The sequence below is a fragment of the Clostridium sp. genome, from assembly GCF_021372645.1.
Classification (GTDB): domain Bacteria; phylum Bacillota; class Clostridia; order Clostridiales; family Clostridiaceae; genus Clostridium.
Window position 1 is genome coordinate 1 of record NZ_JAJFUC010000045.1, and the last position, 97,348, is coordinate 97,348.

97 protein-coding genes, 1 pseudogene and 1 riboswitch are annotated in these 97,348 nt (G+C 29.5%); of the genes and pseudogenes, 88 read left to right on the forward strand and 10 right to left on the reverse strand.

Features of this window, described 5'->3' with window-relative positions; all coding sequences use genetic code 11:
- The 46 genes and pseudogenes from tuf to ptsP all read left to right on the forward strand — a co-directional run.
- Positions 1 to 137 (forward strand): annotated as a pseudogene (gene tuf, locus LLF98_RS07390) (elongation factor Tu); the annotation flags it as partial.
- A gap of 458 nt (positions 138 to 595) precedes the next feature.
- The gene (gene rpsJ, locus LLF98_RS07395) at positions 596 to 904 is read left to right on the forward strand and encodes a 30S ribosomal protein S10 (protein ID WP_008426564.1); all 309 of its coding nucleotides are present in this window, start codon (positions 596 to 598) and stop codon (positions 902 to 904) included.
- Between the two features lie 75 nt (positions 905 to 979).
- Positions 980 to 1,609 carry a 50S ribosomal protein L3 gene (rplC, locus tag LLF98_RS07400; RefSeq protein ID WP_291702351.1) on the forward strand — a complete coding sequence of 210 codons (630 nt, stop codon included), beginning with the start codon at positions 980 to 982 and terminating at the stop codon, positions 1,607 to 1,609.
- A 26-nt stretch (positions 1,610 to 1,635) separates the two neighbouring features.
- Positions 1,636 to 2,256 carry a 50S ribosomal protein L4 gene (rplD, locus tag LLF98_RS07405; RefSeq protein ID WP_291702353.1) on the forward strand — a complete coding sequence of 207 codons (621 nt, stop codon included), beginning with the start codon at positions 1,636 to 1,638 and terminating at the stop codon, positions 2,254 to 2,256.
- Positions 2,256 to 2,552, forward strand: coding sequence for a 50S ribosomal protein L23 (gene rplW, locus LLF98_RS07410; RefSeq protein ID WP_291702355.1), 297 nt, complete (start codon positions 2,256 to 2,258; stop codon positions 2,550 to 2,552). Before rplD ends, rplW begins: the two co-directional genes overlap by 1 nt.
- 61 nt (positions 2,553 to 2,613) lie before the next feature.
- The gene (gene rplB / locus LLF98_RS07415; protein WP_291702357.1) at positions 2,614 to 3,447 is read left to right on the forward strand and encodes a 50S ribosomal protein L2; all 834 of its coding nucleotides are present in this window, start codon (positions 2,614 to 2,616) and stop codon (positions 3,445 to 3,447) included.
- Between the two features lie 65 nt (positions 3,448 to 3,512).
- On the forward strand, positions 3,513 to 3,788 hold the full coding sequence (gene rpsS, locus LLF98_RS07420) for a 30S ribosomal protein S19 (RefSeq protein ID WP_291702359.1): 276 nt from the start codon (positions 3,513 to 3,515) through the stop codon (positions 3,786 to 3,788).
- 20 nt (positions 3,789 to 3,808) lie between these two features.
- On the forward strand, positions 3,809 to 4,144 hold the full coding sequence (gene rplV, locus LLF98_RS07425) for a 50S ribosomal protein L22 (protein WP_291702361.1): 336 nt from the start codon (positions 3,809 to 3,811) through the stop codon (positions 4,142 to 4,144).
- 23 nt (positions 4,145 to 4,167) lie between these two features.
- Complete coding sequence (gene rpsC, locus LLF98_RS07430) at positions 4,168 to 4,833, forward strand: 30S ribosomal protein S3 (protein WP_291702363.1); 666 nt, start codon at positions 4,168 to 4,170, stop codon at positions 4,831 to 4,833.
- Between the two features lie 17 nt (positions 4,834 to 4,850).
- Entirely contained in the window at positions 4,851 to 5,285 is a 435-nt protein-coding gene (gene rplP / locus LLF98_RS07435) for a 50S ribosomal protein L16 (protein WP_291702365.1), read from the forward strand.
- Positions 5,285 to 5,497, forward strand: coding sequence for a 50S ribosomal protein L29 (rpmC, locus tag LLF98_RS07440; protein ID WP_291702367.1), 213 nt, complete (start codon positions 5,285 to 5,287; stop codon positions 5,495 to 5,497). The genes rplP and rpmC overlap by 1 nt, the downstream gene beginning before the upstream one ends.
- 23 nt (positions 5,498 to 5,520) lie before the next feature.
- Positions 5,521 to 5,775 carry a 30S ribosomal protein S17 gene (gene rpsQ, locus LLF98_RS07445; RefSeq protein WP_079437641.1) on the forward strand — a complete coding sequence of 85 codons (255 nt, stop codon included), beginning with the start codon at positions 5,521 to 5,523 and terminating at the stop codon, positions 5,773 to 5,775.
- 28 nt (positions 5,776 to 5,803) lie between these two features.
- Positions 5,804 to 6,172: a 50S ribosomal protein L14 gene (gene rplN, locus LLF98_RS07450; RefSeq protein ID WP_158338660.1), complete on the forward strand. Its 369-nt coding sequence runs from the start codon at positions 5,804 to 5,806 to the stop codon at positions 6,170 to 6,172.
- 15 nt (positions 6,173 to 6,187) lie between these two features.
- Positions 6,188 to 6,502: a 50S ribosomal protein L24 gene (gene rplX / locus LLF98_RS07455; RefSeq protein ID WP_291702373.1), complete on the forward strand. Its 315-nt coding sequence runs from the start codon at positions 6,188 to 6,190 to the stop codon at positions 6,500 to 6,502.
- Between the two features lie 22 nt (positions 6,503 to 6,524).
- Positions 6,525 to 7,067: a 50S ribosomal protein L5 gene (rplE, locus tag LLF98_RS07460; protein ID WP_291702375.1), complete on the forward strand. Its 543-nt coding sequence runs from the start codon at positions 6,525 to 6,527 to the stop codon at positions 7,065 to 7,067.
- 13 nt (positions 7,068 to 7,080) lie between these two features.
- On the forward strand, positions 7,081 to 7,266 hold the full coding sequence (locus LLF98_RS07465; RefSeq protein WP_158338666.1) for a type Z 30S ribosomal protein S14: 186 nt from the start codon (positions 7,081 to 7,083) through the stop codon (positions 7,264 to 7,266).
- Positions 7,267 to 7,298: 32 nt separating this feature from the next.
- Positions 7,299 to 7,697 carry a 30S ribosomal protein S8 gene (gene rpsH / locus LLF98_RS07470; RefSeq protein ID WP_291702377.1) on the forward strand — a complete coding sequence of 133 codons (399 nt, stop codon included), beginning with the start codon at positions 7,299 to 7,301 and terminating at the stop codon, positions 7,695 to 7,697.
- A gap of 72 nt (positions 7,698 to 7,769) precedes the next feature.
- Positions 7,770 to 8,312, forward strand: coding sequence for a 50S ribosomal protein L6 (gene rplF / locus LLF98_RS07475; protein WP_291702379.1), 543 nt, complete (start codon positions 7,770 to 7,772; stop codon positions 8,310 to 8,312).
- A gap of 18 nt (positions 8,313 to 8,330) precedes the next feature.
- Entirely contained in the window at positions 8,331 to 8,690 is a 360-nt protein-coding gene (gene rplR / locus LLF98_RS07480; protein WP_291702381.1) for a 50S ribosomal protein L18, read from the forward strand.
- Between the two features lie 19 nt (positions 8,691 to 8,709).
- A complete protein-coding gene (gene rpsE / locus LLF98_RS07485; protein ID WP_291702383.1) occupies positions 8,710 to 9,207 on the forward strand; it encodes a 30S ribosomal protein S5 in 498 nt (165 codons plus the stop codon).
- Positions 9,208 to 9,218: 11 nt separating this feature from the next.
- Positions 9,219 to 9,398, forward strand: a complete 180-nt coding sequence (gene rpmD / locus LLF98_RS07490) for a 50S ribosomal protein L30 (protein ID WP_009167830.1) — start codon at positions 9,219 to 9,221, stop codon at positions 9,396 to 9,398.
- A gap of 20 nt (positions 9,399 to 9,418) precedes the next feature.
- Entirely contained in the window at positions 9,419 to 9,859 is a 441-nt protein-coding gene (rplO, locus tag LLF98_RS07495; protein ID WP_291702387.1) for a 50S ribosomal protein L15, read from the forward strand.
- 1 nt (position 9,860) lies between these two features.
- The gene (secY, locus tag LLF98_RS07500) at positions 9,861 to 11,147 is read left to right on the forward strand and encodes a preprotein translocase subunit SecY (RefSeq protein WP_291702389.1); all 1,287 of its coding nucleotides are present in this window, start codon (positions 9,861 to 9,863) and stop codon (positions 11,145 to 11,147) included.
- 25 nt (positions 11,148 to 11,172) lie between these two features.
- Positions 11,173 to 11,823 carry an adenylate kinase gene (locus tag LLF98_RS07505; protein ID WP_291702391.1) on the forward strand — a complete coding sequence of 217 codons (651 nt, stop codon included), beginning with the start codon at positions 11,173 to 11,175 and terminating at the stop codon, positions 11,821 to 11,823.
- Positions 11,823 to 12,572 (forward strand): type I methionyl aminopeptidase, encoded by a 750-nt coding sequence (gene map / locus LLF98_RS07510; RefSeq protein ID WP_291702393.1) that lies wholly within the window; start codon positions 11,823 to 11,825, stop codon positions 12,570 to 12,572. The genes LLF98_RS07505 and map overlap by 1 nt, the downstream gene beginning before the upstream one ends.
- An 87-nt stretch (positions 12,573 to 12,659) precedes the next feature.
- On the forward strand, positions 12,660 to 12,941 hold the full coding sequence (locus tag LLF98_RS07515) for a hypothetical protein (RefSeq protein ID WP_291702396.1): 282 nt from the start codon (positions 12,660 to 12,662) through the stop codon (positions 12,939 to 12,941).
- Between the two features lie 7 nt (positions 12,942 to 12,948).
- Positions 12,949 to 13,167, forward strand: coding sequence for a translation initiation factor IF-1 (gene infA / locus LLF98_RS07520; RefSeq protein WP_158338686.1), 219 nt, complete (start codon positions 12,949 to 12,951; stop codon positions 13,165 to 13,167).
- A gap of 56 nt (positions 13,168 to 13,223) precedes the next feature.
- Complete coding sequence (rpmJ, locus tag LLF98_RS07525; protein ID WP_002509257.1) at positions 13,224 to 13,337, forward strand: 50S ribosomal protein L36; 114 nt, start codon at positions 13,224 to 13,226, stop codon at positions 13,335 to 13,337.
- Positions 13,338 to 13,545: 208 nt separating this feature from the next.
- Positions 13,546 to 13,914 (forward strand): 30S ribosomal protein S13, encoded by a 369-nt coding sequence (gene rpsM / locus LLF98_RS07530; protein WP_291702398.1) that lies wholly within the window; start codon positions 13,546 to 13,548, stop codon positions 13,912 to 13,914.
- 15 nt (positions 13,915 to 13,929) lie between these two features.
- A complete protein-coding gene (gene rpsK / locus LLF98_RS07535) occupies positions 13,930 to 14,325 on the forward strand; it encodes a 30S ribosomal protein S11 (protein ID WP_009167837.1) in 396 nt (131 codons plus the stop codon).
- A 27-nt stretch (positions 14,326 to 14,352) separates the two neighbouring features.
- Entirely contained in the window at positions 14,353 to 14,973 is a 621-nt protein-coding gene (gene rpsD, locus LLF98_RS07540) for a 30S ribosomal protein S4 (RefSeq protein ID WP_291702402.1), read from the forward strand.
- 102 nt (positions 14,974 to 15,075) lie between these two features.
- The gene (locus LLF98_RS07545) at positions 15,076 to 16,023 is read left to right on the forward strand and encodes a DNA-directed RNA polymerase subunit alpha (RefSeq protein WP_291702404.1); all 948 of its coding nucleotides are present in this window, start codon (positions 15,076 to 15,078) and stop codon (positions 16,021 to 16,023) included.
- Between the two features lie 12 nt (positions 16,024 to 16,035).
- Positions 16,036 to 16,377, forward strand: a complete 342-nt coding sequence (gene rplQ, locus LLF98_RS07550) for a 50S ribosomal protein L17 (RefSeq protein ID WP_291702407.1) — start codon at positions 16,036 to 16,038, stop codon at positions 16,375 to 16,377.
- A gap of 233 nt (positions 16,378 to 16,610) precedes the next feature.
- Positions 16,611 to 17,462: an energy-coupling factor transporter ATPase gene (locus LLF98_RS07555; protein WP_291702409.1), complete on the forward strand. Its 852-nt coding sequence runs from the start codon at positions 16,611 to 16,613 to the stop codon at positions 17,460 to 17,462.
- On the forward strand, positions 17,447 to 18,316 hold the full coding sequence (locus LLF98_RS07560; protein WP_291702411.1) for an energy-coupling factor transporter ATPase: 870 nt from the start codon (positions 17,447 to 17,449) through the stop codon (positions 18,314 to 18,316). The genes LLF98_RS07555 and LLF98_RS07560 overlap by 16 nt, the downstream gene beginning before the upstream one ends.
- A gap of 8 nt (positions 18,317 to 18,324) precedes the next feature.
- Positions 18,325 to 19,131 carry an energy-coupling factor transporter transmembrane component T gene (locus tag LLF98_RS07565; RefSeq protein ID WP_291702414.1) on the forward strand — a complete coding sequence of 269 codons (807 nt, stop codon included), beginning with the start codon at positions 18,325 to 18,327 and terminating at the stop codon, positions 19,129 to 19,131.
- Positions 19,132 to 19,147: 16 nt separating this feature from the next.
- Positions 19,148 to 19,882 carry a tRNA pseudouridine(38-40) synthase TruA gene (gene truA, locus LLF98_RS07570; protein WP_291702415.1) on the forward strand — a complete coding sequence of 245 codons (735 nt, stop codon included), beginning with the start codon at positions 19,148 to 19,150 and terminating at the stop codon, positions 19,880 to 19,882.
- A gap of 159 nt (positions 19,883 to 20,041) precedes the next feature.
- Complete coding sequence (gene rplM / locus LLF98_RS07575; RefSeq protein ID WP_291702417.1) at positions 20,042 to 20,476, forward strand: 50S ribosomal protein L13; 435 nt, start codon at positions 20,042 to 20,044, stop codon at positions 20,474 to 20,476.
- A 26-nt stretch (positions 20,477 to 20,502) separates the two neighbouring features.
- On the forward strand, positions 20,503 to 20,895 hold the full coding sequence (gene rpsI / locus LLF98_RS07580) for a 30S ribosomal protein S9 (RefSeq protein ID WP_291702419.1): 393 nt from the start codon (positions 20,503 to 20,505) through the stop codon (positions 20,893 to 20,895).
- A 319-nt stretch (positions 20,896 to 21,214) separates the two neighbouring features.
- Positions 21,215 to 21,877, forward strand: a complete 663-nt coding sequence (gene cwlD, locus LLF98_RS07585) for an N-acetylmuramoyl-L-alanine amidase CwlD (RefSeq protein ID WP_291702421.1) — start codon at positions 21,215 to 21,217, stop codon at positions 21,875 to 21,877.
- Positions 21,878 to 22,398: 521 nt separating this feature from the next.
- A complete protein-coding gene (locus LLF98_RS07590) occupies positions 22,399 to 23,241 on the forward strand; it encodes a fumarate hydratase (RefSeq protein WP_291702423.1) in 843 nt (280 codons plus the stop codon).
- Between the two features lie 172 nt (positions 23,242 to 23,413).
- Positions 23,414 to 23,980, forward strand: coding sequence for a Fe-S-containing hydro-lyase (locus tag LLF98_RS07595; RefSeq protein WP_291702425.1), 567 nt, complete (start codon positions 23,414 to 23,416; stop codon positions 23,978 to 23,980).
- Between the two features lie 63 nt (positions 23,981 to 24,043).
- Positions 24,044 to 24,823: a hypothetical protein gene (locus LLF98_RS07600; protein ID WP_291702427.1), complete on the forward strand. Its 780-nt coding sequence runs from the start codon at positions 24,044 to 24,046 to the stop codon at positions 24,821 to 24,823.
- A 55-nt stretch (positions 24,824 to 24,878) separates the two neighbouring features.
- Positions 24,879 to 25,571, forward strand: a complete 693-nt coding sequence (locus LLF98_RS07605; protein WP_291702429.1) for a response regulator transcription factor — start codon at positions 24,879 to 24,881, stop codon at positions 25,569 to 25,571.
- Positions 25,543 to 26,898, forward strand: a complete 1,356-nt coding sequence (locus LLF98_RS07610; RefSeq protein WP_291702431.1) for a HAMP domain-containing sensor histidine kinase — start codon at positions 25,543 to 25,545, stop codon at positions 26,896 to 26,898. The genes LLF98_RS07605 and LLF98_RS07610 overlap by 29 nt, the downstream gene beginning before the upstream one ends.
- A 640-nt stretch (positions 26,899 to 27,538) precedes the next feature.
- Positions 27,539 to 29,158, forward strand: coding sequence for a phosphoenolpyruvate--protein phosphotransferase (ptsP, locus tag LLF98_RS07615; protein ID WP_291702433.1), 1,620 nt, complete (start codon positions 27,539 to 27,541; stop codon positions 29,156 to 29,158).
- 133 nt (positions 29,159 to 29,291) lie between these two features.
- Here ptsP and LLF98_RS07620 read toward each other — a convergent pair whose 3' ends face one another.
- Positions 29,292 to 29,453, reverse strand: a complete 162-nt coding sequence (locus LLF98_RS07620; protein ID WP_291702435.1) for a hypothetical protein — start codon at positions 29,451 to 29,453, stop codon at positions 29,292 to 29,294.
- Positions 29,454 to 29,896: 443 nt separating this feature from the next.
- Here LLF98_RS07620 and LLF98_RS07625 point away from each other — a divergent pair, with 443 nt between their 5' ends.
- Positions 29,897 to 31,162, forward strand: coding sequence for a hypothetical protein (locus tag LLF98_RS07625; RefSeq protein WP_291702437.1), 1,266 nt, complete (start codon positions 29,897 to 29,899; stop codon positions 31,160 to 31,162).
- Positions 31,163 to 31,392: 230 nt separating this feature from the next.
- Here the strand turns inward: LLF98_RS07625 and LLF98_RS07630 are convergent, their stop codons facing one another.
- Entirely contained in the window at positions 31,393 to 32,001 is a 609-nt protein-coding gene (locus tag LLF98_RS07630) for a cell wall hydrolase (RefSeq protein WP_291702439.1), read from the reverse strand.
- A gap of 240 nt (positions 32,002 to 32,241) precedes the next feature.
- Here LLF98_RS07630 and cdaA point away from each other — a divergent pair, with 240 nt between their 5' ends.
- The 27 genes from cdaA (at position 32,242) to LLF98_RS07765 (ending at position 63,107) form a co-directional block, all read left to right on the forward strand.
- Positions 32,242 to 33,093 carry a diadenylate cyclase CdaA gene (cdaA, locus tag LLF98_RS07635; protein WP_291702442.1) on the forward strand — a complete coding sequence of 284 codons (852 nt, stop codon included), beginning with the start codon at positions 32,242 to 32,244 and terminating at the stop codon, positions 33,091 to 33,093.
- A complete protein-coding gene (locus tag LLF98_RS07640) occupies positions 33,066 to 34,286 on the forward strand; it encodes a CdaR family protein (protein ID WP_291702444.1) in 1,221 nt (406 codons plus the stop codon). The genes cdaA and LLF98_RS07640 overlap by 28 nt, the downstream gene beginning before the upstream one ends.
- A 56-nt stretch (positions 34,287 to 34,342) precedes the next feature.
- Positions 34,343 to 35,944 (forward strand): FAD-dependent protein, encoded by a 1,602-nt coding sequence (locus LLF98_RS07645; RefSeq protein WP_291702446.1) that lies wholly within the window; start codon positions 34,343 to 34,345, stop codon positions 35,942 to 35,944.
- Positions 35,945 to 36,175: 231 nt separating this feature from the next.
- Positions 36,176 to 37,081 carry a phosphate butyryltransferase gene (ptb, locus tag LLF98_RS07650; RefSeq protein WP_291702448.1) on the forward strand — a complete coding sequence of 302 codons (906 nt, stop codon included), beginning with the start codon at positions 36,176 to 36,178 and terminating at the stop codon, positions 37,079 to 37,081.
- 109 nt (positions 37,082 to 37,190) lie between these two features.
- On the forward strand, positions 37,191 to 38,258 hold the full coding sequence (buk, locus tag LLF98_RS07655) for a butyrate kinase (RefSeq protein ID WP_291702451.1): 1,068 nt from the start codon (positions 37,191 to 37,193) through the stop codon (positions 38,256 to 38,258).
- 270 nt (positions 38,259 to 38,528) lie between these two features.
- Positions 38,529 to 39,002, forward strand: a complete 474-nt coding sequence (locus LLF98_RS07660; protein WP_291702453.1) for an HD domain-containing protein — start codon at positions 38,529 to 38,531, stop codon at positions 39,000 to 39,002.
- A 15-nt stretch (positions 39,003 to 39,017) separates the two neighbouring features.
- Positions 39,018 to 39,827 carry a dihydropteroate synthase gene (folP, locus tag LLF98_RS07665; protein ID WP_291702454.1) on the forward strand — a complete coding sequence of 270 codons (810 nt, stop codon included), beginning with the start codon at positions 39,018 to 39,020 and terminating at the stop codon, positions 39,825 to 39,827.
- Positions 39,828 to 39,839: 12 nt separating this feature from the next.
- Positions 39,840 to 40,661, forward strand: coding sequence for a 2-amino-4-hydroxy-6-hydroxymethyldihydropteridine diphosphokinase (folK, locus tag LLF98_RS07670; RefSeq protein ID WP_291702456.1), 822 nt, complete (start codon positions 39,840 to 39,842; stop codon positions 40,659 to 40,661).
- 269 nt (positions 40,662 to 40,930) lie between these two features.
- A complete protein-coding gene (locus tag LLF98_RS07675) occupies positions 40,931 to 41,764 on the forward strand; it encodes an AIM24 family protein (protein WP_291702458.1) in 834 nt (277 codons plus the stop codon).
- Between the two features lie 142 nt (positions 41,765 to 41,906).
- Complete coding sequence (locus LLF98_RS07680) at positions 41,907 to 42,209, forward strand: YerC/YecD family TrpR-related protein (protein WP_291702460.1); 303 nt, start codon at positions 41,907 to 41,909, stop codon at positions 42,207 to 42,209.
- Between the two features lie 221 nt (positions 42,210 to 42,430).
- A complete protein-coding gene (gene glmM / locus LLF98_RS07685) occupies positions 42,431 to 43,777 on the forward strand; it encodes a phosphoglucosamine mutase (RefSeq protein WP_291702462.1) in 1,347 nt (448 codons plus the stop codon).
- Between the two features lie 269 nt (positions 43,778 to 44,046).
- Positions 44,047 to 45,369, forward strand: coding sequence for a hemolysin family protein (locus tag LLF98_RS07690; RefSeq protein ID WP_291702464.1), 1,323 nt, complete (start codon positions 44,047 to 44,049; stop codon positions 45,367 to 45,369).
- Between the two features lie 159 nt (positions 45,370 to 45,528).
- On the forward strand, positions 45,529 to 45,945 hold the full coding sequence (locus LLF98_RS07695) for a hypothetical protein (RefSeq protein WP_291702466.1): 417 nt from the start codon (positions 45,529 to 45,531) through the stop codon (positions 45,943 to 45,945).
- A 554-nt stretch (positions 45,946 to 46,499) separates the two neighbouring features.
- The gene (gene ilvN / locus LLF98_RS07700) at positions 46,500 to 47,009 is read left to right on the forward strand and encodes an acetolactate synthase small subunit (protein WP_291702467.1); all 510 of its coding nucleotides are present in this window, start codon (positions 46,500 to 46,502) and stop codon (positions 47,007 to 47,009) included.
- 64 nt (positions 47,010 to 47,073) lie between these two features.
- A complete protein-coding gene (gene cimA / locus LLF98_RS07705) occupies positions 47,074 to 48,669 on the forward strand; it encodes a citramalate synthase (protein ID WP_291702469.1) in 1,596 nt (531 codons plus the stop codon).
- A gap of 13 nt (positions 48,670 to 48,682) precedes the next feature.
- Complete coding sequence (gene leuC / locus LLF98_RS07710) at positions 48,683 to 49,942, forward strand: 3-isopropylmalate dehydratase large subunit (RefSeq protein ID WP_291702471.1); 1,260 nt, start codon at positions 48,683 to 48,685, stop codon at positions 49,940 to 49,942.
- A gap of 12 nt (positions 49,943 to 49,954) precedes the next feature.
- The gene (leuD, locus tag LLF98_RS07715; RefSeq protein WP_291702473.1) at positions 49,955 to 50,443 is read left to right on the forward strand and encodes a 3-isopropylmalate dehydratase small subunit; all 489 of its coding nucleotides are present in this window, start codon (positions 49,955 to 49,957) and stop codon (positions 50,441 to 50,443) included.
- A gap of 156 nt (positions 50,444 to 50,599) precedes the next feature.
- Positions 50,600 to 51,682, forward strand: a complete 1,083-nt coding sequence (gene leuB / locus LLF98_RS07720) for a 3-isopropylmalate dehydrogenase (protein WP_291702475.1) — start codon at positions 50,600 to 50,602, stop codon at positions 51,680 to 51,682.
- A gap of 157 nt (positions 51,683 to 51,839) precedes the next feature.
- Positions 51,840 to 53,513, forward strand: coding sequence for a biosynthetic-type acetolactate synthase large subunit (ilvB, locus tag LLF98_RS07725; protein WP_291702477.1), 1,674 nt, complete (start codon positions 51,840 to 51,842; stop codon positions 53,511 to 53,513).
- A gap of 13 nt (positions 53,514 to 53,526) precedes the next feature.
- Positions 53,527 to 54,531 (forward strand): ketol-acid reductoisomerase, encoded by a 1,005-nt coding sequence (ilvC, locus tag LLF98_RS07730; protein ID WP_291702479.1) that lies wholly within the window; start codon positions 53,527 to 53,529, stop codon positions 54,529 to 54,531.
- A 120-nt stretch (positions 54,532 to 54,651) separates the two neighbouring features.
- The gene (locus LLF98_RS07735) at positions 54,652 to 54,906 is read left to right on the forward strand and encodes a GIY-YIG nuclease family protein (RefSeq protein WP_291702481.1); all 255 of its coding nucleotides are present in this window, start codon (positions 54,652 to 54,654) and stop codon (positions 54,904 to 54,906) included.
- A 140-nt stretch (positions 54,907 to 55,046) separates the two neighbouring features.
- Positions 55,047 to 56,255: a CapA family protein gene (locus tag LLF98_RS07740; protein WP_291702483.1), complete on the forward strand. Its 1,209-nt coding sequence runs from the start codon at positions 55,047 to 55,049 to the stop codon at positions 56,253 to 56,255.
- Positions 56,256 to 56,759: 504 nt separating this feature from the next.
- On the forward strand, positions 56,760 to 58,181 hold the full coding sequence (locus tag LLF98_RS07745; RefSeq protein ID WP_291702485.1) for an efflux RND transporter periplasmic adaptor subunit: 1,422 nt from the start codon (positions 56,760 to 56,762) through the stop codon (positions 58,179 to 58,181).
- A gap of 5 nt (positions 58,182 to 58,186) precedes the next feature.
- On the forward strand, positions 58,187 to 58,924 hold the full coding sequence (locus LLF98_RS07750; RefSeq protein ID WP_291702487.1) for an ABC transporter ATP-binding protein: 738 nt from the start codon (positions 58,187 to 58,189) through the stop codon (positions 58,922 to 58,924).
- Complete coding sequence (locus LLF98_RS07755) at positions 58,915 to 60,183, forward strand: ABC transporter permease (protein WP_291702489.1); 1,269 nt, start codon at positions 58,915 to 58,917, stop codon at positions 60,181 to 60,183. The genes LLF98_RS07750 and LLF98_RS07755 overlap by 10 nt, the downstream gene beginning before the upstream one ends.
- 281 nt (positions 60,184 to 60,464) lie before the next feature.
- A riboswitch (SAM riboswitch) is annotated at positions 60,465 to 60,581 on the forward strand.
- A gap of 140 nt (positions 60,582 to 60,721) precedes the next feature.
- A complete protein-coding gene (locus LLF98_RS07760; RefSeq protein ID WP_291702491.1) occupies positions 60,722 to 61,870 on the forward strand; it encodes a PLP-dependent aspartate aminotransferase family protein in 1,149 nt (382 codons plus the stop codon).
- Between the two features lie 100 nt (positions 61,871 to 61,970).
- Positions 61,971 to 63,107 (forward strand): PLP-dependent aspartate aminotransferase family protein, encoded by a 1,137-nt coding sequence (locus tag LLF98_RS07765; RefSeq protein WP_291702493.1) that lies wholly within the window; start codon positions 61,971 to 61,973, stop codon positions 63,105 to 63,107.
- 351 nt (positions 63,108 to 63,458) lie between these two features.
- Here LLF98_RS07765 and LLF98_RS07770 read toward each other — a convergent pair whose 3' ends face one another.
- Positions 63,459 to 63,944 (reverse strand): MarR family transcriptional regulator, encoded by a 486-nt coding sequence (locus LLF98_RS07770; RefSeq protein WP_291702495.1) that lies wholly within the window; start codon positions 63,942 to 63,944, stop codon positions 63,459 to 63,461.
- Between the two features lie 431 nt (positions 63,945 to 64,375).
- Here LLF98_RS07770 and LLF98_RS07775 point away from each other — a divergent pair, with 431 nt between their 5' ends.
- The 5 genes from LLF98_RS07775 (at position 64,376) to LLF98_RS07795 (ending at position 73,618) form a co-directional block, all read left to right on the forward strand.
- On the forward strand, positions 64,376 to 65,596 hold the full coding sequence (locus LLF98_RS07775) for an efflux RND transporter periplasmic adaptor subunit (protein WP_291702497.1): 1,221 nt from the start codon (positions 64,376 to 64,378) through the stop codon (positions 65,594 to 65,596).
- Positions 65,597 to 65,600: 4 nt separating this feature from the next.
- Positions 65,601 to 68,789, forward strand: coding sequence for an efflux RND transporter permease subunit (locus LLF98_RS07780; RefSeq protein WP_291702499.1), 3,189 nt, complete (start codon positions 65,601 to 65,603; stop codon positions 68,787 to 68,789).
- Positions 68,790 to 68,936: 147 nt separating this feature from the next.
- Positions 68,937 to 70,208: a TolC family protein gene (locus LLF98_RS07785; protein ID WP_291702501.1), complete on the forward strand. Its 1,272-nt coding sequence runs from the start codon at positions 68,937 to 68,939 to the stop codon at positions 70,206 to 70,208.
- A gap of 677 nt (positions 70,209 to 70,885) precedes the next feature.
- Positions 70,886 to 72,712, forward strand: coding sequence for a glutamine--fructose-6-phosphate transaminase (isomerizing) (gene glmS / locus LLF98_RS07790; RefSeq protein ID WP_291702537.1), 1,827 nt, complete (start codon positions 70,886 to 70,888; stop codon positions 72,710 to 72,712).
- A 483-nt stretch (positions 72,713 to 73,195) separates the two neighbouring features.
- The gene (locus LLF98_RS07795) at positions 73,196 to 73,618 is read left to right on the forward strand and encodes a hypothetical protein (protein ID WP_291702503.1); all 423 of its coding nucleotides are present in this window, start codon (positions 73,196 to 73,198) and stop codon (positions 73,616 to 73,618) included.
- Between the two features lie 83 nt (positions 73,619 to 73,701).
- Here the strand turns inward: LLF98_RS07795 and LLF98_RS07800 are convergent, their stop codons facing one another.
- Complete coding sequence (locus tag LLF98_RS07800) at positions 73,702 to 74,319, reverse strand: HutD family protein (RefSeq protein WP_291702505.1); 618 nt, start codon at positions 74,317 to 74,319, stop codon at positions 73,702 to 73,704.
- Positions 74,320 to 74,680: 361 nt separating this feature from the next.
- Here LLF98_RS07800 and LLF98_RS07805 point away from each other — a divergent pair, with 361 nt between their 5' ends.
- Both LLF98_RS07805 and LLF98_RS07810 read left to right on the forward strand, forming a co-directional pair.
- On the forward strand, positions 74,681 to 75,265 hold the full coding sequence (locus tag LLF98_RS07805; protein ID WP_291702507.1) for a 5-formyltetrahydrofolate cyclo-ligase: 585 nt from the start codon (positions 74,681 to 74,683) through the stop codon (positions 75,263 to 75,265).
- Between the two features lie 120 nt (positions 75,266 to 75,385).
- Positions 75,386 to 76,651, forward strand: coding sequence for a PLP-dependent transferase (locus tag LLF98_RS07810; RefSeq protein WP_291702509.1), 1,266 nt, complete (start codon positions 75,386 to 75,388; stop codon positions 76,649 to 76,651).
- A 137-nt stretch (positions 76,652 to 76,788) separates the two neighbouring features.
- Here the strand turns inward: LLF98_RS07810 and thrS are convergent, their stop codons facing one another.
- The gene (gene thrS / locus LLF98_RS07815) at positions 76,789 to 78,720 is read right to left on the reverse strand and encodes a threonine--tRNA ligase (protein WP_291702511.1); all 1,932 of its coding nucleotides are present in this window, start codon (positions 78,718 to 78,720) and stop codon (positions 76,789 to 76,791) included.
- A 622-nt stretch (positions 78,721 to 79,342) separates the two neighbouring features.
- On the opposite strand from thrS, the gene LLF98_RS07820 reads away from it, so the two are divergent.
- Positions 79,343 to 81,412, forward strand: coding sequence for a methyl-accepting chemotaxis protein (locus LLF98_RS07820; protein ID WP_291702512.1), 2,070 nt, complete (start codon positions 79,343 to 79,345; stop codon positions 81,410 to 81,412).
- A gap of 441 nt (positions 81,413 to 81,853) precedes the next feature.
- Here LLF98_RS07820 and LLF98_RS07825 read toward each other — a convergent pair whose 3' ends face one another.
- On the reverse strand, positions 81,854 to 82,258 hold the full coding sequence (locus LLF98_RS07825) for an HNH endonuclease signature motif containing protein (RefSeq protein ID WP_291702514.1): 405 nt from the start codon (positions 82,256 to 82,258) through the stop codon (positions 81,854 to 81,856).
- Positions 82,259 to 82,614: 356 nt separating this feature from the next.
- Between LLF98_RS07825 and LLF98_RS07830 the strand changes: the two genes are divergently transcribed.
- Complete coding sequence (locus LLF98_RS07830; protein WP_291702516.1) at positions 82,615 to 83,211, forward strand: hypothetical protein; 597 nt, start codon at positions 82,615 to 82,617, stop codon at positions 83,209 to 83,211.
- 197 nt (positions 83,212 to 83,408) lie between these two features.
- On the opposite strand, the gene ispF is transcribed toward LLF98_RS07830, so the two are convergent.
- Positions 83,409 to 83,888 (reverse strand): 2-C-methyl-D-erythritol 2,4-cyclodiphosphate synthase, encoded by a 480-nt coding sequence (ispF, locus tag LLF98_RS07835; RefSeq protein ID WP_291702518.1) that lies wholly within the window; start codon positions 83,886 to 83,888, stop codon positions 83,409 to 83,411.
- A 645-nt stretch (positions 83,889 to 84,533) separates the two neighbouring features.
- On the opposite strand from ispF, the gene LLF98_RS07840 reads away from it, so the two are divergent.
- Positions 84,534 to 85,568: an anti-sigma factor domain-containing protein gene (locus tag LLF98_RS07840; protein WP_291702520.1), complete on the forward strand. Its 1,035-nt coding sequence runs from the start codon at positions 84,534 to 84,536 to the stop codon at positions 85,566 to 85,568.
- A 14-nt stretch (positions 85,569 to 85,582) separates the two neighbouring features.
- Here the strand turns inward: LLF98_RS07840 and LLF98_RS07845 are convergent, their stop codons facing one another.
- Positions 85,583 to 86,524 carry a polysaccharide deacetylase family protein gene (locus LLF98_RS07845; protein WP_291702522.1) on the reverse strand — a complete coding sequence of 314 codons (942 nt, stop codon included), beginning with the start codon at positions 86,522 to 86,524 and terminating at the stop codon, positions 85,583 to 85,585.
- A gap of 315 nt (positions 86,525 to 86,839) precedes the next feature.
- On the opposite strand from LLF98_RS07845, the gene LLF98_RS07850 reads away from it, so the two are divergent.
- Positions 86,840 to 87,583, forward strand: a complete 744-nt coding sequence (locus LLF98_RS07850; protein ID WP_291702524.1) for a DUF3298 and DUF4163 domain-containing protein — start codon at positions 86,840 to 86,842, stop codon at positions 87,581 to 87,583.
- Between the two features lie 332 nt (positions 87,584 to 87,915).
- Positions 87,916 to 89,289 carry an aldehyde dehydrogenase gene (locus LLF98_RS07855; protein WP_291702526.1) on the forward strand — a complete coding sequence of 458 codons (1,374 nt, stop codon included), beginning with the start codon at positions 87,916 to 87,918 and terminating at the stop codon, positions 89,287 to 89,289.
- Between the two features lie 142 nt (positions 89,290 to 89,431).
- Here LLF98_RS07855 and hydE read toward each other — a convergent pair whose 3' ends face one another.
- Entirely contained in the window at positions 89,432 to 90,481 is a 1,050-nt protein-coding gene (gene hydE / locus LLF98_RS07860) for a [FeFe] hydrogenase H-cluster radical SAM maturase HydE (protein ID WP_291702528.1), read from the reverse strand.
- A 207-nt stretch (positions 90,482 to 90,688) separates the two neighbouring features.
- Here hydE and adhE point away from each other — a divergent pair, with 207 nt between their 5' ends.
- Positions 90,689 to 93,280: a bifunctional acetaldehyde-CoA/alcohol dehydrogenase gene (gene adhE, locus LLF98_RS07865; RefSeq protein WP_291702530.1), complete on the forward strand. Its 2,592-nt coding sequence runs from the start codon at positions 90,689 to 90,691 to the stop codon at positions 93,278 to 93,280.
- Positions 93,281 to 93,364: 84 nt separating this feature from the next.
- Here the strand turns inward: adhE and LLF98_RS07870 are convergent, their stop codons facing one another.
- Complete coding sequence (locus LLF98_RS07870) at positions 93,365 to 96,028, reverse strand: cation-translocating P-type ATPase (RefSeq protein WP_291702532.1); 2,664 nt, start codon at positions 96,026 to 96,028, stop codon at positions 93,365 to 93,367.
- A gap of 912 nt (positions 96,029 to 96,940) precedes the next feature.
- Between LLF98_RS07870 and LLF98_RS07875 the strand changes: the two genes are divergently transcribed.
- Positions 96,941 to 97,348 (forward strand): L-lactate permease (locus LLF98_RS07875; RefSeq protein WP_291702535.1); only part of this gene is annotated, 408 nt, incomplete at its 3' end.

The window sequence follows — 97,348 nt, forward strand, 5'->3', positions numbered from 1 at the left end:
TGGTAATGCCAGGAGACCATATTGACATGAAAGTTGAATTAATCACACCAGTAGCAATGGATGAAGGATTAAGATTCGCTATCAGAGAAGGTGGAAGAACTGTAGGTTCTGGAGTTGTTACTAGTATAGAAAAATAAAAAATTCACATTTTAATAGATAAAAGCAAGAAATTAAATTTCTTGCTTTTGTTTTGCAATAAACAATATTAAGTTACATTGTATTGATGAAATATCAATAGACCATATAAAAAATAATTTTTAAAATAAAAAATATATTGAAATTTAATTAAAATGCAATTAAAATAATAAAAGAATAATATGTAGATAAATAAAAAATAAAAAAAGTTAAAAAAATGTAAAAAAAAGCTTGAAAAGATAATACAACAATAGTATACTTAAGAGGTTGCATAGCATACGGCGATGAATCAAGAGGTTGCCGGACTTCCGGGTAATTCTTGATGAGTAAGTTTGGATCTAGAATCCGACGACAGGGATTAAGTGAAATGTTGCGGTAGTATGAAACACCTGGAACAGTTTACAGAATGACCGCTGTTGTGCGTTAGAAGTAAAACGTACATAAAAAGGAGGGAAATGAAATGTCAAAGCAAAAAATAAGAATTAGATTAAAGGCTTTTGATCACACAATATTAGATCAATCAGCTGAAAAAATTGTTGAAACTGCAAAAACAACTGGAGCGAAGGTTGTAGGTCCAGTACCACTACCTACAGAAAAAGACGTTGTTACAATATTAAGAGCAGTTCATAAGTACAAAGATTCAAGAGAACAATTTGAAATAAGAACTCATAAGAGGTTAATCGATATTGTTAATCCATCACCTAAAACTGTTGATGCATTAATGAGATTAAATCTTCCAGCTGGTGTTGATATAGAAATCAAACTATAATACTGGAAATAAAATAAAAAAACGGCTAGTTATGATTGTTAACAATCCACTAATTAGTTTGGGAGGTGTAAATACATGAAAAAAGCTATAATAGGAAAGAAAATAGGGATGACACAAATTTTCAATGAAAATGGTAAAGTGGTTCCTGTAACTGTAGTAGAAGCTGGCCCATGTGTTGTTGTTCAAAAGAAAACATCAGATAATGATGGTTATGAAGCAATACAAGTTGGTTTTGATGAAATAAGAGAAAAATTAGTTAATAAGCCAAGAAAAGGGCACTTTGCTAAAGCTGGAACTACTTTAAGAAGAACTCTTAAAGAATTTAGACTTGATGATATAAGCCAATACGAAATTGGTCAAGAAATAAAAGCTGATGTATTTGAAGCAGGAGAAAAGGTTGATGTATCTGCTGTTTCTAAAGGAAAGGGTTTCCAAGGCGTTATTAAGAGATGGAACCAACATACAGGAGACATGACTCATGGATCTAAGTTTAAAAGAGCACCAGGTTCAATGGGAGCTTCATCAGATCCATCTAAAACATTCAAAAACAAGAGAATGCCAGGACATATGGGATCTGTTAATACAACAGTACTTAATTTAGAAGTTGTTAAAGTAATAGCTGAAAAGAATTTAATACTAATTAAGGGTGGAATCCCAGGGCCTAATAAAGGTACAGTAGTAATTAAAGATACAAACAGAGCTTAATTTCTTTAAAGAAAGGAGGAAATAGAATGCCTACAGTAGGAGTATTTAATAAAGAAGGAAATAAAGTTGCAGATATGGATCTAAATGAAAATGTATTTGCAGCAGAAGTTAATGAATATGCATTACATCAAGTAGTAGTAGCATTATTAGCTAACAAAAGACAAGGAACTCAATCAACTAAGACTAGATCTGAAGTTAGAGGAGGCGGAATTAAGCCTTGGAGACAAAAAGGTACTGGAAGAGCAAGACAAGGTTCTATCAGAGCACCACAATGGATTAAGGGTGGTATAGTATTCGCACCAAAGCCAAGAGATTATAGAGTTTCAGTTCCAAAGAGCATGAGAAAGGTTGCTATGAAATCTGCTTTAACTAGCAAAGTTCAAGAAAATCAAATGATCGTTCTTGAATCATTAAATTTTGAAGCACCAAAAACTAAAAACATAGTAGAAATGTTAAAAGCTTTAGAAGCTAATAAAGCATTAATCATAACTGCAGAATCAAATGAAGTTGTTTATAAATCAGCAAGAAATATTCAAGGAATAAGTATTATTCCAGCAAACAACATTAACGTATATGATTTATTAAAGTATGAAAAATTAATCATAACTAAAGATGCTGTATCAAAAATTGAGGAGGTGTACGCATAATGAAATTAACAAGCCATGATATAATAAGAAAGCCAATTATAACTGAAAAAAGTATGGCATCTATGGCCGAAAAAAAGTACACTTTTATAGTTCATGCTGATGCTAATAAATCTCAAATAAAGAGAGCAGTGGAAGAAGTTTTCAATGTTAAAGTTGAAACTGTTAATACTATAAACGGTTTAGGAAAAACTAAAAGAGTGGGCGTACATGTAGGTAAGAGAGCAGACTACAAAAAAGCTATTGTTACATTAACAGAAGAAAGCAATGGAATTGAATTCTTTGAAGGAATGCAATAGTATATTAAAGCGATTATTGGTGATGAGCACCAGAGAAGCTTGAAGAAGGAGGAAATTTTAAATGGCAGTTAAAAAGTATAACCCGATTACACCATCAAGAAGACAAATGACTATGCCAACTTTTGAAGAAATAACTTCACAAGAACCAGAAAAGTCACTTCTTGTTGCGTTAAAAGTTAAAGCGGGTAGAAATAATCAAGGTAAGATCACTGTTAGACATCGTGGTGGCACTGTTAAGAGAAAATATAGAATAATAGATTTTAAAAGAAATAAAGATGCAGTTACAGCAAAGGTCGCAACTATAGAATATGATCCAAACAGAACAGCGTATATTGCACTTGTTGTATATACAGATGGAGAAAAAAGATATATTCTTGCACCAGCAGGATTAAAGGTTGGAGATAGTATAGAATCAGGTGTTAATGCTGATATTAAACCAGGTAATGCTCTTCCATTAAAGAACATACCAGTTGGTACAGTTATTCATAACATCGAATTACAAAAAGGAAAAGGTGGCCAATTAGTTAGAGCTGCTGGTAATTCAGCACAATTAATGGCTAAAGAAGGAGATTATGCAACTCTTAGATTACCATCAGGTGAAATGAGATATGTAAGAATCGAATGTAGAGCTACAATTGGAACACTTTCTAATGCAACTAATGATATTGTTAATATTGGTAAAGCGGGAAGAAAGAGACATATGGGATGGAGACCAACAGTTAGAGGTTCTGTAATGAATCCTAATGATCACCCTCATGGTGGTGGTGAAGGTAAATCTCCAGTTGGTAGACCGAGTCCAGTTACTCCATGGGGTAAACCAGCACTTGGGTACAAAACTAGAAAGAACAAGAAATATTCAGATAAATTTATCATCAAAGATAGAAGATCTAAGTAGTTTGAGGAGAATGGTAATTTCTCTTCGCAACTTAGAACTTTGCATTTATGAAGGGAGGCATATTAGTGAGTAGATCAACAAAGAAAGCACCTTTTGTTCATGAGGGACTTTTTAAGAAGATACAAGAAATGAATGGTAATGAAGAAAAAAAGGTTGTTAAAACTTGGTCAAGAAGTTCAACAATTTTTCCACAATTTATAGGGCATACAATTGCTGTGCATGATGGAAGAAAGCATGTACCAGTATATATATCAGAAGACATGGTTGGTCATAAGTTAGGTGAATTCGTATTGACTAGAACTTTTAAAGGCCATATTGCAGATAAAACATCAAAAAGATAGCCTGGAAAGGAGGATCATAAATGGAAGCTAGAGCTATAGCAAAATATGTTAGAATGTCTCCAACAAAAGTAGGAGTAATTCTTGGTTTAATAAGAGGAAAACAAGTTAAGGAAGCTTTTGCTATTTTACAATATACTCCAAGAGAAGCAGCCGTAGTAATTAATAAAGTTTTAAAATCAGCTGTTGCCAATGCAGAAAATAATTTGGAATTAAATGCTGATAACTTATATGTTTCAGAATGCTTTGTTGGTCAAGGATCAACATTAAAGAGATTCCAACCTCATGCTCAAGGTAGAGCATTCAAAATTTTAAAGAAAACAAGCAATATAACAGTAGTTGTTAAAGAAAGAGCTTAGTTTATAAAAGGAGGGAAAAGCAAGTGGGTCAAAAAGTAAATCCTCATGGCCTTAGAGTAGGTGTCATTAAGGAATGGAATGCAAAGTGGTATGCTAATAAAAAGAATTTTGCAGATAATCTTATAGAAGATAATCAAATTAGAAAATTTGTTAAAAAAGAACTTTTTTCAGCAGGTATTTCTAAGATAGAAATTGAGAGAGCAGCTAAAAGAGTTAAATTAAACATATATACAGCGAAGCCAGGTGTGGTTATAGGTAAAGGTGGATCTGGAATTGAGAGCTTGAAAAATAAATTACTTCAATTCGTGAACGGTAAAAATGTTCTAATTAACATAGTTGAAGTTAAAAGTGCAGAAGCTGATGCTCAATTAATGGCAGAAAACATTGCTGCACAATTAGAAAAGAGAATTTCATTCAGAAGAGCTATGAAGCAAACAATGCAAAGAGCTATGAAGCATGGAATAAAGGGTGTAAAAACTTCATGTTCAGGTAGATTAGGTGGAGCTGAAATAGCAAGAACTGAACACTATCATGAAGGGACAATTCCACTACAAACATTAAGAGCTGATATTGATTATGGATTTGCTGAAGCAGATACAACATATGGAAAAATCGGAGTTAAGGTTTGGGTTTATAATGGAGAAGTTCTTCCAACTAAGAAAGTAGAAAAGGAAGAGGCTAACGCATAGGAAAGGAGGAATAGATCATGTTAATGCCTAAAAGGGTAAAACATCGTAAGGTGCAACGTGGTAGAATGAAAGGTAAAGCAACAAGAGGTAATTTCTTAGCTTATGGAGATTATGGAATCCAATCACTAAATTGTGGATGGATTACAAGCAACCAAATCGAAGCTGCCAGAGTTGCTATCAATAGATACATTAAAAGAGGTGGAAAACTTTGGATTAAGATTTTCCCAGATAAGCCAGTTACAGAAAAACCAGCTGAAACAAGAATGGGTTCAGGTAAAGGATCACCAGAATATTGGGTTGCAGTAGTTAAGCCAGGTAGAGTACTATTTGAATTATCAGGAGTACCAGAAGACACTGCAAGAGAAGCAATGAGACTTGCTTCACATAAACTTCCTGTAAAAACAAAATTTGTTTCAAAAAGAGATTTTGAGGAAATGGGTGGTGAAGAATAATGAAGGCTAGAGAATTAAAAGAATTGAAATCGAATAGTCCTCAAGATTTAATAGTTAAATTAGGTGATCTTAAAGCTGAATTATTTAACTTAAGATTTCAATTAGCTACAGGACAATTAGAAAATCCAATGAGAATAAAAGAAGTGAAGAAGTCTATAGCCCAAATAAAAACCATCTTAAGAGAAGACGAATTGAAAGCATTGGAACAATAAAAGTTGGAAGGAGGTAAGCCCTAATGGAAAGATCATTAAGAAAGAAAAGAATTGGTAGGGTTGTTTCTGATAAAATGGAAAAGACTATTGTAGTTGCAGTTGAAACTAAGGTTAGACATCCACTATATGGGAAAACAGTTAATAAGACTACAAAGTTTAAAGTACATGACGAAAATAATGAAGCTAAAATTAATGATAGAGTATCAATAATGGAAACTAGACCTTTATCTAAAGATAAGAGATGGAGACTTGTTGAAATAGTTGAAAAAGCTAAATAAGCTTTAAAACTGAAAGGAGGGTAATTTAATGATACAACAACAAACCAAATTAAAGGTTGCAGATAATTCAGGTGCAAAAGAAATTATGTGTATAAGAGTCTTAGGCGGATCTAAAAGAAAGTTTGGTAATATCGGTGATGTTATAGTAGCAAGCGTTAAAAGTGCAACACCAGGTGGAGTTGTTAAAAAAGGTGAAGTTGTAAAGGCAGTTGTAGTTAGATCAGTAAAAGGTGTAAGAAGAGCCGATGGTTCATATATTAAATTTGATGAAAACGCAGCGGTTATAATCAAAGATGATAAACAACCAAAAGGAACTCGTATCTTTGGACCTGTTGCTAGGGAGCTAAGAGATAAAGAATTCAACAAAATTTTATCATTAGCACCAGAAGTTCTATAAGAGGAGGTGGCTAACTTGAAGATACATGTAAAAAAGAATGATACAGTTATTGTTATATCAGGAAAAGATAAAGGCAAGACTGGTGAAGTATTAAAAGCATATCCAAAGACAGGAAAAATTCTTGTTCAAGGAATTCAAATAGTAAAGAAACATCAAAAAGCTAATAAGGGTCAAGTTGAAAGCGCTATAATTGAAAAAGAAGCAGCAATCAACAGCTCAAAAGTTATGTTATATTGTAACAAATGTAAGAATGCAACTAGAATTAGTAACAAAATCTTAGATGATGGTACTAAGGTTAGAGTATGTAAAAAATGCGGAGAAACATTCTAAACTTTGAAAGGAGGTAACTAATATGACAAGACTTCAAGAAAAATACCAAAAAGAAGTAGTTCCAGCTATGATTGAAAAGTTCGGATACAAAAACATAATGGAAGTTCCAAAACTTGAAAAGATCGTAATCAACATGGGTGTTGGAGAAGCTAAAGAAAATCAAAAGGTTTTAGAATCAGCAGTTAATGATTTAACTTTGATAGCAGGTCAAAAGCCTGTATTAACAAGAGCAAAGAAATCTGTAGCTAACTTTAAAATTAGAGAAAACATGGCATTAGGGTGTAAAGTTACTCTAAGAAAATCTCAAATGTTCGAATTTGCTGATAAATTAATGAGCATTGCTTTACCAAGAGTTAGAGATTTCAGAGGAGTTTCAAGCAAAGCATTTGATGGTAGAGGAAATTATTCATTAGGAATTAAAGAACAATTAATATTCCCAGAAATAGAATATGATAAAATAGATAAAGTAAGAGGAATGGATATAATCTTCGTTACATCAGCGAATACTGATGAAGAAGCTAGGGAATTATTAAGATTCCTTGGAATGCCATTCGCTCAAAAATAAGGAGGGAAACACATTGGCACGTAAAGCTATTATCGAAAAGTGGAGCAAAACTCCTAAATTTAAAACACAAGCTTATACAAGATGTAGAATATGCGGAAGACCACATTCTGTATTAAAGAAATATGGAGTATGCCGTATTTGTTTTAGAGAACTTGCTTATAAGGGCGAAATTCCAGGTTGTAGAAAAGCAAGTTGGTAATATACACAATGTAACGAAAGGAGGCACATTAAATGGTTATGACAGATCCTATAGCAGATTTATTAACTCGTGTAAGAAATGCTAATGCTGTAAGACATGAAGTGGTAGAGGTACCTTCTTCAACTATAAAGAAGGAAATTGCAAATATATTATTACAAGAGGGTTATATAAAAGAAATAAATGAATATAACGACGGAGTTGTTCCAATGTTAAGATTATCTCTTAAATATGGAGTTAACAAAGAAAGAGTTATAACTGGGATTAAGAGAATTTCTAAGCCAGGGTTAAGAGTTTATTGTAAGAAAGATGAAGTACCAAAGGTTCTTAATGGATTAGGAATTGCTGTTGTTTCAACTTCTAACGGAATAATGGTAGATAGAGAAGCTAGAAAGAACAGTTTAGGTGGAGAAGTAATCTGTTACGTTTGGTAATATTTTAGATAAATTAAATTAAAAAAAATTGTGATGGATATACAATTTTTAAATAATACAGGAGGTGCAATTATGTCAAGAGTAGGTAGATTGCCAATAGCTATTCCTGCTGAGGTGACTGTTACTGTAACACCAGACAACTTTGTTACAGTTAAAGGACCAAAGGGTGAATTAGTTAAAACTATGCATAAAGATATTAGCATAGCTGTTGAAAACAATGAAGTAATTGTTACTAGACATAGTGAACAAAAAGAGCACAGAGCTCTTCATGGTTTAACAAGAGCATTAATTAATAATATGGTAATTGGAGTAAAAGAAGGTTATCAAAAGACGTTAGATTTAGTTGGTGTTGGTTATAGAGCTCAATTACAAGGTAAGAAACTTGTAATGAACCTTGGATATTCACATCCAGTTGAAATTGAACCTATTGACGGAATCACATTTGAAACTCCAGCTGCAACTAAAATAATAGTTAGTGGAATAGACAAAGAAAAAGTTGGATTTGCAGCAGCAGATATAAGAAAATGGAGAGTACCAGAACCATATAAGGGTAAAGGTATTAAATATGATAATGAAGTGATTAGACGTAAAGAAGGTAAGACTGGTAAGAAATAATAGAAAGGAGTGAGTTTTATGTTCAAAAAGGTAGACAAAAAAGCAAGCAGAGAAAAACGTCACCTTAGAGTTCGTAAAAAAGTTTTTGGAACTGCGGAAAGACCAAGACTTTCAGTTTTTAAGAGTGAAAAGAATATATATGCACAAGTTATAGATGATATAAACGGTGTTACATTAGTAGCTGCTTCAAGTTTAGATAAAGATTTTGCTGCTAAAGGCGGAACTAAAGAAGGTGCTAAACTTGTAGGAGAAGTAGTTGCAAAAAGGGCTTTAGAAAAAGGAATTGATGCAGTGGTATTTGACAGAGGTGGATACATATATCACGGAAGAGTTCAAGAATTAGCACAAGCAGCTAGAGAAGCAGGCTTGAAATTCTAATATACGAGGAGGGAAATAAATGAGAATCGATCCTAGTACACTAGACCTTAAAGAAAAGGTTGTTTTTATAAACAGAGTTACTAAGGTTGTTAAGGGTGGTAGAAACTTCAGATTCAGCGCTCTAGTTGTTGTCGGAGACGAGAACGGACACGTTGGTGTTGGAATGGGTAAGTCAATCGAAATCCCAGAAGCAATTAAAAAAGGAATAGAAGATGCTAAGAAAAATTTAGTAAGTGTTGCAATGGTAGGAACAACAATTCCTCACAGAGTGAACGGTAAATTTGGAACTGCAAATGTTCTAATTATGCCAGCTAAAGAAGGTACAGGAGTTCTTGCAGGAGGACCAGCAAGAGCAGTACTTGAATTAGCAGGATTAAAGGATGTTAGAGCTAAATCATTAGGTTCAAACAATCCTAATAACATGGTAAATGCTACAATAAACGGATTAGCTAATTTAAGAACAGCAGAAGATATCGCTAAATTAAGAGGCAAATCTGTAGAAGAAATATTAGGTTAGGAGGTATTGCAATGGCTAAATTAAGAGTTACATTAGTAAAGAGCTTAATCGGTAGAAAGAAAGACCATATCGCTACAGCAAATGCTCTTGGACTTAAGAAAATAGGTAAAATAGTAGAACCTGAGGCAACACCTCAAGTACAAGGTATGATAAAAAAGATTGAATATCTATTAAAAGTAGAAGAAGTATAGAATAAGGAGGTGCACTGAATATGAAACTTCACGAATTAAAACCAGCAGAAGGTAGCAAAAAAGCACCTAAAAGAATTGGTAGAGGTACTGGTTCTGGCTTAGGAAGAAATGCTGGTAAAGGTGAAAAAGGTCAAAATGCAAGATCAGGTGGTGGCGTAAGACCAGGTTTTGAAGGCGGTCAAATGCCTTTATATAGAAGACTTCCTAAGAGAGGTTTTACAAACATTTTTTCAAAGAAAATTGTTAGCATAAATCTTGATAGATTAAATATCTTTGAAAATGGTACAGAAATTACTCCAGAAGTATTACTTGAAAAAAGAGTTATAAGTAAAGTATTAGATGGAGTAAAGATTCTTGGAAATGGAACATTAGAAAAAAGTTTAACAGTTAAAGGATGTAAGTTCTCTAAGTCTGCTATAGAAAAAATTGAAGCAGCTGGAGGAAAAGTTGAGGTGATGTAAAGTGCTTCAGACTCTACGGAATGCATTCAAAGTTCCTGAACTTAGGAAGAAGATTTTATGGACTATAGTATTAGTTGCAGTTTACAGGATGGGAAGCCATATTCCTCTTCCTGGAATTAATTCTGATTATTTAAAAAGCCTATCTGAATCTGGAGGGTTATTAGGATTTTATGATATGATTTCTGGTGGTGCTTTTAGTAGATCTAGTATATTAGCATTAGGAGTTATGCCATATATTAATGCTTCAATCATAGTCCAATTATTGACTGTTGCTATTCCTCAGCTAGAACAACTTTCTAAAGAAGGTGAAAATGGAAGAAAGAAGATACAAAATGCAACTCGTTATGTATCTTTTGGAATAGCTTTCATATTAGCATATGGAATATTTGCAACAATTTCAAGTAGTGGTGCGACAAGGAACTTACAAATAGTGCAAAAGGTTATTGTAATTTTTGCATTAGTAGTTGGTTCAACATTCTGTATGTGGTTAGGTGATCAGCTTACAATTAAAGGTATTGGTAATGGAACATCAGTATTAATATTTGTTAATATAATTTCAAGGGTTCCAGTACAAATTATATCAATGATGACACTTAAAGAAGCAGGAAGTGCAAGTATTGTAGAAATTGTATTATTTGGAGTATTTGTTGTTTTAATGCTTGGAACGATTTTATATTTTTCTTTATCAGAAAGGAGAATACCAGTACAATATGCAGGTAAATTCGCTTCTGGAAATAGTAATATGGTAAAATCACAATCAACACATATTCCATTAAGTATAATTGGTTCAGCTGTTCTTGCAATCATATTTTCTATGTCAGTAATGCAATTTCCAAAAACAATAGCACAATTGTTTGGTAGAGATAAAGAGTGGGCAAAGTGGATATTGACTAATAATACATGTATATTTAACTCTAAGAGTTGGATGTACTTAGTATTATATGCAATACTTACAATATTTTTTAATTGGTTTTATACTCAGATTACGTTTAAGCCAGATGAAATGTCTGAAAACTTACACAAGTCAGCAGGTTTTGTACCTGGAGTGAGACCAGGAGAAGAGACCACAATATATTTTGAAAGTGTTCTTAATAGGTTATCATTTATTGGAGGAATATTAGCAGCAATTTTAGCTATTACTCCAGAAATTATACAAAATTATACTGCTTTTCAAAATATATCTTTTACAGGAACTGGAATGCTAATTGTTATAAATGTTGCATTAGATTTTACTAGAAAAGTAGAATCGCAAATGGTAGTTAGACATTATAAAGGATTTCTTAAATAGATTAGAATAAATGGAGATGAAGCCAGTGAAGATAGTATTACTTGGTCCTCCTGGAGCTGGAAAAGGAACACAGGCTAAATCAATCAGTAATAAATATTCAATGCCACATATTTCTACAGGAGATATTTTTAGAAAAAATATTTCTGAAAACACTCCTTTAGGGATAGAAGCAAAAAGTTATATGGATAACGGACAGTTAGTTCCTGATGAAGTTACTATTAATATGGTTAAAGATAGACTACAACAGGATGATTGCAAGGATGGATATTTATTAGATGGTTTTCCTAGAACTGTGATTCAAGCTGACGCTCTTAACAACTTTCTTATAGAAAGAGGCGAACAATTAGATACTGCATTATTAATAAAGGTACCTAATGAGTTTATCCTAGAAAGAATGACTGGTAGAAGAGTATGTCCATCATGTGGAGCAAGTTATCATGTTAAATTTAATCCTTCAACTAATGAAGGAAAATGTGATTTGTGTGGAAGTGAAATTATGCAAAGGAAAGATGATACAGTAGAAACTGTAAAAGAAAGACTGGATGTATATCAAATTCAAACACAACCATTAATTGAATTTTATAGTGAAAAACAATTGCTTTCAGAGATAGATGGGACAAAAGCTATTAATGAAGTTTTCAGAGGAATATGTGAAATATTAGAGAAAAATAAATAATGATTATTATAAAAAATCATAATGAAATAGCCTTAATGAAAAAAGCAGGCAGAATAGTAGGAGAAACATTGCTATTGCTTGAAAAAGAGGTAAAACCCGGTGTAACAACTGCAGACTTGGATAGAATGGCAGAAGAATTTATAACTAAGCATGGAGCAAAACCTTCATTTAAAGGCTTATATGGTTTTCCTTCGTCACTATGTATTTCAGTAAATGAGCAAGTAATACATGGATTTCCAGGAATGTATGTCCTTAAAGAAGGAGATATAGTTAGCATCGATTGTGGAGCACTTTTTGATGGATTCCATGGAGATGCTGCAAGAACCTTCCCAGTTGGAAATATTTCAGTAGATGCTCAAAAATTAATTGATATAACAAAAGAAAGTTTCTTTCAAGGTATAAAATTTGCTAAAGAAGGAAATAAATTAACTGATATATCATATGGGATACAAAGCTACGTAGAAGCAGCAGGTTTCTCAGTTGTAAGAGATTTTGTAGGTCACGGGATTGGAAGAAAAGTTCATGAAGATCCCAATGTTCCTAATTTTGGTAAATCTGGTAGAGGTCCAAAGCTACTTGAGGGTATGGTATTAGCAATAGAACCTATGGTTAATGCAGGTACTTATAAAGTGAAAACTTTAAAAGATGGATGGACAGTTGTAACAACAGATTCTTCCTTGTCTGCACATTATGAGAATACAGTTGCAATTTTATCAGATGGACCTGAAATATTAACACTGATTAAGTAGAAAAAAGAGTGTTGCTTAGTTATAAATTTGCATAATACCATTGCGGTAGTGTTGATTTATACTAAGGTAATCATAGAGGTGAAAAATTTGCAAAACAATGACTTGGTTGGAAAAGTAGTACTTTCAAAAGCAGGAAGAGATATAGATCACTTATATGTTGTTGTTAGGCAGATAGATAATGATTATGTATTACTAGCTAATGGGAATACAAAGTTAATAAAGATGCCTAAGAAGAAAAAGATTAAACACTTAAGTATTTTAGAAGATATAGATGATGAATTGTTATCATCGATACAATCATGCGATAAGAGTACTGATTTAAAAATTAAGAGATTCCTAAAGTTTATAGGCATTGTTAAGGAGGGTTGATTACCTTATGTCAAAAGATGACGTTATAGAAATGGAAGGTAGAGTACTAGAATCTTTACCAAATGCCATGTTTCAAGTTGAACTTGAAAGTGGTCACAAGATTCTAGCACATATATCAGGTAAATTAAGAATGAACTTCATAAGAATTTTACCAGGAGATAAAGTTACAGTGGAGCTTTCTCCTTATGATTTAACAAGAGGTAGAATTACATGGAGAGCTAAATAAGGTAGATATAACTTAAATTAATATCTACCACAAAAGTAATATGAGGAGGGTTAGCTATGAAAGTAAGACCATCAGTTAAGCCTATTTGTGAAAAGTGCAAAGTAATAAAAAGAAAAGGGAAAGTCATGGTAATCTGTGAAAATCCTAAGCACAAGCAAAAACAAGGCTAATGATCAAGTTTACAATATTATTTGCATTAAATAAATGTAAATAATATTGACATTTCAGCAAAAGTCAAATATGATTATATAGTCGTTTAATTAATCAACAATAAATTTTAGGGCGGCTGACGATAGAAATTATCTATTGACCTAGAATTTTATTATAAATATAAAATAAACTTTTATACATTTCAATTATCAGGAGGTGTAAATTTTAATGGCAAGAATATCAGGTATTGACCTACCAAGAGAAAAAAGAGTTGAAATAGGTTTAACTTATATATATGGAATAGGATTAGCAACTTCACAAAAAATCTTAGCTGTAACAGGAATTAATGCAGAGACAAGAGTTAAAGATTTATCAGAGGAAGAAGTTAATGAAATAAGAACTTATATCAATAAGAATTTAATGGTTGAAGGTGACTTAAGAAGAGACGTCGCTATGAATATCAAGAGATTAGTAGACATAGGAACATACAGAGGAATTAGACATAGAAGAGGTCTTCCAGTAAGAGGACAAAAAACTAAGACTAATGCCAGAACTAGAAAAGGTCCTAAGAAGACAATGGCTAATAAGAAGAAATAGTAAGGAGGGAAGATAATGGCAGCTCAAAAAGTTAAGAAGACTAGAAGAAGAAAAGAAAGAAAAAATGTTGAGCATGGTGCTGCACACATTAAGTCAACTTTTAATAATTCAATAGTTACTTTAACAGATGCAGTAGGAAATGCTTTATCATGGTCAAGTGCAGGCGCACTAGGCTTTAGAGGATCAAGAAAGAGCACACCATTTGCAGCTCAAATGGCAGCAGAAACTGCAGCTAAAGTAGCAATGGAACATGGCTTAAAAAGTATAGAGGTTTATGTTAAAGGACCTGGTTCAGGAAGAGAAGCAGCTATAAGATCCTTACAAGCAGCAGGACTAGAAGTAACTTTAATTAAAGATGTTACTCCAATACCACATAATGGTTGTAGACCACCAAAGAGAAGAAGAGTCTAATATAACTGTAATAGGAGGTGTAATTTTATGGCTAGATATACTGGTGCTACATGTAGATTATGTAGAAGAGAAGGTATGAAACTTTTCCTTAAGGGCGATAGATGTTTTACAGATAAATGTGCTTTTGTAAGAAGAAGCTATGCCCCAGGACAACATGGAGCAAGTAAAAAGAAAGTATCAAACTATGGTATTCAATTAAGAGAAAAGCAAAAAGCAAGAAGAATTTATGGCGTATTAGAAGGCCAATTCAGAACATATTATGAAAAAGCTGAGCATATTCAAGGCATAACAGGTGAAAACTTACTTAGATTATTAGAAATGAGATTTGATAACGTAGTTTATAGATTAGGTTACGGTGCATCAAGAAATGAAGCTAGACAATTAGTAACTCATGGACATTTCTTAGTAAATGGCAAAAAGGTTGACATTTGTTCATATAATGTTTCAGTTAATGATGTTATTACTGTATGCGAAAAGAGCAAATCAAGTGAAAAGTTTAAAACTTTTATTGAAAATCCAAAAACTTTACCAAAATGGTTAGAAGCTAATGTTGATAACTATGAAGGAAAAGTAGTTGCAGAGCCATCAAGAGAAGATATAGATGTGCCTGTTAACGAAACACTTATTGTTGAGTTATACAGTAAATAATATATTTATATTTGTTAGAGAAATTTATCACAATATATGCAAATATAGAATCAGTTGCCCTCATAATAAGGTTGCCATTTATAAAATAAGGAGGGTTTGTCAATGTTAGAAATCGAAAAGCCAATAATAGAATGTATAGAAGCTAATGAAGATGGTACGTATGGTAAGTATGTTGTTGAACCACTTGAAAGAGGATATGGTATTACATTAGGGAATGCTTTAAGAAGAATATTATTATCATCTCTTCCAGGAGCTGCAACAACTACTGTCAAAATTGATGGAGTACTTCATGAATTTTCTACCGTTCAAGGGGTTAAAGAAGATGTTACTGAATTAATTCTTAACGTGAAGTCATTAGCTTTAAAAATGAATGGTGAAGGTCCAAAGGTTATTTATATTGATGCTAAAGGACCAGGTGAAATTACTGGGGCTGATATAAAGACTGATGGAGATGTTGAAGTTGTTAATAAGAACTTACATATTGCAACTTTAGACAACGATGGAAGACTTTATATGGAATTAACAGTTAATAAAGGAAGAGGATATGTTACTCAAAATAAAAATAAGAGTGATGAATTGCCAATTTCATCAATAGCAGTTGATTCTATTTATACACCAGTAAAAAGAGTTAATTTTACTGTTGATAACACAAGAGTTGGTCAAATTACTGATTATGATAAATTAACTTTAGAAATTTGGACTAATGGTACTATAAAAATAGACGAAGCTATTAGTTTATCATCAAAAATACTTATTGAACATCTAAAATTATTCATGTCATTAACAGATAATACTAATGATGTTGAAATAATGATAGAAAAAGAAGATGATAAGAAAGAAAAAGTCCTAGAGATGACTGTAGAAGAACTAGATCTATCAGTTAGATCATATAACTGTTTAAAGAGAGCCGGAATTAATACAGTTCAAGAACTTGCCACAAAATCTATGGATGATATGATGAAGGTAAGGAATCTAGGAAAGAAATCTTTAGAAGAAGTTGAAAGAAAGCTTAAAGAGTTGGGCTTATGCCTAACTCTATACGAGGAGTAAGGAGGTAAATCCATGGCAGGTTATCGTAAACTAGGTCTTCCTACAGACCAAAGAAAAGCTATGCTAAGAAATCTTGTTACTAGTCTATTAAAACATGGTAAAATCGAAACAACTGACACAAGAGCTAAAGAAACTAGATCAATAGCAGAAAAAATGATTACTCTTGGAAAAAGAGGGGATCTTCATGCTAGAAGACAAGTCTTATCTTTTGTTCAAGAAGAATTAGTTGTTAAGAATTTATTTGATAATGTAGCTCCAAAGTACGCTGAAAGAAATGGCGGATATACAAGAATAATTAAAAAAGGTCCTCGAAGAGGGGACGGAGCTGAGATAGTAATACTTGAATTAGTATAATACTAATGGGGATTAAGTTTAGACTTAATCCCCATTTTAACATAAAAAATCGAATCATAAATTAATATATTATAGAGCAGTTTTTTGAATTTCGAATAAAAATATGTACTATTTATTGAAAACATCAGATTTTAAGATATAATAAAACTAATAATATAGTGCATATACAGTTATATTAAGATTATAAGACATTTGTATAATATATTAACAATAAAACATTATGGAGGTATACTATGAATGATGCAATGATAAAGTGCACGAATGTATATTTTAAATATATTAGAAACTCAGAAGGAATTAGCGAAGAAAGATATGCAGTAAAAGATGTAAATTTAGAACTAAAGAAGGGAGAATTTTTAGCCATACTAGGTCATAATGGCTCGGGTAAATCAACAATAGCTAAACACATGAATGCATTAGTAGTACCAACAGATGGTACAGTCATAGTAGATGGACTTGATACGAGTGATACAGAGAATGTATGGACTATTAGGTCTAAAGCAGGAATGGTATTTCAAAATCCTGATAACCAATTAGTTGCTACTATAGTTGAAGAAGATGTAGCTTTTGGACCTGAAAATTTAGGGGTTGAGCCATCAGAAATACATAGAAGAGTTGATGAGAGTTTAGAAAAAGTAGGAATGAGTAAGTATAAAAAACATGCGCCACATCTTTTATCAGGTGGACAAAAACAGAGAATTGCCATAGCAGGAATACTTGCAATTCAACCTGAATGCATAATTTTTGATGAGCCAACAGCAATGTTAGATCCATCTGGAAGAAGAGATATTTTAAATAATATAAAATACCTAAATGAAAATTTTGGTATGACTATAGTGTTAATAACACATTATATGGATGAGGCAGCTCAAGCTGATAGAATTATAGTAATGGATGAGGGAAGCATTAAAATGGAAGGTACACCGAGAGAAATATTTCCACAGGTAGAACTTATGAAAAAGATAGGATTAGATGTTCCTCAGGTTACAGAATTAGCTTATGAATTAAAAAAGGCAGGAATAGATATAAATGAAAAAATATTAAATGTAGATGAGATGGTGAATGAGTTATGTCAATTAAAATAGAAAATTTAACACATATATATATGCCTAAAAGTCCATTTGAAAAAGTTGCATTAGATAATGTGTCTTTAGAGATAAGAGATGAAGAATTTGTTGCTTTAATTGGACACACTGGTTCAGGTAAATCAACTCTAATTCAACATTTTAATGGATTATTAGAAGCTACTAGTGGGAAAATAACAATTGATGGAATAGATATTACTGATAAAAAAGCTAAATTAACCAATATACGAAAGAAGGTTGGATTAGTATTTCAGTATCCAGAATATCAAATTTTTGAAGAGACTATAGCTAAAGATATTGAATTTGGGCCTAGAAATTTAGGTCTCTCTGATGAAGAAATTCATAATAGAGTAGTTGAAGCTATGGAGATGGTTGGATTAAATTATGAAACTGATAAGGACAAATCACCATTTGATTTAAGTGGTGGACAGAAGCGAAGAGTTGCAATAGCTGGTGTTATAGCTATGAAACCTACAACATTAATATTAGATGAGCCTACAGCAGGATTAGATCCTAAGGGTAGAGATGACATATTAAATCAAATAAGTAAGTTACATAAGGACTATAATATGACAATAGTTATAGTTAGTCACAGTATGGAAGATGTTGCAAAAATTGCAGAAAGAATTGTTGTAATGAATGATGGAAAAGTAGCTTTACAAGGAACTCCAACAGAAATTTTTAAAGAAGTGGATATGCTAGAAAAAATAGGGCTTGGTGTACCACAAGTAACATATTTAATTAGAGAGCTAAGAAAAAAAGGTTTTGATCTTTCAGGCAATATATTTACCATAGAAGAGGCTAAGAAGGAAATCTTGTCTATTCTAAAGATAAATGAAGAAAAGGGGGAATAGACAAAACTATGTTGAAGAATATTACAATAGGGCAATATTTGCCAGGAGATTCATTTATTCATAAGTTAGATCCTAGAACAAAAATTTTATTATCTATACTTTTTATTGCATGTTTGTTTATTATAAATAAGTTTATTGGATATACTGTTATTGTTGCATTTTTGTTTGGAATAATATTTATAGCGAAAGTTCCATTTAGATTTATTTTGAATGGATTAAAACCAGTTTTTTTGTTAGTAGCATTAACAGCTGTTTTAAATATATTTATGGTTAGTGGTGCACAAGGAACTGAAGTGTTTAGCATAGGATTTTTAAAAGCATATCCAGAAGGGTTAAGTATTGCAGCTTTCATGGCTATTAGGTTAATTTTATTGCTAGTAGGAACATCTTTGTTAACATTAACTACGTCACCTATTGAATTAACAGATGGAATCGAAATGTTACTTAAGCCAATTGGAAAGGAAATAGCTCACGAGTTAGCTATGATGATGACAATAGCGTTGAGATTTATTCCTACATTAATAGATGAAACAGATAAGATAATGAAAGCGCAAAAGGCTAGAGGGGCTGATTTTGAATCAGGTGGAATTATAAAGAAAGCTAAGAGTTTGATACCACTATTAGTACCTTTATTTATTAGTTCATTTAGGAGAGCTGATGAACTAGCTATGGCAATGGAATCAAGGGGATATAGAGGTGGTTCTGGGCGAACTAGAATGAAAGTATTAATGTTTTCATATAAAGATACAATTACTTTTGTTGTATTTAGTGTATTATTTTTATGGTGCCTAGTAGTTAGATTTGCATTAATTTAAGATTAAGAGGATATAGATGAAAAATATAAAATTAATAATTGAATTTGATGGAAGTAATTTTTGTGGATGGCAAAGGCAGCCTGTGGGAAGAACAGTTCAAAAAGTAATAGAGACAGCAATATTTAGGGCTACAGGAGAAGATATTATGATTAATGGAAGTTCTAGAACTGATGCTGGTGTACATGCAAGAGAAATGGTTGCAAACTTTTTTACTAATAGTACTATACCAGGAGATAAGTTTAGAGAAGCTATAAATACAAGGTTACCTAAGGATGTATCTATTATTAAATCAGAAGAGGTTGATCAAGATTTTCACGCTAGATACTCTTCAAAAGGTAAAACATATTCTTATACTATCGTTAATAGATATGAAAGATTGTCTTTAGGTCATCAATATTTTTATCATTGTAGATATAAATTAGATGTTGATGAAATGAGAAATAGTTGTAAATATTTTATAGGTAATCATGATTTTAGAGCATTTATGTCTCCTGGGAGTTCTATAAAAACAACGACACGAAATGTTACAGAGCTATATATAGAACAAAAGAAAGAGAAAATAAAAATATTTATAACTGCTGATGGTTTTTTATACAATATGGTAAGAATAATAGTAGGAACATTAATTAAAGTTGGAACTGGGAAATTAAAAGCGGAAGAGATAGAAAATATAATAATAGAAGGAAATAGAAAAAGATCAGGTATGTGTGTAGCACCAAATGGCTTAATATTAGAAAAAGTTTTTTATTAAACGGCAAAAAGATGTTGACACGCCCGTGTGCGTGTATTATAATAAGTTTGTTTGTTAAAACATTTATGTATATAAGATCCACTAGCCCCGGGTCTTGACATAACAAAATTTACTTATAAAGTAAGTAAAGAATTAATGTAAGTTCAGGGAGGGAAATTGATGAAATCATACATTGCTAAAGCAAGTGAAATCGAAAGAAAATGGTATATAGTTGATGCAGATGGTAAAACTCTAGGTAGAGTTGCTAGCCAAGTAGCTTCAATTTTAAGAGGTAAGAATAAACCAATATTTACACCTAATGTTGACTGCGGAGATTTTGTTATTGTTATCAATGCAGAAAAAGTTGTTTTAACTGGTAAGAAGTTAGACCAAAAATTAATGAGAAAACATAGTTTTTATCCAGGTGGATTAAAAGAAACTCCTTATAGAGTTGTATTAGATAAGAAACCTGAATTCGCTTTTGAAGAAGCAGTAAGAAGAATGCTTCCAAATGGTGTGTTAGGAAGACAAATGTTAAAGAAATTAAATGTATATAGAGGTGCTGAACATAATCATGCAGCTCAAAAACCAGAAGTACTTGAATTAAAGTATTAATACCGACTCGGGAGGAGGAATAAAAAATGGCAAAAGTTCAATACATGGGAACTGGAAGAAGAAAGAAATCAGTAGCAAGAGTAAGACTTGTACCAGGAAGTGGTAAGGTAGTTATAAATAAAAGAGAAATAGAAAACTTTTTTGGTTTAGAAACATTAAGAGTTATCGTAAACCAACCATTAGTTTTAACTGCAACTAAGGATAAGTTTGACATTCTAGTAAATGTTCACGGTGGTGGATTTACAGGTCAAGCAGGAGCTATCAGACATGGTATAGCTAGAGCATTAGTTAAATCAGATGAAGCTTTAAAGCCAGAATTAAAGAAGGCAGGTTTCTTAACTAGAGATCCAAGAATGACAGAAAGAAAGAAATACGGTCTTAAAAAAGCAAGAAGAGCTCCACAATTCTCAAAGAGATAATTTTTGGAGTACAAAAAATCCCACAAACCCAGTGTTTGTGGGATTTTGTAATATATAAAAATTTATTGAAACACACTATTTTTAATGGTAGCGAACACGTAGCTAATAAATATTTATGTTAAATTAATTTATAATAAATACTTTTATTAATAATCATATATTTAATTACTTGCTAACACGTATGTATAATAATGCAAAATAATTTAGGTTTAAATAATTAAATTTAAAATTTTAATATTAGTATAATGAATCCGAATAATTAAGATTATATAGCAAACAATATCTTATATAATTTAAAATAATTGGAGGAATTAATTTGATGAAAATGAAAAAAGTCTTAGTGATATTTTGCATATTTTGTTTAATGTTTGGAATACCAATAAGGGCAAATTCAGATGAAAACAATACTCAAAGTATTATATTAATAGATCCAGGGCATGGAGGTATCGATGGAGGAGCAAAATCGAAAAATGGAACAATAGAAAAGAATATAAATTTATTAATAGCTACAAAATTAAAAAGGGGATTAGAAAATGCAGGTTACCTTGTTTATATGACAAGAGAAGAAGATTCACAGTTAGATTCTAAAAAAGTTAAGGACTTAAATGCAAGATGCCAAATGAAAAAAGATACTAAATGCGATGTATTTATTTCTATACATCAAAATATGTTCCCACAAGCAAGCTGTTTTGGAGCTCAAGCTTGGTATGCATCTAATGATAATAGCAAGATTTTAGCAGAGGATATTCAAAATTCGTTAAAAGAAACAGTAAATGATAACAATAAAAGAATTCCTAAAGCAGCTAAAGAACAATATAGAATATTAAGAGATGGATATGAAGGTGCATGTGTTCTTGTAGAGTGCGGCTTTTTATCTAATCATGAAGAAGAAGAAAAATTAAAGAGTGATGAACACCAAGATAAAATAGTAAAAGGAATAATAAATGGTGTTAATAAGTATTTTGAAAATAAGAACAATTAATATTTCTAGTCAACAAAAATAGGACCAACTTTTATACTATTTTTAGGTGATTCAGTTGAATAGTAAGTTTTGTTTATTAGTAAAAATAAATTATATAATATTAAACATATTAAAAAGACAACTAAAAAATAAATTATTATAGTAACAAATTTATTTGAATTTTTATTATTTATAGTTAGCCCCCCTCAAGATCTAAATTGTTTATATTTAAGTATAAACAATTTAGATTGTAAATATGAAAATCTAAAATTAAAAGTTAAGATAATTTAAAAAATATTAGAAAATTAGAAAAAGTTATTTATTAAAATTTTATTCATTTTATGAATAGAGTATGTATTTAAAATTTGATAAGGTATAATTATTTAAGATTAGAAAATAAATAGATTTATTTTAAGTTGTAAATTATAAGAAATAAATTTAAACTTATATTGAAGTAACGAGCAGAAAATATATAGGAATAGAATTTACTTGATAATAATTTCTATTCTTATTATTAAGTAATAAATAGAGGAGTTGTTAGGATGAGAGAAGTGAATGTTGAGCTTATTAGTAATGTGGTGAGGGATTTATCCATTGATGCAAACTACTTTTTAGGTTCAGATATTAAAGAGGCATTACAAAAGTCTAGAAAAGAAGAAACGTGGAAGTTAGCATCAGAAGTTTTAGATAAAATAATTATTAATTCTGAAATTGCCAGTGATGAAAAAATGCCTATGTGTCAAGATACAGGTATGGCATGTGTGTTTATTGAAATAGGACAAGATGTACATTTAGTTGGGGGTAGACTTGAGGATGCTGTTAATGAAGGTGTACGTAGAGGTTATGAAGAAGGTTTTTTACGAAAATCAGTTGTAGAAGATCCTATTAAAAGAGTAAATACAAAGGATAATACTCCTGCTGTAATTTATTATGACATAGTAGACGGTGATAAGGTTAAAATTACTTTAGCACCTAAGGGATTTGGATCAGAGAATATGAGTAAAATAGGTATGCTTAAACCATCAGATGGTTTAGACGGTGTTAAGAAGTTTATAATAGATACTGTTAAGGCTGCTGGACCTAATCCCTGTCCACCGATGGTTATAGGTATTGGAATAGGCGGAACTTTTGATAAGGCAGCGTATTTAGCTAAGAAAGCATTACTTAGACCTATTAACATGAGAAATAAAGATGAATTCTATAAGGAGTTAGAAATAGAATTATTAGAAAAGATAAACGAATTGGGAATTGGACCACAAGGCTTTGGTGGAAAGACTACTGCTTTAGGATTAAACATAGAAACTTATCCAACACATATTGCAGGATTACCTGTAGCGGTAAATATAAATTGTCATGCTACTAGACATAAAGAAGCTATAATATAAAGTTAAAATTTTCAGGTGGAACGCATATATTAGAACAACGTCTAGTTGAATTTATACATATTACCAAGGTGTACATCATCAAGGTGTATGATTTTAAATTCAATCTAAAGAGATGGGAATGCTAGAATGGATAGATATTAGATTAGAATTAAAGTATTGGAGGAAAAATCAAATGGAAATTAAGTTACATACACCTCTTACAGAAGATAAAATATTAAATTTAAAAGCTGGAGATAGTGTTTTATTAAGTGGAGTTATTTATTCTGCTAGAGATGCTGCACATAAAAGGTTGATAGATTTGCTGCAAGAGGGAAAAGAATTGCCTTTAGATATAAAGGATGAAACTATATATTATGTTGGACCATCTCCAGCAAAACCAGGGAATGTAATAGGATCAGCAGGTCCTACAACTAGTTATAGAATGGATGCATATGCCCCAAAATTAATAGATCTTGGCTTAAAAGGGATGATAGGTAAAGGTGCAAGGAATGAAGAAGTAATTGATGCAATTAAGAGGAATAAAGCAGTCTATTTTGGTGCTATTGGAGGTGCAGCTGCATTAATCGGAAAAAGTATTGTTAAATCTGAAATAATTGCATATGAAGATTTAGGTGCTGAAGCTATAAGAAAAATGGAAATTAAAGATATGCCATTAGTTGTTATTATAGATACTGAAGGAAATAATCTTTATGAGATTGGGCAACAAGAATATTTAAATTTAGTTGATACATTCAAATAAATAACAAGTCAGTATGTAAAACATTTACGCATCAAAGTTGTATTAAGAAAAAGGAGAAAATATATGAGTAGAATTAAGTTACCAGGAAAAGAAAAGAACAAGAAAATAATATTAATAGTTCTAGTTATAGTAGCAATAATAATATTATCTTATGAAGCTTGGACGAATATAACTAGTAAAAATATCAAAAATGAAAATAAAGTGCAAAAAGAGATGGTAAAGCCTATGGATACAGAAGAATCATATATTGATAATACAGCTAATACAGATGCAGAAGAAGCTGGTAACGATAATTCTAAAACAAATAATAATGATGAGAAGATTAAGATAAATGAAAAAGAAAAGAATTATTCAGCTAGAGAAAATGAGTTGTATAATGATGCCTATAGATTATTTTTTTCACATGAATATGTTAATGCAATTAGCAAAGCTGATGCACTTATAAGGGAGTTTCCAAGTAATGTTATGGGATATAATATAAGAGGCATTGCAAAGGCTTATAACGGAGATTACGATGGAGGTATGAAGGATATAGACACCTCATTAAATATTGATAAAAATTATGGTTATGCAAGATTCAACAAAGCACTCACATATGAATTATATGAAAATATGGATCAGGCATTAGAATGGTACAATAAGGCTTTAGAGGTTGAAGATTATGTATGGAGTTATTATGGAATAGCATCTATTTATGGAAGAAGAGGCGATGTGGTAAATACAATGACATATCTAAACAAAGCAATACAAATAGATTCAGGAGTTAAAGAAGAGGCAAAGACAGAACATGATTTTGACTCAGTTAATAACTCAAAAGAATTCCAAAAAGCAGTATATAATTAATTTTAAATTGATAAGTAAGATTATACTATAAAAGTGAACTCTAGGAGGAATTAGTATGTTCAACGTATTAGTAGTTGATGACGAAAAAGAAATAAGAGATGCCATTGAAATATATTTAAGAGGTGAAAATTTAAAAGTATTTAAAGCAGAAGATGGATTAGAAGCTTTAGATATTCTTGAAAATGAAAAAGTACATTTAATTGTATTAGATATAATGATGCCTAGGCTTGATGGAATAAGGACTTGCTTAAAAATTAGAGAAAAGCAAAATTTACCTATAATAATGTTATCTGCAAAAGGTGAAGATTCAGATAAGATACTAGGATTAAATGTAGGTGCAGATGATTATATAACGAAGCCATTTAATCATTTAGAATTAGTTGCAAGAGTTAAATCACAATTAAGGAGATATGAAAAGCCATTAAGTGTTGAAGAAGGTAAAGAGATAATTAAAGTTAAGGATTTGGTTATAGATACCATTGCTAAAAAAATCACTTTGCGTGGAGAAGAGGTCAAGGTAACAGCTACAGAATATAAAATATTGTATTTATTAGCTTCAAATGCAGGAAAAGTATTTTCTATAAAAGAGATATATGAGAATGTATGGGAAGAGATATTTTATAAAAGCGAAAATACTGTGACTGTACATATTAGAAGAATAAGAGAAAAGATAGAAATAAACACAAAAGAGCCTGAGTATATTAAGGTGGTGTGGGGAATTGGATATAAGATTGAAAAGGAAGATTAAAACATATTTTAGCAGTATCTACTTAATTGATATAGTAGTAATAGCCTTAATAACATTAATTTTACTTTCAAATTTAGGTGATTATATACAAATAAATAAAGAACAACGTGATTTGGCAGTGTATAATATTAAAAATAATACATTAGAATTAAATTTATTAGGTATTATATATATAAGTTTAATTATAAAAATTATTCTTGTAATAAAAATAAATCCTAAACATCCTCAAATTAAATCCAATTTTGTTAATAATATAATTTTTGTAATTAAAAATGGATTTCATTATAAAGAAACAAGAAACACATTAATAATATCTATAGCATTAGTCCTTATACTCTTAATTACATATTTATATTTTCTTGCAACTGGTGGATATGAAAATAATATATTTGTTAGATTTTTTCAGACATATCCGTTTAAGGGAAGTTTATTTGTTATTATAATTTTATTTTTCACTTTGATGTATGCATTAAAAAAAACTTTGGATATAATTGTTGTAAATGATGCCCTTAGAAAAGCTAATGAGGGAAATTTACAAGAAGATATTAAGCTTGATGATTCTCCTGCAATAAAAGAATTAGCTAAAAATATTAATTTGATAAAAGCTGGATATAAGGAGATTCTAGAAAATGGTGTACATAATGAGAAATTGAAAACTGAATTAATATCCAATGTATCTCATGATTTAAAAACACCATTAACTTCAATAATAAATTATGTAAATATATTAAAAAGTGGAGATATAACAGATCAAGAAAGAGCAGAATATTTATTAATATTAGAAAAAAAATCTTTAAAATTAAAAGTTTTAATCGAAGATTTATTTGAAATGTCAAAGATTAATAGTGGAAAGATTAAATTAAACAGAGAATCAATAGATATATTATCTTTAATACACCAGGGGATAGGTGAATACAGTACTTTATATGAGGAAAAAAATATTTCTTTTAAAGTAACAACTGAGGAAGATGCAATATACATGGAGCTTGATGGCAGGTTGATGTCAAGAGCATTAGAAAATATAATAATTAATGCTTTAAAATATTCATTAAATGATACTCGAGTTTATATTAATATTAAACTAGAAGATAATTATGTGAAAATTGGCGCAAAGAATATTGCAAATTATGAAATGAACTTTAATGAAGAGGAAATGTTTGAAAGATTTGCAAGGGGTGACAAGTCTAGAAATTCAAAAGTCGAAGGTTCAGGATTAGGTCTTGCTATAACAAAGAGTATAGTTGAACTTCATGGTGGAGAAGTTCAGATAAAAAAGGAAGGAGATATGTTTAAAATTTATTTTATACTTCCTATAAACAAGGGATAGGAAATATAAATAAAATTTCGTTAATTTAGGTAGTTAATCTATGAATAATTAAAGATTAACTACCTTTTGAATATATTTGGAAATTTTGTAATTTGATAATTATTCTAGTAGGAATTATAATATAAAATATGTTGCATGAGATTTCAAGATGCATACAGTAAACACAATATATGGTGGGGAGAGATAGGATGTGATATTTGAATACTATTCGCCATCTACAAAGAATAACAAATATTTTTTCAAGAACATCTATGCTTTCTGCATCTTCTTCACTCGTAGCTGTATCGTAAATTACTCCTATGTTGTCTTCTGGATTGTTCTTGTTGTATAATTCCAAGTTCATTTTTATAACATAGTCACTCATTGTTAAAAACTTTCCTTGAATATTAATTTATTTTATATAGTTAGTATTACCTAAAAAGGATTTTAACATTAAATTTTTATAACACAGATCGAAAAAGTTCATGTATAATTGATTTAAGCGTAATTTGTTAAAAGAGTCACAAAATGTGGTTAAAGTTTTAATAAAATTATGATATGATAAAAAGAGTTATTACTTAGAATAAGACTTTAGTATATATTTAGACATAAAAAAACAATTTAAAACAATAAATTTACAATTAAGGAGGAGTTCCATATTATGAAAAAAGGTATTGCTGCTTCTAAAGGATATGCAATAGGAAAAGTATTTTTACAAGAAAATGAAGAAATTGTTATAAGTGACATTAAGGTTACAGATGTAGGTGCAGAAAAAGAAAAAATGCAAAGAGCATTAGATGATTCTAAAGCACAATTAGAGATTATTAAAGTTAAAGCAGAAAAAGAAATGGGTGCAGAAAAAGCAGCTATATTCGAAGCACATCTTACATTAATAGATGATCCAGAATTTACTGGAGCAATGATGAGTGAAATTGAAAATAATAAACTAAATGGCTTAAAAGCAATTGAAAATGTAACCAATACTTTTGTTGCTATATTTGAATCTATGGATAATGAATACATGAGAGAAAGAGCTGCAGATATCAAAGATGTATCTAAGAGAATACTATCAAATTTTGCAGGTAAAGGCAAAGATTCTTTCTCAATAACTGAAAATAATACAATAGTTGTAGCTCATGACTTAACCCCATCTGATACAGCAGGACTAGATAGAACTAAGGTTGTAGGCTTTATTACAAATATCGGTGGAAGAACTTCACATGCAGCTATAATGGCTAGAACTTTAGAAATTCCAGCTGTACTTGGATTAGGTGACATAACTACATGTGTTAAAACTGGAGATATGATTATACTTGATGGATTGACTGGAGATGTAATTATAAATCCTTCAGAAGAAGTAGCAGCAGAATATAAAGCTAAAAAAGAAAAATTCCAAGCTGAACAAGAAGAATTAAAGAAATTGATAGATATTAAAACAACTACTAAATCAGGTAGAAGAATTGAAGTTTGCGGAAATATCGGTCAACCAGAAGATGTTCTTGGAGTATTGGAAAATGGTGGAGATGGAGTAGGATTATTTAGAACAGAATTCTTATATATGGATAGAGATAGTGCTCCAACAGAAGACGAACAATTTGAAAGCTATAAATTTGTTCTTGAAAAGATGGATGGTAAGCAAGTTGTTATAAGAACTTTAGATATCGGTGGGGATAAGACCCTTTCATATTTACCATTACCAGAAGAAATGAACCCATTCTTAGGCTATAGAGCAATCAGACTTTGCTTAGATAGAAAAGATATATTTAAAGTTCAATTAAGAGCATTACTTAGAGCTTCCATTTATGGAAATCTTGCAGTTATGTTCCCGATGATTTCAGGATTACAAGAATTTGAACAAGCAAAAGAAATTGTTGATGAATGCAAGGCTGAATTAAAAGCTGAAGGAAAAGAATATTCAGAAAGTATCCAATGGGGAATCATGGTTGAAATTCCAGCAGCGGCAGTTTATGCTGATGAATTAGCTAAGTATGTTGATTTCTTCTCAATTGGAACAAATGACTTAATCCAATATACTTTAGCTGCTGATAGAATGAGTGAAAAAGTTTCATATCTTTATAATCCAATGCACCAAGCTGTACTTAGATTAATAAAGATGACTATTGATGGAGCTCATAAACATGGTAAATGGGTTGGAATGTGTGGAGAAATGGCTGGAGATGAAGCTGCGATTCCTACATTAATTGAATATGGACTAGATGAATTTTCAATGAGTGCTTCATCAATCTTAAATGCTAAGAAAATAATGTTAGAACAAGAATAAACATAAGAATTATTATATAAGCATATGAAAGAAAATAACAAGTCAAAGATACCGATATGTATTTGACTTGTTATTATGTGATTGTCATATTCCAACCTCTTTCTAATGACAAATTCAATAACTGAGAAAAGCATTATTCAAGATCATTACTAGTAAGTACAAAAATACATGCTTCTTCAATACTAGATAATGTCTTCTTTTGATCTTTCTCAATGTCAAATTTTATTAGATATTCTTCGATTATATCCTTTCTTTTCTCTGACGGTCTACCTACTAGATTTTTTGTTTGTTTCACTACTGGACATGAAAATTGGTGGAATTTTATCTTTTTAGGCTGTTTGTTTACAACTTCATTTATCTACTTTTCAGCATCAGCTTAACAAGGGAGAATTCTCCATTATATTTTTCAGTACACTTATGCATAAGATAAAGTGGCTTATGATCATCGCTAATAAATATTTATATATATTATAAAGGAATTTATACTTTATTTTTACAGGATTTTAATTAGCTAATTGGAAAATTAAATTATGCAAAATATGGGTTATATCATTAAAGGCAGGCTGTCTCAAAGTTACTTGAGGAAGCTTTTTCGTATTTAGGCAATTTTATTGAAATGTAAAATTAGGCTTAGAATTACAATTATTTTTATTGTAATATTTAGTTGGAAGGATTATATAAGATATAATATACTATAAGTAAGAAGCACTTGAGTTTAAGAGTAATAAGGGGACATTTATGAATAAAAAGGCTAAAAAAGCTTATAACAAAGCTATGGATTATTATGAAAAAGGGAAAATTAATAAGGCGCTAGAAATATGTGAAGATGTATTATTTGAAGGATTAGATAATTCAGAGGTATTAAATTTTAAAGGTCTACTATTATATCAAAAAGGAAATTTAACTGAGGCAATTACAGTATGGAAAATAAATAGGGACATAAATAATGATAATATTGCAAAAAATTATATAAAAGATGCTATGGCTGATGAAAGACGATTAGATTTATATAAACAAGGAGAGCAAGCTTTAATACAGTTAAAAATTGATAAGGCACTAGACTTATTTAAGATATGCTCAGAAAGTGATTTTAATGCAATTAAAGTGAATACAGGAATTGCAATGTGTTATCAAAAAAAAGGTGACTTATATAAAGCTAAGGAATATGTGGATAAGGCTTTAAGTATAGATAAAAATGCAGTTACAGCTAAAATTGTTGAAAAAGAATTAAAAGAAGATGGGATATATTTAGAATCTCAAAATTCCTCAAAAGGTTTTCTAATAGGAATAACAATTTTATTTGTAGTTGTGGCAATTACTGCTGGAGGATATTTAATTATATCAAAAATTAAGGAGAAGAATTTAGTTAATAATATAGAAGAAACAAACAGTATAACAGATGATAGTAAAGGACCAGGAATCAAAGAAACATCTGAAGTAAATACAGAGACTACTGCAAAAGAAGTGGTTAAAGAAGATCTTAAAAGTATAAATTTTAATAAAGAAAAGTTAAAAACATTAATGGCAAGTAATGATTTAGATGGGGTGTATGAACAATTAAAAAATGTTAAGGCAGAGGCAATAAGTAGTGAAGATACTGAAGTATATAATCAAGCTATTAAATTAATGAAGAACCAAGGCGTGTCAAAATTCTATGAATATGGATTATGGTATTTTAATAAAGGTAATTATGTAGATGCTGGAATTTCACTGAATAAAGCATATACATATTGTGAAGGAAATAGTTTAAAAGAACATGTTATATTTTATAGAGCAAGTAATTCACTTAAAAAATCAGATAATCAAACTGCATTATTACAATATGAAGAGTATTATAATCAATATACTAAGGGAGCATATGTTGAAGAAACATTATATGAGTTAGCATTACTAAACAATTCAGTGAATAAAGAAAAGAGTAAGAGGTATGCAAATATATTGATAGATAATTTCCCTAATTCGATTTACATAAATGATAGTCTTGTAAGAATAGCAAGGAGTTAAGTATATATATTAAATTAAAACAAAATATTGTGATATTAATTTATATATTAGGAAAAGATAGATAAATAATGAGGTATTAAATTGGTGGCGCAAAGTAGAGTGGAAGGATTGTTATGAAGTAAAGTTAGAATTGTTAATATGCATTTAGGCGAAGGGGTGAGGAGATTAAAATATAAAATAAGAAACAGGAGTTAATTCAAACTTTTTTGATATACCCCTGTTTTTTTATATTAATATTTTATTTTAAAGAAAGTATGATGACCTATAGTCGTTTGATTGACTTTATGTGTTTCCTTCATCCAATTGCATGTTGCTATGCTTGGATTATAAAAAAACAAGGCATCATGTGTTGGATCAGCACCTTTAATTGCATCGTATACTGCATTATAGCAATCTTGATTTGCGTTAGCATTTATCTTATTATTTTTAACACAAGAAAAAGCATTTTTTTGAAATATAACTTCTTGAATAGTATTTGGAAAATGTGGATCAATAGTACGATTTAATACTACAGAAGCTACAGCTATTTTTCCGGCATATGGTTCACCAATGCTTTCAGCAGAAACAAGTTTTGCCATCAAATCTATATCTTCACCCGTTATATACAATTGTTGAGTAGCATGATTAAAAACTTCTAAAACTTCATTATGTTTTTCACTATATTGTGAATTATACTCTATATTAGTATTCAAACAATGTTCATCTATTTCTTCATTTACAGAAATATTCTTAGTTTCACTACAAGCTTTACCTAAAACTGCGGCAAAAGCTGGATTCATATTAATAACGGAAAGATATAGTATTAAAGCAGTTACAAAAATACTACATGTCTTTTTCATAAAAAACCTCCTTCGGTATAGTGCAACAAATAATAGTATTACCAAAGAAAGTAATTATATACACTATTTATTTCTATAATTATTTATCAAATTTTCTAACCATTTGAGTTATAATAAAAAATTATTATAAAAATAATAAAAAAGTAAGAAAATAATAATTGTCTTTATATCTAAGAGTATAGTATTTGTTGTATAATTTTAATTAAGGGAAGAGAAGAGAAAAGAGGAGAGGTGAGAATTTTGAGCGAACTTTTATCAATGATAGTAAAGAGTTTTTCTAATATGTCATTATGGTCTATATTGGATATCTTAGTGGTATCACTCATATTCTATAAAGGGTATATGTTAATAAGGCAAACAAGAGCAGAACAATTATTAAAAGGAATAGTACTAATTATAGCCCTTATTCCAATTAGTTATTTGTTAAAATTAGATATGCTATATTTTATATTAAATAAGACATTAACTATTGGAGTATTAACTGTAATTATAATTTTTCAACCTGAAATTAGAAGGGCTTTAGAACATTTAGGAAGAACAGCTTTTGATGATAAGCACTATCCTAATAATAAAGAAAATTTAAATATAACTATTAATGAAATTGCAATTGCTGTTCAAAGCTTAGCTGATAGTAGAACTGGAGCATTAATTGTAATAGAACAAAGTACAGGGCTAAACGAATTGATAGGTGCTGGTACATTATTAGATGCCAATGTAACCTCAAATCTTTTGGAAAATATATTTGTAGTGAATACTCCACTTCATGATGGGGCAACAATAATAAGAAATAATAGAATTTTAGCATCAGGCTGTGTACTTCCACTAACTGATAATAATACAATTAATAAAAAGTTGGGAACTAGGCATAGAGCTGCAATAGGATTATCAGAAGTATCAGATGCACTAATTATAATTGTATCAGAAGAAACAGGCGTGGTATCATTAGCTATTAATGGAAGAATAACAAGAGGTTATGACAAAGAGAAATTGCGAAATATATTAATAAAAATAATAGAAAACAGAAATGAGAAAAAAGTAAAAACAGCAGGAGAGAAGGTGAAATCATGGATAAAAGTGAAAGCAGAACGTTAATTGTTAAGATTATTTGTGTACTGTTGTCATTTTGCTTATGGTTATATGTCTCAACTGTTGAAAACCCACTTAGAACTTATGAATTGAGAAATATTCCAGTAGAATTAATCAATGAAAATTCTTTAAAGGATTCAAAATTTGCAATCGCAAATAAACAACAATTTACAGTGGATTTAAAACTTGAGGGGCCGTCAAATGAAATATTAAAAGTTAAAAAGGAAGATTTCAAGATTATAGCTGATATGTCAGCTTATGCATTGAAAAATGGAGAGAATACTATACCTGTTAAAATAGTAAGTTGTCCTGAAAATATTGATATTAAAAATAATGGATTTTTAGGAATAAAAGTTAACTTAGAAGATCTGGTTGAAAAGGAATTTACAATTAAATCAAAGGTGAAATTTACTTATAAAGAACATATTTATGAAAAGGAACAAACAATAAGTCCAAAAGTTGTGACAGTAACAGGGGGAAAGAGTTCTGTTGAAAGAATTAGTGAAGCTATTTTAACTGGAGAAGAAAAAGATATAGATAAAAATAAGGAAAGTAAATATGATATAAAATTTGTGGATTCATCTGGGAATCAAGTAAATAATATCGAATCTAATGAAAAAACAGCAAATTTATCAATTGTAGTAAATAATGGAAAAGTTGTACCTATAAATTTAAAAACTACGGGGATTATGACTCAAGGATTTATATTGGAAGGTTATGAGTTAAGTAAAAATAATATAAATATATTAGGGGATAGTCAAAACTTGGAGAAGATACAATCCATAGACACTGAATTTGTGGACATGTCATCATTACAAGTAGATAGTGAAATGGATGTTAAACTTAATATACCCGAAGGTATTTCAGTCCAGGATGGAGAAAATACTATTAAAGTTAAGTTCAAGGTGACAAAAGAGGAAAACACAACGAAAAATTTAGTATGTAATGTACAGTATAAAAATTTGAATGAAGCATTTTCAGTAGATCCTTCAAATCCAACGATAAATGTGACATTAACAGGCACTAAAACAGCATTAGATAAGATAACTAGCCAAAACATAAATGTAATATCAGATTTATCTAATGTAAAAGAGGAAGGAACTTTTAATTATACACCGCAGGCAACACTTGTTAATGGAAATAATGTAACAATATCAGATGTTGGAAGTGTTAATGTAGTGGTTAAAAAGAAAGGTTAGGGATATGAAATAAAATTATAATCTAGTATTATTTGAAAGGATATGGTGAAAAAGCTGTGGCAATAAGAATAAATAATATAAATTTAAGTATAGATGATGATATAGATGTTTTAGAAAAAAAGATATGTAAGAAATTAAATATATCTAAAGATAGTATTAATAAGTTAGATATAATAAAGAAAAGTATTGATGCAAGAAAAAAGAATGATATAAAATTTAATTATTGTGTTGATATAGTTTGTGATGAAGAGGAAAAGATACTTTCTAAAATACATGATAAAGATGTAAAATTTGAAGAAATTAAGGAGGTTGAACCAATAAAACCAGGAATACAACAACTTAAATCTAGGCCTGTAGTAGTGGGTTTTGGTCCGGCAGGAATTTTTGCAGCATTAACTTTAGCAAGGCAGGGTTATAAACCAATTGTGTATGAACGTGGAGAAAATGTGGATGATAGAACACAAACTGTGGAAAAATTTTGGAATAGTGGAGAGTTAAATATTGAATCCAATGTACAATTTGGTGAAGGGGGTGCCGGTACATTTTCTGATGGCAAGTTAACTACAAGAATTAAAGACCACAGATGTACATTTGTATTAGATGAATTAATAAAAGCAGGAGCACCATCAGAGATTAAATATGAAAGTAAGGCTCATGTGGGAACAGATCTTTTAAAGTATGTAGTTAAGAATATAAGAGAAGAGATAAAAAGTCTCGGAGGAAAAGTTAATTTTAACTCAAAATTAGAGAAGATAACATATGAAGAGGGTAAATTAAAAAGCATAATTGTTAATGGACAAGAAATTTCATGTATGGCATTAGTACTTGCTATAGGTCATAGTTCAAGAGATACATATGAGATGCTATGCAAAGAAAAAGTTTCTATGGAGGCTAAGGCATTTGCTATAGGGGTAAGAATTGAGCATCCTCAAGAATTAATAAATATTAGTCAATATGGAGATAATCATAAACATCCTAAATTACATGCTGCTGATTATACATTAACTTATCAAAGTGAAAGATTAAAAAGAGGGATATATTCATTTTGCATGTGTCCAGGCGGAGTTGTAGTAGGTGCAGCTTCAGAAGAAGGGTTGCTTGTATCTAATGGAATGAGTTATCATGCACGAGATTTAGAAAATGCTAATTCAGCATTAGTAGTGACTGTTTCACCAGAAGATTTTGAAGGGGACTCACCCCTAAAAGGAATGGAATTTCAAAGGTATTATGAAAGTTTAGCTTTTAAGTTAGGTGGAGGTAATTATAAAGCACCAGTACAATTAGTTGGAGATTTTATGAAGGATAGACCATCAACTAAGTTAGGCAAGGTTACTCCAAGTTATACTAGAGGATATGAATTTAAAGAATTAAAGAATTGTTTACCACCATACGTTGTAGAAGCACTTAAAGAAGGAATTAAGAATTTTGATAATAAAATAAAAGGATATGCAAGTGAGGATGCAGTTTTAACAAGTATAGAAACTAGAACATCAGCACCAGTTAGAATTCATAGAGATAAAATGCTTGAAAGCATAAATGTATGTGGACTTTATCCTACGGGAGAAGGTGCAGGGTTTGCAGGCGGAATAATCTCAGCAGCAGTTGATGGAATAAAGGTTGCAGAACATATAATTGAAAAATTTGATTTACCTGAATAAATATAAGAATAAAATATTGACTAATTATGTTAACTGTTTTTTGTCTATCAAATTAAGAGTTGGTTAAAATATGAAAAAGATGAAAAAAAATTTCTGAAAATTTAGCATTTCCAGTTAATTTTTGTTACAATTAAGAAGAGAAAATATTTTTTGATTTGGATTGATACAAATATAACAGAATAACCATAAATAAAATTAAAAAATTTATTATAAAATAAGAGGTGTATAAAAGTGAGTAAAAACTTTGATGATTTAGTATCAATATTAAAAGGCGTTCAAACAAAGAAAGTAGCAGTAGCAGTAGCACAAGATGAACCAGTGCTAGAAGCAATAAAGAAAGCTACAGAAATGAATATAGCTCAAGCCATATTAGTTGGAGACAAGAATGAAATACAAGAGATAGCAAAGAAAATAGATTTAGATTTATCAAATTATGAAATAATGGATGTTAAAGATTCAAAGAAGGCTACTTTAGAAGCGGTAAAATTAGTTTCAAGTGGTCATGCAGATATGTTAATGAAAGGATTAGTAGATACTGCTACATTCTTAAAAAGTGTATTAAATAAAGAAGTAGGACTTAGAACAGGAAAACTAATGTCACATGTGGCTGTTTTTGAAATAGAAGGCTGGGATAGATTATTCTTCTTAACAGATGTAGCCTTTAATACTTATCCAGAATTAAAGGATAAAGTGGGATTAATAAATAATGCAGTTTCAGTTGCGCATGCATGTGGAATAGAGATTCCAAAGGTAGCAGCTGTATGTCCTGTTGAAGTTGTAAACACAAGTATGCCATCAACACTTGATGCAGGATTATTAGCTAAGATGTGTGATAGAGGACAATTCAAGAATTGTATAGTAGACGGACCATTTGCTTTAGATAATGCAATATCAGAAGAAGCAGCTCATCATAAGGGAGTTACTGGCCCAGTTGCTGGTAAGGCAGATGTATTATTATTACCAAATATAGAAACAGGAAATGTAATGTACAAGACTTTGACATATTTTTCAAAAGCAAAAAATGGTGGAATATTAGTAGGTACATCAGCACCTGTGATTTTAACGTCAAGAGCAGATTCATTTGAAACAAAAGTTAATTCAATTGCTTTAGCAGCATTAGTTGCAGCAAAAAAATAAATACAATCAATTTGTAATTAACAATGCATAGTGGAGGAGCAATTTTTCTAGGGCTATTCTTTGATATTTTTCATTGTTAATTGCGTATTTAAATTAAGGGGGATTTAGAATGTCATACAAGTTATTAATTATCAATCCAGGTTCAACATCAACAAAGATTGGTGTTTATGAAGATGAAAAGGAACTATTTGAAGAAACATTAAGACACACAAATGAAGAGATAAAGAGATATGATACAATATATGATCAATTTGGATTCAGAAAAGATGTTATATTAAATGTTCTTAAAGAAAAAAACTTTGATATGAAGACTTTAAGTGCTGTTGTTGGTAGAGGTGGAATGCTTAAACCAGTAGAAGGTGGAACATATGCAGTTAATGATTCAATGGTAGAAGACTTAAAAGTTGGGGTTCAAGGACCACATGCTTCAAACCTTGGTGGAATAATTGCTAAATCAATTGGAGATGAATTAAATGTACCTTCATTTATAGTAGATCCAGTTGTTACAGATGAATTGGCAGATGTAGCTAGATTATCAGGAGTGCCAGAACTTCCAAGAAAAAGTAAGTTCCATGCTTTAAATCAAAAAGCAGTAGCTAAGAGATATGGAAAAGAAAGTGGACAGGGATACGATAATTTAAATCTTGTAGTTGTACATATGGGCGGAGGAGTTTCTGTTGGAGCTCATAATCATGGAAAAGTTGTTGATGTAAACAACGCTCTAGATGGAGATGGCCCATTTTCACCGGAAAGAGCTGGATCAATTCCAATTGGTGATTTAATTAAAATGTGTTTTAGTGGAAAATACAGTGAATCAGAAGTATATGTTAAGACAGTTGGAAAAGGTGGATTTGTTGGATACCTAGATACAAATGATGTAAAAGATGTTATAGATAAGATGGAAGCAGGAGATAAAGAATGTGAAGCAGTATATAGAGCATTTGTTTATCAAATTGCAAAATCAATTGGAGAGATGTCAGTAGTATTAGAAGGTAAGGTAGATCAAATTCTCTTTACTGGAGGGATTGCATACTCGCCAACTCTTGTTCCAGACCTTAAAGCAAAAGTTGATTGGATAGCTCCAGTTACAGTTTATCCAGGAGAAGATGAATTATTAGCTTTAGCTCAAGGTGCTATAAGAGTACTTGATGGAGAAGAAAAAGCTAGAATATACTAAAAAGACATTCTAATAATGCATTAAGGCAGTAGATGAGAACCAAATCCAGATGGAGGAGGTTCTCTTTTTTTCTTAGTAATAAAGATATCTTTATTAAGAATATGTGGGAAGAATGCGGGTCAAGAAGACGTTAGATTAAAAAAGGTATGAAAAAATGAATCTATTTATATCCTTAAACTATAAGCAAATGATATAATAATCGTATTAATATTTTATTAAAAGTATAGCTAGATGCAAGCTAGTAAATAGTAAAAGTAATTGGGGTAGATTATGGATAGATTTAATTGTATTTTGAATGATGAAAAATATATGTACTATTTGAAAAGGAATAAGAAATTTGAAAAGGGCAGGAAGTTTTGTAAACATAATTTAAAACACTTTTTAGATGTAGCAAGAATTGCTCAATCGATAAATTTAGAAGAAAAATTAAACTTTGAAAAAGAAATTATATATACCACTGCAATTTTACATGATATAGGTAAATCTTTTCAATATGAAAATGGAACACCGCATGAAATATCTTCCTTTGAGATTGCAAAAGATTTTTTAGTGGAGTACAAATTTAATACAGAAGAAATTGAACTTGTAAAACAAGGAATATTAGGACATAGAGATAAAAAAAGTGAAGGATTTTCATGGCTTATATATAGAGCAGATAAACTCTCAAGGCTATGCATTACTTGTAAGGCTAAAGATGAATGTAACTGGAGCGATGAAAAGAAAAACATAAAAATATACTATTAGGAGGCTTTATACATAATGAAAATAGGAAACAAAGAATTTAAAATCGGGGAAAGAACATATATCATGGGGATATTGAATTTTACACCAGATTCTTTTTCTGATGGAGGAGAATTTAATAATATAGATTTAGCTATAGAACATGTAAAAAAAATGATAGATGATGGAGCAGACATAATAGATGTAGGGGGAGAGTCTACTAGACCGGGCTATACATTGATAAATGATGAAGAAGAGATAAGTAGAGTTGTTCCTATAATAAAAGCTATAAAAGAAAATTTTGATATTTCTATATCTATAGATACATACAAAGCAAAGGTAGCTGAAAAAGCATTAGAAGCTGGAGCTAATCTTATTAATGACATATGGGGATTTAAAAAAGAAAAAGATATGGCGAAGGTTGCAGCAAAATATAATGTACCTTGTTGTTTAATGCATAATAGAGAGAATGAAGATTATAAAAATTTAATGGAAGATATATTAGATGATTTAAGGGAAAGTATAAGAATAGCTAAAGAAGCTGGAGTCAAGGATGAAAATATAATATTAGATCCTGGCATAGGCTTTGCTAAAACTTATGAACAAAATTTAGAAACTATGAATAATTTAGAAAGATTAAAAGAATTGGGATATCCAATACTATTAGGAACATCAAGAAAACGTATGATAGGACTTACTCTAGATTTGCCAGTAGGGGAAAGAGTAGAAGGAACTGTTGCTACAACTGTTGTTGGAATAATGAAAGATGCTTGTGATTTTGTGAGAGTTCATGATGTATTAGAAAATTCAAGAGCTGCAAAAATGACTGATGTAATTGTAAGAAGATAGGATGGATGAATTTTGGATAAAATGTATATAAGAGAGTTAGAGTTATTTGGGTTTCATGGAGTTTTTGAAGAAGAAAAAAGATTAGGCCAAAAATTTATATTATCTTTAGAACTAGATTTGGATTTAAAGTCAGCAGGGAAAACTGGAGATTTAGCAAAGTCAGTACATTATGGTGAGTTGTGTGAAAAAGTAGATAAAGAATTTGTAAGAGAAAGCTATGAACTTATAGAAACTGTAGCTTTAAATCTAGCAGATTTTATTCTTAATGAATATACAATAATAAATGGTGTTAAAGTATTCTTAAAAAAGCCTTGGGCACCAGTGAGAAAATCCTTAGATACTGTGGAAATAATGATTGAAAGAAAAAGACATAAAGCATATATAGGTCTAGGATCTAATATTGGAGATAAAGAGAGGTATTTAAAGGAAGCAATAAATAAAATATCAATAGAAAAGAATATTGATATGAGAAAACAATCCTCGTTTATTACAACAAAGCCATGGGGATATTTAGATCAAGGAGATTTCTTAAATGCAGTTATAGAAATAGAAACAACACTAGAACCTGAGGAACTTATGGATCTACTGCTTAAGGTTGAAGAAGAACTAGATAGGGAAAGAACAATAAAGTGGGGACCTAGAACTATTGATTTAGATATAATTATGTATGATGAATTAATTTCTTCTAATGAAAAAGTAATTCTTCCACATCCAAGAATGCATGAAAGAGAATTTGTATTAACATCATTAAATGAAATAGCACCATATCTTATGCATCCTGTGCTTTATAAGAGAGTATTTACTTTGTTAGAAGAACTCAACTCAAACAATTAAATTTAGAAAAATATGGTATAGTAATCTTTATAAATGATAATAATTATACCAACATGGAAGAAAAAGTTATGATTTTAAAGAACATAGTATAATTAAGTATAAAGTGAAGTTCAGATGGAGTTTAATCTTCATCTGAATTTCACTTGGACTTATAAATACAAGGATACAATACCCAGAGATCTAGGCCACTTAGCACTAGTCTAGAAATCGTGGTGCGTTAGTGGTAGTTAGCTATCGGATAGAATAATTTGTTATGTAGGAGTATTTTTATGAGAAGTTCACTAAAATTTACGAATAAATTGAATATGTTATCTGAAATGGAGTGTGAATCTAAGTTTCAAATATTAGAATATGAGAATTTAAATGGAGCAATTGATGTTGAAACGGCCTTGGGGCTTAATATAATTAGGCAAAGCGGAATAAAGCTAAAACAAATAAGAATAATATTGGAGGAGAGTTCAGTAAAGCTTGAATCAGGTTCTTTAAGCTATATGAAAGGTAATATAGAAATAAAGAATAAGTCAGGTGGATTATTAGGATTTGGGAAAAAGATCATATCAAGTAAGTTAATAGGAGAAACAGTATTTAAACCTACTTATAGTGGTACCGGAGAGATATTTTTAGAACCTTCCTTTGGACATTTTGCATTAATAGAATTAGAAGATGATGAAATAATAGTAAGTGAGAATATGTTTTATGCATGTGAAGATGGAATAGAAGTTAATGCAACAATGCAAAAGAATGTTTCAGCTGCATTCTTAGGAAATGAAGGTTTTTATCAAGCTAGAATTCAAGGAAGTGGAATAGTTGCACTTAAAGTTCCAGTTCCAGAAAGTGAAATATTTAAGTGCATATTAATTAACGATACGTTAAAGGTAGATGGTAACTTGGCAATTTTAAGAACAGGAAATATTGAATTTTCTGTAGAAAAATCATCTAAATCTATTGTGGGAACGGCACTTAGTGGAGAAGGAATGGTTAATGTATATAGAGGTACAGGTGAAGTTTGGCTAATACCAACAAAAAGTGTGTATAAAGAGTTGAAAATGAAAGGATTAAAAGATGTAGATAAATTACAGTCTGAAATAGATACAAATATATAGTGTTCTTAATTTGAAATAAGTATTATTTATTTAATTAACGTATAGGATGCAAATATATTTAACACTTTCATATATTAAAGTTGTAAAGTGAAATGTAGATGGTTATAATTAGATATAAATAATTATACAATGAGGTGATAAAGTGAGTTCTTTAGAGTCAAAAATTAAAAGTAAAGAATTAGATTTGTTTTTTAAAGCAATTTTAGAACTTAAAGATATAAATGAATGTTATAAATTTTTCGAAGATGTAGCAACTATAAATGAAGTTAAATCATTAGCTCAAAGATTACATGTAGCAAATCTACTTAAGCATAAAAAGACTTATTCAGAAATAACTGAAATAACAGGTGCTAGTACAGCAACTATCAGCAGAGTTAACAGATGTTTAAATTATGGAAGTGAGGGCTATAATTTAGTGTTAGAAAGATTAGAGGATGGAAAATAGATTAATATAAACACTGATTTTAAAATAATGAACTGAAGGATAATAATTTTAGACGTAGTAGTTTTTTAATAAAACAGGAGATTGTAAATAGTTATAAAAAATATTATACTATTTAAGATGAAATACATGTAAAAGCTACAAATAACATTGTCTTTTATAGGTGATTAAAAATATTATAGTAAGTGAGTACTATAATAGAATAAAAAAAGTGAGGTAAAATTATGAGTAGAATGTTTGGAACTGATGGAGTTAGAGGAGTTGCAAATACAGAATTAACAGCAAGGATGGCATATGATCTTGGAAGAGCAGGTGCATATGTATTAACAGAAGGAGCTCATAAGCCTAAGATATTAGTTGGAAAAGATACAAGAATATCAGGGGATATGTTGGAATCAGCATTAATATCAGGAATATTATCAGTTGGAGCTGAGGCAGTAGTGCTTGGCGTAGTACCAACACCAGCTGTTGCATATTTAATAAGAAAATATGGAGCTGATGCAGGTGTTATGATTTCTGCATCGCATAACCCAGTAGAATATAACGGTATTAAGTTCTTTAATGATAAAGGATACAAGCTTTCAGATGAATTAGAAGACGAGATTCAAAGTGTTATTGAAAATGATTTTGAAGGGGTACAAAATCCAATTGGTACAGACTTGGGAAGAGAAACAATTGAAGTATCCGCATTAACTGATTATATAGAATTTGCTCAAAATACAATACCTTATAGTTTAAAGGGATTAAAAGTAGCTTTAGATTGTGCAAATGGAGCTTCATATAAATCTTCAGTAAAGGCATTTAGAGAATTAGGTGCTGATGTATTTGTAATTAATGATAATCCAGATGGAACAAATATAAATGAAAGCTGTGGATCAACACATCCAGAAGAACTAATGGAATATGTAGTTAAAAAGGGGTGTGATTTAGGGTTTGCATTTGATGGAGATGCAGATAGATGTTTAGCCATTGATGAAAAAGGTAACTTAATAAATGGTGATTTTATATTAATGTTATGTGCAAGATATTTAAAAGAGCTAGGAAAGTTAAAAGATAATACTTTAGTTGTAACTGTGATGAGTAATCTTGGGTTAGATATTGCGTGTAAAAAAGAAGGAATAAATCTTGTTAAAACTAGTGTTGGAGATAGATATGTTTTAGAAGAAATGGTTAAAGATAAATATGTTTTAGGTGGAGAACAATCAGGTCATGTCATATTCTTAGATTATAACTCAACTGGAGACGGGTTAGTTACAGCACTTCAAATTTCAGGTATAGTTAAGAAGAAGGAAACACCTTTATCTGAATTATGTTCAATAATGAAAGACCTTCCACAAGTATTAGCTAATGCAACAATTCCAAATGACAAAAAAGATTTATATTTAACAGATGATGAAATACAAGGTGAAATAAAGAAAATAGAAGACGCCTTAAATGGGATTGGAAGAGTTCTTATCAGACCTTCTGGAACAGAACCATTAATTAGAGTTATGCTTGAAGGCGAAAATCAAGCAGAAATAAATAAAATGGCTCATGATCTAGCAAATTTAATTGAGAAAAAATATAACTAAGGATGTTAAAATTTTATATAAATTAGGCACATGGAAAATTAATGTAAAATATTTGCTATAGTGATATAAGGGAGGAATTCTATTATAAATAGGGTTCCTCTAAATTATAAGAAGCAATGTGATGTAGAGGTATAGCTTATAAGGAGTAACCAGTGAATGGAGTATTATTTAAAGTTACTTATACAAAGAATATAATTAAAGATATTAACATAAATACTTTATTTATGTTAATATATAAATAAAATATTTATGTTATGGAGGAGAAGAAAATGGAAGGTGAATCAGCCCAGACAACTAATACTATTATGCAAATTTTATTTTTAGTTATATTAACCTTAATTAATGCATTCTTTTCATCAGCAGAAATGTCAATTGTTTCAGTAAACAAAAATAAAATTAAAATGTTAGCAAATGAAGGTAATAAAAAAGCAAAAGTCCTTTGCAAATTGATTGAAGAACCAACAAAATTTCTATCAACAGTTCAAGTAGGTATGACACTCGCAGGATTTTTTGCAAGTGCATCAGCAGCTACAGGAATTTCAGAACAATTAGGAGTGTTTTTTATTAGTATAAATGTACCATATGGACAACAAGTTGCATTTATAGGAGTTACAATTTTATTATCATATTTTACATTAGTATTTGGAGAATTGGTTCCAAAGAGAATAGCCTTAAGAGAATCTGAAAAGATAGCTATGTTCTCTCTTAGACCAATAATATTTATTTCTAAAATTGCAGCTCCATTTATAAAAATATTATCACTATCAACGTCTTTACTAGTAAAACTTATTGGATTAGATAATAAAGAATTAGATGAAATAGTAACAAAAGAAGAACTTAAATCATTTATAGAGACAGGAGAAGAGCAGGGTGCTATAAATGAAAGTGAAAAAGAAATGATAGAGGGAATATTTGAATTTGATAATAAAAAAGTTGAAAAAGTTATGACACCTAGAACAGAAGTATATTGCATAAACATCAAAGAGCCATTAAACGCTTATTTAGATGAATTATTGGAAATGAGATATTCAAGAGTTCCAGTATATGAAGATAATATAGATAATGTAATAGGTATTCTATATATGAAGGATTTTATAATTGAAGCTAAGAATAAAGGCTTTGATAATGTGAATATTAAAGATATATTAAAGGAACCATACTTTGTGCATGAAGGAAAGAATGTGCAAGATTTATTTAAATTACTACAAATATCACAGCGTCATATAGCAGTTATAATTGATGAATATGGAGGGTTTTCTGGTATTATAACCATTGAAGATCTCATAGAAGAGATAATGGGAGAAATTAATGATGAAGATGATAGTAGTGAGGAACGAATTAAAAAAGTGAGAGAAAATACTTTTTTAGTAGATGGTTTAACTACGTTAGAAGAATTAAATGATGAATTAAATTTAGGTATTGAATTGGATGATATTGATACTATAAGTGGATTTCTTATTAATTTAATTGGGAATATTCCATCAGAAGAGAATGAGAATATAGTAGAATATAATGATATAACTTTTAAGGTAGATAAATTAGGAGAGAAGAGAATCGAAAAGATTCTCATAAAGATAAAAAATAGAGATTAAAATAATACAAAAAGATGGTATTTCACTTCATTTAAGTGCAATACCATCTTTTTATAAGTTTGTTGAATTTTAAAGTTAAATTTTGATGAATAATAAACGATTAATAAGGGGATAAATAGATTTGTAGAAAAATAGCATGTTTACAAGGGGGATAATTATATGAAGAAGGAAATTTATAATGATTATTTATTAATAATGCCAAGTGGTAACTGCAAGGGATTTAATGACTTAGAAGGAGTAAAAGCACATATAAATGTATATTATGAAAGAAAACTTGATGATACGCTTCATGAAGATGGATATAATGATGGTACAGATATAGGTGGAGATGAGCCTAGAATGAATGTATTCACACAATTGGGAGTTGAAGAAGGTAAGTGTGAAGTGTATAAAACAGAAGAATTTATTGAAAAGATTAAAGAAGAATTAGTTTTTAATGAAGAAAAAGAAGATATAATTTCAAAACTATCAGAAGCAAAAATAAATTTAAATATATATGAATATAGTTTAGATGAAATTTTGGCACATGTTGAAGAAATTAATGTTATGGAAAATTATGGAGAAGTTAGAGGCTAAATTTAAAATGTTAATCAATATAAAAAATGACAAAAATTCTTATATTGAAATTATCAATTAATATTATTTAAAATATTAATATAATTAATGAAATGATCAAAGCAATGATAAATTAATAAAAAAATATGCAAATAAATAATAAATGATTAATTTTATCATATTTTAAATAAGCAAAAAAACAATAATGTAAAATATATTTCTATAATGTTGACAATAGTAAAAACGGAGAGTAAAATCTACATTAACAGGAAAAAGGAAAATTTAATAGGTCCTTAAGTTATTAAATGCTAAGATGGAGAAAATTGTTTAGCAGACAAGTTGCAGAGAGTCGATGGTTGGTGAGAATCGATACTTTAGCTTTAGAATTATCACTCCTGAGCAGAATCCAGAAAGAGAAAGAAATTTCTTGAGTAAAAGATATCCGGTGTGCATCCGTTATATGCAAGGGTTTGTTAGAACCTAGTGATATTATATAAGGCGGAATATTATCCCACTTCTTATGATTCATATCATTAAGAGTGGATTTTTTTAACCATTTTTAAGGGGGAGAGGCAATGGAAAAACATGTATTATCAGCTTTAGTAAAGAATTCATCTGGTGTTTTAAGCAGAGTTAGTGGATTGTTTTCAAGAAGAGGATATAACATTGACAGTTTAACTGTTGGTAGAACAGAAGATCCTTCAATCTCAAGAATGACAATCACTCTTATGGGTGATGACAATGTATTAGAACAAGTGAAAAAGCAATTAAACAAATTAGAAGATGTTGTAAGAGTTATAGATTTTAAAGTTAATGAATCAGTTTATAGAGAGTTAGTATTGATTAAAGTAAAAGCAAATGCTGAAAATAGATCAGCTATAAATCAAACAGTAAAGATTTTTAGAAGTAAGATAATTGATTTATCCACTAATACTTTAACAATAGAATTAACAGGGGATGAAGATAAAATATCAGCATTAATAAAATTGATGGAAGAATATGGAGTAGAAGAATTAGTTAGAACTGGGGTTACAGCGCTTCAAAGAGGAGAAAAAACTATAAAGAATTCTGTTGAAAGTTATTAATTAAAGATAAATTTTGAAACAATGGCAATAAGGCAATGCAAAAGGTAAAGGGGGAGAATGATATATGACTCAGAATCAGGTAAAAATATTTGATTCTACTCTGAGAGATGGAGCTCAAGGTCAAGGGATTTCATTTTCATTAGAAGATAAGATTAAGATAGTAAAAGTTTTAGATGAGATGCAAATTGATTATATTGAAGCTGGCAACCCTGGATCAAATCCAAAAGACATGGAATTCTTCAAAAGACTTAAGGATATGCACCTTAAAAATTCTAAAGTAGTAGCATTTGGATCAACTAGAAAACCTAATATTAATGTAGAAGATGATAAGAATTTAAAAGATTTATTATCTTCAGGAGCAGACACAATTGTTATATTCGGGAAGTCATGGGATTTTCAAGTTACAGATATTATAAAAACATCATTAGATGAGAATATTGAAATGATAAAAGATACAATTAAATATTTGTGCAAGAAAGAAAAAGAAGTAATTTTTGATGCGGAACATTTTTATGATGGCTATAAGGCAAATAAAGATTATGCAATGGCAACTTTAAAAGCAGCAGAAGAAGCTGGAGCGCAAGTAGTAGTTTTATGTGATACCAATGGAGGTGCTTTACCTCAAGAAATATACGATATAATTAAAATTGTACAAGATCAAATATCAATAGAATTAGGTATTCATAGTCATGATGATATGGGAATGGCAGTTGCAAATTCAATTATGGCAGTAGAATCTGGAGCAAAACAAGTCCAAGGAACATTCATTGGCATAGGTGAAAGATGTGGTAATGCTAATTTAAGTGCAATAATACCAATATTGAAATTAAAACGTGGATATGAAATATTAGGCAACAATGAACTAGTTAATTTGACGAAATCAGCTAGATATATTGCAGAAATATGTAATATTACATTGACAGATCAAACCCCTTTTGTAGGAAGTTCATCCTTTGCACATAAGGGCGGTATGCACATCGATGCAGTAACTAAAGCACCAAAATCATATGAGCATATAGAACCAGAACTAGTTGGGAATAAGAGAAGATTTTTAGTGTCTGAGGTTAGTGGAAAAAGTACAATATTACAAGAAATAAAGAAAGTATTTCCTAATATATCTAAAGATGATAATTCAGTTCAAAAAATTACAGATAGATTAAAAGAATTAGAATATGAAGGCTATCAATTTGAAGGGGCAGAAGGAACAGTTGAATTAATTATAAGAAAAATTATTGGTAAATATAAACCCTTCTTTAAATTAAACCATTTTAAGATTATTGGAGAACAGCCTTATGGCTCTGAAAATTTCACTTCAACAGCAGTAATAAACATTACAGTGGATGGACAGAATGAAATGACAGCAGCAGAAGGAGAAGGTCCGGTAAATGCACTAGATAAGGCAATTAGAAAAGCACTTGAAGTATTTTATCCGGAAATCAAACAAGCACGACTTGTAGATTATAAGGTTAGAGTTTTAGATTCAGAAAGTGCAACAGAAGCAAAGGTAAGAGTTTTAATTGAATCAACAGATGGAATTGAAAACTGGAGTACTGTTGGGGTATCTCGAGACGTAATTCAAGCTAGTTGGATAGCTCTAGTAGATTCAATAGAATATAAATTAATTAAAGATATTGAAAGAAAAGTAAAAGCATATTTTTAAGGGGGATTAAAACATGGGAATGACAATGACACAAAAAATATTAGCAGCACACGCAGGATTAGAAACTGTTAAAGCTGGACAATTAATCGAAGCAAATCTTGACTTAGTTTTGGGAAATGATATTACAACTCCAGTAGCTGTAAATGAATTTAAGAAATTTGGAACAGATAAAGTATTTAGCAAAAGTCAAATTGCAATAGTTCCAGATCACTTTACTCCTAATAAGGATATAAAGGCAGCAGAACAAGTTAAATATATTAGAGAATTTGCTGAAAAAATGGAAATAGAAAATTTCTTTGAAGTTGGAGAAATGGGAATAGAACATTGCTTACTTCCTGAAAAAGGATTAGTTGTTGCTGGTGATGTTGTTATAGGGGCTGACTCACATACTTGTACATATGGAGCTCTTGGAGCTTTTTCAACAGGTATTGGATCAACTGACATGGCAGCTGGTATGGCTACAGGAAAATGTTGGTTTAAAGTACCATCAGCTTTAAAATTTGTTCTTAAGAACAAGCCTGCCAAATGGGTAAGTGGAAAAGATATAATACTACATATAATTGGAATGATTGGTGTTGATGGGGCATTATACAAATCAATGGAATTTGTAGGTGATGGATTAGATTACCTTTCAATTGATGATAGATTCACAATGGCAAATATGGCAATAGAAGCTGGTGGAAAAAATGGTATTTTCCCAGTTGATGATAAAACTGTTGAATATTTAAAAGATCACGCAACTAAAGAATGGACTGTTTATGAAGCAGATGACGATGCAGAATATGATGAAGTATTTGAAATTGACTTAAGTACATTAAGACCAACAATTTCATTTCCACATTTACCAGACAATACTAGAACAATTGATAATGTAGGAGATGTAGTACTTGATCAAGTAGTAATTGGATCATGTACAAATGGTAGAATTTCAGATTTAAGAATAGCTAGAGATATACTAAAAGGAAATAAAGTTAAAAAAGGTATTAGATGTATAGTTATTCCTGGAACTCAAAAGATCTACTTACAAGCTTTAGAAGAAGGAATAATAAAAGATTTAGTGGAAGCTGGAGCAGTATTCTCAACACCAACTTGTGGACCATGTTTAGGTGGACATATGGGAATATTAGCAAAAGGTGAAAGAGCATTATCAACAACAAACAGAAATTTTGTAGGAAGAATGGGACACGTTGAATCAGAAGTATATCTTGCAAGTCCAGCTGTTGCAGCAGCATCTGCATTAACTGGAAAAATAACTGACCCAGAATTAGTTTAGGAGGTATTAGTAATGAGTGTAAAAGGTAAGGTATTCAAATATGGAGATAATGTAGATACAGATGTAATAATCCCAGCAAGATATTTAAATACATCAGATGCTAAAGAACTTGCTGCACATTGTATGGAAGATATAGATGTAGATTTTGTAAAGAATGTAAAAGACGGAGATATAATTGTTGCAAATAAAAACTTTGGTTGTGGTTCTTCAAGAGAACATGCACCTTTAGCAATTAAGACAGCTGGAGTTAGTTGTGTTATAGCATCAACTTTTGCAAGAATATTCTACAGAAATTCAATTAATATTGGATTACCAATTTTAGAATGTGATGAAGCAGTAAAAAGTATTGATGCAGGAGATGAATTAGAAGTTGAATTTTCAACAGGCCTTATTAAGAATTTAACTAAGAACCAAGAGTATCAAGGAGAAGCATTCCCAGAGTTTATGCAAGAAATCATAGATAATGATGGATTAATTGGATATATAGGGAATAAAAAGTAAGAAAATAATTAATAAATGAATTATATTAGATTTTTTCTTGATATAATTAATCAAGAAAGAGATACTAATAAGTAAAGACAATTTATTTAAGTAAGTTTTACTTTTAGATAAATACGCAATAAGAGTTAGGAAAATATAAAGAGGGGGATTTTTATAATGAAATATAATATAGCTGTAATACCAGGAGACGGAATAGGACCAGAAGTTGTAGAAGAAACTATAAAGGTCTTAAAAGTTATTGGGGATAAGTTTGGACATAGATTTGAATATGAGTATGTATTAGCAGGCGGATGTGCTATAGATAAGGAAGGAACACCACTTCCAGAGGCAACTTTAGAAGCATGTAAGAAAAGTGATGCAGTTCTACTTGGAGCTGTTGGTGGTCCTAAATGGGATGATCCTACTGCAAAAATAAGACCAGAACAAGCATTATTAGGATTAAGAGGTGCATTAAATCTTTATTGTAATTTAAGACCAGCAGTTTTATATGCTCCATTAAAAAATGAATCACCACTTAAAGATAGTATTGTTAAAGATGGAATAGATATTTGCATAGTAAGAGAATTAACTGGTGGTATTTATTTTGGTGAAAGAGGAACGGAAGTTATTGATGGCGTAAAGAGTGCTTATGACACTGAAAGATATGATGTGAATGAAATAACTAGAATTGTTAAAATCGGATTTGAAACAGCAATGAAGAGAAGTAAGAAGCTTACAAGTGTTGATAAAGCTAATATATTAGAAAGCTCAAGACTTTGGAGAAGCATAGTTGATGAAATGGCTAAGGATTATCCAGAAGTTGAAGTAAATCATTTATATGTTGATAACACTGCAATGCAATTAGTTAAAGATCCAAATCAATTTGATGTAATTGTAACTTCAAATATATTTGGTGATATCTTATCAGATGAAGCTAGTATGGTTACAGGTTCAATTGGAATGTTACCTTCAGCATCACTTGGAGATGGAAAACTTGGAATGTATGAACCAATCCATGGAAGTGCTCCTGATATAGCAGGACAAGGAATTGCTAATCCTCTAGCAACTATTCTTTCAGCTGCAATGATGTTAAGATATAGTTTCTCATTAGAAGAAGAAGCTAAATCAATTGAAACTGCAGTGCTTGCAGTTCTTGAAGATGGATATAGAACTGGTGATATAATGACAGAAGGTAAGAAAAAAGTTGGAACAGTTGAAATGGGAAATTTAGTTCGTGAAAAATTGCAATCAGCAAAATAATAATATCAATGCACAATGCACAATGCACAATGAAGGAACAAATCACTTGTATGATTTGAAAAAATATATTTTAAAAATTTCAAAGAAATTTCATTTTTCATTGTGAACTATGCATTGTGAATTGAAAAATCATTCTATAAGCAAAGGAGTGAGTAAAATGTTATTAACGGGAGCTGAAATCTTAATAAAGTCGTTACTTGATGAAGGAGTAGAGACTATATTTGGATATCCAGGTGGAGCCGTATTAAATATATATGATGAATTATATAAATATAAGGATAAAATTCACCATGTTTTAACTTGTCATGAACAAGGTGCATCTCATGCAGCTGATGGATATGCAAGAGCAACTGGTAAAGTTGGAGTTTGTCTTGCAACTTCAGGACCAGGAGCTACTAATCTAGTAACAGGTATTGCTACTGCATACATGGATTCAATTCCTATGGTAGCTATCACAGGAAACGTAGCTAAACCATTGCTTGGAAAAGATAGTTTTCAAGAGGTTGACATAACTGGAATTACAATGCCTATAACAAAGCATAATTATATTGTAAGAGATGTTAATGATCTTCAAAATATAATTAGAGATGCCTTTTATATAGCTAAAGAAGGTAGACCAGGTCCAGTATTAATAGATATTCCTAAAGATATTACAGCAGATAAAACTAAGTATAAAAAATTAATTCCTAAAGAAGTAGTTAGGAAGTCAGAATATATTACAGATAACGCATTACAGGAAGCAATAGAGTTAATAAATCAAAGTAAAAAACCATTTATATTTGCAGGTGGTGGTGTAGGCATATCTGAAGCAACATCAGAATTAATAAGTTTTGCAGAAAAGATAAATGCACCTGTATCAACATCACTTATGTGTATGGCAGAATTTCCAAATGACCATGAATTATATACTGGTATGATAGGAATGCATGGAACAAAAGCATCAAATATTGCTGCAACTAAATGTGATTTATTAATAACACTTGGAGCTAGATTTAGTGATAGGGTTATAAGTAATCAAAATCATATTAAGAATGCAAAGATATTGCAAATAGATGTTGATCCAGCAGAAATAAATAAAAATATAAAAGTTGATACTTGCATTGTAGGAGATTTAAAGGTAGCATTAGATAAATTAATACCATTAATTGAAGAAAAGAAAAATGAAGAATGGCTTGATACTATAAACAAATTAAAAGAAGATAAAAAGATATCTTCAAATTGTGAGACAACTCCAGAATTATTCTTTGATAAACTAAATAAATTAAATGATGGAAGTTTTATAATATCAACTGAAGTTGGGCAACATCAAATGTGGGCAGCTCAATATTTTAAATTTAAAGATGAAAGAACATTTATAACTTCAGGTGGCCTTGGAACAATGGGATATGGACTTGGTGCTGCAATTGGAGCTCAAATTGGTATGCCAGGTAAAAGAGTGTTTAACATTGCTGGAGATGGTAGCTTTGGAATGAATTGCAATGAATTAGTTACTGCAGTTAAAAATAGGCTTCCATTAATACAAGTAGTTATGAATAATAACTGTTTAGGAATGGTTAGACAATGGCAAAGTTTATTTTATGAAGAAAGATACTCTGAAACAACATTAGATAGACCAACAGATTATGTTAAACTTGCTGAAGCTTTTGGAGCTAAAGCATTTAGAATAACTAAAGTAGATGAAATAGATGAAGTTTTAAGAAAAGCTCTGGATTCAGAAGGTCCAGTTCTTATAGATTATTTAGTAAATAGTGATAAAAAAGTTTTTCCTATGGTTGCACCTGGTGCACCAATTAATCAAATAATAAGTGAAGAAGATATCAATAATAATTAGGAGGTCGTTAAAAATGCCAAAAATGTATTATGAAAAGGACACAGATTTAAATTTATTAAAAGGAAAGAAGGTTGCTATAATAGGTTATGGTAGCCAAGGGCATGCACATGCATTAAATCTTCATGAAAGTGGAATAGATGTTGTTGTTGGTTTATATAATGGAAGTAAATCTTGGGCTAAGGCAGAAGCAGCTGGATTAAAAGTTACAACTGTTGCAGAAGCAGCAAAGGCAGCTGATTTTATCATGATTTTATTACCAGATGAAAAGCAAGGAAAAATCTACAATGAAGAAATTGCTCCAAACTTAGAAGAAGGAAATTCATTAGTATTTGCTCATGGATTTAATATTCACTTTGGCCAAATAGTTCCACCTGCATTCGTTGATGTATTCATGGTTGCACCTAAGGGACCAGGACATTTAGTAAGAAGAACATATACTGAAGGTGCTGGAGTACCTTGCTTAATAGCTATACACCAAGATGCATCAGGAAAAGCAAAACAATATGCTTTAGCATATGCAAACGGAGTTGGTGGAGCAAGAGCTGGTGTTCTTGAAACTACTTTTAAAGATGAAACAGAAACTGATCTTTTCGGAGAACAAGCAGTACTTTGTGGTGGAGTTACAGAACTTATCAAAGTAGGTTTTGAAACTTTAGTAGAAGGTGGATACGCTCCAGAGAATGCTTACTTTGAATGTATGCATGAAATGAAATTAATCGTTGATCTATTATACCAAGGTGGATTAAGCATGATGAGATATTCAATTTCAGATACTGCTGAATATGGAGATTATCAAATTGGTAAGAGAATAATCACTGATGAAACTAAGAAAGAAATGAAGAAGGTTCTTACAGAAATCCAAAACGGTACTTTTGCAAAGAATTGGTTATTGGAAAACCAAATTGGAAGACCAAACTTCAATGCAACTAGAAGAATGGAATCAGAACATCCAATTGAAAAAGTTGGTAAAGAATTAAGAGGAATGATGAGCTGGATTGATACAGCTAAAGTAGATTAGTATTTAGAAATAATATCTACAATTTTAAAAGAAGACGAGGATTTAGATTTAAATACTCGTCTTCTTCTTTTTTATGTATAATTTATTGTAATAGAGCAATGTTTAAGTGAGAGGTACTGAATGAATTATGTATATATTGTAGAATGTTCTGATGGGACATTCTATACAGGATGGACAAATAATTTGGAAAAAAGAATTTATATGCATTCAAATGGAATAGGAGCAAAATATACAAAAGGAAGAGGACCAGTAAAATTAATGCATTATGAAGAATTTGAAGAAAAAAAAGATGCAATGAAAAGGGAATATGAGATAAAAAAATTAACAAAAAAAGCAAAGATATTATTAATTAGAGAGACTACAAAAAATAAATAGCAAGAAAGTTATTAAATATGGCAACAAACTACACTTGCAGAATGGATCTTTTAAAAGAATTTTTTTATAGAAGACTACACCAAAATATGATATTATTTGTATATAAATAACCTAAATTCAAAAAAATGGGAGAATTATATATGAATAAAAGAAATTCTAGTAATAGGTATGGGAAAAAGTATAATGGAGATAAAAAGAGAAATGGTGATTTGTTTAAAAGTATTTACTTGATTATTGCGAGTATATTAATAGTATGTGGAGCAAGCTTTTATTTGAAAGATATAAGTAATTCAAATTTACAAAAGATTGAAGCTAGTAATCAATTAAGTGAAGAGGTTAAAGATACAAGTGAAGAAAATATAAACAAAGAAGAAATAAAAAGAGAACCTGTCAAAAAAGAAATTATAATTTCAGTAGCAGGAGATTTTACTTTAGGAACAGATACCCAATTTGCATATGACAGCAGTTTGCCAGCCGCGTTTATAAATAGTGGAAGAAATTATTCTTATTTTATGAAAAATGTATCTAGTATATTTAGTCAAGATGATTATACATTAGTAAATTTAGAAACAACATTCACAAGTTCTGAGATTAAAGCACCTAAAGATGGAGATATATTTTATAATTTTAAAGGACCTAAAGAGTATGTAAATATTCTTACAAAAGGCTCTATTGACGGAGTTACAATAGCCAATAATCATATCTATGATTATGGTAAACAAGGCATACAAGACACTGTTAATACATTGAAGGAAAATAATATTGATATATGTGGAGAAGGTTATAAGATTTTAAAAGAGATACAAGGAATTAAATTCGGATTTTTAGGATATACAGGTTGGGAATATTCTAATGAATTAAAAATCAAAATAGTTAATGACATTAATGAACTCAAAAATAAAGGAGCAGAAGTTGTTATTCCATATTTTCATTGGGGTATAGAGAAATCATATGAACCATATGATGTTCAACAAAATTTAGCTAGATTTGCTATTGATAATGGTGCAGATGCAGTTATAGGCTCACATCCTCATGTAATTCAAAGCATGGAAAATTATAAAGGTAAGCTTATAGCATATTCTATGGGGAATTTCTGTTTTGGAGGAAATTCAAATCCTCCAGATAAAAGAACATTTATACTTCAGTTTAAGGCAAATATGGAAGATGATAAATTAGTAAACTTTGAATATAAAGTACTTCCAGCAATGGTTTCTTCAAGAAGTGATAGAAATGATTACATTCCAACTTTAGCAAATGGTGAAAATAAAACTAATATATTGAAAACATTAAATGAACTATCACCAACTTTAAATGGAAATATCAGTGATGAATTTTTTTATATTAAATAAAAGTTAATTAACAATATAAAAGGTTGTTTTAGAATGATTAAAAATTATTTTAAAGCAACCTTTTATATTAAGGTGAAATATACATCATCTATTTTGTTTGTTATTTTCTTTAGTGTGTCCTAATGTTACAAAATTGAAAGGTAAATGTAAGGATTATCAATATAACATTAATTAAAGTTAGGTTACTATATTTATATAGTAAAGGCAATAGGAGATGATTTTACATTTATACTAAATAAAATTATTTATGGAATTTAAGTTAATAATATTGTTTAAGGAAAATTTAATGTTTTATTAAGGGATATATTATATTATTAGTGATATACTAAGAAATATTATAGTAAAAATTACATATATAAACATTATTATGTAAATATAAGATTAAAATGTATAAAACAAATGGGGATATAGTTGAAAAAATACAAAAAAAGATTATATTTATGTTAACTACTTGAATTATATATAAATAAAAGCAGGTTATTAAGAGTGGGGGTAAGTTTCAAAATGCCAAAGTTAGATATTAAAAAGTTAAAACCTAAAGGTATAAGTCTTAAAGGTTTGAAATTTAAAAAAAAACTAAGCAAAAAGGTAATATTGTTAGGGGCAATATTTATAATAGTTGTAGCTATAATAATAGGTAAAATAATTATGCCCAAGTCAGTGCCAGAAGTTAAACATACAGTTCTATCAAAAGGCAAAATAGTCAATAGTATTAATGTTCTAGGTGAAATAAAAAGTAAAGATTCCACCAATATATATAGCACATCAAATAATCCTGTTAAAGAAGTTAAAGCAAAAGTTGGAGATAAAGTTAAGGTAGGAGATGTTTTAGCAATATTAGATTCGGGGATATTAGAAAAAGATATTGAGCAAGCAACAGCTACGGCAGAAGCATCAGAAGCCAATAATAAGGTACAACTCGATGCTGCCCAAAAGGCATATAATGATGAACTATATTTATATAATAATAATTTGAATTCAGAAATTAAAAATGCGGAAGAAACTCTTAATTTAGCAAAGATTAATTTTGATAATAAGAAGAAAATATATGAAAAAAATAAAGCATTATTTGAGGCAGAAGCAATTGCAGAGAGTGAATTAGATAAGGTTAAAATAGACTTTGATACTGCAAATTCAGATTATGAGAAAGCCAAAGTATCATTAGAAAATACACAGGTCAAAGCTGATCAAGCGTTAAATAAAGCTAAAAATGAATATGAAACAGCACAAACAAATAGTAGTAATAATAGTCAACGAATTGCAATTGAAAAGCAAAAGCAACAATTAGATGATTGTACAATCAAAGCAACCACTGAGGGCACAATTACAGCTGTAAATGCTGCTGTAGGAAATCCAGGAAATGGAATTTTATTTCAAATTGAAAGTTTAGATAATATGGAAGTAACTACATCAATTAAAGAAGTTGATATAGTAAATGTTAAAATAGGACAAAGAGCGGAGATAAAAACTGATGGAACAGGGGATGAAATTACTCAGGGAGAAGTGGTAAGTGTTAGTCCATCTGCTAAAAAAGAAGAAGTCGTTCAAACTAAATCTGGGACTCAATCTCAAGGAGCAAGTTCAGATGCAAGTTTTGAGGCAAAAATTAAAATTAATGATATGAGCGAAAATATGAAGTCTGGAATGAGTGCAAGAGTAAATATTATTACAAGTGAAAAATTAGATATCTATGCAGTATCATCAGAAAGCATAGTTCAAAATGAAGATAGTAAGAGCATATATATAGCAGAAAAAGGTGGCGAAAAACCAGATGAATATATAATTAAGGAATTACCAATAGATACAGGACTCGAATCTGATTTTAATGTAGAAATTTCAGGGTATGGAATTTCGGAGGGAATTATTATAATTGATGATCCTTCAACACATAAGGTTGGAGATAAAATTCAAATAAAAGGAAGGTGAGCTCTTTGGATGAAAGCATAATAGAAATGAAAAATATTGTCAAAAGCTTTTATGTTGGTACACCAAACCAATTAGATATTCTTAAAAATATAGATATAACAATAAAAAAAGGTGAATTTGTATCTATAGTTGGTGCATCTGGCTCAGGGAAAAGTACTTTAATGAATATTATAGGAGCACTTGATAGACCAACATCTGGAACATATATTTTAGATGGTACGAATGTTAATGAAAAAGCAGATAATGGTTTATCAGAAGTAAGAAATAAGAAAATAGGATTTGTATTTCAGACTTATAATTTAATACCAAGAAGCTCAGCTTTAAAAAATGTTGAATTACCAATGCTTTACTATGGAATGGGTAGACAAGAGAGAAAGGAACGGGCAGAACAACTTTTAGACCTTGTTGAAATGAAAGATAGAATGAAGCATCAACCAAATGAATTATCAGGAGGACAAAAGCAAAGGGTAGCAATTGCTAGAGCACTTGCTAATGATCCAAGCATAATACTTGCAGATGAACCAACGGGAGCCCTTGATTCAGCAACAGGGAGATTGGTTATGGATTTATTTCATAAGGTACATGAATTAGAAGGTAAGACTATAATATTTATAACCCATAATTATGAGCTTGCAGAAGAAACTGAAAGGATTATAACATTAAGGGATGGAAAGATAGTATCAGAAGAATATAATGATAAGTACATTAAGAAGTTTCCAGATGGTGAAAATATATGTTTATAAAAGAAAATATATTACTTGCAATAGCAGGCATAAGATCAAGCAAAATGAGATCTCTATTAACTATGCTTGGAATTATAATAGGAATATCATCTGTTATAGGAATTGTTTCTATTGGAAATGCAATTACTTCTAAAGTGTCGGGTGAATTAGATAAGTTAGGTGCTAATAATATGTACATTCAAGTAAGGGAAAAGAGTGAAGATGGTGCTCAGGAAAGATATTCAGATCAAGAACCAGAAGATAGTGACCTTCTTACTTTGGAGCAAATAAATTCAATTAAGGAAGCATTTAAGGATAGAATTAGTAATATAAGTATAGATGCAAGTACAGGGCAAGGGAAAATAAAGGATGGATATTTATATGCTAATATAGCTACTACAGGAGTAAATGATGAATATAAAGATGTTAATAATATAAAGATGGTTAGTGGAAGATTTATTTCTGATAAAGATATTAAAGGAATGAAAAAAACTGCTGTAGTTTCAGATAAACTTGTTAATAATATGTTTAAAGGCAAGACTAATCCCTTGGGTAAGGAAATTAAAGCTTATATACAAGATAACATTGAAACATATGTTATTGTAGGGGTATATGAATATGAGCCACCTTCATTTCTTGAAGGCGGAGGGTCTACAGCAAAAGAAAAAGATATACAATCTAATTTATATATACCTATAACAACAGCAAAAGCAGATCAAAAAAATAAAAATTATCGTAGATTCATGATTAAACCTAATAATAATACTGATTCGGAAAAGCTTGTTAAAGATATGGAAAAGTATACAGATAAGTTATACAAGAATAATAAATATTGGGAATTACAAGTTATGAATCTTAAAAACCAAGCACAATCATTCACATCAGTACTTAGTGCCATATCAGCAGGAATATCTGTAATTGCTGCTATAGCACTGCTTGTAGGTGGAATAGGAGTAATGAATATAATGCTTGTATCTGTTACAGAGAGAACAAGGGAAATTGGTACAAGAAAAGCTCTTGGTGCTAAGAGCAGCCATATAAAAATGCAATTTATAACTGAATCAGTTATAATATGTACAATTGGTGGAGTCATAGGAATAATACTTGGAATTGTAATGGGTATAATTGCATGCTTGGTATTAAAATCACCAATATCAATATCTATCCCAACAATTTTGATAAGCTTCACTTTCTCAATGGCAATAGGAGTATTCTTTGGATACTATCCAGCTAAAAAAGCAGCAAGCCTTGATCCAATTGAAGCTTTAAGATATGAATAAGAAACATGAGACAAAATAACATATAAAAGATACAAATATATTTTTTTGATTTGCTTAATAAGTATAAAGAATCGAAATAAAAAGATGATTAACGTAGAGTTATTTAAAGAAATATTCTAAGTTAGTCATTTTCTTTTTGACAAAATATTATTTTTTATAAGGTTATATATTTGGTTTATTATTTTAATCACATAGAAAGTTGATAAATTTACTGATATTTATTGACAAGAGTTTTTAGTTATGTATAATTAGTATTAACAAATAAATATTTAAATAAGTTAATCTTATTAAGAGTGGTGGAGGGACTGGCCCTTTGAAGCCCGGCAACCTGAAAAAATTTCATATAAATTTTTTCGTTGGTGCTAAATCCTGCAAGAGAATATCTTGAAAAATGAGAGGGAAATTAAGTTTTATTAGAACTTATGTTATGGCTACAGAGTCACTTCTTATTTTAGAAGTGGCTTTTTTTAGTACTTTTAGTTTAGAGTAATAACTAAATAAAGCATTAAGCAAGAAACAAATTAAGGGAGGTAAAGAAATGACTTTGAAAAAATATTTTGAAACAATTGCAGTTAGTGGAGTATCAGGTGGAGATAAAGCTACAGGGGCAATAAGTTATCCAATATATCAATCAGCTACATTTAAGCATCATGGACTTAATAATAGTACAGGTTATGATTATTCTAGGGCTCAAAATCCAACAAGAGAAGAGGCTGAGAAAACATTGGCTGTTTTAGAAGGGGGAAAAGAGGCAATAGGATTTTCTTCAGGAGTTTCAGCAATCACTGCTTGTATACATTTATTTAAAACTGGAGACCATATAATTTTATCTGATGATTTGTATGGAGGGACATACAGATTATTTGAAGAAACGTATAAGGATTTTGAATTAAAAGCTACTTTTGTTGATACAACAAATACTAAAAATATAATAGATGCTATAAAAGAAAATACAAAAGCTATATTTATAGAGACTCCTTCTAATCCAATGATGAAGGTAACAGATATAAGAGAAGTAGCAGAAATAACAAAGAAAAATAAGTTACTATTAATTGTAGACAATACATTTTTAACACCTTATTATCAAAAACCATTAGAATTAGGTGCTGATTTAGTAATTCATAGTGGAACTAAATATTTAGGTGGACATCATGACTTGTTAGCAGGATTTATAGTAGGAAATGATGAGGGCATCTTGCAAAAGTTAAGAAGAATTCATATGTCTACTGGAGCAACATTATCTCCATTTGATTCATGGCTAATATTAAGAGGAATTAAAACATTACATATAAGATTAGATAGGGCACAAGAAAATTCAATAAAAATAGCAAAGTTTTTAGAGGATAATTCTAATATAGAAAAGGTTTATTATGTAGGTTTAGAAAACTTTGAAGGTTATAAATTAAATAAAAAACAAGCAACAGGTTTCGGAGCAACATTATCTTTTAGAGTTAAAGATAAAGAATTAATACCGAAGATTTTAGAAAGTGTTAAAGTAATAAGATTTGCAGAAAGTTTAGGAGGAGTAGAAACATTAATAACATATCCAATGACTCAAACTCACTCAGAAATTCCAGATGAAATAAAACAAAGATTAGGTGTAGATGAATATTTACTTAGATTATCAATTGGTATAGAAAATATAGATGACTTAATAAAGGATTTGGAAAATTCTATTGGAAAATAGACTTATGTGTGATGCTATTATTTCTACATTGGATATATTTTTAAAGCATAGGCATAAGCCATCAATTGAAAGCAAAAAAATAATGATAGAGGTGTAAATTATGAATTTTGGAACTAAATTAATACATGCAAGTGGAGATATAGACCCTACTACAGGATCTGTAAGTACTCCAATATATCAAACATCAACTTTTCACCAATTTGATATAGGGAACTTTGGAAAATATGATTATGCAAGATCTGGAAATCCAACTAGGGATGTAGTGGAAAAACTAATAGCAGAACTTGAGGGTGCAGAATGTGGATTTGCATTTGCTTCAGGAATGGCTGCTATTTGTTCTGTATTATCAATATTTTCAGCAGGAGATCACATTGTAATTTGTGGTGATGTATATGGTGGAACATATAGAGCAACAACAAAATTATTTTCACGATTTAATATCAAATTTACTTTTATAGATGCATCAAATATTAAAGAGGTAAAAAATGCGTTTAGAGAGAATACAAAGGGACTTTATTTAGAAACTCCTTCAAATCCATTATTAAAGGTTACAGATTTGAGAGCTGCTAGTAAAATAGCTAAAGAAAATGGTGCAATTACAATAGTAGATAATACATTTATGTCTCCATATCTACAAAGACCATTAGAACTTGGTGCAGATATAGTTGTACACAGTGCAACTAAATTTTTAGGGGGACATAGTGATGTTATAGCAGGGATTGTTGTAACAAAAACAAAGGAACTTGGAGACCGAGTTTATCAAATACAAAATACCTTTGGAGCTGTACTTGGACCACAAGATTCATGGCTTTTGGTTAGAGGAATTAAAACTTTAAAAGTTAGATTAGATGCACTGCAAAAAAGTGCTCAAAAATTAGCTGAATGGTTAGAAGCAAGAGAAGAAGTAGAGAAAGTATATTATCTTGGACTTGAATCTATGGAGGGACGAAAATTGCATTTAGAACAAGCAGATGGTGCAGGTGCAGTTTTATCCTTTAAATTTAAGAGTTTGGAAAGAACTACAATTTTCTTGAATAATGTAAAAAATGTAGCGGTAGCAGTAAGTTTAGGTAGCGTTGAAACTATAGTTTCATATCCAGCTAAAATGAGCCATGCATCAATTCCAAAAGCAGAAAGAGAAGAACTTGGAATTACAGATACGTTAATAAGAGTATCTGTAGGACTTGAGGATATAGATGATTTAATAGAATCATTTAAAGAAGCCATTGAATTATAAAGAATCTAAAAGGGGCTGTTGCAAAACTAACGTAGTTAGCTTTGTGTTAGCTCATTTTTTATAAAAAATAAAAAATGTGAATTCAAAAGAATTCACATTTTTAGTATAATTAGGTTATGAAAAAAACAAAATTACATAATAAAAATTATACCGAATTTAATGAGTCTTATCAACTAGTATTACCATTAAATTTGGAATGTTTAATACCAGAAGATGATTCTGCAAGTTAAATATTTAGCGGAACAAAATGAAATATCAATTATTTAGAGATTCTTTGCTTTGAACCCAAAAGGAGCGTCGTGCCTAATTAAATTTCAATCATTTTGCGACAACCCCTTTTTTTAATGTGCCTTAATTTAATTTTTTTAATATATTTATAAGATTTGATATGGAATCATCTAACATAACTACTTCATTGTCAGAAAGAGAAGATATCTTTTCAGCAAAGGAATTGCGAAAGGCAATACGAAAAGAATCTAATAGTTTCAAGGCTTTGTCAGTTAATTCTACTCTGAGAATTCTTCTATCATTAGAATCAGGATATCTATTAACTAGCCCATAGTTAATTAAATTATCTATAATAGGTGTCATATTAGACTTTGATATACCTAAATAATCTGCTATTTGTGAAATAGAAGATGAATTAGAGTCTACAAGATAGAAAATAACTCTAGCATGTGAAGGTGGAATAGAAAAGTCTGCAAGGCATTTTTTTTCACCATTCAAAGGAGATTGAAAGTTTTTAGTCATATCATGTTCTTTAAGTATGCTATTTTGAATAATCCATAAAAAGTTTACTAATGAATCTGCGACTTTAAATAAATTATCTTTATCCATATTAAAACAAATCCTTCCTAAGATAATATATAAATAAATTATAAACTATTAATAATTTGAAAACAAGAGATAAGGTTATTGACATAGAATAGTTATAAAATTATAATCAATAATATAAACAGAATAGTTATAAAATTATAATTAATGATGTAAATGGAATACGTGTTATATTATTTCAATATTACAATTTTATTGAGGTTTAAATATAATATAGAATTAAGTTTCAATTAAGAAAAAAATAAGATATTTAATGTAATATTAGATTTAATATTATATTTCTAAATCAGAGTAATGTTATTTTAAAGTAAATTTTGAAAATATAGTTTGAATTTATTTTATATCAGTGAAAGTTTCAATTAGAAATTAAGAAAAATTATTTAGAATTATTAAGGCTTTAACAAGAAATTATTTAAAAAATTGGAGAGGAAAACATGAAAAAATATTTAGCATTATTTTTAGTAATTAGTTCATTAGGGCTATCGGGATGCGGACAGCCTCCAAAAGAAAAAGAAAAGCCAGTAGCTGTATCAGTACAAATGGCTAAGGGTGAAGGAATAGAAAATGCAAATACATTTACTGGAACTACAAAAGTTAAGGATGAAACATCAGTTACAGTAGAAATGGGAGGAACAATCGAAGAAATATATGTAACATTAGGTCAAGAAGTTAAAAAAGGAGATACCCTTTTAACAATAAAAGGTGATGATACTCAGAATAGTGTAAAACAATTAGCAGCAGCCTTAGAAATTGCAAAAGCAAATTATACAAATACAACAGATGGAAATATAGAAAGTCAAAAAAATGCATTAGATAATGCTCTAAAATCAGCCCAAATCAACTACGATGAAGCTAAGAGAAGTTATAATATAAATACTCAACTTTATCAAGCAGAAGCAATAAGTGAAGATGCATATAAAAAATATGAAGTTTCTTTAAATCAAGCAAAACAAAATTTAGATGCGGCACAAAAATCATATGATACATCAGATGCGAAAAGTATTCCAGAATTAAAAGAATTAGCTGAAAAACAACTTAATCAATCACAAGTTGCATATGATGTTGCAGCTAGCAATTTAAATAAACTTACTTTAACTGCACCAACAGATGGAATAATAACAGTTAAGAATTTTAATGTTAATGAAATGGCAAGTCAACAAAAACCTGCATTTGTTATTTCTAGTCCAAATACTTTGCAAATAGATTTAGATGTAACTCAATCTGATTTAACTAAGTTTACAGCAGGACAGGAAGTCAGTGTTATGATTAATAATAAAGCAACTAAAGGTATAGTAAGATATGTACCTACAGTAGTTAATTCAGCAACATCACTATATGATGTTGAAATACTTGTAGATAATTCACAAGGAGATTTTAAAGCAGGAATGTCAGCGGATATTGAAGTAAGTATAGAAAAACAGGATCAAGCAATAACAGTTCCTAAGAAAGCAATATTTGAAGAAGATGGGAAAAAGTATGTATATATAGCAAGCTCAGATAATAAATCAGTTAAAACAGAAGTTACAACAGGAATTGTAACTTCTACTACAACAGAAATTAAAAGTGGAATAAGTAAAGATGATACAGTAGTTATTGGAGGATTAAATCTAATTTCTGATGGAACTAGTATATTTCCAGTAACAAAGGAGGATTAATATTATGAGTTTAACAAAAACTTCAATTAAGCGTCCTCTTACTATAGTTATGATTTTTTTAGTATTAATAATGTTTGGTGTTATAGGATATTCAAAAATGACTGCAGATACAATGCCAAAGATGGATATACCAGTTTTATCAATTCAAACTGTATGGCAGGGTGCAGGACCAGAGGATATTGATAAACAAATAAGTGAAAAAATAGAAGAAAAAGTTTCAGCTGTTTCTAGGGTTAAAGAGACAGGTACCTATTCAAAAGAAAGTGTTTCAGTTGTTGTCATACAATTTGAATATGGAACTGATATAAATACTGTAATAAATGATGTTAAATCTAAAGTGGATGAAGTGAAAAGCGAATTGCCTAGTGATGCAGAAACACCAGCGGTTATTAAAATGGATGTAATAAATGCAAGTGCTATAGGTAGATTAGTTATTTCAGGGGGAAAAAATAATGATGACCTAATGAAATATGCAGAAGATGTTGTACAAACAAAAATTAAAACTGTAGATGGTGTTACAGAAGCAGACATTATGGGTGGAGAAAAATCACAGGTTAATATAACAGCAGATCCAGCTGTGTTATCTAGTTATAATGTTAGCTTATCAACTATTAAAAGTGCAATGCAAGCTACTAATAAAACTTTCCCATATGGATCTATTACTCAAGGAGATGATAAAATTGTTTTAAGAGGAATGGATCAATTAAATTCATTAGACGATATAAAACAAATTCAAATTTCTACTAATAAAGGGCAATCGGTTAGATTAGATGAAATTTGTAATGTTGAATATGGTACTGTAGAGAAAAAAGATGTATATAGATACAATGGTGAGGAAAGTTTAATAATAGACGTTAAGAAGCAACAAGATGCTAATACTATAAAGGTCATGGAGGGAGTTAATAAAGCAGTAACCGAGTTAAGTAAAAATAATTCACAATATAAGACTAAACTTGTTAGTGATTCAAGTGAATATATTAAAACCTCTGTTAATAATGTAATTTCAGAAATATTTATAAGTTCTATTATTTCATTTATTATAATATTAGCATTTTTAAAAAGTTTTAGAGCATCATTTGCTGTAGCATTAGCAATTCCTACATCGATAGTAGGGACAATAGCCTTTCTTTATTTTACTGGTGAAACATTAAATATGCTTACGTTAACTTCACTGGTAATATCAGTTGGTCTTGTTGTGGATAACTCAATTGTTGTTATAGAAAATATATTTAAGTATAAGAACAATGAAATATTAACTAATGAAGAATGTGCCTTGCAAGGTACAAAAACTGTAACTAGTGCTATTGTAGGATCAACACTCACAATAATATGTGTATTTTTACCTATATTATTTACTGATGGGCTTACTAAAATAATATTTGCATCTTTATCTAAAACAGTTATTGCTGCATTAACTATATCCTTAATTGTGGCACTTACGCTTGTACCTAGTATGTTTAATAAATTAAGTGGTGGAAAAAACTCCGCAAAAATGAAAGAAAAACCTTCACCTATATTTGATAAGATAAGCGAAATTTATATGAAATTAATAAATATTTCATTAAAGCATAAACGTATAGTCGTAATATTGAGTACTGCCTTATTTTTTATTGCTATATTTGGAGCTACATTTTTAAAAATGGAGTTTATGCCAGCATCAGATAAGGGAAAGATAAGCATATCTATAGAGTTGCCAGAAGGATTAGCATTAAAGCCAAGTGATTATTATGTTTCTATGGCAGAAGAGAAAATCTCTGATATTTCAGAAATAAAAACATTAATAACAACATTAAAAACATCTGGTAATAGTAATAGTTCTAACATAAAGATAGAATTAATTCCCAAAGAAGAGAGAAAAAAGTCTACAGCTGAAATAGAAGAAGAAATAACTGAAAGAATGAATACTGTCCCAGATTGTAAAATAAAAGTTGCATTAGACAGTAGTTCAACAGGTGAAGGTAGCAGTTCAGATTTTGCTATGCAATTAAAGGGACCAGATTTAGATACATTAGAAGTATTAGCAAAACAAATTGAAGGTAAGTTTAGTAATATAGACGGATTTCAAAATATAGAGACATCTATTGCGGATACAACTCAGGAAGCTCAATTCATAATAGATAAACAAAAGGCAAATAAATATGGGATTAATGCTTCATCAATTGCTTCATTATTGCATACAGCTGTAGTTGGAGATTCAGTAACAACAGCTAAGATAAATGATTATGAAGTAGATGTTAACTTGAAATTTAAAGGAGATAGCATTGATAATTTAGAGGATATAAAACAAATAAAAGTAATGTCAAAAACAGGTCAGGAAATTCCATTATTAGAGATAGCAGATATAAAAATATCAGATGGATTGAAGCAAATTAATAGATCAAATGGAGATTATTCTATAGGCATTACAGCTAATCTTAAGGGAGTCGATACAGGAACGGCAACGGCGCAAGCAACAGCTGCAATAAATGAAATGAATTTGCCAAGAGATTATGAAGCAAACACTAGTGGTGATGCAAAGAACATGCAAGAGTCCATGATGGGACTTGTCTATGCAATGGGAATTGCAGTAATACTAGTATATATGGTAATGATAGCAGAATTTGAATCATTCAGTAAGCCATTTATTATAATGACTTGTATCCCATTTGCCTTTGTTGGTGTTGTTGCTATATTGTTAATAACACAAATAAAAATCAGCATAGTAGGAATGCTAGGTGCAATTATGTTGGTAGGTATTGTTGTTAACCATGGTATAGTTTTAATTGATTATATTGAGCAACTTAGAAAATCTATGAAAGGAAAGTTAAGTATAGAAGAAATAGTTTCAAAGGGTTCAGCAACAAGATTAAGACCAGTTATAATGACAGTTTTAACAGCTGCATTTGGTATGTTACCAACAGCATTGGCGTTAGAAGAAGGCGGAGAAATGATGCAATCTCTAGGGGTAATAATTATAGGTGGTCTTAGTGTTTCAACATTAGTTACATTGGTATTAATTCCAGTTATTTATGTAATTTTTGATGATTTAGAAAAGAAATTTGCTAATAGAATTCACAAGATAACAGGAAAAATATCAGGTAGGTATGAGCAATTCAAAGAGGAAAAGATAAAACCTAAGTTTAGCAAATTTACAAATAATGAAATAGAGCCTAAAGTAATAGATAAAAATAAAGAGATAAATTTAAAAAAATAGGATTTTGAACTAAATGGTACTAGTTTATAATTTAACCAACATAGGTTGTAATTGTATTAGTTAAGGTTAGTTAGAAATAGTACCTTTAATTGTTAGAAAAGATGTATTTAATAATAAGATAAAATTTAATTAAAGAGGAGAATAAGCATGAGAAAGAACATAAATAAGTTAGTTGCATTTGCAATTGGCGTAAGTGTTATGAGTGGAAGTATTATGCCAGTATTTGCAGAAGACACAATACAAAATGTTGATACTATTACAAATGTTCAAACACAAGCGAATCAAAAACCAGTTCTTACTTTAGATGATGCAATAAAGTCAGCTATTAGCATAAGTGATACGTTACAACTGGATACTAAGAAGATAACTTATCAAGATAATGTAAATGATATTAATGAAGAGCTAGATGATTATACAGGTGTTAGTGGGGATAAAGAAGATTTTAATGACGATACTAGAGAAGCTACGGCAGATAAAGTAAAGCAACAAAGAGACTTTGATGAAGATGTATTAATACAAAAAGTCATCCAAAAATATAATGATATTGTTACAAATCAAATGAAGATAGATAAAGCAGCAAAAGCGTTAGAAATTAAAAAGAAGGAACTTAATGATACAAAACTTAAGAAAAGTTTAGGGATCATAACATCAACTGATTTAAAGACAACTGAACTTGAAATTCAGAATTTACAAAATACGCAGAAGTCAAGTGAAAATGCATTAAAAGATACAGAATATAGCTTTAAGGTATTAACTGGGAAAGATATAACGAAATATAGTTTAGAACAAGATATTGCATATGAAACACTAAAAATAGATGGTTCAATTGATAATTATTTAGATAATGCTATAGATAAGTATTTAAAATATAGAGAACAGATACTAAAGCTTAAGAAAGATTATTATTATGATTCTGACAATAAAGTAACTGAGGGTTATGTGTCTGATGCAAAGACAACATCAGAAGCCGCTAAAGTAAGTGGGGAACCTATATTAACCACTTATGGTGGATACACTGATGCTTATAAGACAGACTATGATCAATATGAAAAAGATTTAAATGCATATACAAATGCTGTATCAGCACGTCTGGCATATCTAGCAAATAAGTTAAGTGTTGATGAAGATCAAACTAATCTAGATAAAGACAAAAAGAATTTTAAAGATCAGCTAAGAACACTTTACACAAATCTTCTTACAGCAGAAGATAATATTAATTATATGAAGCAAAATATAGAATTAAATAATAAGCAGCTTAGTAATGCAAAACTTAAATGTGATTTAGGTTTGATAACTAAATCGGATTATAATAATCAAGTTTTAAGCAGTTTGGATTTAGATATTCAATTAAGGAGTTATATTAATAACTATAATACCTTAAAAGAGGAGATTAAAAAGCCATGGATTGCATTTTCATAATGGAATAGAAATTGGGACAAGGTAGCTAATTAATAATTTTAAGGGCTACTTTTTTCCTTATATATAGTTGGCTGATTTATTATGTATGAATTATGGAGTTTAAAAATAAAGTTAAAAAATGTAGAATATTAGAACCAAAGCTATATTATATATTATAGACAAAAAAATTTTATATGATAAAATATATCCAAGGGTATGAAATGGAAATTGAAAGGTGTGATAGTATAAAGAAATATTTTTAATTTAAAATAAAGCGCCAGAACTCGTGGAAGCGAGTTGACGAGGTTGGGGAGTTATCGAAACTTCGGCGGGTGCCCCACGGTAAGGAATCTTCAAAAAAATAATAAGTCAGTATGCTAGTATATTTGACCTATTATTTTCTTTCAGATGCCGCAGCACTACCGTTAACAACTGGCAAAACTTTAAAGCAATTTGAAGTACAAATCCAGTTTGGTGTTAAAACCTTCTAAAGTTTAAGGCTTTTTATGGTACTAGGATAATTATGCCCTTTTTTAAGTAAGACAACTCATTAGTAACTGATTTATATAATATGAATTAGAAAAGCAGTTATCTTAACATTGTTGGTACAAGCTTTGGATTTAGATAAAATTAAATATAAAAAAGACTTATTCAATTTAGTTAAGAGTAAGTTTAAAGAGATGGAAGGAAGAATCAATATGTGCGGAATAGTTGGATATTTAGGAAGTGGAAGAGCAACATCATTTTTAATTAATGGATTGTCAAAGTTAGAGTATAGAGGATATGACTCAGCTGGAGTTGCTGTTCTTAATAAAGGAAGTATTGAAGTAAGAAAATTTAAGGGACGTTTAGTTAATTTATCTAATGATATAAAGGAAAATCCTGTTGAAGGAAATATGGGAATAGGTCATACTAGATGGGCAACTCATGGAGCACCATCAGATGTAAACTCTCATCCGCATTTAAATAGTAAAGAAACAATTGCTGTAGTTCAAAATGGTATTATTGAAAACTATTTAACTTTAAGAACATGGCTTAAAGGTGAAGGATATACTTTCAAATCAGAAACTGACACAGAAGTAATTCCTAATTTAATAGATTACTATTATAAGGGAGATTTATTTGAAGCAGTTAGAAAAGCTCTTAAGAAGCTAGAAGGAAGTTATGCTTTAGGTGTTGTTTGCAAAGATGAACCTAACAAACTTATTGCTGTAAGAAAAGAATGTCCATTAATAGTGGGACTAGGAAAAGATGAATCATTTATAGCATCAGATATTCCAGCAGTATTAAGCTATACAAGAGATGTTTATCTTTTAGAAGACCATGAAATAGCTGTTCTTACAAAAGATGGAGTTAAGCTTTTCAGTCAAGATGGAGCAGAAATTCAAAAAGAAATATATCATGTAACATGGAGTGAAGATGCAGCTGAAAAAGGTGGATTCGAAGACTTTATGTTAAAAGAAATTCATGAGCAACCAAGAGCAATAAGAGATACTATGGCTGGAAGAATTTCAATGGATCATGATATTGTATTAGATGATTTAAAGATAACTAAAGAAGATTTAGAAAAGACAGATAGAGTATTTATAGTTGCATGTGGTACGGCTTATCATGCAGGTCTTGTAGGAAAAAACTTAATTGAATCTCTTGCAAGAATTCCAGTTGAAGTTGACATTGCATCAGAATTTAGATATAGAAATCCATTAGTTACAGAAAAATCTTTAGTTATAGTTATTAGTCAATCAGGTGAAACTGCAGATACGTTAGCAGCGCTTAGAAATTCTAAAAATATTGGAGCTACAATTATTGCATTAACAAATGTAGTAGGAAGTTCAGTTTCAAGAGAAGCAGATCATGTATTATATACACTAGCTGGGCCAGAAATTTCAGTTGCTTCAACTAAAGCTTATACAACTCAAATCATTGGAATGTATATGATAGCTATGAGATTTGCAGAACTATTAGGCAAATTAAAGAGTGATAGACTAAATAAATTAAAAGAAGAATTATTAGATTTACCAGAAAAGGTAGAGTTGGTTTTAGAAGATAAGGAAATAATAAAAACTATAGCAGAAGGTGTAGCTGAAGAAAAAGATATGTACTATTTAGGTAGAGGATTGGATTATGCGTTAGCATTAGAAGGTTCACTCAAACTTAAAGAAATATCATATATTCATTCAGATGCATATGCAGGTGGAGAATTAAAGCATGGTCCTATAGCATTAATTGAAGATGGGACAAAGGTTGTAACTTTATTAACTCAAGAAGCTTTAAAAGAAAAAATGGTAAGTAATATAGTTGAAATTAAAGCTAGAGGGGCAAAGGTTATTGGAGTTTGCTATGAAGGAACAAAGGGATTAGAAGAAGTGCTAGATCAAGTTGTCTATATTCCAAGAACTATAGATATATTTGCACCAGTGCTTGGAGTTGCAGTTCTTCAATTATTCTCATATTATGTTGCTAAGGCTAAGGGCTGTGATATTGATAAGCCAAGGAATTTAGCCAAATCAGTAACTGTGGAATAATATGGTAGTATGGCTGCGCAAATTTGTAGATTTAGAATAAAGTTGTTAAAAATAGAGAGAAAATCAGGGCTATAACTGATGTAAACTCTTAACAAACCTGCATCAGTAATAAAAAACTCGTGTTACTCATAAAAAAGTCATGTTAAAAGTCAGGAATTTTTAATTATAAAATGATTAGAAGTGCCTGGCTTTTTTCATGTGAAGCATAAAAGGGTACTTTCTTTATACACTTTTTTGGTAAATTTAATAGAATGTTTCAAAATATTGATTCACTTTGGCTTGAATGATATTTTCTAATTTACTACGCAGTTTTTCGGTTAGACACTTATTATTTACCATGATAAAATAGAAATATGCGAATAGTAAATAGATAATCTAAAGGACATTATTTAAAAGAATAAAAAATTATATAATTAGCATTAACAGTGGTAAAATATGAATAATGTCGAATAAACATATAAATTTAGGACATATGGTGAGAAAATGATTAAAGTAAAATTAGAAAAAAATAAAAGTGGAAAAATAATATTTAAATTAAAAATTGATGATAGCTATAAAGGCAATATTTTGTTTAAGAGAGTACTGATGGAATCGAAAGTACTTAAGGAAAAATGTAGGTATGATTATGAAGTTCCCTTAAGGTTTTTTATTCCCATATGTAATAATATAAATAAGGAAAATCTAAAATTAGATAAAAAGAGCATATTATCTTATTTAGAGTTTTCAGATTGTTACGATAAAAATTATTATACAGACATATATGCCACAGCAAAATATATGAAAAAGTGGAGAGATGAAGGGTGTCCTGATATTTATAGAATTACTATAGATCAAGATAATTACGATATAAAAAAAGAGGTGGCTTTCAAAAGGAATAAGATAAAAATTAAAGAGTTCACTTTATAATGTAATTTATAAACGTGCAATAGCAAAATATTATCTCAAATTAAAAATAGTAATTTGAGATAATGCCTTTGATGAAGTGTAGGTTATGAACGATAAATTATACTTACTATTATATTAGTAATTTCTAATGAATTACTAGAAAACATAAATTCAGATATAAAGCTTGAATTTATACAATTAATTAACAATAAATCATTGGGATTAACTTTAAAGACGTTATTATTTAGAGTAGATTTAAAACTACCTTGTATAACATAAAAGCATATTGCTACCAAGTCTTTATTTAATGAAGTTTCATATTTAAATTTAACTTGTTTTTTAGGTTTAATATCTAAATGAATTAACTCTCCATGATAATTTTCTTTTGTCATTAAATTAAAAACAGAGGCTTTACCGTAGGTCTTAGTTTTCCAATGACCCATAAAACTATCTTGATCAAACACATTAAGCAATTTTGCATATTTATTTTCATGGTCAAGGATAATTTGTCCTTCAATAACCATAAATTTTCGTGATACATTTGGAAGAGTACTAAAAGTAGATTCTAATATATCAATTTTAGCAACTCCGAGTCTCCATAAAAAATTTCTATTTGCATAATCAGAGTTTGATGGGTATGTTATTAATTCTGTAGCCATACCCCCAGACCAAAATGTTGGTTTATAATTTTCTTGCTTTATTAATTCAACATTATAGTTCATAAATTAGCACTCCTTTTATTTAATACATACTTTCTTGAATATGCAGTATATTCATTATATAAAAAGATAGATGTAAAATCAAGGAAACTAAGTACAAGAATAGGATAAACTGATAATGATTATTCTATGATCCAATATAAATAACATGAAATTTTTTTGTTTAATACTATAAAGTTAATATTACAAAGAATACTTGATACTTAGATAAAAGAATAGACATAATAAAGTGAAATAAGTAAAATTATAATTAGTATAGAAAATGACTATATAACCAAGATTAAAAGTTAAATTATATGCTTATGAAATTTAAAATAATTCAAATTTATATTACGTATAAAATATAATTATAGGGGAGGACGTTATGGAAATATTTAATGAAAAAAAGATATTAAGAAAAGAAATTTTAGCTAAACGTGACAATATAGATATAGTTGAAAAAAGAAAAATGGATAAAAAAATATCAGATAAATTTTATGAAAATAAATATTATAGAGACGCAAAAAATATCTTCATTTATATATCATATGATTCAGAAATAAATACTAAGGAAATAATAAATAAAGCTTTAAAAGACTATAAAAAAATTTATGTTCCAAGGACTGAATTTAAAACCAGACTTATGGATGCAGTAGAAATTGTATCATTAGACAATCTAATAGAAAGTGAATATGGAATTTTAGAACCATCAGTAGAAGAGCCACATATTAATCCTAATGAACTTGATTTAATTGTGGTACCGGGGGTAGCTTTTGATAGAAATGGTGGAAGAATAGGATATGGTGCAGGTTTTTATGATAGATACTTTAAGAAAATTAATAAAGATAATATGAAAAAAATAGCGAAAATAGCATTGGCTTACGATTTTCAAATATTAGATAATATACCAATGAATGAGCAAGATGTACCAGTAAATTATATTATAACTGAAAAAGAATTTATAGGTTAGGCATATCTTTGGAATGTTATTTTCTTTCACTTATATGCATTGAGAGTATACTACTAGTTAAAATATTAATGTATAATTAAATTGAATTTTTATTCAAAAATTTTAGGAGGGCTATATATTATGAAAATTGAAACAAAATGTTTACATGAAGGCTATAAGCCAAAGAATGGAGAACCTGTAGCATTACCAATATATCAAAGTACAACCTACAGATATGATTCAACAGAAGAAATAGGGAAATTATTTGACTTAACTTCTGATGGACATATGTATTCTCGTATTTCAAATCCAACAGTTGGGGCAGTTGAAGAAAAAATAGCAGCATTGGAAGGTGGTGTAGGTGCTCTTTGCACAACTTCAGGTCAAGCAGCTTCTTTTATAAGTGTATTAAATATACTTAGTGCTGGAGATCATATGGTAAGTGTTTCTACTATATATGGAGGGACAATTAATCTTTTTGCAGTAACACTTAAAAAATTTGGAATAGAATGTACATTCGTTGATGCTTATGCATCAGAAGAAGAAATACAAAAAGCATTTAAGTCAAATACTAAAGCAGTTTTTGGGGAAACTATTGCTAATCCTGCAATTGCTATATTTGATATTGAAAAGTTTGCAAACATTGCACATAAAAATAATGTTCCACTTATTGTTGACAATACATTTGCTACTCCTATTCTTTGTAGACCAATAGAATTTGGTGCAGATATAGTTATTCACTCAACAAGTAAATATATGGATGGGCATGCAGTTCAAATTGGTGGAGTTATTGTTGATAGTGGAAATTTTGATTGGACAAATGGTAAGTTCAAAGAATTTACAGAACCAGATGAATCTTATCATGGAATAGTTTATGCTGAGCAATTTGGAAAAGCTGCATACATAACAAAAGCGAGAGTTCAACTTATGAGAGATTTAGGGGTATATCCATCTGCAAATGCAGCATTTCTTTTAAATTTAGGACTTGAAACTCTTTCAATTAGAATGGAAAAGCATTGTAGAAATGCAGAAGTAATAGCAAAGTTTTTAAGTGAAAGCGATAAAGTTGAATTTGTAAATTATCCAACTGTAGAAGGAAATAAATATGCAGATTCAGCTAAAAAATATTTACCTAATGGATGTAGTGGAGTAATTTCATTTTCAATCAAAGGTAGTAGAGAAGATGCAATTAGATTTATGGATGGGTTAAAATTAGCAGAAAATGTAGTTCATGTTGCATACAGCCACACATCAGTGCTTCATCCAGCAAGTGCTACACATCGTCAGCTTTCGGATGAGCAACTAGTAGCAGCTGGAATAACACCAGGTCTTATAAGATTATCAATAGGGCTTGAAAATGTTGAAGATATTATAGAAGATGTTAAACAAGCGTTAGAACAAGTATAAAAAAATAGTAGATATCAATTTTTTGATATCTACTATTTTTTTTAGTTAACTGTTAACTAAGTATTAATAAGGAAACTCGACTCACATGTGTTCGTTGAGTAAGTTCGAAGAATGAAATATAAAATTTCGATTCTCACTTATCTTTCTTTATTAGCTATTTCTGTTACAATTCTTTCGATGAATGCATCTAAATTAATAGCACCTTCATCATCATTTTTTCTGCTTCTTACAGAAACTTCATTATTTGCAGCTTCCTTTTCTCCAACAACTAAGATATAAGGAATTCTTTCAAGTCTTGCTTCTCTTATCTTATAACCAATTTTTTCAGCTCTGTAGTCAGTTTCAACCCTAACACCTTTATTTTTTAATGCTTTTGTAACTAATTCAGCATAATCATTATATTTATCAGAGATTGGTAATATTTTTGCTTGAACTGGAGAAAGCCAAGTAGGGAAAGCACCAGCATATTCTTCTATAAGCATTGCTAAAGTTCTTTCATAACATCCAATTGATGATCTGTGAATTATATATGGACGTTTCTTTTCTCCGTTTTTATCTATATAGCTCATATCGAATCTTTCAGCTAAAGCAAAGTCGATTTGAACTGTGAATAATGTATCTTCTTTCCCATGAACATTTTTAAATTGTAAATCAAGCTTTGGACCATAGAAGGCAGCCTCATCATCAGCTTCAACATAGCTAACTCCTAAGTGATCTAAAATTTGTTTCATTATACCTTGAATTCTTTCCCATGCCTCAGGATCGTTAATATATTTTTCAGTATTGTTTGGATCCCATTTAGAGAATCTATAAGATATTTTATCTGCAATACCTAAAGTAGTCATAAGATGTTGTATTAATTCAAGAACACCTTTAAATTCTTCTTCTAATTGTTCAGGTGTAACAATTAAGTGACCATCAGCTAGTGTGAATTGTCTAACTCTGATTAGACCATGCATTTCTCCAGAAGCTTCATTTCTGAATAGAGTAGAAGTTTCACCATATCTTATTGGTAAATCTCTATAGCTATGTTGCTCAGAATTGTATATAGTGTATTGGAATGGGCAAGTCATTGGTCTTAAAGCAAATACTTCATCATCCTTTTCCTCATCTCCTAATACAAACATTCCATCTTTATAGTGATCCCAGTGACCAGAAATTTTATATAAATCACTCTTCGCCATTAATGGAGTCTTAGTTAAAACATATCCTCTTTTTTCTTCTTCATCTTCAACCCATCTTTGCAATAATTGAACTATTTTAGCTCCCTTAGGCATCATTAAAGGAAGCCCTTGACCTACATTTTCATCAGTTGTAAATAATTTTAATTCCCTACCAAGCTTATTATGGTCTCTCTTTTTAGCTTCTTCTAAAGCTTCTAAAAATTCATCTAAATCTGCTTTCTTTAAGAAAGCAGTACCATAAATTCTAGTAAGCATTTTGTTCTTTTCATTACCTTTCCAGTAGGCTCCAGCACTTCTAGTAAGTTTAATAGCTTTTACTGACTTTAATGACATAAGGTGAGGACCAGCACATAAATCAGTAAAATCACCAATTGTATAGAAAGAGATTACTTCGTCTTCAGGAAGATCATTTATTAATTCTACTTTGTAAGGTTCATCCTTCATTAATTCTAAAGCTTCGTTTCTTGGAAGTTCAGATCTTTCGATTGAAGGGTTTTCTTTAATTATTTTTTGCATTTCTGCTTCAAGTTTTTCTAGATCAGCAGCAGTGAATGCAGTTTCTCTGTCAAAATCATAATAAAAACCAGTAGCAATAGAAGGTCCTATAGCTAATTTTGTTTTAGGGAATAATCTCTTTACAGCATAAGCTAAAATATGAGATATGCTGTGTCTTACTGCATCTTTACCTTCTTGAGAATCAAATGTGCATATGCTCAAAGATATATCCTCATTAATTTGAGCTCTAAGATCTGCAACCTTGCCATTAACTATGCCACAACAAGCATTTCTAGCTAAACCTTCACTAATTGATTTAGCAATTTCATAAACTGATAGTCCAGCCTCAAATTCTTTAACTGAGCCATCTTTTAATGTTACTTTTATCATTTTTAAAACTCCTCTCAATATATAAAACATAATTATTTTTTGAATGTGATTTATATAATTTTAATAATCATTGTAGCTAGCATAGAAATATGACTATAAAGATTATATAAGTTTTGAAAATAAAAAAACTTCGTCTCTAAAAAATAGAGACGAAGTAATATTCGTGGTTCCACTCTAATTACCTAAAAATAGATTAATTAAAAAGTCTTAATACTAAAATTATAGTAATAAAAAAAGACTATCTTAAATAACTAAAAAAATAGGTCACTTAAATTTATCGTAACGTGATAATGACGGGCTTTATTAAAGCCACTCAGAGGTGGTTTTCAGTCTAAATTTATTTAAGAATAATTACACCAGTATATTCTCTCTCTGAAAAATAAAATTTTAGCTTACTGTCCTCATCAACGTATTATTATATTAATATTTCTTATTATAATCATTGAGTTTTTCTATGTCAACAAATTAACAGAAAAAATATTAAATAAATAATTTCTAAAAAGGTATATTTTGATATGTTTAACAGTATTTTAATGATATTTTAATAAGAATTTTATTAAAATGCACTACAATGAAGCTATATAGGAATATATAGTCATGTTATTTATTTTAGGAGGTAGAGATGAATAGAAAAATAAAAAGCATTAAAGTAAAAATTATAATGTTTCTAATACCAATGCTATTGATTGCATTTACAATATTATCTGAACTAGGATATAAATTTGCAAGTAATTCTTTAAAAGAAAGTAATTTAAATATAATGGAAGAAATGACTAAAATAGCAGCAGGTAGAGCAGATGATCAGATAAAGAGTGAGATTAAAAATCTTGAAGTAATAGCAAATAATCCAATAATTAGCGATGAAAGTATACCATTAAAAGACAAGATAGAAATTTTAAAGCCAGCATTAAAAACAATTGGACAAGTTGGGTTAAGCATAAGTGATAAAGATGGGAACTCAATAGATACAACAGGAAGTGTAAAGAAAATAAAGACAACTCAAAGTTTTATAAAGTCAATAAAAGGGGAAAATGCTATAACAAATCCATATTTAGATCCAATTACAAATAGCAAAGTAATAGCATATTCAGTACCAATTAGGGATTCAGCAGAGAATATAATTGGTACTATCACATTAGTAAAAGATTGTAAAGATTTCTCGATTATAAATAAAGAAATAAATTTTTTACAAACAGGAAGTGCTTTAATTGTAGATAGTAATGGAAATTTCATAGTGGCAGAAGATGATGCCCTTGTAAGTGGAAATAAGAATATTACAAATATGACATCAGATAAGGGTCCGTTAGATGATTTAAATAATATAGGAAAAAGTATGATTATTGGTGATCAATCCGGAATTGGCGAATATACTTATGAAGACAAAGTTAGGTATATTACATATACTCCAATAGGAAAAACAGGACTTTCTATGGGGATTTCAGCTGAGGAAAAAGATTTATTAAGTGCGTTGGGGAGTCTAGCAATGGTTGATACAATAGTAACAATAGTCATGCTATTATTATTAGTTAGCATAATAATTTGGTTTACTATTAAGGTTATTAATAGATTGCTAGGTGCTAAAAATTATGTGGATAGTATTGCAATGGGAGATTTCTATACTCCAATTGATAATAAATACATTAAAGGCAATGATGAAATAAGTGAGATTTGTACAAGCGTAGCTCAAGCCAAAACATCTGTTGGTGGTATGATAAAATCTGTAAGAAATAATGCGCATGTAGTTAAAGATGGCTCAATATCACTAAATAAAATTGCAACAGACTTGTCAGTACTTACAGAAGAAATATCAGCATCTATACAAGAAGTTTCAGAAAATACCAACAGACAAAGTCTAAATTTTAAAGAAATAAGTAATAAACTTACAAATTTTAGTGATGAAGTAAATTTAGCTAAAGACAATGTTCATTCTATTAGTAAAGATGTTTCAGTGATTAATGATAAATCATTGAGAGGAAACAAGGATGTAGAGGAATTAAATCATGGAATTGTAAGTGTTAATAATAGCTTTGAAAAATTTTCAGTTAGTATAGAATATATACAAGGAGATATGAAGAATGTAGATGAAATCACTCATATTATGAATAGAATTTCAGAACAAATAAATCTCTTAGCATTTAATGCAGCAATTGAAGCAGCTAGTGCAGGGGAAGCTGGCAGAGGATTTAATGTTATAGCATCAGAAATTAGAAAGCTTTCAGATAAGAGTAAAGAATCATCACAAAATATTTATATAATAATAAATAGGCTTATGAAGATAATAAATAAACTTGTAGATGAAGCTAAAAATATGGATTCTGAGCTACAAAAACAAAAAGGTATAGTTAATAAAGCATCAACTTCATTTTCGGAAATAGCAGTATTAGTTACAGAAATAGCACCTAAAGTTTCAAATATAGACGGGGCATTTGAAAACATTAGTCAAGATAAAGATTTAATATTTGAGAATATATATCAATTATCAGAAGAAGTAAGGAATACCTCAGAGTCTGTAGATCAAATAGGATTTTCATCATTAGAGCTTGCAAAACTTGGAGAAGAGTTAAACAGTAGTTCAGATATCTTATTATATAAATCAGATGAGCTTATAGATAAAGTAAAACAATTTAGAATAGAAAAAGAAGATTTGGAAAGTAAATTAGTAAAAGATGTACAAACTTTGGAATTACAATAATTAGAAGCAAAAGACTTTGAGTTAGAGGAATTAAAGTCAAAAGAATTAGATTTACAAGAAATTTAAATTTGCCATTAGAGGATGATTTGAAAGACTTAGCTATGTCATCAGATGAAGAGGAAGTAGTGCTAGATTCAGTAGAATATAATACTCATTATATAATTAATTTAGATTTATAGTGAGTAGAAAATTTTGTTGATTTAAGTGTATAACCATTAGAAAAATTAGAGACGGATTTATCAACAAAAGATTTTGGTTAGGGATGTTGTAAAGTAGCAGAAATAAAAGATTATATTAAACCAAAAGAGATAGAGGAATATGAGGAATTAGGAAACTATAATATATCTCATAACGTGTAAGAATATAGATAAATCAAAGAAAAAAAGAACTTTTAAGATATAGAAGTTCTTTTTTATATAAAAGTAGTAAGTTTAATAAAAATTACTCAATATTTTTAATTAATTTATCTAAAGTCAAATTAACAATCATTTCTTCTGAATAGAATTTATCACCCATTATTTTTAAAATTACTTCTGATTTTTTATAGCCTTCTTTATAAAGTTTTAAATTTTTGGTTATTCTTTTAAGTGTGTTTTTAGGTATATTTAACTCTAATGCTAATTCCTTAAAGGAATAATAATCCTTTTTTAATATATCATATAATTTACTTTGAAGATCTAACTTATATCTAAGATCTACTTCTTTGGATTGATGGGGTCCATATTTCCCTCTATGATGTGACGAACATAAATATTTATAATTTAATTCTATATCAAAGCCACCTTCACTTCTGTGAATAATATGATGTATATCAGCTTCGGCATTACATATTTCACATAAAGACAATGTTTAATCCCCCTTAGAATTTATCTCATACCAAATTACTTGATATGTAATATTATAAAGTAATCAATAAAAAATATCAAATTTAATAATATAATAAAATTTGCCAAATAAGTAATAAAATATAATGTTATGGATAATATATTATTATATAGAATATTTTACGATATGACTATATTAAACTTAAATTATAGTATTGTATACTATATAATATAATAATTAACTATATATGATACTTAGATATTATATTTTATAAAATATTGATCAGGAAGGTGAGTAAAGTGAGGGAAAATTATAATTCATTTAATTATTGGGAAAACGTTATTAACGAAAATAAGACAATAAGAGGACATATGTTTATGCAAAGACCACCCACTGAAAAAAGTATCTATTTTCATACACTCATATTTGGAAATAAAAATGGAATAAACAACATATGGGGATACTGCCCTAATATAGGAGGTTTAATTGGATATTTTCAGTACTCATTTTTACAAGAAGCTTTTTATAAATGGATATATGGACAAGAAAAACTAATCACTAAAATTCCACATTTAAAAGTTGATAAAATTGCTAATGAGGGAGAAAAATTAAACAAAATAAGTAAAGAAGTTTCGATTAATATGAAAAATGATTATGAATTTTTGAACAATCTATGGGGCCTGCCATCTAACAGAAGTGAAATAGAGTTAAGAAAATTTGTAGTAGGTTTTAACAAAAGATGGATGGGGGATAATAAACAATTCATATATATAAGAATTTTCAAAACTCCGGAAGAATTAGGGGAATTTGTAGTTTCATCTACGTTAGTAACAAATACAGAAAGCGAATTAGAAAACAGAATAGGTATGACAATAGATGAATGGAGAAATACTTGTAAGCTTGCAATAAAGAATTCAATAAAAGGCGAAATATTTAGAAAAGTTCTACTCAAAAAATTAAGTGAGGTATATTGATATATAGGAAAAAGTTTAGGAGTAAATATTTTGTTTATAAAATGTAAGGAAAATATAAGATGTGATATATGAGAAAACAATATGTTTTACAATAAGAGCCTTTTAATAAAAAATAATAGAAGGGATATTTACCTAGTTATTGAGTGAACTAGAATAAATATCCCGTCAATTTTTATTTATTATATATTTTATCATGACTAAATTTCAATATTTTCAACAGAAGCTATGCTTTGAGAGGAAATCCCAAGCATTTCACCAGTAAAACCAAGGCCTTCTTCTGTAGTAGCCTTAATATTTATCTTATTAATATCTATATCAAGAGCTTTTGAAATATTTTCTCTCATACATTGAATATATGGTAACATTTTAGGTTTTTGAGCTATTATTGTAGCATCTATATTATTTATTATATAACCAGATTTGAAAACTAGCTTACTAGTCTCTTCAAGTAATACAATACTTGATATACCCTTGAAAGTATTATCTGTGTCTGGAAAGTGCTTACCAATATCTCCAAGGGCACAGGCTCCTAATAAGGAATCCATTATAGCATGAAGAAGTACATCTGCATCAGAATGACCTAATAATCCTTTATCATATGGAATTTCAACTCCACCCAAAATTAATTTTCTATTTTCAACTAATCTATGAACATCATATCCTAGTCCAACTCTCATATAGTCACCTCGTTTAAATGTTTTAATATAATATATATATTAACATATATATTATAATTTACAATTAATAATGCACAATTGATCAGGACAAGCGCATATTAAAAAATTAACAGTGATTTTTCAAGCTATTTTAGTTTTTGGTATATATTTGTCAAACCCTTAGAACTAGCCAAAATCAATGCTTTATAAATTTCATGCGTTTGTCCTGCATAATTGATAGATAAATTCCTATGAAATTTGAAAAAATATACATCAAAAAATCCTAAAGGAGTTTTATCTTTAATTGTACATTGTTAAAACAACATATATATTATAATATTTAATTATATTAAAAATGTAAGCCGGTATACTAATTAGAAATACGTTTATTTTTACTAAAATCTATATTTTTGGACGGGTTAGTCTTAATGTTAAATTTAATAAACAGCAAAGAAATAAAGTTATTTACAATGAAATGTATAAATGTTATTCTACGCTTTTTTATAAAGTCTACATAAATAATTTTCTTTTTCATAAATAATCTCCAAAATATTGATTTGAAATTAGGCACATAAAGGTTTATGGATTAGTGGATTTATATGCTATAATAACATAGTATGAATAAGTTATATAAAGGGTTAATCTTTTTAAAGAGGTGTTAATTATATGGAAAATTTGAGCTTTAATAAAGATAAATATGTTTTTGTTTCACTGCCATCAATGCTAGTAATAGGACAGTCAGCAGAAAATAATAGAAATAAACAGATAGCTTTATTTTTAAATGAATTAAACATGTATAATGTTTTATATAAAGATTTATTAAACTTTTCGCTTAAAGAAAATGATAGAAATATAGCTTTAAATATAGCTTACTACATAGCTGATAATGATGAGCTACTTAAAATAATAATTCAGAAAAAAGATTTACCTATATCAAAGCTAAGTAAATTAACTAAGATTAAACCTAAATATATAGAAAAGTGTAGAGATTATATTATAGCTTATTATATAATATTAACTAATCCTAATTATAGACATATAAAAGATTATTTTAGAATAAAACTAAGAGAAGATAATAATGTAACGAGTATTTCAAATAAAAATCAGAATTCATATAAGGGTTTAGTATTAAAATCATTAAATAAAGCTGCTTACATAGTGACTTCTAAAGGCAAGTTTTTAAAAATAAAAACCAATAGTAAAGCAAATATTGGGGAGATATGTGAAGGTAAGAAAAGTAAAACTCTAAGAAACTATAGAATACATATTTCTATTTTACTGGTTATACTTATATTAATTGGAAGTGGTATTATTATTGAATACAGAAGGGTTCAAAGTATAATTGTTATACAGGCAACTTCTAATATAAAAATACATGTTAATAAATTTAATAAAGTTATATATGCATATTCACCTACAGATAAAGGAAAAGAACTTGTTACAAATACTAATATTTTGAATAAAGATATTGATGAAGCCATGGCAGAAACATTTGAATATGCATTAAACAATGAAATGTTAGATTTAAGCAAGAAAACTTTGGTAACAATAAATGGACAAGCGATAAAATATGGATTACTTGCTAAAACCAATAAATTTATATCTGAAAATAATATACCTATAATTATAAATAATTCAGGAAATCAACAAAAGCTACCACAATATGTAACTGAAGATAAAGAAAATGAAACAAAAAAGTAACTCTCCATTGAGAGTTACTTTTTTGCTTTAGATAAAATTTCTTTAAATGTATTCATATCATATTTAGAACTAATATAGATCCTATCAAGTTTAAGAGGATTATCGTCCCTATCTGAAAGACCTCTTTTAGTAGTAAATCCCAAAGTATAACCAGCTTCTTTGGCTGCTTTTATGCTATCATCATTAAAATCCCCGAAAGGATAGGCAATTGAGTCAACTTTTTTACCCATTATTGATTCTAAAGTTTGCTTTGACTTTTTTAATTCTGTGAGCTGTTCACCATAAGTCAATTTATCAAGATGAAGGTGATTAACAGTATGACTTTGAATATCTATGCCATAATTAGACATTTGATTTATAGCATCTTTTGATAAATAATAAGTTCCATCTAAGTTAGAGGTTATGCAAAATATAGTAGCCACCATATTGAAATCCTTTAATATTGGGAAAGCATTATAATAGTTATTCATATATCCATCATCAAAAGTAATAACGATGCTTTTATTTGGAATAGGGGAGTTGTTTAATAAATACCCTTTAAGATTACTTAAAGTTAATGTTACATAACCTTTATCTTTTATGTACTTAAGTTGTGCCTTAAGCATTTCAGGAGTTATCGTCACTTCATTAGCCGCAGATTCATCAACAGAATGATAATATAACACTGGGACACCTCTATTATCATTGACTAAATTAGCTTGATCAAAATATCGTATATCTTGAATTATACTTTTATCATTATTGCTATTTTCTTGTATTTTGGAGTCATTTTCAGATTTAAGCTGGTCTATAGTATCTGCATTATATGCTGTGATTTTTTTAGAAGAAATATTATTATGTATTAGATATCGACTTAATATAATTATCAAGATAATAATTAAAAAAGTTAAAATGTTTTTATTTTTTGAAATACTGTTTTTAGAAGTATTTCTTATTGAGTCATTATTTCTAGACATAAATGTATTAATCTACCTCCTTGTATTGAAATTGAAAATATTATTCTTTTATTAGTATGTCCTAAATTATATTAAAATCTATTAAACTTTAAATAAATAAATCTTAGTAGATCTTATTCAATTATCAAATGATAAAGTTAGAATAAGATTCTTAAAAGTGTAGCATAATATAAAATAGTACAACTTATTAACATTATAAACAGGTGAGTGTGGATAAAGTGTTATGAACATGTTAATATACATAATATTACATGTTGATTTTGTGGATATATAATTAATAAAGTCATAAAATGTATAAATTACGGAGGTGCTGAAATGAGTATCATAGCAGATATAACAGGATTAGTAATCATAGGTTCCATGTTGTGCACAGCTTATCCACAACAATTGTGTATAATTAGTGAAATACAAAGTGAAAATAAATTTAAACTTGTGGAAAAGTCTATAATTAAAAATTTAGATTATTTAAAAGAAGACATAAAAATACCTCAATTAGTAAATGGAAATGATGAGAAAAAGATAAATTTAATAAACAATGTAATTAATAGGGGGATTTTGACCAAAGTAGAAGAAGCTGAGAAAACTTCAAAAGAATACTTTGGAGTGTTAGGACAAGAAAAGCCAACATTCCCATATGAAATTTATTCAAAATATACAATAACTGAAGATAATAGTTTACTTCTTAGTTTATATAATGATTATTATGAATACTTAGGAGGAGCTCATGGAATGACAATAAGAACTTCTTATACAATAGATAAAGATAAAGAAAGTTTAATAACATTAAAGGAATTATTTGTTCAAGGATATCCTTATAATGATATAATTAATAAAAAGGTAATGGAAGAGATTAGCAAAAACCCTGAGAATTATTTTGATGCAGGAAATGTATTTAAGGGAATTAGTGAAAATCAAACCTTTTATATAAAAGGTGATGATCTTGTAATTTATTATCAATTATATGATATAGCACCTTATGTATTTGGAATTCCTGAATTTAAAATTCCTCTAAAATTATTTGATAAAAATTATGTTTACTATAAAAGTTTGAGTATTTAATAAGGTATATTTTAAATAACTAAATACAATGTTAAAGGAGTTAGCGTGAAAAATACACCCGAATGCCAAAAAATTAACTGAAATTATGGAAAAAAAGGCGACCTTAATTAAGGTGCGATCGAACCATTACTATTCATTCTTTCTATGCTTGAAAGATGATTCTTACACTAGTTAGTATACTGTTTTAAACTGAGAAGTAATCTACGACTCACCTCGCCGTGCTTTGTAGTATATCTTCCCCTAAGTTTTATTATTGCCAAATGGTGTAAATTGCAACACCATTTTTCATTAATATTTGTGTCGTCAGCGGTAGTGGCGGAATGGAGGTTAGTATGGAATTTAAAGAATTGGTAAATAAGCAAAAGGAGTATTTTCATAAGGGTAGACAATTAGATATAAACTTTAGAAAAGAAAATTTAATAAAGCTTAAAAGAATAATAAAGGATAATGAGCAATGGATAATAAATGCTGTAAAAAAAGATTTACACAAATCTGAATTTGAAAGTTATATTAGTGAAATTGCTATGGTGTATGAAGAAATAAACTTGCATTTAAAAAACATTAAAGAATGGAGCAAAAGAAAACGAGTTAAAAGCTCATTTATGTTTTTCCCAAGCAAAAATTATATTGAAAAAGAACCTTATGGTACAGTTCTAATAATAGGACCATTTAATTATCCATTTCAATTAGTTATTCTTCCTTTAATAGGGTCTATAGCTGCAGGAAATACTGTAATAATTAAGCCTTCAGAACATACTATAAATACATCAAGATTAATTGAAAAAATTATTAATGAAAACTTTGATGAAGAATATGTAAAAGTAGTGGGTGTAAATCAAGGAAAAGAATGTGTTGAAGAATTATTAGAACAGGATTTTAATTATATCTTCTTTACTGGTAGCATAAAGGTTGGCAAAATAATAATGGAGAAGGCTTCAAAAAGACTGATTCCTATAACCTTAGAATTAGGCGGAAAGAGTCCCTGCATTATAGATAAGGATGCAAACTTAGATAAAGCAGCTAAGAGAATAGTCTGGGGGAAATTATTAAATGCTGGACAAACTTGTGTTGCACCAGATTATTTATTTATACAAAATGAAGTAAAAGAAGAATTTTTAAAGTTAATAGTAAAAGAATTTAAGCTTCAATATGGAGAAGATATTGAAGAAAGTACAGATTATCCTAGAATAATAAACAAGCATGAAATAAATAGATTATCTAGATATTTAAAAGATGGAGATGTATATTATGGTGGAAATTATGATGAACAGACATTGTATTTTGAACCAACTATTTTAACAAATGTAAAAGAAGAAGCCCGTGTATTGAAGGAGGAAATATTTGGACCAATATTTCCAGTTATGATTTTTAACAATTTGAATGAAGTAATAGAATATGTGAATAAAAAAGACAAGCCTTTAGCACTATATTATTTTTCAGAAGATAAAAATAATATAGAAAAGGTTATTAGAGAAACATCATCAGGAGGCGTTACTATAAATGATACTATACTTCATGTGGGAACATCTAATCTTCCTTTTGGAGGAGTAGGAACTAGCGGAATGGGATCATATCATGGAAAGAAAAGCTTTGATACATTTACACATGAAAAAAGTATTGTGAAAAGAGGAACATATATTGAGTTTTCATTTAGATTTGCACCATTTAAGGATAAGATTAATCTCTTGAGAAAAGTTATGAAATAATATAAAAATAAGTACAAAGATCTCTATCTAGAAAAAATTGTACTAAAAAGGTAGCAGAAGTAGTGAGGCATAATAAACCACTTCTCCTAATAGAGCTGGGTTAAAAGCCAATACTAGAAGAAGTGGTGCATTAACCCAATTCTTAGTTATTATCATGAGCATTAGTATTTTTATTGCCTCTAAATCCGTATTCATCAGAAATTATTCTACCAATACCAGTTACCTTGCTAGTTATGCAGCCTCTACAGTGAGCTGGTGTATCACCCGTACATATTTTGCCTGGATAGAGGGCATAAAGTTTTCTGTATTCACCTTCAGTAACATTAGGCATTACAACATTAGCGCCACTTTGAAGAGCAATTATTCTACCATTTGGAGCTAAAGATTCCATTGCAGTTGTTGCAGGAATATTTATATCTGGAAGCATTAAACGTGTTAAAGCCATAACTTTAAGAGCTAAAGTAAGGCTTCCACCTTCTGCATCTTTTAAAGGAGTATCTTCATTTGGTATAAAAGGACCTATTCCTATCATATCTGCATTAATTTCTTTAAAGAATAATATATCACTAGCTATAGATTCCAAAGTTTGGTTTGGCAGACCAACAAGAATACCACTTCCAACTTCATATCCTAAATCTCTTAAGTAATTTAAGCAATTTAGTCTTTCTTCAAAACTCATGTTAGGATCCATATCTTCATAAAGCTTTTTATCAGTAGTTTCAATACGTATTAAATATCTATCAGCACCAGCTTCTTTAAATGCTTTATATTCATCATAAGTCTTTTCGCCTAAACTTAAAGTTAAAGCAACTCCTAATTTTTTTATTTCCTTTATGATAGTAGTCATTCTTTCTTTAGTAAAATAGTCATCTTCACCACCTTGAAGAACAATAGTCTTATAACCATAACTAACTGCTTTTTTTGCAAAATCCAAAATTTCTTCTTGTGTTAGTCTATATCTTTCAAGATTTTTATTATCTCTTCGGAGTCCACAATACATGCAATTTCTTTTGCAGATATTTGTAAATTCAATTAAACCTCTTAAGTGTACATAGTCACCTAAATATTTTTGACGAATTTCATCTGCTACCTTAAAAAGTTCTTCATTTATATCATCATTTTGTAGTAATTCCAATATTTCTTCTTTATCTAACTGATGAGTAATTTTAGCTTTTTCAATAAATTTATTCATAGTTCCTCCTAAGTAAAAACAAAATTAATATTTAGATGGTATTAGTATACTATAGAATTTAGAAGCATAACAATAAATAATATTATGAGAATTAAATTTTTTGTTTTGGATAGGCTATGAATAATATTTAAAATAAGTATAACTGTTGAATGATAAATAATATTATGCGTATAAAAATTTAGCAAATAAATTTCGGAGGTATGAAAAATGAGAGTAACCAATTCACAAGAATTAACAAAAAGAATACAAGATTTAAGAAAAGCACAAAAAGAATTTGCAAAATTTACTCAAGAACAAGTAGATGAGATATTTAGGCAAGCAGCTATGGCTGCTAGTGATTCAAGAATTACTCTTGCAAAAATTGCAGTAAAAGAAAGTGGAATGGGAATAGTAGAAGATAAGGTCATAAAAAATCATTTTGCAGCTGAGTATATATATAATCAATATAAGGATACGAAGACATGTGGAATCATAGAAAGAGATGAGATGTTTGGAATAACTCATATTGCTGAACCAATAGGGGTAATAGCAGCAATAGTACCAACAACAAATCCTACATCAACAGCAATATTTAAGACATTAATTGCTTTAAAAACAAGAAATGCAATAATCATAAGTCCACATCCAAGAGCTAAGGAATCAACAATAGCAGCGGCTAAAATAGTCTTAGAGGCTGCTGAAAAAGCTGGAGCACCAAAAGGAATAATAGGATGGATAGATGAACCATCAGTTGATTTATCTAAAAGTGTTATGGCAGAATGTGATATCATATTGGCAACAGGCGGACCTGGAATGGTTAGGGCTGCGTATTCATCAGGAAAGCCAGCTATTGGGGTTGGGGCTGGAAATACTCCAGCAATAATTGATGATACAGCTCATATAAAGATGGCTGTAAATTCAATTTTACTTTCAAAAACCTTTGATAATGGGGTAATTTGTGCATCAGAGCAAAGCATAATAGTAATGGAATCAATATATGAAGAAGTTAGAAAAGAATTAGATGATAGAGGTGCTTACATCCTTAAAGGTGATGAAATAGATAAGGTTAGGAGTATAATATTAGATTCAAAGGGGTCATTAAATGCAGATATAGTTGGTCAATCAGCTTATAAAATAGCAAAACTCTCAGGGGTTAAAGTATCTGAAGCTGTAAAAGTATTGATTGGAGAAGTTGAATCACCTGAATTAGAAGAACCATTTTCACATGAAAAATTATCACCAATATTAGCTATGTATAAAGTTAAAACTTTTGATGAAGCATTAACGAAAGCATCTAGATTAATAGAATTAGGTGGATTTGGTCATACATCAATACTTTATACAAATAAAGTACAATCAAGAGATAGAATAGAGCAGTTTGGAGTGACTATGAAAACTGCTAGAACTTTAATAAATATGCCGGCATCTCAGGGTGCAATAGGAGATATATATAATTTTAAATTAGCACCATCATTAACTCTTGGATGTGGATCATGGGGGGGAAATTCTATATCAGAAAATGTAGGTCCTAAACATTTAATAAATGTTAAGAGAATTGCAGAGAGGAGAGAAAACATGCTTTGGTTTAGAGTTCCAGACAAAACTTATTTTAAATATGGCTGCCTTCCAGTAGCTTTAGAAGAACTAAATGCCATGAAGAAGAAAAGAGCATTTGTAGTAACAGATAAAGTATTATTTGGATTAGGATATACTCATAAAGTTACAGATATATTAAGTAAAAATGATATAGAATATAAAATATTTTCAGATGTAGAACCTGATCCAACATTAAAAGCTGCTAAAAATGGCGCAGAGGCAATGAAGGATTTTAAACCAGATGTAATTATAGCTATTGGAGGCGGTTCACCTATGGATGCCGCTAAAATTATGTGGGTAATGTATGAACATCCAGATGTTAGATTTGAAGATTTGGCTATGAGATTTATGGATATAAGAAAGAGAGTTTATAAATTTCCAGCAATGGGAGAGAAAGCAATGATGGTTGCAATTCCGACATCAGCAGGAACTGGTTCAGAAGTTACTCCATTTGCAGTTATAACTGATGAACAAACAGGTATCAAGTATCCATTAGCAGATTATGCACTAACTCCTAATATGGCAATAGTAGATGCAGAACTTATGATGAGTATGCCAAAAGGGTTAACAGCAGCTTCTGGCATAGATGCTTTAGTTCATGCAATAGAAGCCTATGTTTCAGTATTAGCATCAGAATATACAAATGGGTTAGCATTAGAAGCAATAAGATTAACATTTAAATATTTACCAGATGCATATAATGGAGGAGCTACAGATGTTAAGGCTAGAGAAAAGATGGCTCATGCATCCTCAATAGCAGGTATGGCATTTGCAAACGCATTTTTAGGAATATGTCATTCAATGGCACACAAACTAGGAGCATTTCATCATGTGCCTCATGGAATAGCAAATGCATTGTTGATAGATGAAGTAATTAGATTTAATGCAACAGATGCACCAAGAAAACAAGCAGCATTCCCACAATATAAGTATCCCAATGCAGGTTGGAGATATGCTAGAATAGCTGATTATCTAAATCTGGGAGGAAATACAGAAGAAGAGAAGATTGAACTTTTAATAAAAGCAATAGATGATTTAAAGAAGAAAATTGGAATACCTAGTAGCATAAAAGAATTTGGGATTTCAGAAGAGAAACTTTATGTATCAATGGATGAAATGGTAGAACAAGCTTTTGATGATCAATGTACAGGAGCTAATCCAAGATATCCATTAATGAGTGAAATCAAAGAAATATATATAAAATCATATAATGGAGATAAATAGGCAGAAAAAAGGGAATAAAAAGAAAAAGCAATAGGGCTATATCAAAATAATTTTTATTATTTTGATATAGCCCTTATCTATGTTCTAAGCTGCTTTATTTTTTGATTTATGATTATTTTTTTCTCGAGCTTTTTCATTTTTGCTTTCAATGAGATCTCTAATTACTTTAGATATTTGTATTATTAAAGTTGGAATGAAAGCAAATAAGTGAACTAATAATAGCTCATTAGTGCTAAGTGGAGTTATTTCAAATAATTGTTGAAGAGCTGGTATAAGTAAAACTGCATTTACTAGGACAACACCTGATATAAAAGCAATCCAGCTGAATTTATTATTGAAAACTCCAAGCGCAAAAATAGATTTTCTTCCACGACAGTTAAATCCATGGAATAATCTAGCTAAACATAAGGTACTAAATGCCATAGTCATAGCAAGTTCGTGACTGCCAGTTGCTAAACCAATATGATAAGAAATCATAGTAAATATTCCTATAATTAAACCTTGAATGCTAATAGATTTAATAAAATCTTTAGTTAATATAGATTCTGTAGCATCTCTAGGTTTATCTTTTAAAACATCTTTTTTAGATTTTTCCATACCAATTGCAATAGCAGGTAAACTATCTGTTAATAAGTTAATGAATAATAAATGTACTGCAGCAAATGGAACTGGAAGTGCAAATATTGATGAATAAAGTACTGCAAGTATTCCTGATGTATTACCTGAAAGAAGGAATTTAATGGAGTTCTTTATATTAGCATAAATATTTCTTCCGTTAGTAACTGATTTAACAATAGTTGCAAAGTTATCATCTGTTAAAATCATTGAAGCAGCATCTTTTGAAACTTCAGTACCTGTTATACCCATTGCAATACCAATATCAGCTTGCTTTAATGCAGGGGCATCATTAACACCATCGCCAGTCATAGCAACAATGTTACCTTTATTTTGCCATGCTTTAACTATTCTTATTTTATGTTCAGGAGATACTCTTGCATAAACTGAAATATGCCTTAATTTAGAATTAAGTTCATCATCAGACATCTTATCAAGTTCTAACCCTTCTACAGCTAAATCTCCTTCTTGTAAGATTCCAATTTCCTTAGCAATAGCAGAAGCTGTAATTTTATGATCACCAGTAATCATAATTGGTTTAATAGAAGCTTTTATACAATCACTAACTGCTGCTTTAGATTCTTCTCTAGGTGGATCAATCATTGAAATTAATCCTAAGAAAGTATAGTTATCTTCATCTTCTAAAGTAAGTTCTTTAGCTTCATCAAGTTCTTTATAAGCAAAAGCTAAAACTCTTAAACCTTGTGATGAAAGATCCATATTAGTCTTATTTATATTAGTTTTATCTGCTTCAGTAAAGTTGACTACTCCGTTTGAAGTTTTGGTTGAAGTTACTCTATTCATTAAGACATCGAGAGCGCCTTTAGTAATCATTATATGTTTTCCATCTATTACATGAAGTGTACTCATAAGCTTTCTATCAGAGTCAAAAGGAATTTCCTTAATTCTTGGATAAGTATTTCTACACTCAATTTCATTTATAGAATATTTATGAACTAAATTTACGAGGGCAACCTCAGTTGGATCACCAATTTCAGCTCCATCTATTGAAGTAGAGTCATTACAAAGTACAGAACTAGTTAAAAGAAAATTTGAATCAGAATTTTTAGAATCTATCTTGTCACTATCAAATAATTTATTATCAACAAAAATCTTTTGAACAGTCATTTTGTTTTGAGTTAATGTACCAGTTTTATCAGAACAAATAATTGACACACAGCCAAGGCCTTCAACAGCTTTAAGTTTTTTTATAATTGCATGTTCTTTAGCCATTGATTGAGTGCCTATAGCTAGTACAATTGTAACTATTGAGCTAAGAGCTTCAGGAATAGCAGCAACAGCAAGAGCAACAGCAAACATTAATGAATCTAAAAGAGGAGTACCCCTATACATGCTTAATCCAAATACAATAACACAAATACCCATTATTCCAATAGCTAATTTTTTAGAGAATTCATCTAAAGAAACTTGAAGTGGAGTGCTTTTTTTCTCTGTTTCTTCCATAAGAGTGGCTATTTTACCAAGTTCTGTGTGCATGCCTGTGTTAGTTACGAGAATAGTAGCCCTGCCATAAGTAATTAATGAGCTAGAAAAAACCATATTTTTTTGATCTCCTAAAGCAACTTCATCCTCATTAATAACATCAGAGAATTTATCAACACTTTCAGATTCACCAGTTAATGAACTTTCATTAACTTTAAGAGAAAAGTTTTCTAAAATTCTACCATCAGCAACAACTAGGTCACCAGCTTCTAGTACTAAAATATCTCCTGGAACAACATTCTTTGAAGGTATTTCAATTTTAACTCCATTTCTAATAACTTTCGCATTAGGTGCAGACAAAGCTTTTAAGCTATCTAGAGATTGTTCAGCTTTAACATATTGGACAGTACCTAAAAGAGCATTCATAGTTATAACAGCTATAATTACAAAAGTACTTTCCATATTACCAGTCATAGCCGAAATAATAGCAGCAGCAACTAAAATAATTACTAATAAATCCTTAAATTGTTCTATAAATACAGATAAAATACTCTTTTTCTTTTTTTCATTTAAAATGTTTTCTCCAACAGTATTTAGTATTTCAGTAACTTTTGCACTCGTTAGTCCATTTAAGGTCACATCAAAGTCTTTTAAAGACTCTTCTGTAGTTTTAGAAAAATATTTTTTCATGCAACATCTTCCTTTCAAATTTAGTTAAATATATTTTGAGAGATTTGAATAAGTCCTTATTGAACAAATACAAAATGTATAGGTTCAATAAAAATGAGTGTAAAAAAGTAAAATTCCTATGGCATCTAAAAAATAAATGTCCAAAGATGCCGAAAGTCTTCTTATAATAATTACGAACAAAAAAGACCTTTAATATAACTTCAAATTTTTGAAGTTATATTAAAAGTCTCGTTACCCATCAGGTATATAACACCAGACTAAAACATAGTCGCGATTGTTGATGTTATATTTATAACTACTCCCTCTTAATATAAAGTAAGTATTAGTATTAATATATTATAAAAAGTATATTATAAAAAGAACAAATTGTCAATAATTCAATGTATATTTTACATAGATTTAACTTGGATGATAAAATAAGTACATTTTATTGTGAAGAAATATTTCATGATTACAATCAAAGATGTGATGTTGAAAATAATATGGATGAAATTAAATGTAAAACAATCAAATACCATTTAATAGAATTTAGTTCAATGAGGTTTATTAAGTTCACCTAAAAATGGGTAATAGTTTAAAAAAATTAAGAAAACTTAAGAAAATAGCAAAAAGCAAATAATTCTAATGTTTTAAAAATTACTTGCCGAATCTAAGTTAAACAAAAGATCTGACTATTATCATATAAATCCATAATTTACATTTTTTATTAATAATTAATAAATTAAAAAAAGGTAGGAAATATAAGGTATAAGAAATGAAATTGAAATAAAGTTATTGTAAAAAAATTCTGAAAATGAATAAGAAATGCTTTACAAAAAATATTTTGGGAAGTATAATTAAATCAAAATTGGTCATACCAAATTATCGTATTATCAAGACTTATATTATTTTATTAATGGAGGGGAATTTTATATGAATTTATTACTTCTAGTTCTTGCATTAATTCCAATACTATTTTTAATTATTACTTTAGGGGTTCTGAAAATACCAGGATATAAGGCGTGTCCTATAGCTTTAGTATTGACGTTTATACTAGCCTTAGTTGGATTTAACATGCCGATAGTTTCTGCATTAACAGCTGCGCTTCAAGGTGTAGCAACTGCCATTTGGCCTATAATTGTTGTTATTATAGCTGCAGTATTTACTTATAACCTATCTGTTCATACAAAAAGTATGGATAAGATCAAAACCATGCTATCAGGTGTGACTACAGATAAGAGAATTTTAGTACTTATTTTAGCATGGGGATTTGGAGGATTTCTTGAGGGAATAGCTGGTTTCGGTACCGCAGTAGCCATTCCTGCAAGTATAATGGCTGGT

Excerpts from the sequence above, each read along its gene's own strand:
- rpmJ (WP_002509257.1), top strand. The coding sequence starts at position 13,224 with ATGAAAGTAAGACCATCAGTTAAGCCTATTTGTGAAAAGTGCAAAGTA.
- rpsE (WP_291702383.1), top strand. The coding sequence starts at position 8,710 with ATGAGAATCGATCCTAGTACACTAGACCTTAAAGAAAAGGTTGTTTTT.
- rpsK (WP_009167837.1), top strand. The coding sequence starts at position 13,930 with ATGGCAGCTCAAAAAGTTAAGAAGACTAGAAGAAGAAAAGAAAGAAAA.
- ilvN (WP_291702467.1), top strand. The coding sequence starts at position 46,500 with ATGGAAAAACATGTATTATCAGCTTTAGTAAAGAATTCATCTGGTGTT.
- LLF98_RS07595 (WP_291702425.1), top strand. The coding sequence starts at position 23,414 with ATGGAAATTAAGTTACATACACCTCTTACAGAAGATAAAATATTAAAT.
- LLF98_RS07695 (WP_291702466.1), top strand. The coding sequence starts at position 45,529 with ATGAAGAAGGAAATTTATAATGATTATTTATTAATAATGCCAAGTGGT.
- rpsD (WP_291702402.1), top strand. The coding sequence starts at position 14,353 with ATGGCTAGATATACTGGTGCTACATGTAGATTATGTAGAAGAGAAGGT.
- cwlD (WP_291702421.1), top strand. The coding sequence starts at position 21,215 with ATGAAAATGAAAAAAGTCTTAGTGATATTTTGCATATTTTGTTTAATG.
- LLF98_RS07765 (WP_291702493.1), top strand. The coding sequence starts at position 61,971 with ATGAATTTTGGAACTAAATTAATACATGCAAGTGGAGATATAGACCCT.
- LLF98_RS07555 (WP_291702409.1), top strand. The coding sequence starts at position 16,611 with ATGAATGATGCAATGATAAAGTGCACGAATGTATATTTTAAATATATT.
- rpsH (WP_291702377.1), top strand. The coding sequence starts at position 7,299 with ATGGTTATGACAGATCCTATAGCAGATTTATTAACTCGTGTAAGAAAT.
- leuD (WP_291702473.1), top strand. The coding sequence starts at position 49,955 with ATGAGTGTAAAAGGTAAGGTATTCAAATATGGAGATAATGTAGATACA.
- rplD (WP_291702353.1), top strand. The coding sequence starts at position 1,636 with ATGCCTACAGTAGGAGTATTTAATAAAGAAGGAAATAAAGTTGCAGAT.
- hydE (WP_291702528.1), bottom strand. The coding sequence starts at position 90,481 with ATGAATAAATTTATTGAAAAAGCTAAAATTACTCATCAGTTAGATAAA.
- folP (WP_291702454.1), top strand. The coding sequence starts at position 39,018 with ATGAAAATAGGAAACAAAGAATTTAAAATCGGGGAAAGAACATATATC.
- LLF98_RS07760 (WP_291702491.1), top strand. The coding sequence starts at position 60,722 with ATGACTTTGAAAAAATATTTTGAAACAATTGCAGTTAGTGGAGTATCA.
- LLF98_RS07735 (WP_291702481.1), top strand. The coding sequence starts at position 54,652 with ATGAATTATGTATATATTGTAGAATGTTCTGATGGGACATTCTATACA.
- rpsM (WP_291702398.1), top strand. The coding sequence starts at position 13,546 with ATGGCAAGAATATCAGGTATTGACCTACCAAGAGAAAAAAGAGTTGAA.
- LLF98_RS07785 (WP_291702501.1), top strand. The coding sequence starts at position 68,937 with ATGAGAAAGAACATAAATAAGTTAGTTGCATTTGCAATTGGCGTAAGT.
- LLF98_RS07640 (WP_291702444.1), top strand. The coding sequence starts at position 33,066 with ATGGATAAAAGTGAAAGCAGAACGTTAATTGTTAAGATTATTTGTGTA.
- LLF98_RS07855 (WP_291702526.1), top strand. The coding sequence starts at position 87,916 with ATGGAATTTAAAGAATTGGTAAATAAGCAAAAGGAGTATTTTCATAAG.
- LLF98_RS07770 (WP_291702495.1), bottom strand. The coding sequence starts at position 63,944 with ATGGATAAAGATAATTTATTTAAAGTCGCAGATTCATTAGTAAACTTT.
- rplQ (WP_291702407.1), top strand. The coding sequence starts at position 16,036 with ATGGCAGGTTATCGTAAACTAGGTCTTCCTACAGACCAAAGAAAAGCT.
- adhE (WP_291702530.1), top strand. The coding sequence starts at position 90,689 with ATGAGAGTAACCAATTCACAAGAATTAACAAAAAGAATACAAGATTTA.
- thrS (WP_291702511.1), bottom strand. The coding sequence starts at position 78,720 with ATGATAAAAGTAACATTAAAAGATGGCTCAGTTAAAGAATTTGAGGCT.
- rplN (WP_158338660.1), top strand. The coding sequence starts at position 5,804 with ATGATACAACAACAAACCAAATTAAAGGTTGCAGATAATTCAGGTGCA.
- LLF98_RS07675 (WP_291702458.1), top strand. The coding sequence starts at position 40,931 with ATGAGAAGTTCACTAAAATTTACGAATAAATTGAATATGTTATCTGAA.
- LLF98_RS07605 (WP_291702429.1), top strand. The coding sequence starts at position 24,879 with ATGTTCAACGTATTAGTAGTTGATGACGAAAAAGAAATAAGAGATGCC.
- rplO (WP_291702387.1), top strand. The coding sequence starts at position 9,419 with ATGAAACTTCACGAATTAAAACCAGCAGAAGGTAGCAAAAAAGCACCT.
- rpmD (WP_009167830.1), top strand. The coding sequence starts at position 9,219 with ATGGCTAAATTAAGAGTTACATTAGTAAAGAGCTTAATCGGTAGAAAG.
- ilvC (WP_291702479.1), top strand. The coding sequence starts at position 53,527 with ATGCCAAAAATGTATTATGAAAAGGACACAGATTTAAATTTATTAAAA.
- LLF98_RS07740 (WP_291702483.1), top strand. The coding sequence starts at position 55,047 with ATGAATAAAAGAAATTCTAGTAATAGGTATGGGAAAAAGTATAATGGA.
- LLF98_RS07820 (WP_291702512.1), top strand. The coding sequence starts at position 79,343 with ATGAATAGAAAAATAAAAAGCATTAAAGTAAAAATTATAATGTTTCTA.
- LLF98_RS07845 (WP_291702522.1), bottom strand. The coding sequence starts at position 86,524 with ATGTCTAGAAATAATGACTCAATAAGAAATACTTCTAAAAACAGTATT.
- LLF98_RS07660 (WP_291702453.1), top strand. The coding sequence starts at position 38,529 with ATGGATAGATTTAATTGTATTTTGAATGATGAAAAATATATGTACTAT.
- cimA (WP_291702469.1), top strand. The coding sequence starts at position 47,074 with ATGACTCAGAATCAGGTAAAAATATTTGATTCTACTCTGAGAGATGGA.
- rplR (WP_291702381.1), top strand. The coding sequence starts at position 8,331 with ATGTTCAAAAAGGTAGACAAAAAAGCAAGCAGAGAAAAACGTCACCTT.
- map (WP_291702393.1), top strand. The coding sequence starts at position 11,823 with ATGATTATTATAAAAAATCATAATGAAATAGCCTTAATGAAAAAAGCA.
- LLF98_RS07780 (WP_291702499.1), top strand. The coding sequence starts at position 65,601 with ATGAGTTTAACAAAAACTTCAATTAAGCGTCCTCTTACTATAGTTATG.
- rplF (WP_291702379.1), top strand. The coding sequence starts at position 7,770 with ATGTCAAGAGTAGGTAGATTGCCAATAGCTATTCCTGCTGAGGTGACT.
- LLF98_RS07560 (WP_291702411.1), top strand. The coding sequence starts at position 17,447 with ATGTCAATTAAAATAGAAAATTTAACACATATATATATGCCTAAAAGT.
- LLF98_RS07775 (WP_291702497.1), top strand. The coding sequence starts at position 64,376 with ATGAAAAAATATTTAGCATTATTTTTAGTAATTAGTTCATTAGGGCTA.
- ilvB (WP_291702477.1), top strand. The coding sequence starts at position 51,840 with ATGTTATTAACGGGAGCTGAAATCTTAATAAAGTCGTTACTTGATGAA.
- LLF98_RS07545 (WP_291702404.1), top strand. The coding sequence starts at position 15,076 with ATGTTAGAAATCGAAAAGCCAATAATAGAATGTATAGAAGCTAATGAA.
- LLF98_RS07630 (WP_291702439.1), bottom strand. The coding sequence starts at position 32,001 with ATGAAAAAGACATGTAGTATTTTTGTAACTGCTTTAATACTATATCTT.
- LLF98_RS07810 (WP_291702509.1), top strand. The coding sequence starts at position 75,386 with ATGAAAATTGAAACAAAATGTTTACATGAAGGCTATAAGCCAAAGAAT.
- rplV (WP_291702361.1), top strand. The coding sequence starts at position 3,809 with ATGGAAGCTAGAGCTATAGCAAAATATGTTAGAATGTCTCCAACAAAA.
- LLF98_RS07690 (WP_291702464.1), top strand. The coding sequence starts at position 44,047 with ATGGAAGGTGAATCAGCCCAGACAACTAATACTATTATGCAAATTTTA.
- rplP (WP_291702365.1), top strand. The coding sequence starts at position 4,851 with ATGTTAATGCCTAAAAGGGTAAAACATCGTAAGGTGCAACGTGGTAGA.
- LLF98_RS07590 (WP_291702423.1), top strand. The coding sequence starts at position 22,399 with ATGAGAGAAGTGAATGTTGAGCTTATTAGTAATGTGGTGAGGGATTTA.
- rplE (WP_291702375.1), top strand. The coding sequence starts at position 6,525 with ATGACAAGACTTCAAGAAAAATACCAAAAAGAAGTAGTTCCAGCTATG.
- LLF98_RS07745 (WP_291702485.1), top strand. The coding sequence starts at position 56,760 with ATGCCAAAGTTAGATATTAAAAAGTTAAAACCTAAAGGTATAAGTCTT.
- rplW (WP_291702355.1), top strand. The coding sequence starts at position 2,256 with ATGAAATTAACAAGCCATGATATAATAAGAAAGCCAATTATAACTGAA.
- LLF98_RS07840 (WP_291702520.1), top strand. The coding sequence starts at position 84,534 with ATGGAAAATTTGAGCTTTAATAAAGATAAATATGTTTTTGTTTCACTG.
- infA (WP_158338686.1), top strand. The coding sequence starts at position 12,949 with ATGTCAAAAGATGACGTTATAGAAATGGAAGGTAGAGTACTAGAATCT.
- rpsI (WP_291702419.1), top strand. The coding sequence starts at position 20,503 with ATGGCAAAAGTTCAATACATGGGAACTGGAAGAAGAAAGAAATCAGTA.
- LLF98_RS07625 (WP_291702437.1), top strand. The coding sequence starts at position 29,897 with ATGAATAAAAAGGCTAAAAAAGCTTATAACAAAGCTATGGATTATTAT.
- leuC (WP_291702471.1), top strand. The coding sequence starts at position 48,683 with ATGGGAATGACAATGACACAAAAAATATTAGCAGCACACGCAGGATTA.
- truA (WP_291702415.1), top strand. The coding sequence starts at position 19,148 with ATGAAAAATATAAAATTAATAATTGAATTTGATGGAAGTAATTTTTGT.
- LLF98_RS07795 (WP_291702503.1), top strand. The coding sequence starts at position 73,196 with ATGATTAAAGTAAAATTAGAAAAAAATAAAAGTGGAAAAATAATATTT.
- LLF98_RS07850 (WP_291702524.1), top strand. The coding sequence starts at position 86,840 with ATGAGTATCATAGCAGATATAACAGGATTAGTAATCATAGGTTCCATG.
- LLF98_RS07805 (WP_291702507.1), top strand. The coding sequence starts at position 74,681 with ATGGAAATATTTAATGAAAAAAAGATATTAAGAAAAGAAATTTTAGCT.
- LLF98_RS07565 (WP_291702414.1), top strand. The coding sequence starts at position 18,325 with ATGTTGAAGAATATTACAATAGGGCAATATTTGCCAGGAGATTCATTT.
- rpmC (WP_291702367.1), top strand. The coding sequence starts at position 5,285 with ATGAAGGCTAGAGAATTAAAAGAATTGAAATCGAATAGTCCTCAAGAT.
- LLF98_RS07800 (WP_291702505.1), bottom strand. The coding sequence starts at position 74,319 with ATGAACTATAATGTTGAATTAATAAAGCAAGAAAATTATAAACCAACA.
- ispF (WP_291702518.1), bottom strand. The coding sequence starts at position 83,888 with ATGAGAGTTGGACTAGGATATGATGTTCATAGATTAGTTGAAAATAGA.
- LLF98_RS07830 (WP_291702516.1), top strand. The coding sequence starts at position 82,615 with ATGCAAAGACCACCCACTGAAAAAAGTATCTATTTTCATACACTCATA.
- rplB (WP_291702357.1), top strand. The coding sequence starts at position 2,614 with ATGGCAGTTAAAAAGTATAACCCGATTACACCATCAAGAAGACAAATG.
- buk (WP_291702451.1), top strand. The coding sequence starts at position 37,191 with ATGTCATACAAGTTATTAATTATCAATCCAGGTTCAACATCAACAAAG.
- LLF98_RS07755 (WP_291702489.1), top strand. The coding sequence starts at position 58,915 with ATGTTTATAAAAGAAAATATATTACTTGCAATAGCAGGCATAAGATCA.
- rpsJ (WP_008426564.1), top strand. The coding sequence starts at position 596 with ATGTCAAAGCAAAAAATAAGAATTAGATTAAAGGCTTTTGATCACACA.
- rplC (WP_291702351.1), top strand. The coding sequence starts at position 980 with ATGAAAAAAGCTATAATAGGAAAGAAAATAGGGATGACACAAATTTTC.
- ptsP (WP_291702433.1), top strand. The coding sequence starts at position 27,539 with ATGAAAAAAGGTATTGCTGCTTCTAAAGGATATGCAATAGGAAAAGTA.
- LLF98_RS07870 (WP_291702532.1), bottom strand. The coding sequence starts at position 96,028 with ATGAAAAAATATTTTTCTAAAACTACAGAAGAGTCTTTAAAAGACTTT.
- leuB (WP_291702475.1), top strand. The coding sequence starts at position 50,600 with ATGAAATATAATATAGCTGTAATACCAGGAGACGGAATAGGACCAGAA.
- glmS (WP_291702537.1), top strand. The coding sequence starts at position 70,886 with ATGTGCGGAATAGTTGGATATTTAGGAAGTGGAAGAGCAACATCATTT.
- rplM (WP_291702417.1), top strand. The coding sequence starts at position 20,042 with ATGAAATCATACATTGCTAAAGCAAGTGAAATCGAAAGAAAATGGTAT.
- LLF98_RS07600 (WP_291702427.1), top strand. The coding sequence starts at position 24,044 with ATGAGTAGAATTAAGTTACCAGGAAAAGAAAAGAACAAGAAAATAATA.
- glmM (WP_291702462.1), top strand. The coding sequence starts at position 42,431 with ATGAGTAGAATGTTTGGAACTGATGGAGTTAGAGGAGTTGCAAATACA.
- rpsQ (WP_079437641.1), top strand. The coding sequence starts at position 5,521 with ATGGAAAGATCATTAAGAAAGAAAAGAATTGGTAGGGTTGTTTCTGAT.